This window comes from Burkholderia sp. USMB20, from assembly GCF_000949135.2.
GTDB lineage: Bacteria > Pseudomonadota > Gammaproteobacteria > Burkholderiales > Burkholderiaceae > Burkholderia.
Genome location: NZ_JTAN02000010.1, coordinates 115,344 through 228,325, shown reverse-complemented (window position 1 = coordinate 228,325; position 112,982 = coordinate 115,344). Strand labels below are relative to the sequence as shown.

At 67.1% G+C, this 112,982-nt stretch carries 106 protein-coding genes, 2 tRNA genes and 1 pseudogene (1 of these 109 only partly in view); 54 read left to right on the top strand and 55 right to left on the bottom strand.

Going from position 1 to position 112,982, the window contains the following annotated elements:
• Positions 1-916 carry the 3' portion of a coniferyl aldehyde dehydrogenase gene (locus PL79_RS12215; protein ID WP_044847857.1) on the top strand. It extends 527 nt beyond the left edge of the window, so only the last 916 of its 1,443 coding nucleotides appear in the window; its start codon lies beyond the left edge, outside the window; the stop codon is at positions 914-916.
• 45 nt (positions 917-961) lie between these two features.
• Here the strand turns inward: PL79_RS12215 and PL79_RS12210 are convergent, their stop codons facing one another.
• Both PL79_RS12210 and PL79_RS12205 read right to left on the bottom strand, forming a co-directional pair.
• Positions 962-1,993 (bottom strand): serine/threonine protein kinase, encoded by a 1,032-nt coding sequence (locus PL79_RS12210; protein WP_044847856.1) that lies wholly within the window; start codon positions 1,991-1,993, stop codon positions 962-964.
• Positions 1,994-2,042: 49 nt separating this feature from the next.
• Positions 2,043-2,255: a hypothetical protein gene (locus tag PL79_RS12205; RefSeq protein ID WP_011886311.1), complete on the bottom strand. Its 213-nt coding sequence runs from the start codon at positions 2,253-2,255 to the stop codon at positions 2,043-2,045.
• A gap of 832 nt (positions 2,256-3,087) precedes the next feature.
• On the opposite strand from PL79_RS12205, the gene PL79_RS12195 reads away from it, so the two are divergent.
• Both PL79_RS12195 and PL79_RS12190 read left to right on the top strand, forming a co-directional pair.
• Positions 3,088-3,969 carry a DMT family transporter gene (locus tag PL79_RS12195; protein ID WP_044847860.1) on the top strand — a complete coding sequence of 294 codons (882 nt, stop codon included), beginning with the start codon at positions 3,088-3,090 and terminating at the stop codon, positions 3,967-3,969.
• A gap of 307 nt (positions 3,970-4,276) precedes the next feature.
• Positions 4,277-4,462: a hypothetical protein gene (locus PL79_RS12190; protein ID WP_014895742.1), complete on the top strand. Its 186-nt coding sequence runs from the start codon at positions 4,277-4,279 to the stop codon at positions 4,460-4,462.
• A gap of 119 nt (positions 4,463-4,581) precedes the next feature.
• On the opposite strand, the gene mgrA is transcribed toward PL79_RS12190, so the two are convergent.
• Positions 4,582-5,625 carry an L-glyceraldehyde 3-phosphate reductase gene (gene mgrA / locus PL79_RS12185; RefSeq protein WP_044847855.1) on the bottom strand — a complete coding sequence of 348 codons (1,044 nt, stop codon included), beginning with the start codon at positions 5,623-5,625 and terminating at the stop codon, positions 4,582-4,584.
• Between the two features lie 184 nt (positions 5,626-5,809).
• Between mgrA and PL79_RS12180 the strand changes: the two genes are divergently transcribed.
• Positions 5,810-6,016 carry a DUF3185 family protein gene (locus PL79_RS12180; RefSeq protein WP_044847854.1) on the top strand — a complete coding sequence of 69 codons (207 nt, stop codon included), beginning with the start codon at positions 5,810-5,812 and terminating at the stop codon, positions 6,014-6,016.
• Positions 6,017-6,174: 158 nt separating this feature from the next.
• On the opposite strand, the gene PL79_RS12175 is transcribed toward PL79_RS12180, so the two are convergent.
• Positions 6,175-6,948: a phytanoyl-CoA dioxygenase family protein gene (locus tag PL79_RS12175; RefSeq protein ID WP_044847853.1), complete on the bottom strand. Its 774-nt coding sequence runs from the start codon at positions 6,946-6,948 to the stop codon at positions 6,175-6,177.
• A gap of 353 nt (positions 6,949-7,301) precedes the next feature.
• Here PL79_RS12175 and PL79_RS12170 point away from each other — a divergent pair, with 353 nt between their 5' ends.
• Positions 7,302-7,643 (top strand): hypothetical protein, encoded by a 342-nt coding sequence (locus PL79_RS12170; RefSeq protein WP_044847852.1) that lies wholly within the window; start codon positions 7,302-7,304, stop codon positions 7,641-7,643.
• A gap of 119 nt (positions 7,644-7,762) precedes the next feature.
• Here the strand turns inward: PL79_RS12170 and metK are convergent, their stop codons facing one another.
• Complete coding sequence (metK, locus tag PL79_RS12165; RefSeq protein ID WP_044847851.1) at positions 7,763-8,950, bottom strand: methionine adenosyltransferase; 1,188 nt, start codon at positions 8,948-8,950, stop codon at positions 7,763-7,765.
• A gap of 264 nt (positions 8,951-9,214) precedes the next feature.
• Between metK and lpxL the strand changes: the two genes are divergently transcribed.
• The gene (lpxL, locus tag PL79_RS12160) at positions 9,215-10,099 is read left to right on the top strand and encodes a lauroyl acyltransferase LpxL (protein ID WP_044847850.1); all 885 of its coding nucleotides are present in this window, start codon (positions 9,215-9,217) and stop codon (positions 10,097-10,099) included.
• Positions 10,100-10,119: 20 nt separating this feature from the next.
• Here lpxL and PL79_RS12155 read toward each other — a convergent pair whose 3' ends face one another.
• Entirely contained in the window at positions 10,120-10,422 is a 303-nt protein-coding gene (locus PL79_RS12155) for a HigA family addiction module antitoxin (protein WP_044847849.1), read from the bottom strand.
• 14 nt (positions 10,423-10,436) lie between these two features.
• Positions 10,437-10,715 (bottom strand): type II toxin-antitoxin system RelE/ParE family toxin, encoded by a 279-nt coding sequence (locus PL79_RS12150; protein WP_044847848.1) that lies wholly within the window; start codon positions 10,713-10,715, stop codon positions 10,437-10,439.
• A 419-nt stretch (positions 10,716-11,134) separates the two neighbouring features.
• On the opposite strand from PL79_RS12150, the gene dapF reads away from it, so the two are divergent.
• The 8 genes from dapF (at position 11,135) to hslU (ending at position 19,298) form a co-directional block, all read left to right on the top strand.
• Positions 11,135-12,004 (top strand): diaminopimelate epimerase, encoded by an 870-nt coding sequence (gene dapF / locus PL79_RS12145; protein WP_044847847.1) that lies wholly within the window; start codon positions 11,135-11,137, stop codon positions 12,002-12,004.
• 39 nt (positions 12,005-12,043) lie between these two features.
• The gene (locus tag PL79_RS12140; RefSeq protein WP_044847846.1) at positions 12,044-12,769 is read left to right on the top strand and encodes a DUF484 family protein; all 726 of its coding nucleotides are present in this window, start codon (positions 12,044-12,046) and stop codon (positions 12,767-12,769) included.
• A gap of 13 nt (positions 12,770-12,782) precedes the next feature.
• Positions 12,783-13,703, top strand: coding sequence for a tyrosine recombinase XerC (xerC, locus tag PL79_RS12135; RefSeq protein WP_044847845.1), 921 nt, complete (start codon positions 12,783-12,785; stop codon positions 13,701-13,703).
• 76 nt (positions 13,704-13,779) lie between these two features.
• A complete protein-coding gene (locus PL79_RS12130) occupies positions 13,780-14,994 on the top strand; it encodes a class I SAM-dependent rRNA methyltransferase (protein WP_044847844.1) in 1,215 nt (404 codons plus the stop codon).
• A 198-nt stretch (positions 14,995-15,192) separates the two neighbouring features.
• On the top strand, positions 15,193-16,260 hold the full coding sequence (locus PL79_RS12125; protein WP_044847843.1) for a CobW family GTP-binding protein: 1,068 nt from the start codon (positions 15,193-15,195) through the stop codon (positions 16,258-16,260).
• Positions 16,261-16,752: 492 nt separating this feature from the next.
• On the top strand, positions 16,753-17,169 hold the full coding sequence (gene dksA, locus PL79_RS12115) for an RNA polymerase-binding protein DksA (RefSeq protein WP_006477498.1): 417 nt from the start codon (positions 16,753-16,755) through the stop codon (positions 17,167-17,169).
• A 238-nt stretch (positions 17,170-17,407) separates the two neighbouring features.
• Complete coding sequence (hslV, locus tag PL79_RS12110) at positions 17,408-17,944, top strand: ATP-dependent protease subunit HslV (RefSeq protein ID WP_006760749.1); 537 nt, start codon at positions 17,408-17,410, stop codon at positions 17,942-17,944.
• Positions 17,945-17,954: 10 nt separating this feature from the next.
• Complete coding sequence (gene hslU, locus PL79_RS12105; RefSeq protein ID WP_044847842.1) at positions 17,955-19,298, top strand: ATP-dependent protease ATPase subunit HslU; 1,344 nt, start codon at positions 17,955-17,957, stop codon at positions 19,296-19,298.
• Positions 19,299-19,384: 86 nt separating this feature from the next.
• Here hslU and PL79_RS12100 read toward each other — a convergent pair whose 3' ends face one another.
• The 3 genes and pseudogenes from PL79_RS12100 to PL79_RS12090 form a co-directional block, all read right to left on the bottom strand.
• On the bottom strand, positions 19,385-19,927 hold the full coding sequence (locus PL79_RS12100) for a response regulator transcription factor (RefSeq protein WP_044847841.1): 543 nt from the start codon (positions 19,925-19,927) through the stop codon (positions 19,385-19,387).
• A gap of 198 nt (positions 19,928-20,125) precedes the next feature.
• Positions 20,126-21,340 (bottom strand): annotated as a pseudogene (locus PL79_RS12095) (ATP-binding protein); the annotation flags it as partial.
• A 113-nt stretch (positions 21,341-21,453) separates the two neighbouring features.
• Positions 21,454-21,678: a cysteine-rich CWC family protein gene (locus PL79_RS12090; RefSeq protein WP_044847839.1), complete on the bottom strand. Its 225-nt coding sequence runs from the start codon at positions 21,676-21,678 to the stop codon at positions 21,454-21,456.
• A gap of 339 nt (positions 21,679-22,017) precedes the next feature.
• Here PL79_RS12090 and argB point away from each other — a divergent pair, with 339 nt between their 5' ends.
• The 13 genes from argB to PL79_RS12015 all read left to right on the top strand — a co-directional run bounded on the left by argB (position 22,018) and on the right by PL79_RS12015 (position 39,071).
• Positions 22,018-22,917, top strand: coding sequence for an acetylglutamate kinase (gene argB, locus PL79_RS12080; protein WP_006490510.1), 900 nt, complete (start codon positions 22,018-22,020; stop codon positions 22,915-22,917).
• A complete protein-coding gene (locus PL79_RS12075) occupies positions 22,914-23,705 on the top strand; it encodes an HAD-IA family hydrolase (RefSeq protein ID WP_044847838.1) in 792 nt (263 codons plus the stop codon). Before argB ends, PL79_RS12075 begins: the two co-directional genes overlap by 4 nt.
• Positions 23,672-24,334: a nucleoid occlusion factor SlmA gene (slmA, locus tag PL79_RS12070; RefSeq protein ID WP_044847837.1), complete on the top strand. Its 663-nt coding sequence runs from the start codon at positions 23,672-23,674 to the stop codon at positions 24,332-24,334. The genes PL79_RS12075 and slmA overlap by 34 nt, the downstream gene beginning before the upstream one ends.
• Before the next feature lie 604 nt (positions 24,335-24,938).
• Positions 24,939-25,481, top strand: a complete 543-nt coding sequence (locus tag PL79_RS12065) for a fimbrial protein (protein ID WP_044847836.1) — start codon at positions 24,939-24,941, stop codon at positions 25,479-25,481.
• A gap of 90 nt (positions 25,482-25,571) precedes the next feature.
• Positions 25,572-26,336, top strand: a complete 765-nt coding sequence (locus tag PL79_RS12060; RefSeq protein ID WP_044847835.1) for a fimbrial biogenesis chaperone — start codon at positions 25,572-25,574, stop codon at positions 26,334-26,336.
• A 115-nt stretch (positions 26,337-26,451) separates the two neighbouring features.
• A complete protein-coding gene (locus PL79_RS12055; protein ID WP_044847834.1) occupies positions 26,452-29,181 on the top strand; it encodes a fimbria/pilus outer membrane usher protein in 2,730 nt (909 codons plus the stop codon).
• On the top strand, positions 29,178-30,230 hold the full coding sequence (locus PL79_RS12050; protein ID WP_082088708.1) for a fimbrial protein: 1,053 nt from the start codon (positions 29,178-29,180) through the stop codon (positions 30,228-30,230). Before PL79_RS12055 ends, PL79_RS12050 begins: the two co-directional genes overlap by 4 nt.
• Before the next feature lie 250 nt (positions 30,231-30,480).
• Positions 30,481-31,023, top strand: a complete 543-nt coding sequence (locus PL79_RS12045; RefSeq protein ID WP_044847833.1) for a fimbrial protein — start codon at positions 30,481-30,483, stop codon at positions 31,021-31,023.
• Positions 31,024-31,533: 510 nt separating this feature from the next.
• Positions 31,534-34,401, top strand: coding sequence for an autotransporter family protein (locus PL79_RS12040; RefSeq protein ID WP_082088710.1), 2,868 nt, complete (start codon positions 31,534-31,536; stop codon positions 34,399-34,401).
• Positions 34,402-34,746: 345 nt separating this feature from the next.
• Positions 34,747-35,892 (top strand): homoserine O-succinyltransferase MetX, encoded by a 1,146-nt coding sequence (metX, locus tag PL79_RS12030; protein WP_044847831.1) that lies wholly within the window; start codon positions 34,747-34,749, stop codon positions 35,890-35,892.
• Positions 35,889-36,497, top strand: a complete 609-nt coding sequence (gene metW / locus PL79_RS12025; protein ID WP_044847830.1) for a methionine biosynthesis protein MetW — start codon at positions 35,889-35,891, stop codon at positions 36,495-36,497. The genes metX and metW overlap by 4 nt, the downstream gene beginning before the upstream one ends.
• 119 nt (positions 36,498-36,616) lie before the next feature.
• Positions 36,617-38,038, top strand: coding sequence for an AmpG family muropeptide MFS transporter (locus PL79_RS12020; protein ID WP_044847829.1), 1,422 nt, complete (start codon positions 36,617-36,619; stop codon positions 38,036-38,038).
• Positions 38,028-39,071, top strand: coding sequence for a M48 family metallopeptidase (locus PL79_RS12015; protein WP_044847828.1), 1,044 nt, complete (start codon positions 38,028-38,030; stop codon positions 39,069-39,071). Before PL79_RS12020 ends, PL79_RS12015 begins: the two co-directional genes overlap by 11 nt.
• Before the next feature lie 66 nt (positions 39,072-39,137).
• On the opposite strand, the gene PL79_RS12010 is transcribed toward PL79_RS12015, so the two are convergent.
• Complete coding sequence (locus PL79_RS12010; protein ID WP_044847827.1) at positions 39,138-40,082, bottom strand: AraC family transcriptional regulator; 945 nt, start codon at positions 40,080-40,082, stop codon at positions 39,138-39,140.
• Positions 40,083-40,310: 228 nt separating this feature from the next.
• Here PL79_RS12010 and PL79_RS12005 point away from each other — a divergent pair, with 228 nt between their 5' ends.
• Positions 40,311-41,363 (top strand): NAD(P)-dependent alcohol dehydrogenase, encoded by a 1,053-nt coding sequence (locus PL79_RS12005; protein WP_044847826.1) that lies wholly within the window; start codon positions 40,311-40,313, stop codon positions 41,361-41,363.
• A gap of 104 nt (positions 41,364-41,467) precedes the next feature.
• Here PL79_RS12005 and PL79_RS12000 read toward each other — a convergent pair whose 3' ends face one another.
• From PL79_RS12000 to gatC, 5 genes are all read right to left on the bottom strand, one after another.
• Positions 41,468-42,241: an exodeoxyribonuclease III gene (locus tag PL79_RS12000; protein ID WP_044847825.1), complete on the bottom strand. Its 774-nt coding sequence runs from the start codon at positions 42,239-42,241 to the stop codon at positions 41,468-41,470.
• A 49-nt stretch (positions 42,242-42,290) separates the two neighbouring features.
• Complete coding sequence (locus PL79_RS11995; protein ID WP_044847824.1) at positions 42,291-43,130, bottom strand: polyphosphate kinase 2 family protein; 840 nt, start codon at positions 43,128-43,130, stop codon at positions 42,291-42,293.
• A 126-nt stretch (positions 43,131-43,256) separates the two neighbouring features.
• Positions 43,257-44,732, bottom strand: a complete 1,476-nt coding sequence (gene gatB / locus PL79_RS11990; protein WP_044847823.1) for an Asp-tRNA(Asn)/Glu-tRNA(Gln) amidotransferase subunit GatB — start codon at positions 44,730-44,732, stop codon at positions 43,257-43,259.
• Between the two features lie 3 nt (positions 44,733-44,735).
• Positions 44,736-46,226 carry an Asp-tRNA(Asn)/Glu-tRNA(Gln) amidotransferase subunit GatA gene (gatA, locus tag PL79_RS11985; RefSeq protein WP_044847822.1) on the bottom strand — a complete coding sequence of 497 codons (1,491 nt, stop codon included), beginning with the start codon at positions 46,224-46,226 and terminating at the stop codon, positions 44,736-44,738.
• A 69-nt stretch (positions 46,227-46,295) separates the two neighbouring features.
• Positions 46,296-46,595 (bottom strand): Asp-tRNA(Asn)/Glu-tRNA(Gln) amidotransferase subunit GatC, encoded by a 300-nt coding sequence (gene gatC / locus PL79_RS11980; RefSeq protein ID WP_006407213.1) that lies wholly within the window; start codon positions 46,593-46,595, stop codon positions 46,296-46,298.
• A gap of 368 nt (positions 46,596-46,963) precedes the next feature.
• On the opposite strand from gatC, the gene PL79_RS11975 reads away from it, so the two are divergent.
• The 5 genes from PL79_RS11975 to rodA all read left to right on the top strand — a co-directional run bounded on the left by PL79_RS11975 (position 46,964) and on the right by rodA (position 53,302).
• Entirely contained in the window at positions 46,964-48,007 is a 1,044-nt protein-coding gene (locus PL79_RS11975; protein WP_004189550.1) for a rod shape-determining protein, read from the top strand.
• 139 nt (positions 48,008-48,146) lie between these two features.
• Positions 48,147-49,238 (top strand): rod shape-determining protein MreC, encoded by a 1,092-nt coding sequence (mreC, locus tag PL79_RS11970; protein ID WP_135801038.1) that lies wholly within the window; start codon positions 48,147-48,149, stop codon positions 49,236-49,238.
• On the top strand, positions 49,235-49,747 hold the full coding sequence (gene mreD / locus PL79_RS11965) for a rod shape-determining protein MreD (RefSeq protein WP_009687274.1): 513 nt from the start codon (positions 49,235-49,237) through the stop codon (positions 49,745-49,747). The genes mreC and mreD overlap by 4 nt, the downstream gene beginning before the upstream one ends.
• A 109-nt stretch (positions 49,748-49,856) precedes the next feature.
• Positions 49,857-52,142, top strand: coding sequence for a penicillin-binding protein 2 (mrdA, locus tag PL79_RS11960; protein ID WP_135801037.1), 2,286 nt, complete (start codon positions 49,857-49,859; stop codon positions 52,140-52,142).
• 11 nt (positions 52,143-52,153) lie between these two features.
• Positions 52,154-53,302, top strand: coding sequence for a rod shape-determining protein RodA (gene rodA / locus PL79_RS11955; RefSeq protein WP_044847360.1), 1,149 nt, complete (start codon positions 52,154-52,156; stop codon positions 53,300-53,302).
• 101 nt (positions 53,303-53,403) lie between these two features.
• On the opposite strand, the gene PL79_RS11950 is transcribed toward rodA, so the two are convergent.
• The 14 genes from PL79_RS11950 to def form a co-directional block, all read right to left on the bottom strand.
• Positions 53,404-54,183: a tetratricopeptide repeat protein gene (locus tag PL79_RS11950; RefSeq protein ID WP_044847359.1), complete on the bottom strand. Its 780-nt coding sequence runs from the start codon at positions 54,181-54,183 to the stop codon at positions 53,404-53,406.
• A complete protein-coding gene (locus tag PL79_RS11945; protein ID WP_044847358.1) occupies positions 54,180-54,965 on the bottom strand; it encodes an HpcH/HpaI aldolase family protein in 786 nt (261 codons plus the stop codon). Before PL79_RS11945 ends, PL79_RS11950 begins: the two co-directional genes overlap by 4 nt.
• 306 nt (positions 54,966-55,271) lie before the next feature.
• Positions 55,272-55,724: a 6-carboxytetrahydropterin synthase QueD gene (gene queD / locus PL79_RS11940; protein WP_044847357.1), complete on the bottom strand. Its 453-nt coding sequence runs from the start codon at positions 55,722-55,724 to the stop codon at positions 55,272-55,274.
• Positions 55,725-55,742: 18 nt separating this feature from the next.
• Positions 55,743-56,375 (bottom strand): 7-carboxy-7-deazaguanine synthase, encoded by a 633-nt coding sequence (gene queE / locus PL79_RS11935; RefSeq protein WP_044847356.1) that lies wholly within the window; start codon positions 56,373-56,375, stop codon positions 55,743-55,745.
• A gap of 75 nt (positions 56,376-56,450) precedes the next feature.
• Positions 56,451-57,185: a 7-cyano-7-deazaguanine synthase QueC gene (gene queC / locus PL79_RS11930; RefSeq protein WP_044847355.1), complete on the bottom strand. Its 735-nt coding sequence runs from the start codon at positions 57,183-57,185 to the stop codon at positions 56,451-56,453.
• 350 nt (positions 57,186-57,535) lie between these two features.
• Positions 57,536-57,611, bottom strand: a tRNA-Phe gene (locus tag PL79_RS11925).
• A 60-nt stretch (positions 57,612-57,671) separates the two neighbouring features.
• Positions 57,672-58,373, bottom strand: coding sequence for a response regulator transcription factor EsaR (gene esaR, locus PL79_RS11920; protein ID WP_044847354.1), 702 nt, complete (start codon positions 58,371-58,373; stop codon positions 57,672-57,674).
• Positions 58,374-60,788, bottom strand: a complete 2,415-nt coding sequence (esaS, locus tag PL79_RS11915) for a sensor histidine kinase EsaS (protein WP_044847353.1) — start codon at positions 60,786-60,788, stop codon at positions 58,374-58,376. It lies immediately after the preceding gene.
• On the bottom strand, positions 60,778-61,368 hold the full coding sequence (locus PL79_RS11910) for a DUF4390 domain-containing protein (protein WP_044847362.1): 591 nt from the start codon (positions 61,366-61,368) through the stop codon (positions 60,778-60,780). Before PL79_RS11910 ends, esaS begins: the two co-directional genes overlap by 11 nt.
• Positions 61,365-62,753 (bottom strand): 16S rRNA (cytosine(967)-C(5))-methyltransferase RsmB, encoded by a 1,389-nt coding sequence (rsmB, locus tag PL79_RS11905; protein WP_044847352.1) that lies wholly within the window; start codon positions 62,751-62,753, stop codon positions 61,365-61,367. The genes PL79_RS11910 and rsmB overlap by 4 nt, the downstream gene beginning before the upstream one ends.
• Before the next feature lie 232 nt (positions 62,754-62,985).
• A complete protein-coding gene (htpX, locus tag PL79_RS11900; RefSeq protein WP_006485774.1) occupies positions 62,986-63,843 on the bottom strand; it encodes a zinc metalloprotease HtpX in 858 nt (285 codons plus the stop codon).
• A gap of 99 nt (positions 63,844-63,942) precedes the next feature.
• Positions 63,943-64,584 carry a LysE family translocator gene (locus PL79_RS11895; protein WP_044847351.1) on the bottom strand — a complete coding sequence of 214 codons (642 nt, stop codon included), beginning with the start codon at positions 64,582-64,584 and terminating at the stop codon, positions 63,943-63,945.
• A gap of 110 nt (positions 64,585-64,694) precedes the next feature.
• Positions 64,695-65,687, bottom strand: coding sequence for a methionyl-tRNA formyltransferase (gene fmt / locus PL79_RS11890; RefSeq protein ID WP_044847350.1), 993 nt, complete (start codon positions 65,685-65,687; stop codon positions 64,695-64,697).
• A 34-nt stretch (positions 65,688-65,721) separates the two neighbouring features.
• Positions 65,722-66,225 (bottom strand): peptide deformylase, encoded by a 504-nt coding sequence (def, locus tag PL79_RS11885; RefSeq protein ID WP_044847349.1) that lies wholly within the window; start codon positions 66,223-66,225, stop codon positions 65,722-65,724.
• A 185-nt stretch (positions 66,226-66,410) separates the two neighbouring features.
• On the opposite strand from def, the gene dprA reads away from it, so the two are divergent.
• From dprA to PL79_RS11870, 3 genes are all read left to right on the top strand, one after another.
• Entirely contained in the window at positions 66,411-67,733 is a 1,323-nt protein-coding gene (gene dprA, locus PL79_RS11880) for a DNA-processing protein DprA (RefSeq protein WP_044847348.1), read from the top strand.
• A 36-nt stretch (positions 67,734-67,769) separates the two neighbouring features.
• Complete coding sequence (locus PL79_RS11875; RefSeq protein WP_044847347.1) at positions 67,770-68,150, top strand: thioredoxin family protein; 381 nt, start codon at positions 67,770-67,772, stop codon at positions 68,148-68,150.
• 193 nt (positions 68,151-68,343) lie between these two features.
• On the top strand, positions 68,344-70,941 hold the full coding sequence (locus PL79_RS11870; protein WP_044847346.1) for a DNA topoisomerase III: 2,598 nt from the start codon (positions 68,344-68,346) through the stop codon (positions 70,939-70,941).
• 135 nt (positions 70,942-71,076) lie between these two features.
• Here PL79_RS11870 and PL79_RS11865 read toward each other — a convergent pair whose 3' ends face one another.
• Entirely contained in the window at positions 71,077-72,126 is a 1,050-nt protein-coding gene (locus PL79_RS11865) for a LysR family transcriptional regulator (protein WP_044847345.1), read from the bottom strand.
• A gap of 425 nt (positions 72,127-72,551) precedes the next feature.
• Between PL79_RS11865 and PL79_RS11860 the strand changes: the two genes are divergently transcribed.
• On the top strand, positions 72,552-73,565 hold the full coding sequence (locus tag PL79_RS11860; protein WP_044847344.1) for a D-2-hydroxyacid dehydrogenase family protein: 1,014 nt from the start codon (positions 72,552-72,554) through the stop codon (positions 73,563-73,565).
• 88 nt (positions 73,566-73,653) lie between these two features.
• On the opposite strand, the gene PL79_RS11855 is transcribed toward PL79_RS11860, so the two are convergent.
• Complete coding sequence (locus tag PL79_RS11855; RefSeq protein ID WP_044847343.1) at positions 73,654-74,520, bottom strand: patatin-like phospholipase family protein; 867 nt, start codon at positions 74,518-74,520, stop codon at positions 73,654-73,656.
• 8 nt (positions 74,521-74,528) lie between these two features.
• Positions 74,529-74,933, bottom strand: a complete 405-nt coding sequence (locus PL79_RS11850) for a PaaI family thioesterase (RefSeq protein WP_044847342.1) — start codon at positions 74,931-74,933, stop codon at positions 74,529-74,531.
• 191 nt (positions 74,934-75,124) lie between these two features.
• On the opposite strand from PL79_RS11850, the gene PL79_RS11845 reads away from it, so the two are divergent.
• Both PL79_RS11845 and PL79_RS11840 read left to right on the top strand, forming a co-directional pair.
• Positions 75,125-75,200: transfer RNA gene (locus PL79_RS11845), tRNA-Lys, on the top strand.
• A 189-nt stretch (positions 75,201-75,389) separates the two neighbouring features.
• Positions 75,390-76,439 carry a DUF3592 domain-containing protein gene (locus PL79_RS11840; protein ID WP_044847341.1) on the top strand — a complete coding sequence of 350 codons (1,050 nt, stop codon included), beginning with the start codon at positions 75,390-75,392 and terminating at the stop codon, positions 76,437-76,439.
• Positions 76,440-76,481: 42 nt separating this feature from the next.
• Here the strand turns inward: PL79_RS11840 and PL79_RS11835 are convergent, their stop codons facing one another.
• Complete coding sequence (locus PL79_RS11835) at positions 76,482-77,096, bottom strand: CGNR zinc finger domain-containing protein (RefSeq protein WP_044847340.1); 615 nt, start codon at positions 77,094-77,096, stop codon at positions 76,482-76,484.
• Between the two features lie 81 nt (positions 77,097-77,177).
• Between PL79_RS11835 and PL79_RS11830 the strand changes: the two genes are divergently transcribed.
• Positions 77,178-77,993 (top strand): alpha/beta fold hydrolase, encoded by an 816-nt coding sequence (locus tag PL79_RS11830; protein ID WP_044847339.1) that lies wholly within the window; start codon positions 77,178-77,180, stop codon positions 77,991-77,993.
• Positions 77,994-78,022: 29 nt separating this feature from the next.
• Here PL79_RS11830 and PL79_RS11825 read toward each other — a convergent pair whose 3' ends face one another.
• From PL79_RS11825 to PL79_RS11815, 3 genes are read right to left on the bottom strand one after another with little or no spacing between them, the layout of a single operon-like run.
• Entirely contained in the window at positions 78,023-78,781 is a 759-nt protein-coding gene (locus tag PL79_RS11825) for an amino acid ABC transporter ATP-binding protein (RefSeq protein ID WP_044847338.1), read from the bottom strand.
• Positions 78,778-79,458, bottom strand: coding sequence for an amino acid ABC transporter permease (locus tag PL79_RS11820; RefSeq protein ID WP_044847337.1), 681 nt, complete (start codon positions 79,456-79,458; stop codon positions 78,778-78,780). Before PL79_RS11820 ends, PL79_RS11825 begins: the two co-directional genes overlap by 4 nt.
• A gap of 14 nt (positions 79,459-79,472) precedes the next feature.
• A complete protein-coding gene (locus PL79_RS11815; protein WP_044847336.1) occupies positions 79,473-80,255 on the bottom strand; it encodes an amino acid ABC transporter substrate-binding protein in 783 nt (260 codons plus the stop codon).
• Positions 80,256-80,581: 326 nt separating this feature from the next.
• Here PL79_RS11815 and PL79_RS11810 point away from each other — a divergent pair, with 326 nt between their 5' ends.
• The gene (locus PL79_RS11810) at positions 80,582-80,857 is read left to right on the top strand and encodes a hypothetical protein (protein ID WP_044847335.1); all 276 of its coding nucleotides are present in this window, start codon (positions 80,582-80,584) and stop codon (positions 80,855-80,857) included.
• Between the two features lie 90 nt (positions 80,858-80,947).
• Here the strand turns inward: PL79_RS11810 and phnY are convergent, their stop codons facing one another.
• Entirely contained in the window at positions 80,948-82,402 is a 1,455-nt protein-coding gene (gene phnY / locus PL79_RS11805) for a phosphonoacetaldehyde dehydrogenase (RefSeq protein ID WP_044847334.1), read from the bottom strand.
• 27 nt (positions 82,403-82,429) lie between these two features.
• Positions 82,430-83,668: a phosphonoacetate hydrolase gene (gene phnA / locus PL79_RS11800; RefSeq protein ID WP_044847333.1), complete on the bottom strand. Its 1,239-nt coding sequence runs from the start codon at positions 83,666-83,668 to the stop codon at positions 82,430-82,432.
• A gap of 218 nt (positions 83,669-83,886) precedes the next feature.
• On the opposite strand from phnA, the gene PL79_RS11795 reads away from it, so the two are divergent.
• The 5 genes from PL79_RS11795 (at position 83,887) to PL79_RS11775 (ending at position 90,570) form a co-directional block, all read left to right on the top strand.
• Entirely contained in the window at positions 83,887-84,942 is a 1,056-nt protein-coding gene (locus PL79_RS11795) for a putative 2-aminoethylphosphonate ABC transporter substrate-binding protein (protein WP_044847332.1), read from the top strand.
• A 111-nt stretch (positions 84,943-85,053) separates the two neighbouring features.
• A complete protein-coding gene (locus tag PL79_RS11790; RefSeq protein ID WP_044847331.1) occupies positions 85,054-86,145 on the top strand; it encodes a putative 2-aminoethylphosphonate ABC transporter ATP-binding protein in 1,092 nt (363 codons plus the stop codon).
• Positions 86,142-87,869, top strand: coding sequence for a putative 2-aminoethylphosphonate ABC transporter permease subunit (locus tag PL79_RS11785; protein ID WP_044847330.1), 1,728 nt, complete (start codon positions 86,142-86,144; stop codon positions 87,867-87,869). The genes PL79_RS11790 and PL79_RS11785 overlap by 4 nt, the downstream gene beginning before the upstream one ends.
• 48 nt (positions 87,870-87,917) lie before the next feature.
• Complete coding sequence (locus PL79_RS11780; protein WP_044847329.1) at positions 87,918-89,048, top strand: 2-aminoethylphosphonate--pyruvate transaminase; 1,131 nt, start codon at positions 87,918-87,920, stop codon at positions 89,046-89,048.
• 133 nt (positions 89,049-89,181) lie between these two features.
• Positions 89,182-90,570 carry an FAD-dependent oxidoreductase gene (locus PL79_RS11775; RefSeq protein WP_044847328.1) on the top strand — a complete coding sequence of 463 codons (1,389 nt, stop codon included), beginning with the start codon at positions 89,182-89,184 and terminating at the stop codon, positions 90,568-90,570.
• Between the two features lie 291 nt (positions 90,571-90,861).
• On the opposite strand, the gene PL79_RS11770 is transcribed toward PL79_RS11775, so the two are convergent.
• On the bottom strand, positions 90,862-91,587 hold the full coding sequence (locus PL79_RS11770; RefSeq protein WP_044847361.1) for a phosphonate utilization associated transcriptional regulator: 726 nt from the start codon (positions 91,585-91,587) through the stop codon (positions 90,862-90,864).
• Between the two features lie 195 nt (positions 91,588-91,782).
• Positions 91,783-93,954 (bottom strand): phosphocholine-specific phospholipase C, encoded by a 2,172-nt coding sequence (locus PL79_RS11765; RefSeq protein WP_044847327.1) that lies wholly within the window; start codon positions 93,952-93,954, stop codon positions 91,783-91,785.
• A 229-nt stretch (positions 93,955-94,183) separates the two neighbouring features.
• Between PL79_RS11765 and PL79_RS11760 the strand changes: the two genes are divergently transcribed.
• On the top strand, positions 94,184-95,092 hold the full coding sequence (locus PL79_RS11760; RefSeq protein WP_044847326.1) for a LysR family transcriptional regulator: 909 nt from the start codon (positions 94,184-94,186) through the stop codon (positions 95,090-95,092).
• Positions 95,093-95,103: 11 nt separating this feature from the next.
• Here PL79_RS11760 and PL79_RS11755 read toward each other — a convergent pair whose 3' ends face one another.
• The gene (locus tag PL79_RS11755) at positions 95,104-96,744 is read right to left on the bottom strand and encodes an L-lactate permease (RefSeq protein WP_044847325.1); all 1,641 of its coding nucleotides are present in this window, start codon (positions 96,742-96,744) and stop codon (positions 95,104-95,106) included.
• A 462-nt stretch (positions 96,745-97,206) separates the two neighbouring features.
• On the opposite strand from PL79_RS11755, the gene PL79_RS11745 reads away from it, so the two are divergent.
• Positions 97,207-97,518 (top strand): DUF4148 domain-containing protein, encoded by a 312-nt coding sequence (locus PL79_RS11745; protein ID WP_044847324.1) that lies wholly within the window; start codon positions 97,207-97,209, stop codon positions 97,516-97,518.
• A gap of 76 nt (positions 97,519-97,594) precedes the next feature.
• Here PL79_RS11745 and gshA read toward each other — a convergent pair whose 3' ends face one another.
• From gshA to ada, 4 genes are all read right to left on the bottom strand, one after another.
• A complete protein-coding gene (gshA, locus tag PL79_RS11740) occupies positions 97,595-99,208 on the bottom strand; it encodes a glutamate--cysteine ligase (RefSeq protein ID WP_044847323.1) in 1,614 nt (537 codons plus the stop codon).
• Positions 99,209-99,304: 96 nt separating this feature from the next.
• Positions 99,305-99,430, bottom strand: coding sequence for a hypothetical protein (locus tag PL79_RS36880; RefSeq protein WP_260426209.1), 126 nt, complete (start codon positions 99,428-99,430; stop codon positions 99,305-99,307).
• A gap of 255 nt (positions 99,431-99,685) precedes the next feature.
• A complete protein-coding gene (locus tag PL79_RS11735; protein ID WP_044847322.1) occupies positions 99,686-100,660 on the bottom strand; it encodes a DNA-3-methyladenine glycosylase family protein in 975 nt (324 codons plus the stop codon).
• Entirely contained in the window at positions 100,657-101,748 is a 1,092-nt protein-coding gene (ada, locus tag PL79_RS11730) for a bifunctional DNA-binding transcriptional regulator/O6-methylguanine-DNA methyltransferase Ada (protein WP_044847321.1), read from the bottom strand. The genes PL79_RS11735 and ada overlap by 4 nt, the downstream gene beginning before the upstream one ends.
• 428 nt (positions 101,749-102,176) lie before the next feature.
• On the opposite strand from ada, the gene PL79_RS11720 reads away from it, so the two are divergent.
• A complete protein-coding gene (locus tag PL79_RS11720; protein ID WP_044847320.1) occupies positions 102,177-102,590 on the top strand; it encodes a VOC family protein in 414 nt (137 codons plus the stop codon).
• A gap of 15 nt (positions 102,591-102,605) precedes the next feature.
• On the opposite strand, the gene PL79_RS11715 is transcribed toward PL79_RS11720, so the two are convergent.
• The 3 genes from PL79_RS11715 to speG all read right to left on the bottom strand — a co-directional run bounded on the left by PL79_RS11715 (position 102,606) and on the right by speG (position 104,720).
• Positions 102,606-103,160, bottom strand: a complete 555-nt coding sequence (locus PL79_RS11715; RefSeq protein WP_044847319.1) for a YaeQ family protein — start codon at positions 103,158-103,160, stop codon at positions 102,606-102,608.
• Between the two features lie 177 nt (positions 103,161-103,337).
• Positions 103,338-103,685, bottom strand: coding sequence for a surface attachment protein Sap1 (gene sap1, locus PL79_RS11710; RefSeq protein ID WP_044848669.1), 348 nt, complete (start codon positions 103,683-103,685; stop codon positions 103,338-103,340).
• Between the two features lie 492 nt (positions 103,686-104,177).
• Positions 104,178-104,720 carry a spermidine N1-acetyltransferase gene (gene speG, locus PL79_RS11705; RefSeq protein WP_044848671.1) on the bottom strand — a complete coding sequence of 181 codons (543 nt, stop codon included), beginning with the start codon at positions 104,718-104,720 and terminating at the stop codon, positions 104,178-104,180.
• A 152-nt stretch (positions 104,721-104,872) separates the two neighbouring features.
• Between speG and PL79_RS36115 the strand changes: the two genes are divergently transcribed.
• From PL79_RS36115 to PL79_RS36875, 4 genes are all read left to right on the top strand, one after another.
• Positions 104,873-105,043, top strand: coding sequence for a hypothetical protein (locus PL79_RS36115; protein ID WP_044848668.1), 171 nt, complete (start codon positions 104,873-104,875; stop codon positions 105,041-105,043).
• A gap of 123 nt (positions 105,044-105,166) precedes the next feature.
• Positions 105,167-105,415, top strand: coding sequence for a DUF2795 domain-containing protein (locus PL79_RS11700; RefSeq protein ID WP_006756942.1), 249 nt, complete (start codon positions 105,167-105,169; stop codon positions 105,413-105,415).
• Between the two features lie 110 nt (positions 105,416-105,525).
• A complete protein-coding gene (locus PL79_RS11695) occupies positions 105,526-106,884 on the top strand; it encodes a sensor domain-containing diguanylate cyclase (RefSeq protein ID WP_044848667.1) in 1,359 nt (452 codons plus the stop codon).
• 149 nt (positions 106,885-107,033) lie between these two features.
• On the top strand, positions 107,034-107,168 hold the full coding sequence (locus PL79_RS36875; RefSeq protein WP_257773917.1) for a hypothetical protein: 135 nt from the start codon (positions 107,034-107,036) through the stop codon (positions 107,166-107,168).
• Positions 107,169-107,252: 84 nt separating this feature from the next.
• Here the strand turns inward: PL79_RS36875 and PL79_RS11690 are convergent, their stop codons facing one another.
• Positions 107,253-107,660: a DUF6678 family protein gene (locus PL79_RS11690; protein WP_044848666.1), complete on the bottom strand. Its 408-nt coding sequence runs from the start codon at positions 107,658-107,660 to the stop codon at positions 107,253-107,255.
• Between the two features lie 90 nt (positions 107,661-107,750).
• A complete protein-coding gene (gene mnmE / locus PL79_RS11685) occupies positions 107,751-109,142 on the bottom strand; it encodes a tRNA uridine-5-carboxymethylaminomethyl(34) synthesis GTPase MnmE (RefSeq protein WP_044848665.1) in 1,392 nt (463 codons plus the stop codon).
• A 338-nt stretch (positions 109,143-109,480) separates the two neighbouring features.
• Between mnmE and PL79_RS11680 the strand changes: the two genes are divergently transcribed.
• Positions 109,481-109,918: a helix-turn-helix domain-containing protein gene (locus PL79_RS11680; protein WP_044848664.1), complete on the top strand. Its 438-nt coding sequence runs from the start codon at positions 109,481-109,483 to the stop codon at positions 109,916-109,918.
• Between the two features lie 120 nt (positions 109,919-110,038).
• Here the strand turns inward: PL79_RS11680 and yidC are convergent, their stop codons facing one another.
• The 4 genes from yidC to rpmH form a co-directional block, all read right to left on the bottom strand.
• Entirely contained in the window at positions 110,039-111,694 is a 1,656-nt protein-coding gene (gene yidC, locus PL79_RS11675) for a membrane protein insertase YidC (protein ID WP_044848663.1), read from the bottom strand.
• A gap of 8 nt (positions 111,695-111,702) precedes the next feature.
• Positions 111,703-111,969 (bottom strand): membrane protein insertion efficiency factor YidD, encoded by a 267-nt coding sequence (gene yidD / locus PL79_RS11670; RefSeq protein ID WP_006489939.1) that lies wholly within the window; start codon positions 111,967-111,969, stop codon positions 111,703-111,705.
• Between the two features lie 75 nt (positions 111,970-112,044).
• Complete coding sequence (gene rnpA, locus PL79_RS11665; protein WP_039364627.1) at positions 112,045-112,506, bottom strand: ribonuclease P protein component; 462 nt, start codon at positions 112,504-112,506, stop codon at positions 112,045-112,047.
• A gap of 15 nt (positions 112,507-112,521) precedes the next feature.
• Complete coding sequence (gene rpmH / locus PL79_RS11660) at positions 112,522-112,656, bottom strand: 50S ribosomal protein L34 (protein WP_004198824.1); 135 nt, start codon at positions 112,654-112,656, stop codon at positions 112,522-112,524.
• Positions 112,657-112,982: the final 326 nt, after the last annotated feature.

Genomic DNA, 112,982 nt, shown 5'->3' with positions numbered 1-112,982 from the left:
CGACCACGTCGCGGTCGTGAACGGCGATGCGGAGATCGGCGCCGCATTCAGCGCGCTGCCGTTCGATCACCTGCTGTTCACCGGGTCGACGCACGTCGGCCGCCATGTGATGCGCGCCGCGGCCGACAACCTCACACCCGTCACGCTCGAACTCGGCGGCAAGTCGCCGGCGATCGTCGGTCCGAATGCGCGCTTCGATGCGGCCGTCGACGCGATCATCGGCGGCAAGACGCTGAACGCGGGCCAGACCTGCATCGCGCCCGACTACGTGCTGCTGCCGCGCGGGATGGAAGCCGCGTTCATCGAGCGGGCACGGGCGCGCTTCGCGAAGCTGTATCCGGACCTGTCGACCAACGGCGACTACACGACGATCGTGTCGCCGCGCCATTACGCCCGGCTGCAGCAACTGGCGACCGACGCGCAGGCGGCAGGCGCGCAATTGCATCCGCTGTCGGACGCGCAGTCCGATCCCGCGTCACGCCGCTTCGTGCCGTGCGCGGTCACGCACGTGCCGGCCGCGTCGCAACTGATGCAGGAGGAAATCTTCGGGCCGTTGCTGCCGCTCGTGCCGTACGAGCGGCTCGACGAGGCGATCGCGTACGTGAACGCGCGGCCGCGGCCGCTCGCGCTGTACCTGTTCGACGAGGATGGCGGCACGGTCGAGCGCGTGATGCGCGAAACGATCTCGGGCGGCGTGACGGTGAACGACGCACTGCTGCACATTGCGTGCGGCAGCCTGCCGTTCGGCGGCGTCGGCGCGAGCGGGATGGGCGCGTATCACGGCTACGACGGCTTCGTGACGTTCTCGAAGATGAAGCCCGTGCTCACGCAGGCGCGACTGAATACCCGTGGGCTGATCGCACCGCCTTACGGCAAGCGCTTCGCCGCGGTCATCAGGATGATGCTGAAGTTCTGAGCGATGCGGGCCGCGCGGCGACGCTGCCGCGCGCGCCGTCGCACGTCACACGGGCCAGAGCGGCCCTTCCTGCATCGCGCCGATCTGCTCGCGCAGCTCGAGCACGCGTGCCTCCCAGTAGCGATGCGTGTTGAACCACGGGAACGCGGCCGGAAACGCCGGATCGTCCCAGCGGCGCGCCAGCCAGGCCGCGTAGTGGATCAAGCGCAGCGTGCGCAGCGCTTCGACCAGATGCAGCTCGCGCGGCTCGAATTCGCAGAAGTCCTCATAACCGGCGAGCAGGTCCGCGAGCGCGCGCGACGCGCCTTCGCGATCGCCCGGCAGCAGCAGCCACAGATCCTGGATGGCGGGCGCCATCCGGCTATCGTCGAAGTCGACGAAATGCGGGCCTGCGTCGGTCCACAACACGTTGCTCGGATGGCAGTCGCCGTGCGTGCGCAACAGGCGAATCTCGCCCGCACGCTCGAACGCGGCCTCGACGCCTTCGAGCGCGAGGTTCACCGCCGTCTCGTAGGCGGGCCGGACATCGTCGGGAAGAAAATCGTGCGCGAGCAGGTAGTCGCGCGGCTCGTAGCCGAACGTGCGGATGTCGAGCACCGGACGCGCGACATACGGCTCGGTCGCGCCGACCGCGTGAATCCGGCCGATGAAGCGGCCGAGCCATTCGAGCGTGTCGCTGCGGTCGAGATCGGGCGCGCGGCCGCCGCGCCGCTCGAAGATCGAGAAGCGGAAGCCGTCGAACGCGTGCAGCGTGCGGCCGTCGAACACGCGCGCGGGCACCGCCGGAATCTCGCGCGCGGCGAGTTCGGCGACGAACGCGTGTTCTTCCAGGATCGCGTCGTCCGACCAGCGCGCGGGCCGGTAGAACTTCGCGACGACCGGCGGGCCGTCTTCGATGCCGACCTGGTAGACGCGGTTCTCGTAGCTGTTGAGCGCGAGCAGGCGCCCGTCGGTGCGCAGCCCGGACGGCATCAGCACGCTGTCGAGCGCGTCGAGCACGCACTCGGGCGTGAGGCCGGCGAACGGCGGGCCGGCAGGAGCTGCGGGGGCGGAAGTGTCGTCTTTCATGCCCCGCATTGTGCCGTCAGCCGCGCCGAAACACGAGCGCCCGGTGCGGCACGCGCGCTCAGTGGATCGCGGCGCCGGCCGGCAGCACGGATTCGCCGGTGTCGATCAGGTCCTCGAGAAAGAACGGCTCGGTGTTGAGTTCCTTCGACTCGCCCGGCACGCCCGCGTACCAGGTCACCATGGCCATGTCGCCCAGAACGCGCTGAACGATGCCGCGCGCGCCCTTCGGCACTGCGATATGGGTAGTGCAGACAATCGACCCGACATGCATGATGGTTCCCCACTCTTGAAACTTGAAACCCGGCTCGCTGGCGAGCCGGCAAATGCACGATCCGCGCCGCCCTCGTCGGGGTGTTGCGCGTGATCCCATTGTTCACGGTTTATCGAAGCGCGAAAAGAAGAAGAAGCAGGCGTAGTGCCGCGAATTCGTCGAATGTCTCCAATCAACCACTGCGCCGCGCGTGCGCTTGCACGGGCGGATACCCCCATCATACCCTGTCGAATGTGACCGTCCGCCGAATCCGGCCATACGCGCGGCGCACACGCGAATCGCACGACACGCGTATCGTCTGCCCTTTGCCCGGTCGCGAGGAAACTTCGCGTGAGCGCAGCGAACGGAACCACGCCCGCGGCCTCGCGCCTCAATGCCGCGTCTCCTTTCCTCGAACAAGACTCACGCGGCTACCGACGCGCGGCGTGCGGCGTGATGTCGTAGTGTCATCGTGTCGTGGCGCCATAGCGCATGGCGATGCCGGTGCGCCGCCGGTTGCGCTGCACGACCGCCTTGCGTTACCTTTGACGTTCATTCGCGTTCAAGCGCATTTCGACACGATGCATCCGCTCACGTCCGCTCTCGCAAAATCCCGGCCGCAGTTCGACTCGCGGCCGCAGGCGTGCGCGCATCCGTCGGTCCTCCCTCCTCCTGTCGCACCGCCGCTCGTCGGCGCCGCGCCGCCCCCGCCGGCGGCACACGTCGGCTGACCAGCCGGCTTTCGGTTTCCGTTTTCCATTTGCCCGTTTGGGCCGTTCGTGCGTGATCGCGCACGACGCGTTCCCGCACGCGCGACATGGAACGTTTCGATCCGTTCGACAGGTGGATTCACATGGTTTCGTTCAAACGCGCGCTCGCCGCGCATGGCGTGACGTCGCTCTTCGTCCTGCTGTGGAGCAGCGGCGCGATCTTCGCGGAACTCGGTCTGCATCACGCATCCGCGTTCGTCTTTCTCACCGCGCGATTCGCGCTCGCGTCACTCGTGCTGCTCGCGCTGGCCGTCATGCGCGGACGCTGGCTGCCGCCACGCGGCGAGCGCCGCATGGCCGCGCTGACCGGCCTGCTGATGATGGGCGGCTATTCGATCTTCTACCTGCTCGCGCTCGACCGCGGGATCGCGCCGGGCGTGCTCGCGACGATCCTCGGCGTGCAGCCGATCCTCACGCTCGCGATCGTCGAGCGGCGCTGGCAACCGATGCGTATCGCCGGGCTCGGGCTGTCGCTGGCCGGTCTCGCGCTCGTCGTGTGCCGCGGCGTGGGCGGTGCCGGCCTGCCGGTCATCGGCGTCGCCTGCGCGCTCACGGCGCTCGTCGCGCTGACCGCCGGCTCGCTGCTGCAAAAGCGCGTGCGCGCGGCGCCTGCCGACGTGCTGCCGCTGCAGAACGCGATCGGCCTCGTGCTGTGCATGGCGATCCTGCCGTTCCGGCCGATCTCGCTCGAGATCGGCTGGGCGTTCGTCGTGCCGCTGCTGTGGCTCGGGATCGTGATCTCGGTGATCGCGCAGTTGCTGTTCTACCGGTTGATGCAGCGCGGCGATCTCGTCAACGTGACGAGCCTGTTCTATCTCGTGCCCGTCGTCACCACGCTGATGGACGCGCTCTGGCTCGGCAACCGGCCCGAACCGCTCGCGCTCGCCGGCATGGGGGCGATCGTCGGGGGCCTCGCGCTCGTGTTCCGCACGCCCGCCGTTCGCGCGCAACCCGATCGCGCGTAAGCGGCCAAGCTGCCGCGCCCGCGGGTGCGGCAGCCCGTAGCGAACACGTACGACGTTTCCGCGCCAATCGAAAGGAACGGGAAAGACTGGCGCAAGGCATTCGTCCAATTCGCGGGAAAAATGCGGAATCCCCCGGGTTTTCCGCATACTTTTAATGGTTCGGATAGCGAAAAACGCGGCGAGCTTGCCTATACTCGAACTGTCCGACCCGCTCGCAATCGCGAATCGGTCGGCCCAACAAGAGAAATGCCCGGCATGGGGCTGGAAGACGCGCATGCGCCTGTTCCGGCCGACTACGGAGACACGCATGACGACCTATTTCACGATCGGCGACTTCATCCTGTTGATTCCGATGGCGCTGGCCGGAGCGCTATTTCTCGGCGCGGTGCCGTGCGCAACCGAATTCCGCCACAACCTGCTGCGCGTGCTCGGCGTCATCCTCGGCGTCGGCGTTGCGGTATTGCTCGTCGAGGGCCTGCCTGCACTCCTCTAGCGACGCGTCGGCGCGCGGCGGTCACGTCGCTGCATTGCAGCGACGCGACGGCGTGTGTGCGTGCGCGTCGATACGGCATGCAATGCGTCGCATCCCGTATCGACGGTCGTTGCTGCCGGTCAGATCGCCTGATCGGTGGACGGCTTTTCCCACAGATTGATGCCGCCCTCGATCGCGTGGCGATCGATCTCCGCGAGTTCGTCGGCCGAGAATTCGAGATTCTTCAGCGCGCCGACGTTTTCACGCACCTGCTCCGCACGGCTTGCGCCGATCAGTGCGGACGTCACGCGGCCATTGCGCAGCACCCACGCGAGCGCCATTTGCGCGAGGCTCTGCCCGCGCCGCTCGGCGATGCCGTTGAGCTTGCGCACGTGCTCGAGGTTCTCCGCGCTCAGGTGATCCTGCTTCAGCGAGCCGCCGCCCGGTTTGTTCACGCGTGCGTCGTCCGGCACGCCGTTCAGGTATTTCGACGTCAGCAGCCCCTGCGCGAGCGGCGTGAACGCGATGCTGCCCGTGCCGATCTCGTCGAGCGTGCGGAGCAGGTCCGGCTCGATCCAGCGGTTCAGCATGTTGTACGACGGCTGGTGGATCAGCAGCGGCACCTTGTATTGCGCGAGCAGTTCGGCCATCTCGCGCGTCTTCGCGGCCGAGTACGACGAGATGCCGATATACAGCGCCTTGCCCTGCTGCACGGCCGATGCGAGCGCGCCGGCGGTTTCCTCGAGCGGCGTGTGCGCGTCGAAGCGGTGCGAATAGAAGATGTCGACGTAGTCGAGGCCCATGCGCTGCAGGCTCTGGTCAAGGCTCGCGAGCACGTACTTGCGCGACCCGCCGCCGCTGCCGTACGGCCCCGGCCACATGTCCCAGCCGGCCTTCGTCGAGATCAGCAGCTCGTCGCGGTACGGCCGGAAATCTTCCTTCAGCAGCCGGCCGAAGTTGGTTTCGGCGCTGCCGTACGGCGGCCCGTAGTTGTTCGCGAGGTCGAAGTGATTGATGCCGAGGTCGAACGCGGTGCGCAGGATCTCGCGCTGCGTCGCGATCGGCGTCGAGTCGCCGAAGTTGTGCCACAGGCCGAGCGACAGGGCGGGCAGTTTGAGCCCGGATTTGCCGCAGGTGCGGTATTGCATGTCGGCATAACGTTCGGAAGCTGCTTCGTAGGCCATGAGTCGGTTCCGTCAGGACGTCGGGGAAGGGACGCGCGCCGCGCGCGAACATCACGCGCCGGCGGCGAAGGAAACATACGACGGCTATGGTAGCGAACGTGGCCGATGCGCGCACGGCAATGGACGCGGCTGCGCGCGTCGCCTACACTGCGGCGTCTCGAATCACCGTTACAGCGAGGTTGGTATGTCCCGGGTCATCTCGGTTGCGCTGCTCGTCGGCGGCGTCGTGCTGCTGTATTTCGGCGGCCAGTCGTTCCATTCGATCAACGACAACGTGTCGCGCTTCTTCACCGGCTCGCCCGCCACGAAAACGATCCTGCTGATCGCCGGCGGCGCCGTCGCGATGCTGATCGGCCTGATCGGCCTCGCGATGCCGGCCAACAAGCGCTGATCACGCAGCCGCGCGACGCACGACGACGTGCCCGCCTCGCGCGATGCGGGCCGCACAAAACGCAACGGGCGGCCAGGCCGCCCGTTTCTTCATCCGCTCATGCGGCCGCCGCGCCGCATCGAACCATCGACGCGGCTGCAGCGCCGCCCGAACCGCTGCTAGAACTGCACTTCCGGCTTCGCCGCCGAACGCGTGCCCGGCACCGGCCGGTTGCTCACGCCGTGATACGTGTAGACGAGCGAGAACTTCACCTGGTCGGAGCGGTTCTGCCCCGCCGAATGCAGCGTGTTGCAGTGGAAAAACACGACGTCGCCCGTCTGGAGCGGCGGGCAGGTTGCCGCGTCGATCATCTTGCGGTTTTCCGGCAGGTCGCTGCGGAAGAACTTCGCGTCGTCGAACGCTTCCGGCCCGAATTCGGCCGTGTGCGAGCCCGGCACCAGCCAGAGCGCCCCGTTTTCATTCGTTTCCGGGCCGAGCGCGAGCCACACCGACACCATGTCCGCACGTTCGAACGACCAGTAGCGGAAGTCGCGATGCCAGCCCGTCAGGCTGCCGTACGCCGGATGCTTCGTCATCATGCAGTTGTGATGCGCGCGCGACAGCACCGGCTGCTCGCCGAAGTACTCGCGCATCCACGCGCCGATTTCCGGCGCGATCGCGCGCTCGGCGAACGCCGGATCGCGCGTGTAGGCGTCCAGCAGCCGCCGCACCGTATGCCCGCCCGGCGCATGCTTCGACTCGGGCGCGCCCGGGTAGCGCAAATCCGCCTCGAACTCGATCGGCTCCGCCGCTTCCTGCAACTGGCGCGCCGCGATCTGCTTGAGCGTCGCGCACTGCGCTTCGCCGACGAGGCCGCGCGCGACGACGAAGCCGCGTTCGCGCAATTCCGCGACTTGCGCGCGGATCGATTCCGACTGCAATGAAGACGACATGGGATGCCAGACGTTTATTGTGTGAATGTGACGATTGTAAATCGGCGCCGGATGCCGCGAACAGCGCCATTGTCGTACGCAGGGGCATGCCAATCGCCGATTTGATCTGGCTCAAGGGAACTGTGCGGCGCCGCGCGAGCCTCAGCGACAGGCGGTATGCGACGACACGCTTGCGGCACAAGGGTTTATCGCGACTTTTGCACGTCATGAAACCCCGGTAGCCTGTCGCGGCCTGTCAATTCTGGCGGGCGCGGCGCGCAACGACTTTCGGTAAGATCCGTTGCGCCATCCGAGGCCGTTCATACCAGTGCGCTCTTCAAGGGCGCCATCCATACAAGCGAAGCATCGTTCACATGCCATTCCGTCTGACTTCCCGTCTCAGCCGCGCTGCGAAGCGCGTCGTGCCGTCCGCTCCCGCCCGCCCGCTGCGCCATCACCGCGCGCGCACGCAGGCGCTCGCCGAGCACACGCACGCGCACAGCCGGCTGGACGGCATCCGCGCGTGGTTCCACGCGTTCTTCTCGATGATGAGCGCACAGGCGTTCGCCCGCCGCGCCGGCCTGCGCTCGCTGCTGCAGAAGCCGTCGTCGCTGCGCGCGCTCGCGCTGCGCCGCACGCTGGGCCCGCAGCGCCGCGTCAATCGCCCGCGCCGCCTCGCGGCGAGCAACGGCTGGTTCGGGTTCGGCGCACGCTGAAGCCGAGCCGGCGGCACGCTGCCCGCCACGATCGTCGCGCGCGCCGTCATTCCGCCGGCGTGCGACGCGCATAAAAAAACCCCGGCATGCCGGGGTTTTTCGTTTCAGGCGGACGACGCTTATGCGACGCGTGCCGTCGGCTCCACGCCAGCCGCTTCGGCCAGCGCGAGTGCCTTGTCGGTTGCTTCCCACGAGAATTCCGGCTCGTCGCGGCCGAAGTGGCCGTAAGCGGCCGTCTTCTCGTAGATCGGGCGCAGCAGGTCGAGCATCTTGATGATGCCCTTCGGACGCAGGTCGAAATGCTCGCGCACGAGCTTCGTGATCACCGCATCCGACACGCGGCCCGTGCCGAACGTGTTGACCATCACCGAGGTCGGCTCGGCAACGCCGATCGCGTACGACACCTGGATCAGCGCGCGCGACGCGAGGCCTGCCGCGACGATGTTCTTCGCGACGTAACGGCCGGCATACGCTGCCGAACGGTCGACCTTCGACGGATCCTTGCCCGAGAACGCGCCGCCGCCGTGCGGTGCGGCACCGCCGTAGGTATCGACGATGATCTTGCGACCCGTCAGGCCGCAGTCGCCCTGCGGGCCACCGATCACGAACCGGCCGGTCGGGTTCACCAGGAACTTGATGTCGCCCTTGATCAGGTCGGCCGGCAGCGTCGGCTTGATGATTTCCTCGATCACGGCTTCGCGCAGCGCCGGCAGCTCGATGTCCGGTGCGTGCTGCGTCGACAGCACGACGGTGTCGATCGAATCGGGCTTGCCGTCGACGTAGCGGACCGTGACCTGCGACTTCGCGTCCGGGCGCAGCCACTGCAGGCGGCCGTCGCGGCGCAGGCTGGCCTGGCGCTCGACGAGACGGTGCGACAGGTAGATCGGCAGCGGCATCAGTTCCGGCGTTTCGTCGCATGCGTAACCGAACATCAGGCCCTGGTCGCCCGCGCCTTGATCGAGGTTGTCGTCATGCGCGCGGTCGACGCCTTGCGCGATGTCCGGCGACTGCTTGTCGTACGCGACGAGCACCGCGCAGCCCTTGTAGTCGATGCCGTAGTCGGTGTTGTCGTAGCCGATGCGCTTGATGGTGTCGCGCGCGATCTGGATGTAGTCGATGTTGGCCGTCGTGGTGATTTCACCGGCCAGCACGACGAGACCCGTGTTGCACAGCGTTTCGGCCGCAACGCGGGAGTATTTGTCCTGCTCGAGGATGGCGTCGAGAATCGCGTCCGAGATTTGGTCCGCGACCTTGTCCGGATGGCCTTCGGAGACGGATTCGGACGTGAAGAGATAATCGTTTGCCACTTTTTCAGGCTCCTGTGTGGTTACGGTGGGTTTCACGTAGCCAGCTTCGTTGGCCTGAAGCGGCGACGCTTTAGCGGATTACCAGGACCGGGCAGCGCGCTTCGCGCCAGCCGGCTTCGCCCCGCAAGTTGTCAGTTAACTCGGCGAAGCCCGTATTATAGCGGCTTTCGTGAATTGTCACAGAGCGCCACACGTGCTGCATCGTCCGCTGTCCTACCCCCCTGTTCGCAACGCGCCGGCCAGCCGGCCCCACGGAGATTCCGCATGCTAGGCCGCCTCGGCACGCACCTCGCCATCGGCTTGCTGAAGCTGCTCGCCCTGCTGCCGTACGGTCTGACCGCACGGTTCGGCGACGGCCTCGGCTGGCTGCTGTACCAGATTCCCAGCCGGCGAAAGCGCATCGTACATACCAATCTGAAACTCTGCTTCCCCGACTGGAGCGACGAACGGCGCGAGGAAGTGGCGGGCCGGCATTTCCGCCACGCGATCCGCAGCTACGTCGAGCGCAGCGTCCAGTGGTTCGGCTCCGAGCGCAAGCTCGCGAAACTGATCCAGGTCGACAGCGCGGTCGATCTCACGGACCCCGATCTGCCCCCGACGCTGTTCCTGGGCCTGCATTTCGTCGGCATCGAAGCCGGCTCGATCTGGCTGAACCGTTCGCTGCAGCGCCGTTGCGGATCGCTGTACCAGCCGTTCTCGAATGCGATACTCGAGGAAGAAGCGAAGAAGGCGCGCGGGCGTTTCGACGCCGAGATGGTCGGCCGCGCGGACAGCGCGCGCGTCGTGCTGCGCTGGCTGCGCGACCGCAAGCCGGTGATGCTCGGCGCCGACATGGACTACGGGCTGCGCAATTCGACGTTCGTACCCTTCTTCGGCGTACCCGCGTGCACGCTGACGGCCGTCGGCCGGCTCGCGAAGACGGGCCGCGCGCAGGTCGTGCCGTTCATCGGCGAAGTGCTGCCGAACTACCAGGGTTACCGGCTGAAGGTGTTCAAGCCGTGGGATCACTACCCGACCGGCGACGACGATCTCGACGCGCGGCGGATGAACGAATTCCTCGAAGAGCAGATTCCGCTGATGCCCGAGCAGTATTACTGGGTGCACAAGCGCTTCAAGACGCGCCCGCCCGGCGAGCCGAGCCTCTATTGAGTCGAACCGCGGGCGCGTCGTCAGATACGCGCCTGCACCCTCGCCACTTTCGGCGCGCCTTTCGCGCGCGCCTGCCAGAGATCGTAGGCCGACTGCTGCGCCAGCCACAGATCCGCCTTCCCGCCGTTTTCCTCGCCTAGCCACGCTTCGAGACGCAGCGCCATTTCAGGCGAGATGCCGGCATGGCCGTGCAGGATGCGCGACAGCGCCGCGCGCGTGACGCCGAGCTGCGCGGCGGCTTCGGTGACGGTCAGGCCGAGCGCCGGCAAGACGTCGTCGCGCAGCGCCTCGCCCGGATGGGGCGGATTGAAGATGCGAGTCATGGCGTTGAATGACCTCAGTGATAGTCTTGATAGTTGACCAGGACGACATCCGGGCCCTCGAATCTGAACGTCAGGCGCCAGTTGACGCTCACGCTCACCGAGCAGTAACCCTCCAGCCCGCCGGCGAGGCCATGCAGGCGCCAGCCGGGTACGTTCATGTCAAACGGCTGGCTCGCCATGTCGAGACGGGCAAGCTGGCGCCGCAACCTCGGGGCATGATCCGGCCGGATGCCAGCCTTGCTCCCGTTCGTGAAAAACGCTTCCAGCCCCTTGTGCTGCCATGACTTGATCATGGGCCTCCCACACTCGAGTGCGATTCGACGGCATGGCCCACATGGCGTATAGCCAGACTATACGAATCGCCTGATTGATTTGTCAATTTGACCGGTACGAAAACAGGCACGCGGCAAAATCCCGTGCACTGGCAACGCCGGGCAGCATGCCGCCGGATTCACCTGTCCCGACAACGCTCGCCACACCGCGCCACCTCAATCTGCCGACTCGGTGCCCACGCGACCAGTCAGCCGATCGGCCTGCATCGCCGCGCTCCGCCGCCCGAACGACGCCCGGCGCCCCGCCCGCGCAGGACGCCCCTGTCGGCTGCATGTATCATTTGCGGTTGAGATCAGCACGACGAACGACGCCGCCCGGCATGACGGCGCGCCGCGTCCGTCGTGCCGGCCGCCCTGTTCGCCATGGAATTCCGGACCCAGTGAAACTCTCGTTCACCAAGATGCACGGCGCGGGCAACGACTTCGTCGTGCTCGACAGCTATTCGCGCGCGCTGCCGCCGCTCACCGAGGCGCAGGTGCGCGCGCTCGCCAACCGACATTTCGGCATCGGCGCCGACCAGTTGCTGCTCGTCGAGAAACCGACCGTCGACGGCGCGGATTTCAAGTACCGGATCTTCAATTGCGACGGCGGCGAAGTCGAACACTGCGGCAACGGCGCGCGCTGCTTCGTGAAGTTCGTCAGCGACCGCGGCCTGACCGACAAGCGCAGCGTGCGCGTGCAGGTGATGAAGGGCCTGATCACGTTGACGATGCAGGACAACGGCGAAGTCGTCGTCGACATGGGCGCGCCCGTGTTTGCGCCGGCGGAGGTGCCGTTCGACGCCGCGGGGCTCGACGGCCGGACGGAAGGCAACGACACGCTGTGGCCGCTCGACGTCGGCGGCCACACGCGCTGGATCTCGACGGTGTCGATGGGCAACCCGCACGCGGTGCAGGTCGTCGACGACGCCGAAGCGTATCCGGTGCTCGACGAAGGCCCGCTGATCGAGCGCCACGCCCGCTTCCCGCAGCGCGTGAACGCCGGCTTCATGCAGATCGTGTCGCGCAGCGAGGTGAAGCTGCGCGTGTACGAACGCGGCGCGGGCGAGACGCTCGCGTGCGGCACCGGCGCGTGCGCGGCGGTGGCGGCCGGCATCCGGCGCGGCCTGCTCGATTCGCCGGTGACCGTGCACACGCATGGCGGCACGCTGACGATCGGCTGGGGCGGCGCGCGCGACGAAGCCGCCGCGCTGATGATGTCCGGGCCCGCCACCACCGTGTTCGAAGGCGAGATCGACCTGAACGTCTGACCCTTCAACGTCCCGATAACCGAAGAACGCTCCAGCCACATGAACGATCGCGAAGTCGCCGACTACCTGCTCGCCAATCCCGAATTCTTCGCGCAACATGCGGAATTGCTCGCGACGATCCGTCTCGCGAACCCGCACGGCAAGGCCGCGATCTCGCTGCAGGAGCGGCAGATGGAGATGCTGCGCGACAAGAACAAGCATCTCGAGCGCCGGCTCGCCGAGCTCGTGCGCTACGGCCACGAGAACGACAGCCTGTCCGCGAAGTTCAGCCGCTGGACCGCGCGCGTGATCGCGGAACGCGACCCGTACGCGCTGCCGCGCACGATCGCCGACGGCATCGCCGACGTGTTCGACGTGCCGCAGACCGCGCTGCGCGTTTGGGACGTCGCCGAGACCTATGCGCAGGCCGATTTCGCGCGCCAGGTCGGCGAGGAAGTGCGCCTCTTCACGAACGGGCTGTCGACGCCGTACTGCGGCGCGAACACCGGATTCGAAGCGGCCCAGTGGCTCGCGCCCGCGCTCGCGGCGCCGGCCGCGAATGCGGCGGAAGGCGCCGAAGCCGCGCCGGCCGGCGACGGCGCGGCCACGTCGGTCGCGCTGCTCGCGCTGCGTGCGCCGCTCGGCGGCACCGATGCGCCCGCGTTCGGCCTGCTCGTGCTCGGCTCGCCCGATCCGCGCCGCTTCCACGACGGGATGGCGACCGACTTCCTCGCGCAGATCGCGACGCTCGCGAGCGCCGCGCTCACGCGCCTGCTGCCGCATTGAGATCGCTCCCGCGATGACCGACGATCCGATCGCCGCCTACCTGTCGAACCTGAAACACGTCAGGCAGCTGTCGGAACACACGCTGCGTGCGTACACGCACGAACTCGACGAATTGAAGAAACTCGCCGCCGGCCGCCCGCTCGACGCGCTGACGGCCGCCGACATGCGCGGCGCGGTCGTGCGCGCGCACGCGGGCGGCTTGTCCGCTCGCTCGATCTCGCACCGGCTTTCCGCATGGCGTGCGTTCTATCGCTGGCTCGCGCAGCGCATCGAGATGCCCGCGAATCCCGTTGCCGGGGTGCGCGCGCCCAAACGCGAGAAATCGCTGCCCAAGGCGCTGTCGGTCGACGATGCGGTCGCACTCATGGATACGCCGCTCGCCGGCACGACCGAAGGCATCCGCGATCACGCGATCCTCGAGCTGTTCTATTCGTCCGGGCTGCGCCTCGCGGAGCTGGTCGGGCTCGACGTCATGTACACGCAGGCCGACGGCTACCGCTCGGCCGGCTGGCTCGATCTCGCCGAAGCCGAAGTCACCGTGCGCGGCAAGGGCAACAAGGAGCGCAAGGTGCCGGTCGGCCGCAAGGCGATCGAGGCGCTGAACGCGTGGCTCGCCGTGCGCGGCGAATTCGTGAAGCACGATCCGCATCCGCTGTTCGTGTCCGTGCGCGGCAACCGGATGGCGCCGGGCGTCGTGCGCGACCGCGTGAAGCGCGCGGCGCTGGCCGCGGGCATCCCCGCCAACGTTCACCCGCACGTGCTGCGCCATTCGTTCGCGACGCACGTGCTGCAGTCGAGCGGCGACCTGCGCGCGGTGCAGGAGTTGCTGGGCCACGCGAGCGTCGCCGCCACGCAGGTCTACACGTCGCTCGACTTCCAGCATCTCGCGAAAATTTACGACAGCGCGCATCCGCGCGCGAAGAAGCGCGACTGACGCGCGTCCCGCCCTACCCGCCGCGCGCGGCGGCCGGCAACGGCCGGCGCCGTCCGCGGCCCCAATCGATCCGATCATGCAAACCGTCACACTCAGACCGTCCAAGGAAAAATCGCTGCTGCGCCGGCATCCGTGGATCTACGCCAATGCGATCGACCGCGTCGACGGCACGCCCGCCCCCGGCGCGACCGTGGTCGTGCGCGCGCACGACGGCCGCTTCCTCGCGCGCGGCGCGTACAGCCCGCAGTCGCAGATCCGCGTGCGCGTGTGGAGCTTCGACGAGAATGAGCCGATCGATCACGCCTTCTTCAAGCGCCGCGTGCAGCGCGCGGTCGCGCACCGCACGACGATGGTGTCGGGCACGGGCGCGGTGCGGCTCGTGTTCGGCGAAGCCGACGGGCTGCCGGGGCTGATCGTCGACTACTACGTCGCGGACACGGCCGAGCCGGGCGCCGCCCCGCGCGGCCAGCTCGTGTGCCAGTTCATGGCCGCGGGCGTCGAGGCATGGAAGGATGCGATCGTCGCGGCGCTCAGCGGCGCGACCGGCTGCCCGAACGTGTACGAACGCTCGGACGTGTCGATCCGCGACAAGGAAGGGCTCGCGCAGACGACCGGCGTGCTCGCCGGCGACGCGCCGCCCGCGACGCTGATCGCGAACGAAAACGGCGTGCGTTATCACGTCGACGTGCCGAACGGCCACAAGACCGGCTTCTACGTCGACCAGCGCGACAACCGCGCGCTCGTCGCGCAATACGCGGACGGCCGCGACGTACTGAACTGCTTCTGCTACACGGGCGGCTTCTCGCTCGCGGCGCTCAAGGGCGGCGCGAAACGCGTCGTGTCGATCGATTCGTCGGGCGACGCGCTCGCGCTCGCGCAGCAGAACGTCGTCGCGAACGGTTTCGATCCCGACCGCGCGACCTGGCTCGACGCGGACGCGTTCAAGACGCTGCGCCGCCTCGTCGACGAAGGCGAGCGCTTCGACCTGATCGTGCTCGATCCGCCGAAGTTCGCGCCGACGCGCGACAGCGTCGATCGCGCGTCGCGCGCCTACAAGGACATCAACCTGAGCGGCTTCAAGCTGCTGCGTCCGGGCGGCCTGCTGTTCACGTACTCGTGCTCGGGCGCGATCGACATGGACCTGTTCCAGAAGATCGTCGCGGGCGCGGCCGCCGACGCGAAGGTCGACGCGCGCATCCTGAAGCGGCTCGGCGCGGGCGTCGATCACCCGCTCCTCGCCGCGTTCCCGGAAGGCGAATATCTGAAGGGGCTGCTGTTGCAAATCGTCTGATCGCCCCGATCTAGACGCACACCCGTTCGCCGGCCGTTCGTGCGCTGGCGGAACCGCGCTCTCGCCTGTCGTCCGGACGACGGGCGAGGGCTTGACAGGTATGTTTCAATGGATGGTTGTGCGCCCCGGCTCGCGAGTCGACGGCGCGACGCACACATCCTGGTTTTGACCCCGATTCACGAACCACAGGCGACCGACATGGCCACTCCCGTCACCATCCTTACCGGCTTCCTCGGCAGCGGCAAGACGACGCTGCTCAAGCGCATCCTGAACGAACAGCACGGCATGAAGATCGCCGTGATCGAGAACGAGTTCGGCGAAGAGAACATCGACAACGAGATCCTCGTCCAGGACACGAACGAGCAGATCATCCAGATGAGCAACGGCTGCATCTGCTGCACGATCCGCGGCGACCTCGCCCGCGCGCTCGGCGATCTGGCCGCGAAGAAGCGCGAAGGCAAGCTCGACTTCGACCGCATCGTGATCGAGACGACCGGCCTCGCGAACCCGGGCCCCGTCGCACAGACCTTCTTCATCGACAGCGAGATCGCCGACGATTTCCTGCTCGACGCGGTCATCACGCTGGTCGACGCGAAGCATGCGAACGCGCAGCTCGACGAACACGAAGTGGTGCAGCGCCAGGTCGGCTTCGCCGATCGCCTGTTCATCACGAAGTCGGACCTCGTCGACGACCAGGCCGTCGCGGCGCTCAAGCACCGCCTGATGCACATGAACCCGAAGGCGACGATCAAGGTCGTGAATTTTGGCGAAGCCGACATCAAGGAAATCTTCGACCTGCGCGGCTTCAACCTGAACGCGAAGCTCGAGATCGACCCGGACTTCCTCGCCGAGGACGACCACGCGCACCATCATCACGATCACGACCATGATCACGCGGATTGCGACCACGATCACGGTCAATGCGCGCACGATCACGCCCACGGCCATCACCATCACGCGCACCACGACGACAAGATCAAGTCGTTCGTGTACCGCAACGATCGCCCGTTCGACCCGAACAAGCTGGAGGATTTCCTCGGCGGCATCCTGCAGATCTATGGGGAACGGATGTTGCGCTACAAGGGCGTGCTGTACATGAAGGGCGTCGACCGCAAGGTCGTGTTCCAGGGCGTGCACCAGATGATGGGCAGCGACCTCGCCGCGAAGTGGCTGCCGGTCGAGAAGAAGACCAACAAGATGGTGTTCATCGGCGTCGACCTGCCGCAGGACCTGATCACCGACGGCCTCGACGCCTGCCTCGCCTGAGCGGTCGGGCCGGCGTCGCAGGCCTTCCGTGCGGCCGCCTTCGCGGGCGGCCGCGGCGCTTGCGGGGTGCCGTTTCCGGGCAGGGTTTCGCCGTCATCGCTTTTTCGCGATTTGCGCGTTATATTTTCTAGATATTGGCGCAGCCGACGGGGATCGACCCGATACGGCGCCCGCTTGCGATTCAGTTACAATACGTGCCCGCTGGAGTACGGCAATAACAGGCCCGGTTCTTGCAGAACCAATACCCGGGCATCGCAACCGCGCCGGATCGCCCATCCGCCACCCGGCCGCGGCCGATGCGATCTGCCGCGCAGTACCGGTTCGCCGCGCGCGCAAATCCGCGCCAGGCCTGTCCTGGTATTTGAGAACCGGTTTTCCAGAGGCTTTCGGCCCCGCGGCGGCAAATCGCAAATGATTGCAAGCGGCAGTTGCGGGTAATCCCAAAGTGCAGGCACTATCTCCTGATTTGCCGCACATTGAAGAAGCAAGCAGATGACGAAGAAACTCTTGACCGAAGCCGAAATCCTGAAGATGAGCGACAAGGATTACATGAATGAGGATCAGCTCGCCTTCTTCAAAAATCGGCTCGAACAGTTGCAGGCGGACATCCTCAAGAACGCAGGCCAGACGACCGAGAACCTGCGCGAGACGGTGATCGTCCCCGATCCCGCCGACCGCGCGACGATCGAGGAAGAGCACGCGCTCGAGCTGCGCACGCGCGATCGCGAGCGCAAGCTCCTCAAGAAGGTTCAGCAGTCGCTCGCCCGCATCGATTCCGGCGACTACGGCTGGTGCGAGGAAACCGGCGAACCGATCGGCATCCCGCGCCTGCTCGCGCGTCCGACGGCCACGCTGTCGCTCGAGGCGCAAGAGCGCCGCGAGCTGCGCCAGAAGCTGTTCGGCGACTGATCGAGCGGCGTTCCGCTCCGACACGCTGCTTCCCGAAAGCGCGCGGCCTGCCGCGCGCTTTTTGTTTTTCCGGCACCGGTTCCCGGGCCGCCGGCCGATTTGCGTCCCCCTCTTGATATCCCGGCGCCCGCCCTAAAATGAAACGGACGCGCGCCGGGCCGCTCCCCGGCGCACTGCGGATTCACGCGGCGGCGCGTCGCGCCGCCCGACTCTTCCCCGTTTTTCTCAAGGAACGCAGATGGAGCAATTTCACGGCACGACCATCGTTTCGGTCCGGCGCGGCGACAAGGTCGCGCTCGGCGGCGACGGCCAGGTAACCCTCGGCAACATCGTCATGAAGGGTGGCGCGCGGAAAGTGCGGCGGATCTACAACAACCAGGTACTGGTCGGATTCGCGGGCGGCACCGCCGATGCGTTCTCGCTGCTCGATCGCTTCGAGGCGAAGCTCGAGAAGCACCAGGGCAACCTGACCCGCGCGGCCGTCGAGCTCGCGAAGGACTGGCGCACCGACCGGATGCTGCGCCGCCTCGAGGCGATGCTGATCACGGCCGACGCGACCACCACGCTCGTGATCACCGGCAACGGCGACGTGCTCGACCCGGAAGGCGGCATCTGCGCGATCGGTTCGGGCGGCGCCTATGCGCAGGCCGCGGCCCGCGCGCTCGCGGAGAACACCGAGCTGTCGCCGCGCGAGATCGTCGAGAAGTCGCTCGAGATCGCCGGCGACATGTGCATCTACACGAACCACAACCGCATCATCGAAACGATCGAGTAAGGACCGCCCCATGAGCACCATGACCCCTGCCGAGATCGTCTCGGAACTCGACAAGCACATCATCGGCCAGGCCAAGGCGAAGAAGGCCGTCGCGGTCGCGCTGCGCAACCGCTGGCGCCGCCAGCAGGTCGCCGACCCGCTGCGCCAGGAAATCACGCCGAAGAACATCCTGATGATCGGGCCGACGGGCGTCGGCAAGACCGAAATCGCACGACGCCTCGCGAAGCTCGCCGACGCGCCGTTCATCAAGATCGAAGCGACCAAGTTCACCGAAGTCGGCTACGTCGGCCGCGACGTCGACAGCATCGTGCGCGACCTGATCGAGATCTCGGTCAAGCAGACGCGCGAATCCGAGATGCGCAAGGTGCGCAGCAAGGCCACCGACCAGGCGGAAGACCGCATCCTCGACATCCTGCTGCCGCAACCGCGCGCGGTGGGCTTCGGCGGCAATGCCGACCACGCGAACGACGACAACAACGCGACGCGCCAGACCTTCCGCAAGCGCCTGCGCGAAGGCCAGCTCGACGACAAGGAAGTCGAGCTCGACCTCGAGCAGCCGTCGGCCGGCATGGACATCATGGCGCCGCCGGGGATGGAAGAGATGACCGAGCAGATCCGCTCGATGTTCTCGAACCTCGGCAGCGGCAAGAAGCAGCGCCGCAAGGTGAAGATCAAGGAAGCGCTGAAGCTGCTGACCGACGAGGAAGCGGCGAAGATGCTCAACGACGAGGAAGTGAAGACGAAGGCCGTGCAGAACGTCGAGCAGAACGGCATCGTGTTCCTCGACGAGATCGACAAGATCACGTCGCGCAACAACGAAGGCAGCGGCGGCGAAGTGTCGCGTCAGGGCGTGCAGCGCGACCTGCTGCCGCTCGTCGAGGGCACGACGGTCAACACGAAGTACGGGATGGTGAAGACCGATCACATCCTGTTCATCGCGAGCGGCGCATTCCACCTCGCGAAGCCGAGCGACCTGATTCCCGAACTGCAGGGCCGCTTCCCGATCCGCGTCGAGCTCGACTCGCTGTCGGTGAAGGATTTCGAGGCAATCCTCGTCGCGACCGATGCCAGCCTCGTCAAACAGTACCAGGCGCTGCTCGCCACTGAAGACGTGCAGCTCGAGTTCGCCGAAGACGGCATCCGCCGCCTGGCCGAGATCGCGTACGCGGTCAACGAGAAGACCGAGAACATCGGTGCGCGCCGGCTCTACACGGTGATCGAGAAGCTGCTCGAGGAAGTGTCGTTCTCGGCCGGCAACCACGCCGGCGAGCGCGTGACGATCGACGCGCAGTATGTCGACCGTGCGCTCGGCGAAGTGTCGCAGGACGAAGACCTGTCGCGCTACGTGCTGTAACGCGCGCGGCGGCGAATGCGAAACGGGCGGCTCCTTCGGGGCCGCCCGTTTTCGTTGGGGGCGGCCGGCCGCTGCCGCCGCGCCGCTTACTGCCGCACCGGCTTCTTCGCGAGCTTGCGCTGCAGCGTGCGACGGTGCATGTTCAGCGCGCGCGCGGTTGCCGAAATGTTGTTGTTGTTCTCCGCGAGCACGCGCTGGATGTGCTCCCATTCGAGCCGGTCGACCGACAGCACGACCGGATTCTCGAGCGCCTCGTCGGCCTGCACCTCGCTCGCGTTGGTCTGCAGCGCGGCCAGGATCGACTCGATGTTCGCCGGCTTCGCGAGATAGTTGTCGGCGCCTTCCTTCACGGCCTGCACGGCGGTCGCGATGCTCGCGTAGCCGGTCAGCACGAGGATCCGCGCGTCGGGCTGCAGGTCGCACAGCGGCGCGATCAGGCTCAGCCCCGAATCGTCGCCGAGATGCAGGTCGACGGTGATGAACTGGAACTTGCCGCCGGCCGCGAGCCGCAGCGCCGCCTCCTTGTCGTGCGCCTGCTGGACCGCGTAGCCGCGGCGCTCGAGGCCGCGCGCGAGCGTGCCCGCGAACACCTCGTTGTCGTCGATCACCAGGAAATTGTTCTCGCTCATGTGGTTTCTCCGTCTACGTGTTGGTTGAGGCGGCGGGCGCCGTGACGCGCGCCACCGGCAGGCGCAGCACGCGCGGGTGCCGCGGCCGGTGACGCCAGCCGGGCGGCTGTCCGGCGCGGCTGCGCTCGTTCGCTCGCGCGCTGGCCCGACGCAGCAGCGCGTGACGTTCGCACCGCCACCGCGCGCCCGTTGCCCCCGCCCGCGCGGCGTGACATCGGACAGCTCGACCTCGCCGCCGAGGCGCGCAGCCGCGCTGAACGCAAGATACAGGCCGACCCCGTGCCCGCCCTGCGTGCTGTCGACCGGCATCGCGCCGAGCGATTCGCGCAATGCGGCCGGAATGCCGGGGCCGTCGTCGCATACTTCGAATTCGATCTGGTCGCCCGCCCGGTCGTTGTGCGCGAGCTTCGCGGCCAGCGTCACGCGGTGCGGGCTCGCCCGCGCGGCATTGTCGAGCAGAATCGTCAGGATCTGGCCGGCCGCCACCGTGTCGTCGAGCGCGACGCCTGACGGGCGCGCACCCAGCAGCTCGAACTGCACGTGCGGATGCCGCAGGCGCCAGTGCTCGACAAACGTGTCGAGCCAGTCATCCACCGGCTGGCGGCTCGCCGGCGCGCTCGCGCGACTGCGCAGCCGCGCGAGCGCCGACGTGCAGAGCGTCATCTGTTCTTCCAGCACCTTCAGGTCGCCCTCGTAGCGCGCGAGCCCCGGATCGGCGCGTGCCGCGTCGCGCAGTTCCTCCGCGAGCATCGCGATGGTCGACAGCGGCGTGCCCATCTCGTGCGCGACGGTGGCCGCCTGCACGCCGAGCGCGACCGCCCGCTCGTCGCGCAGCAGGTGCGCCTGCGCCTCGCCGAGCGCCGCATCGCGCTGGCGCAGCGCGTTCGACATGCGCGCGACGAACCATGCGATCAGCCCGACGCTGACCATGAAGTTCGCCCACATCCCGGTGCGGTAGTAGTCGAACAGGTTCGCCGGGTTATCCATGTTGAGCGGCACCGAATCGAAGCCGAGCGCCGCATAGCACGCGACCGCGAACGCCGCGAGCCAGATCATCAGGTGCCACGGCAGCACGGCCGCCGCGATCGCGAGCGACGGCAGGTACAGCGACACGAACGGGTTGGTCGTGCCGCCCGACAGGAACAGCAGCGCCGACAATGCGCCGAGGTCGACCCACAGCTGGCCGAGCAGCTCGAAATTGGTCTCGGGCCGCGCGCGCAGCACGCGCACCCAGGTCAGCGCGTTGAAAACGATTTCGAGCGCGATGACCATCAGCATCGCCGGCAGCGGCAGATGCACGCCGAAATAGGTCTGCACGACGCCGATCGTCACGAGCTGGCCGATGATCGCGAGATTGCGCAGCCAGAACAGGTGACTGAGGTTGACGCGCCCGGTGGTGGTGATTCGTTGCATCCGAGCAGTTTACCCGTTTAGCGCCCGGCGCCTCTACCGGGGGCCGGATCGGTGAGGACGAACGGAGCACCGGGCGAGCCGGCGTCGCATCGGGTTGCACGGGCCGGCAACCGTCAGCCGGCCGCACCGGCCATGCGTTGCGCGATCTCGTCGGCGAGGCACTCCGGACAGCGGCAACGCGTACCGGCTGCCGGCGGCGCGCCGCCGGGCACGGCCGGCATCGACGCACACCAGCACTCGAACGGCTGCGTGCCGGCGCCGCAGTCGAAGCCGCGCCCGCAGTGCGGGCAACGCGCTCGGCGCGGGGTCGAACGGGCGGCGGCGGCGGAATCGGTCATGGCTCAAGCGTGAAAGCGGGCATGCACGTCGCCCTACGCGACAAGCATAGCGCGGCGCACGGATTTTGCACGTCTGCCGTCCGGCCGATGCGTGCCGCCGACACCGCCGCACGCGCCGGGCGTCGCCCGGCTCGCGCCGCTGGCGCGGAGCCGCCGGGGGCCGGCTCAGAGCCCGGCGCAGGGTTCGGCCGCAGGGTCCGGCGCCATGGCCGGCGGGCCGCCGCGCGTGGCGCCGGGCCGCGCGATCGGCCGTCCGGCCAGCCCAAAAACCCGATGCTGCGCTGCGCCACTCCTGTACAATTCGCCCTGTTTCAACCGTTCCCAGCCAGAGCCGCCGCCATGTCCGAGCCCATCGACCTCTCGCAGATCGCCCCCACGCTGAAGGCAGAAATCCTCGCCGAGGCGCTGCCGTACATCCGCCGCTACCACGGCAAGACCGTGGTGATCAAATACGGCGGCAACGCGATGACGGAAGAGCGGCTCAAGCAGGGTTTCGCGCGCGACGTGATCCTGCTGAAACTGGTCGGCATCAATCCGGTGATCGTCCACGGCGGCGGTCCGCAGATCGATCATGCGCTGAAGAAGATCGGCAAGGCCGGCACCTTCATCCAGGGCATGCGCGTCACCGACGAAGAAACGATGGAAGTCGTCGAATGGGTGCTGGGCGGCGAAGTCCAGCAGGACATCGTGATGCTGATCAACCACTTCGGCGGCCATGCGGTGGGCCTGACGGGCAAGGACGGCGGCCTGATCCATGCTCGCAAGCTGCTGATGCCGGACCGCGACAATCCGGGCCAGTACATCGACATCGGCCAGGTCGGCGAAGTCGAGGCGATCAACCCGGCGGTCGTGAAGGCGCTGCAGGACGACGCGTTCATCCCGGTGATCTCGCCGATCGGCTTCGGCGAGGACGGCCTCTCGTACAACATCAACGCCGATCTGGTCGCGGGCAAGCTCGCCACGGTGCTGAACGCCGAGAAGCTGCTGATGATGACCAACATCCCTGGCGTGATGGACAAGGACGGCAACCTGCTGACCGACCTGTCGGCGCGCGAGATCGACGCGCTGTTCGAGGACGGCACGATCTCGGGCGGCATGCTGCCGAAGATCTCGTCGGCGCTCGACGCGGCGAAGAGCGGCGTGAAGTCGGTGCACATCGTCGACGGCCGCATCGAGCACTCGGTGCTGCTGGAAATCCTGACCGAGCAGCCGTTCGGCACGATGATCCGCTCGCATTGAGCGCGCGCCGCAAAACCACCGGTCCCGACCTGCCGGCGTCGCTGCGACGCCGGCGCATCTCCCGCAGCCGGCCGCGCGCCGGCTCGCCTGTCTGGCTGTTCGATCTCGACAACACGCTTCATCACGCATCGCACGCGATCTTCCCGGAGATCAACCGCGCGATGACGCAATACATCATCGACACGCTCCACGTCGGGCGCGTCGAAGCCGATCGCCTGCGCACCGGCTACACGCAGCGCTACGGCGCCGCGCTCCTCGGCCTTGCGCGCCATCATCCGATCGATCCGAACGACTTCCTGCGGGTCGTGCACACGTTTTCCGACCTGCCCGCGATGCTGCGCGCCGAGCGCGGCCTCGCGCGCATCATCGCCGCGCTGCCGGGCCGCAAGTTCGTGCTGACCAACGCGCCCGAGAACTACGCGCGCGCGGTGCTGCGCGAGCTGCGCATCGAACGGCTGTTCGAGCGCGTGATCGCGATCGAGCACATGCGAGACCGGCGTGCGTGGCGCGCAAAGCCCGATCACACGATGCTGCGCCGCACGCTGCGCGCCGCGCACGCGCGGCTCGCCGACGCGATCCTCGTCGAGGATACCCGCAGCCACCTGAAGCGCTACAAGCGCCTCGGCATCGGCACCGTGTGGATCACGGGCCACCTGCCGGGTCATCTGCCGAACATCGGCCGGCCGCATTATGTCGATCAGCGCATTCGTTCGTTAAAATCGCTGCGACTGGGCACACGATCGGGGCGACAAAAATGCAGCCGACTTACCCGCAGGACCAAGCCGTAACGGAAGACCAGGCCACGCCGTCCCGCCCGCGCCCGAAGCCGGGCGAGCGGCGCGTGATGATCCTGCAGACGCTCGCCGCGATGCTGGAGGCGCCGAAGCCCGAAAAAATCACGACGGCCTCGCTCGCGGCCCGGCTCGACGTGTCGGAAGCCGCGCTGTACCGGCACTTCTCCAGCAAGGCGAAGATGTACGAAGGGCTGATCGAGTTCATCGAGCAGGCGCTGTTCGGCCTCGTCAACCAGATCGTCGCGAAGGAGCCGAACGGCGTGCTGCAGGCACGCACGATCGCGCTGACGATGCTCAATTTCGCCGCGAAGAACCCCGGCATGACGCGCGTGCTGACCGGCGAGGCGCTGGTCGGCGAGGACGAGCGGCTCACCGAGCGCGTGAACCAGCTCGTCGACCGAATCGAGGCGACCGTCAAGCAGTGCCTGCGGGTCGCGCGCACCGAATCCCAGGCGCCCGACGGCGCGGCGCCGTTCGTGCTGCCGGCCGATTACGATCCCGCCGCGCGCGCAAGCCTGCTCGTCAGCTATGTGATCGGCCGGTGGCATCGCTTTGCAAAAGGCGGGTTCCAGAAGCCGCCCGGGGAACAGGCCGATGCGCATTTGCGGTTGATTCTGCAGTGATGCCCGGCGCGCACGCGCAAATCGACGCACGATCCGGCACATCCGCGTAACGGCCGCCCACCACTGAATCAAGCGCCATTTCCGGTTTGAGCGGCCCGATGCAGGCCACGCCCATCCATGCGCACTTTGCCCGGGCGTCGTCAGCCTTTGTGACGATCGACACGACTGACGAACGAACCGATGCAGCCACGCACTTGAATGGGCGCCATTAATTATCAGGATTCCTCTTCATTAACCTGCATCTGTGGCGCCCGCTCAAGGCCACATCCCGCCAGCATCCGCCGCCAACTCGCCCGGGCGTTCGCAACGTCCCCCCCTCAACCCCACTGAATGCCCCCTGCCCCGCTCCGACTGCACCCGCGCCCAGCGACGATGTGCACCGAGCCCGTATGTCTGACGATTTTTAAAAGAAATTAGTACTTGACCTAATAAATCCACAAGCAGATTAGTAATCGTCCAATTCTTTCAACTCCCTTAAAAATCAACAATATCCCCCGTTTCCTGTCGCCGCTTCAGTTCCGTTTCAACGACGTCGACAGACAGCGTTCAGGAAACGTCGGTGCGTCGTCCTTCGACGCAGGACTCCTTACTAACGGGTACTTTCATGTCCAAAAAAGCACTTCCCATTCTGATCGCGGCAGCGGGTCTCCTGGCCGTTGCTTCGTCGGCCCAGGCAGCCGACGGCACGATCACGATCACCGGCGAGATCACTGCCCAGACCTGCAACATCTCCGGCGACGGCGGCGGCAAGGACTTCACCGTCACGCTGCCCAACGTGTCGACGTCGGCGCTGAGCGCGCCTGGCTCGACGGCCGGCCGCAAGCCGTTCCGCATCGCACTGTCGAACTGCTCGCCGAACTCGGGCAATGCATCGGTGTACTTCGAGCCGGGCACGACCGTCAACGCGCAGACGGGCCAGTTGTTCAACGCGACCGGTGATGCGAAGAACGTCGAGGTCGGCCTGCTGAACAAGGACGGCTCGAGCATCAAGCTCGGAGCGGCCCTGGCGCAGCAAAACTCGCAGGTCGTTCCGATTTCCGGCGGCGCGGCAACCCTCGACTACTACGCGCAGTACGTCGCAACCGGCGGTTCCGCCACGGCCGGCTCGGTCGGCACGTCGGTCATGTACTCGGTCTCGTATCAGTAATCCGGTCTCGCGACGGCGGCCCGTGCGCAGCGCACGGGCCGCACCCAACCGGCGGTATGCGATCTGTCTATCTACAAGGAGAATTCGGTGATGGTGATGCCAATCAACTGGCGCTCGAGCGTGGGTGCCGCGGCGCTGGTCGCATCGATGTCCGGCATGGGCGCGGCAGACGCGAGCGTGGTCATCAGCGGGACACGCGTGATCTATCCGGAGAAGGAGCGCGAAGTCACGGTCAAGTTGACCAACAATGGCGACAGGCCGTCACTCGTGCAGGCCTGGGTGGACGACGGCAACGCGAACGCGCTACCTGACGATTCGAAAGTGCCGTTCACGCTGACCCCGCCGTTGTTCCGCCTCGATCCGAACAAAGGCCAGAGCCTGCGGCTGATCTACACGAAGGAACCGCTCGCGCAGGACAAGGAAACGCTGTACTGGCTCAACGTCCTCGACGTTCCGCCACAGGCCACCGACGATCCGGACGCCCCCAACTTGCTGCAGCTCGCGTTCCGTTCGCGCATCAAGCTGTTCTTCCGTCCTGCCGCACTGCAAGGCGTGGCCGACGAGTCCGCGGAGAAGGTGACCTGGAACTTCGCGCCGCAGGCCGACGGTGGCTATGCATTGCAGGCGAAGAACCCGACGCCCTACCACGTGACGTTCACCAGGCTGACCGTCAAGTCCGGCGGCGCAACGTGGAGCAACGACAAGGGCGGCATGGTCAAGCCCGGCGCCACCGAGCAGTTCGACGTCGGCAACGTGCCGTCGCTGCCTGGCGGACCGATCGAGGTCGACTACACGTTCCTCAACGACTACGGCGGCGGCGTCGAAGGCAACTACGCGCCAAGGAAAGCGCACTGACGCCACTCGCCCGTCCCTGACTCCACCCGTCGCTGGCGCGCCGACGCAGCAATCGCATCGGCGCAGGCAATCCGTCGTTCGCATCATGCAGATGCGGCATTAATACATCTCATTCATGCGAACAAATTATCAGCACCGAACACTCGAAGCGCCACCGCGTTTCCCGCTCAAGCCGGGCTATCTGCTCGTCACCGCGGCGCTCGGCAGCTGGGCTGCCGATACGCTCGCCGCACCGGCGGACGGTCTCGAAGTCGCGCAGGTTCAGTTCAACGACACGCTGATGATGAAGCCGCGCGGGCAGCGGCTCGACCTCGATCGTTTCTCGAAAGGCAATCCGGTTCCGGCGGGCGACTATCTGGTCGATCTCTACGTCAACGGCACGTGGAACGGCCGTTCGACGGTACGCTTCAGCGCGGCCCAAGGCACGGACAACGCGACGCCATGCTTCGATCGCGCGCTCGTGACCCGGCTGGGCCTCGACGATCAGGCGCTGACCGACACCGGGCGCGCCGAACTGGCCCGCGTGCTGGCAGGAGCATGCACGGACGTCGACAAGCTGGTCGCCGACGCGACGGTCGAATTCGACATGTCGGAACTGCGCCTGAACGTGAGCGTTCCGCAGGCGGCGCTGTTGCGCAATCCGCGCGGCTACGTGAGCCCGGAACTGTGGGACAACGGCGTACCGAGCGCGACGCTCAAGTACAACGCGAACGCGTACCGCAACGCGTCGTCGGGTTACGCAAGCACGCAGGCGTACGTGGGGCTGAATGCGGGCGTGAACGTCGGGAACTGGCATTTCCGGCACAACGGCTCCTATACGTCGCAATCGCAGGGCGAGAACCGCTATCAAGCGCTGAACACGTACGTTCAGCGCGACCTGCCGGCCTGGCGCAGCCAGTTGAAGATCGGCGAGACGTACACCGACGGCACGCTGTTCAACAGCGTGGGCATGCGCGGCGTCACGCTCGAGACCGACGATCGCATGCTGCCCGATTCGATGCGCGGCTATGCGCCGGTGATTCGCGGCGTCGCGACCAGCAACGCGCACGTCACCGTCGTGCAGAACGGCGCCGTGCTGTACGAAACGAACGTCGCGCCGGGGCCGTTCGAAATCAACGACCTGTACGCGACGGGCTACGGCGGCAACCTGCTCGTCACCGTCACCGAGGCCGACGGCAAGAAGCGCAGCTTCACGGTGCCGTATTCGGCCGTCGTGCAATCGCTGCGCCCTGGCGTCTCCCGCTTCGGCATCGCACTCGGCCAATTGCGCGAGCCGCAACTCGATCGTCATCCGAATTTTGCTCAGGCCACCTATCAGCGCGGCATCAGCAACCTGATGACGGGTTACGTCGGCGCGATCGTCGCTGAAAACTATCTGGCCGGGCTGGTCGGCGCGGCGTTCAACACGCCGGTCGGCGCGCTCGCCGTCGACGTCACGCACGCCAGTGCGCGCATCGCGGGCGTGTCGGCGGCGAGTGGGCAAAGCGTGCGCGTGAGCTACAGCAAGTCCGTCGAGGCGACCGGCACGAACATCGCAGTCGCCGCGTATCGCTACTCGTCCCGCGGCTACTGGGAGCTGCGCGACGCGATGTACGCTCGCGAACAGGCGGCAGCAGGCGCAGATCCGAACAACGCCTACCGGCAACGCAACCAGGTTCAATTGACGCTGAACCAGACGCTCGGCGAAGGGCGCGGCAGCCTGTTCGCCGTGGGCTCGACTTCCAGTTACTGGAATCGCAAGGGCACGACGACGCAGTTCCAGCTCGGCTACAACAACAGCCTGCGGATCGGCGGCGTCAACCTGAGTTACAACCTGTCCGTTTCGCGGCAGCGCGACGGCTACACGGGCCGCCTGAACAACCAGGTGTACGCCAACGTGACGGTTCCGCTCGGCCGGCGGTCGTACGCGCCGACACTGTCCTCGAGCATCGCGCACGACAGCAATGGCGGTGCGACCGGGCAAATGTCGCTGACCGGTTCCGTCGGGCAGTCCAATGCGTTCTCGTATGGGGTCAACGTCAACACCGGTGGGCGCACGACTTCGGGCGGCGGCAACGCGCAGTATCGCAGCCCGTTTGCGACGCTCTCGGGCAGCGCGAGCGGTGGCAACGGCTACTCGAGCGTGTCCGTCGGCGTGTCGGGTGCTGTCGTCGGCCATGCGGGCGGCCTCACGCTCGCCAACGACCTCGGAGAAACGGCTGCGATCGTCGAGGCGAAGGATGCCGTCGGCGCGCGCGTCACGAACGGCACGGACATCCGGATCAACCGGCGCGGCTATGCGGTGCTCCCGTACCTGACGCCGTACCAGATGAACACCATCGAGCTCGATCCCAAAGGCATTCCTCTCGATGTCGAAATGATCTCGACCAGCGAACGGATCGCGCCGCGCGCGAATTCGGTCGTGAAGGTTCGCTTCGCGACGGTCAGCGGGCGAGCGGCGTTGTTGACAGTGCGCCAGCCGAACGGGGCGCCGCTGCCATTCGGGACCAGCGTTACTGACAGCGAAGGCAAGCATGTCGGGACCGTGGGGCAAGGCGGACACCTGTTCGTCCGAGGCGCGGAAGAAACCGGCACGCTCACGGCGAAATGGGGCAATCGATCCACGGACAACTGCGCATTCACCTATCAGTTACCGATCAAGGACGTGAAGGGTGTCGCTTATGCGCGTACCGATGCGGTCTGTGACTACAGCGTGCCGAAGGCCCACACGCCCGTCGATACGATCGAGCCGAGTGCGTTGCCGCATACCGGTGCAGAGACTCGCCTAATCGAACGCAAGGGCATCGCGAGCAGCGTCCGCGGCAACGCAAGCGCCGATGCGCTGAATGGAGAGAAATTTAAATGAAATTTCATGTTAACAGTCGAGCGATCGGCGCCCTTAAATTCATTATCTTTTTATTTTTTTCATGGATAGACGCCAATCAGCTTGCACACGGTCAAATGTGCAATTTTCCGGGTAACAATAATACGGCCAGCTTTCCGTTCTTCACCTTCAATAACCCGTCCCTTCCATTCGACGCACCGGACGGAGCAGTGCTTGCAACAGCGATAATCGAACAGCCATTCGAATGCCCAGCCGCGCCGGATGGTATTGGAGGTTACAGCCTGGAATACCTCACCCTGCTACATCCGACACAGTTCCCCGATGTCGGCAGATACGGCGGCACAAGCAATGCGCACTGGTACGTTGGTTATAGAGTAACCAATATGGCCACTGGAAAGGTATTCAATATATCTGGCTACACTCCCCAGGAGTGGGCTCCGCCAATTACCTCCACCAAGCCAGTTACGGGTTCGTTCAGAGCGAAGATAGAACTGATAAAAATAAGCGACAACCTATACAACGTAAAAGAATGGCCATATGGACTAGCACATGTTGGCCGTTTCAGCATCAGAAAACGAGCGCAACCCAGCGCATATATCGACCGAAATTTAACGCTTGGACCAAAACGCGAAAATCTCAAACCCATGCCCGAGAGTTGCACCATCGTGAATTCGTCGGTGGACGTGCGATTGCCGCCGGTCAGTTCGGGCAAGCTGGGTCATGTGGGCGCTTCCGCAGGCGAGACGGGTTTCAACATCGGACTGAATTGCAGGTCCGGCTCGAATGTATACGTGACCTTGACGGATCTGACCGACCCAGGCAACACAGGTGACCAGTTGACGCTGACCCAGGATTCGACGGCGAAAGGCGTGAAGTTGCGCATATCGCGAAATGGGCAGCCGGTTCGCTATGGTCCCGATTCGCGTCTTCCCGGCAATCCGAACCAGTGGTATGTCGGCCCGTCGGTTTCGACGTCGAATATTCCTCTGACCGCGCAATACATCGCCGACGGTCCGGTATCCGGTGGAACCGTGAAGGGAGTCGCCACTTTCACCATGAGCTATCAGTGATCGCGCGGGTCCCTTGTTATCCCGAATTCCAGGGTAGCGATGCGTGTTCGAGACGAAGTCGCGCAACGCAAGATTTCCCCGGCAAGCCGCCGACAGGCGGCTGAAACAGGCTTCTGGTTAGCAATCCGAAGGGGCTGAATCAGGAGGCCATCGAAGGAAGAAGTCGCGAGTCACGGAAGGTACCGCGAAGTCGGCGGCAGGGACTCGACGACGGAATCCGCTTTTCTACTCACGTACTAAAGGAATTGACATGAAACTCGCATTCTCCAGCATCGCCGTTCTCACCGTCGCTGCCGCGGCAGCAATGCCTGCCGTATCGCACGCCGCGGACGGCACGATCACGATCAACGGCAAGATCGGCACGCAGACCTGCACGATCGACGGCAACGGCACCGGCGGCAAGGACTTCACCGTGGCACTGCCGAAGGTGTCGACGTCGGCGCTCGTCAACGGCGGTTCGACGGCCGGCCGCACGCCGTTCAAGATCAGCCTGAAGAACTGCTCGCCCGCAAGCGGCAATGTCTACACGCACTTCGAGGCGGGCACCACGGTCAACTCGACGACGGGTCAGCTGTTCAACGTAACGGGTACCGCGAAGAACGTCGAAGTCGGCCTGCTCAACGGCGATTCGTCCAATATCGCCCTGGGCAAGGCCGATGCAAACTCGAAGGCTGTCGCGCTGGCGAACGGCTCCGCGGAACTCCCGTACTACGCGCAGTACGTCGCAACGGGTGGGTCTGCGGGCCAGGGGACGGTGAATACGTCGGTGATGTACTCGATCATGTACCAGTAAGAAACGGCGATCCGGCGCGCGTCCCGCGTGCGCCGGTTCGTTCCCGGGGCGCGACAGGATGCGCGCCCCCGCCTTCCGATGGCTGTCGTATACACACAGTCGCTCGGCGGCCGTCCATTCGCGCCCGGACAACTTCGGCACTCGCGCGGCCAGCACCGCACACCATTCGTTTCGCATCGCCCCCCGAATCGGCTGGAAACATGCACGCCCGATCGCGTGCATCCGTCCAGTACGCCATCCGCTCTCGTCGAATACCCCGCAGGCAATCACGACCGATCGAATAGCGCGCGTCGAAAGATCCGCACATTTCGCGCGTGCTCCGTGCCGCCGCCCGCCAGGCAGGCAACCGCAAAAATTCGAACTCGTCCAATTTCAAAATAGCCTTAACAAGATCATCTTCATCTACTTGAGATAAATTAAGGTGATCAGGTGAACCGCAGTCATTTCACTTTTTTTCACGCGCGCATCGGCCGGCGTGTCTTGCATTCCGCGCTGCTTGCCGGCGCGGCAATGCCGTGGGCGTCGACGGCGCAGGTCGTCGGCGGCGGCCCGCAACGCGCGGACGGCATCGCGCTCGAAGTCGCACCGGGTGACTATTCGACGACCGAATCCGCCAAGGCAGTGCTTTCCGCCGTCAACGGCGGGACGCTGACGACCCTCGGCAAGACCCGCCTGTTCACGACCGGCTACGGCTCGGCCGGCGCTGCCGCAGAGGGCACCGGGTCGCGCGTCGTGCTGCGCGATACGGAAATCCGTACGCGCGGCGGATCGAGCTCGGGCATCGAGCTTCGTTACGGCGGCAGCGCATCCGCCGAGCGCATCTCCATCGATACCGACGGCGACTACGCGCACGGCACATTCATCGACGGCACCAACGGCCGGCTGTCGCTCTCCGACAGCGTGATCGTGACGCGCGGCAAGGACGCATCGGGCATCGCGACGATCCTGGTTCCGGGTGGCACGATCGACGTGGCCGACACGCTGATCCGCACCCTGTTCGGGACCGGCCTGTCCCTCAGCTACGGCGGCGTCCGGGCCACGCTGAAGCGCACCGATATCCGCACCGATGGCGACTATGGGTCGGTGCTGTACATGCCGGGCGCATCCACCGTCGCCTTCAGCGACTCGCATCTCGAAACGAGCGGATACGCGGCGCTCGGCGTGGATACCCGCGAGGGTAGCGTCGAGCTCGAACGCACGGGCGTCGTCACGCACGGCATCAGTTCGCACGGCCTTTACGCGTCGAAGGAGTACACCGACACACCCTTCATCGACGCCACCGATACGCACGTGACGACCACCGGCAAGGGCTCGATCGGCGTGGTCGCCCGGCTCGGCGGCAAGGTCGCGATGACACGCGGCGACATCGTGACGAGCGGTGAACGCTCGCTCGGCGCGCTGTCCGCTGGTGCGGGCTCCGTCGCCTCGCTCGCCGATACGAGCGTCGAGACGCACGGCACCGCAGCCTCCGCGTTGTATGCGAGTGTCGGCGGCGCCGTCGATCTGCTGCGCAGCGACGCCCGCACGACCGGCGCCGGCGCCTATGGGGCGGCCGTCTACGGCGGCACGCTGACGATCGACGACGGCACGCTCGTCAGCGAGCGCCATGGTGCAATCGACGCATCCAATGCGACGATCACGCTGCAAAACGGCACACGCGCGATCGGCGGCAACGGCAAGCTGCTGTCCGTCCATGCCGAGTCGGGTGCGCCCGTGCGCCTGACGCTCGACACGAATGCCGTCGCGGACGGCGACATCGTCAACCATCCGGCCGACGACGGCAGCCCGACGCCCTCCGTGACCGACGTCACGCTGTCGAACGCGTCCGCATGGACCGGCGCGACCCACGCCGTCCGCACACTGGCGCTCGACGCGGACAGCCTCTGGACCATCACCGACGACTCGTCGGTCGGCACCGTCGCGCTGAACGATTCGACGATCGCATTCGACGCGCCGCTGGCCGGTGTGCCGCCGACGCCGCGCACGCTCGTGGTGACGGGCGACTATGCGGCGCGCAACGGCAAGCTGGTCCTCCATACGACGCTGCAGGACGATGCGTCGCCCACCGACCGCCTCGTGATCGACGGCGGCCACGCATCGGGCGACACCGGTATCGTCGTGAAGCGCGCGGGCGGCGACGGCGCGGCGACGACCATCGGCGTCCCGCTCGTCGAAACGCGCAATGGCGGCACGACAGATGCGACTGCGTTCACGCTCGATGCAGCGTCGGACGGCTACCGGACCGGCTTCGGCACGTTGTCGGCAGGCGGCTACGATTACATGCTCAAACGTGGCGGCGATGGCGGACAGGCGGAAGACTGGTATCTCGTCTCCGCGGCAAAGCCACAGCCGCCGGAACCGCCCGATCCGCCGGCTCCACCGATCGAGCCGGAAGTCATCCCCCCGCCTCCGCGCGCCGCCGCCCCGGAACCCGACGCGTATCTGGCAAACGCGGATGCCGCAGCGACGATGGCGATTCATTCGCTGCATCAGCGCAACGATCGCTCGCTACGCACCGAAGCCACAGGCCCGCTCGACGGCGCCATCTGGCTGCGTGCCGAAGGCCAGACGACATCGATGTCCGGCGGCAACCGCAGCGTGTCGGGCAACGGTCGCCTGATTCACGCGGGCGCAGACCTCCTCCGCTTCGACGACGGCCGTGGCGGCAGCGTGCGCATCGGCGCAATGGGCATGTACGGCAGCCAGACCAACTGGTCGACACGCCCGCTGTGGAATGCGATCGAGGGGCGTGTCACGAACGCCACCGCGCGCGGCAGCGTGGCCGGCTACAACGTCGGTGTGTACGGCACGTGGTACGGCAGCCGCGACATCCTGACCGGCCCTTACGTCGATGCCTGGTTCATGTACGGCGCCTACGCGAACAGCGTCGGCGGCAGCCTTGCGGCCGATTCGTACCGGTCGCGCACCGTGACCGGCTCGATCGAGACCGGCTATTCACTCGGGTTCTACGAGCGCGGCGACACGCGGTTCTTCGTCGAGCCCGAAGCGCAACTCGTCGTGACCGACTATCGCGCGGACGCGCACGGCACCGCCGGTGGCCGCCTCGACGGCCAGGGCGCAACCGACGTGCTCACCCGCCTCGGCGTACGCGTGCACGGCGTGACCGCGATGTCGCTCGGCCGCGAGCTGCGCCCGTTCATCGAGGCGAATTGGTGGCACGGCCCCGGCTCGCGCACGCTGACGCTCGACCGCAATGCGTTCTCGTTCAGCGTGCCGCGCGACCGCGCGGCGTTCCGGGTCGGCGCGACGGGCCAGGTGTCGAAGCGCTTCGCGATATCGGCGAGCCTCGGCGTGGAGGCAAACCTGTCCGACTATGCGGTGGTCAAGGGCGAGCTGGCCGCGAAGTATCGCTGGTGACGGGGCGCGCCTGGCGCCGCCTGTTCCCCACGCAGGCGGTTCCGGGCGGCCCGGTGGGTCCACAGGGCCGGGCCGCCGGCCGCCCAGCACACCTCCCGAATCCGCGCCCCGCAATTTCCGCTATACTTTGCCGACTTGCCGCCCCCTTGGCGGCAGGCCGGAAGCGCGCCGATTTGCTGACTCGATTGCGGGCGCGCGAACCGGCCGGGGCCTTGACGCGTCGATGCGTCGTTCCCCGGCGGTTCACTACAAATGCGGCTAAAGAGGTCGTCAGCCGCGCACCTTCGACTCCGCGCCTCGCCGACACCATTTAGCCGCCCAGTCATATGGCATAAGGCGGAACGAATGGAATCGATCGGCATCGTCGCTCCACAGACCATGCACTTCGCCGAACCGCTGCGCTTGCAAAGCGGCAGCGTGATCGGCAACTATCAGCTCGTCGTCGAGACGTACGGCGAGCTCAACGCCGCGCGCTCGAACGCGGTGCTCGTCTGCCACGCGCTCAACGCGTCGCACCACGTCGCCGGCGTCTACGCGGACGATCCGCGCAGCACCGGCTGGTGGGACAACATGGTCGGCCCCGGCAAGCCGCTCGACACCAACCGCTTCTTCGTGATCGGCGTGAACAATCTCGGGTCGTGTTTCGGCTCGACCGGCCCGATGAGCATCGATCCGTCGACCGGCAAACCGTACGGCGCGCGCTTCCCCGTCGTCACCGTCGAGGACTGGGTGCACGCGCAGGCGCGCGTCGCCGACGCGTTCGGCATCGAGCGCTTCGCCGCCGTGATGGGCGGCAGCCTCGGCGGGATGCAGGCGCTCGCGTGGAGCCTGATGTATCCGGAGCGCGTCGCGCACTGCATCGACATCGCGTCGACGCCGAAGCTGTCCGCGCAGAACATCGCGTTCAACGAGGTCGCGCGCTCGGCGATCCTGTCCGATCCCGACTTCCACGGCGGCGACTACTACGCGCACGGCGTGAAGCCGAAGCGCGGCCTGCGCGTCGCGCGGATGATCGGCCACATCACGTACCTGTCCGACGACGACATGGCCGAGAAATTCGGCCGTGCGCTGCGCCGCGCGGACGGCGCGCTCGACGCGTACAACTTCAGCTTCGACGTGGAGTTCGAGGTCGAGTCGTACCTGCGCTACCAGGGCGACAAGTTCGCCGACTACTTCGACGCGAACACCTACCTGCTGATCACGCGCGCGCTCGACTACTTCGATCCGGCGAAGGCGTTCGACGGCAACCTGACGGCCGCGCTCGCGCACACGCAGGCGAAATACCTGATCGCGAGCTTCTCGACCGACTGGCGCTTCGCGCCGGCGCGTTCGCGCGAAATCGTGAAGGCGCTGCTCGACAACAAGCGCACGGTCAGCTACGCGGAAATCGACGCGCCGCACGGCCACGACGCGTTCCTGCTCGACGACGCGCGCTATCACAACCTGCTCCGCGCGTATTACGAACGAATCGCCATCGAGGTGGGGGCATGAACCAGCAAGCACTGAATTCCCTGTCCGCCCGCGCGGACTTCCGCGCGATCGCCCGCTGGGTCGAACCGCGCGCGACCGTGCTCGACCTCGGCTGCGGCGACGGCTCGCTGCTGTCGCTGCTGTCGGAAGAACTCGACGTGTCCGGCTACGGGATCGAACTGAACGACGCGGGCGTGCTCGCGAGCGCGAAGAACGGGATCAACGTGATCCAGCAGAACCTCGAGGACGGCCTGCGCCTGTTCGAGGATCACAGCTTCGATTTCGCGATCCTGTCGCAAACCCTTCAGACGATCCACCAGACGGCCGCGATCCTGCGCGAAACCGCGCGCGTCGGACGCGAATGCATCGTGTCGTTCCCGAACTTCGGCTACTGGGCGCACCGGTTGTCGGTGCTGCGCGGCCGGATGCCGGTGTCGAAGTCGCTGCCTTACCAGTGGCACAACACGCCGAACGTCCGGGTGCTGACGATCAAGGATTTCGAGGCGCTCGCGCCCGAAGTCGGCGTCACGATCCTCGACCGCATCGTGCTGCACGAAGGCCAGCCGATTCGATGGGGAGCGAACTGGCGTGGTAGTCTTGCTGTCTATCGCGTCAAGCGCAGCTGAGCCGGGGGGCCGTTGACGGACGCCGACGGCCCGCACGCACGTACGGCCGCGCTCCTGTGCTACCCGCGCTGCCGCCTGCGCTGCCGCCGCCATCAGTCAACGCTACCCAGTTTCCGTCCATGTCCAAAACGCCACACGAGGCGCCCGCACTCACCGCTCACGAGGATCACCCCGGCTGGCGCGCCTATCTGAACACGCACATGCTGATCTGCGTGTTCCTGGGCTTCACGTCGGGGCTGCCCCTGTTCACGCTCGTCTACCTCGTGCAGGCATGGCTGCGCTCCGAGGGCGTGAACCTGAAGGAAATCGGCCTGTTCGCGCTGATCCAGTTCCCGTATACGTGGAAGTTCCTGTGGGCGCCGCTGATGGACCGCTACATCCCGCGCCTGCCCGGCTGGCGGCCGGGCCGCCGGCGCGGCTGGATGGTGCTCACGCAGGTGCTGGTCGCCGGCGCGATCGCCGCGCTCGGCTTCGTGTCGCCGCGCGACTCGATCTGGACGGTCGCCGCGCTCACGACGCTCGTCGCATTCTTCGGCGCAAGCTCCGACATCGTGATCGACGCCTATCGCCGCGAACTGCTGCGCGACACCGAGCAAGGCCTCGGCAACGCGGTGCACGTGAACGCATACAAGCTCGCCGCGCTGATCCCCGGCTCGCTGGCGCTGATCCTGTCCGACCACATGCCGTGGGACGCCGTGTTCGCGCTCACCGGCGCGTTCATGCTGCCGGGCATCCTGATGACGCTGCTCGTGCGCGAACCGGAAGTCGTCGGCGCGCCGCCGCGCAACCTGCGCGACGCGATCGTGCTGCCGTTCCGCGAATTCATCCAGCGCGACGGCTGGAGCGGCGCGCTGCTCGTCATCGCGTTCATCTTCCTGTTCAAGATCGGCGACACGATGGCCACCACGCTGTCGACGTCGTTCTTCCTCGACATCGGCTTCACGCGCACCGAGATCGGCATCGTCGCGAAGACCACCGCGCTCGTCGCGAGCGTCGCCGGCGGCATCATCGGCGGCGTCTGGCTCGTGAAGATCGGGATCGGCCGCGGGCTATGGATCTTCGGCGCGCTGCAGATGGTGTCGACGCTCGGCTTCGCATGGCTCGCGCAACTCGGCCCCGGCTCGCCAGTGCTCGCGATGCTGTACGACTTCACGGTATCGACGAGCCACGCGATCGCGGCGGCGCTGTCCGTGTTCGGCATCACCGTCACGCCGCAATTCAGCCCGATGACGGTCGCGCTCGCGATCGTCTACGGCGTCGAAACCTTCACGACCGGCCTGACGATGGCCGCGTTCGTCGCGTATATCGCGAGCACGACCGATCCGCGCTACACGGCCACGCAGTTCGCGCTGTTCACGAGCCTCGCGTCCGTGCCGCGCACCCTCGCATCGGCCGCGAGCGGCTTCATCGTCGCGAAGATCGGCTGGTTCGACTACTTCATCGTGTGCACCGCGCTCGCGATCCCCGGCATGCTGCTGCTGTTCAAGATCGCGCCGTGGAACGGCACCGCGCGCAACGGCGAGGCCAGCCGTGCGCAATGACCGCCTGCATCGCGTGGCGCGCGTCGTCGCCGCGCTGGGCGTCGGCTTCGCGACGCTCGGTGCGGCGGGAAGCGCTCATGCGTCCGACACCGTTGCGGCCATGGCCGGCTCCGCGCCCGCTGCCCCGGCATCGCCGTCCACGCCGGCTGCAGCCGCTCCCCCGCCTGCAGCCGAAGCCGCGCAGCCGACCGGCGCCGCCGTGCCCGCGAAAGCCTATACGCCGACGCCGCAGCAGGTTCGCTACGGCAATGCGATCGCGTTCCGCACGCTGATCCCGTCGCCGCTGCTCGAACAACTCACCGCGAACGAATACGCGCAGATCGTCCAGGCCGCCGCCGACAGCGACCGCCTGCTGCCCGCGAACCAGCCGCGCGTGAAGCGGCTGCGCGCGATCGTCATGAAGCTCGCGCCGTATTCGGTGAAGTGGAACGATCGTGTGAAGAGCTGGGCGTGGGACGTCAACGTGATCCGCTCGCGCGACATCCGCATCACCTGCCTGCCGGGCGGCAAGGTGCTCGTGTACGGCGGGCTGCTCGATCGCGTCCGCCTGAACGACGATGAGTTCGGCGTACTGATCGCACACGGCATCGCGCACGCGCTGCGCGAACACGCGCGCAGCAATTTCAGCGCGACGTCGCAAACGTCGCTGCGCGCGGCCACGCTGCCGCCGCTGTTCGGCGTCGGCGATCCGCTGCCGCAGGCGCTGAACCTCGGCGAACGCCTGCAGACGCTGCGCTACGACCCGACCGACGAAACCGAAGCCGACGTGATCGGCGGCGACATCGCCGCCCGCGCGGGTTTCGATCCGCGCGCGGCGATCACGCTGTGGGACAAGCTCGCGGCGGCGACGCGCGCGAACAAGACGTCGGGCTTCATCTACATGCATCCGTACAGCGCCGCGCGGCGGCAGGATCTGCTGAACCGCCTGCCGGACCTGATGCCGCTGTATGCGAAGGCGACGGCCAAACGCGTCGACACGCTGCCCGACTACGCGGGCATCAGCGCGCAGCGGCGCAAGGTCGTGCGGCGCTGAGCGCCGCACCCGGCGGCTCCCCGCCGGGAATCGCCGGCACGCATCACCGGCGCACGAGGCCAGGCGCTACGCGCCGACTTCCGACTCGACCGGCCGGCTGCCGATTTCGCGCATCCAGCGTACTTCGTCTCCCGGGCTGCGGCCGAACAGCCGCTTGAACTCGCGGCTGAACTGCGACGCGCTCGCATAACCGACCCGTGCCGACGCCGCACCCGCGCCGAGACCGTCCTGCACCATCATCAACCGGGCCTGGTGCAGGCGCGCGGCCTTCACATACTGCATCGGCGACGTCGCCGTCACGTGCTTGAACTGCGCGTGGAACACCGCAACGCTCATCCCGGCCTCGCGCGCGAGCGTCTCGACGTCGAGATCTGCCTTCAGGTCCGCATGGATGCGCCGCAGCGCCTTCGCGATGCGGCCGAAATGATGCTGCTGGACGAGCGCCGCCCGAATCGCGTCGCCCTGCGCCCCCGTCAGCACGCGGTATGCGATCTCGCGCATGATCGCCGGCCCGAGCACGCACGTGTCGTGCGGCGACGCGAGCGCTTCGAGCAGCCGCACCACCGCGTCGGCGAGCGGCGCATCGAGCGGCGTCGAATAGACGCCGTGCGGCTCGCTGACTGAAGCACCCAGCGTCTCGTCGAGCAGGATCGCGAGTTCGGCGATCACCGCGAGATCGACGCGGATCGAGATCGCGAGAAACGGCTCGTCCATGCTCGCGAAGGTCTCGCATTCGAACGGCAGCGGCACCGACAGCACGAGATACTGCTGCGCGTCGTAGACGAACGAGCGGTCGCCGAGATAGCCGAGCTTGCGGCCCTGGCACACGACGATGATGCTCGGTTCGTACAGCACCGGCATGCGCGGCACGGGGCGGTTCACGCGGAAGAAGCGCACGCCGTCGAGCGCCGCCGGCGTATCGCCCTCGTTCGGCGCGAGACGCGCATGCAGCTCAATCATGCGGCGCCGCACACGGTCGCCCGTGTCGTCGAAAAGGGGTTGGAAGCTCACGGGCGTCGTCCTGTCCGGCAAGAGAATCAGGCTCGCAATGTAGCACCTTGAAAGCGTTTTGACGGCCGTTCGCGTGCAATTCGAGAGGAATAGGCAAATCTTCGAGACCTTCGTGTATTTCGCCGACGCGGCTCGCTCCTTACGATGGGCACCTGTCTCGCCGCGTCGCCACATGATGCGGTGGCAGTCTGATTCGCCGGACTTTTTGCCGGACAAGGAGCCCCCTGCATGAGCACAACCTACGCTTACGCGGCGACCGACGCGCGCTCGCCGCTCGCCCCGTTCGAATTCCAGCGCCGCGCGCTGCGCGACCTCGACGTCCAGATCGCGGTGCTCTACTGCGGCGTCTGCCACTCGGACCTGCACCAGGCCCGCAACGAATGGCGCAACACGATCTACCCGGTCGTGCCGGGCCATGAAATCGTCGGCCGCGTGACCGCGACCGGCCCGCAGGTTTCGCGCTTCAAGGTCGGCGAGCTGGCCGGCGTCGGCTGTCTCGTCGATTCGTGCCGCACCTGCCCGAGCTGCGCGGAAGGCCTCGAGCAGTATTGCGAGAACGGCTTCGTCGGCACCTACAACGGCCAGGACCGCGTGACCGGCGACATCACGTACGGCGGCTATTCGACACAGCTCGTCGTCGACGAGGCGTTCGTGCTGCGGGTGCCCGAGACGCTCGACCCGGCCGGTGCCGCGCCGCTCTTGTGCGCGGGGATCACGACTTATTCGCCGCTGCGCCAGTGGAACGTCGGGCCCGGCAAGAAGGTCGGGATCGTCGGCCTGGGCGGCCTCGGTCACATGGGCGTGAAGCTCGCGCGCGCGATGGGCGCGCACGTCGTGCTGTTCACGACGTCGCCGTCGAAGATCGAGGACGGCAAGCGTCTCGGCGCGCATGAGGTGGTGATCTCGAAGGACGAAGCGCAGATGAACGCGCACCTGAACAGCTTCGATTTCATCCTGAACACGGTCGCCGCGCAGCACGACCTGAACCCGTTCCTGCACCTGCTGAAGCGCGACGGCACGATGACGCTCGTCGGCGCGCCGGAGCACGATCACCCGTCGCCGCAGGTATTCAACCTGATCTTCAAGCGCCGCCGCCTCGCGGGCTCGCTGATCGGCGGGATCGCGGAAACGCAGGAAATGCTCGACTTCTGCGCGGAGCACGGCATTACGTCGGATATCGAAACGATTCCGATGCAGCAGATCAATGCCGCTTACGAGCGGATGCTGAAGAGCGACGTGAAGTACCGGTTCGTGATCGACATGGCGTCGATCAAGCAGTAAGCGACGCACCAAACGAAACGGGGCCGCATGTTCGACATGCGGCCCCGTTTTGCGTCCGGTGACCGGACGACTTGGCAGCGACGCGAAGCGCGCCGCGCCGACGCTCACTTCTTGTAGTCGTAATCCACCGTCAGCGGCGCGTGATCGCTGAACTTGATGTCCTTGAAGATCGACGTGCGCTTCGCGGTGCCGGCCACGCCCGGCGTCGCGATCTGGTAATCGATCCGCCACCCGACGTTCTTCGCGTACGCCTGGCCGCGATTGCTCCACCACGTGTACTGCTCGGGGCGCGGATCGAGCGTGCGGAACACGTCGACGTAGCCGACATCGTCGAACAGCTGCGTGAGCCACGCGCGCTCTTCCGGCAGGCAGCCCGAATTCTTCTGGTTGCTCTTCCAGTTCTTGATGTCGATTTCCTTGTGCACGATGTTCACGTCGCCGCACAGGATCACCTCGCGCTTCTTCTTCAGCTCGGCGAGGTGCGGCATGAACTCGTCCATGAAGCGGTACTTCGCCTGCTGGCGCTCTTCGCCGCTCGAGCCGGACGGCACGTACACCGACACGACCGACAGCTTGCCGTAGCGCGCCTCGACGTAGCGCCCCTCGGAGTCGAATTCGCTGCTGCCGAAGCCGATGATCACGTCATCGGGCTCGTGGCGGCTGTACACGCCCGCGCCGCTGTAGCCCTTCTTCTCGGCGTGATGGAAGTAGCTCCTGAAGCCGTGCGGCTCGACGAATTCGGCCGGCAGGTCGTCGGCCGATACCTTGATTTCCTGCACGCACACGCAGTCGGCATTCTGTTCGCCGAGCCATTCGAAGAAGCCCTTCTTCGCGGCGGAGCGGATGCCGTTCAGGTTGGCGGTAATCACTCGCATCATGTCGGGTTCCGTTGTTCAGTTCAGTTCGATGTGGTTGCGGGATCGCAGCCTAGCGGATCTTCACGCCTTCGAGTTCCGGCTTCGGCGGCGGGAATTCGAGCTTCATGTCGGTCATCGTGCGCAGCAGCAGCTCGGCGATCATCACGTTGCGGTGCGTCTTCGAGTTCGCCGGGATCACGTACCACGGCGCATGCTCGGCCGACGTCGCGGCGAGCGCATCGCGGTACGCCGACTGGTACGCCTCCCAGTGCTTGCGCGCGTCGAGATCGGCGATGTCGAACTTCCAGTGCTTGGTCGGATCGTCGATGCGCGCCTGCAGCCGCTCGCGCTGCTCGTCCTTCGAGATGTGCAGGAAGCACTTGACGATCGTCGTGCCGTTCTCGAACAGCATCGTCTCGAAATCGCGGATCTGCCGGTAGCGGCGCTCGCATTCCTTGTCATCGATCGCGCCGATCACGCGCGGCACGAGCACGTCTTCGTAGTGGCTGCGGTTGAAGATCGCGAGCTCGCCCGCGGCCGGTACCTGCAGATGCACGCGCCAGAGGAAGTCGTGCGCGGCCTCGATCGGCGTCGGCGCCTTGAACGACACGACGCGCAGGCCGAGCGGATCGACCTCGCGGAACACGGCGCGCACGGTGCCGTCCTTGCCGCTGGTATCCATCCCCTGCAGCACGAGCAGCACGCGCTTCTTCTGCTGCGTGTGCAGGCGCTCCTGCTGGACGTCGAGCTCGGTCGATACGGCGGACAGCCGTTCGCGGTCGGCGTCCTTCGACCCCGACGAAAACGGCTTCGCGGCCGGATCGAACGCATCGAGCTTGAATGCGGCAGCTTCCTTCTCGCGCGTGCTGTACGGCACGCGGAAATCGTCGAGCGACGGTTGTTTCGCCATTCGTTCCTCCGTTGGACGGTGCGATGCACACGCGCACACGATAACGCATGCACCAAAACGACGGGCCGCCCCGAACAGGTTCGGCGGCGGCCCGTGGTCAGGCGCGGTTCAGGCGCGCGGCCATGCTCAGCCGAGTTTCTTCTTCAGCAGCTCGTTGACCTGCTGCGGATTGGCCTTGCCCTTGGTCGCCTTCATCGCCTGGCCGATCAGCGCGTTGAACGCCTTTTCCTTGCCCGCGCGGAACTCCTCGACCGACTTCGCGTTCGCCGCCAGCACCTCGTCGATGATCGCTTCCAGCGCGCCGGTGTCGGAAATCTGCTTCAGGCCCTTCGCGTCGATGATGCGGTCGGCCGCGCCTTCGTCGGTCGCCTTCTCGTCCCAGATCGTCGCGAAGATTTCCTTCGCGATCTTGTTCGAGATCGTGCCGTCGGCGATGCGCTGCAGCACCAGCGCGAGCTGCGCGGCCGACACGGGAATCGCGTCGATCTCGATGCCGTCGCGGTTCAGCTGCGACGACACGTCGCCCATCAGCCAGTTCGCGGCGATCTTCGCGTTCGCGGCGCCGGCCTTCGCGACCACCGCCTCGAAGTAGGCAGCCATCGCCTTGCTCGACGTCAGCACGCCCGCGTCGTACGCGGACACGCCGTACTGCTCGACGAAGCGCTGCTGCATCGCGGCCGGCAGCTCGGGCATGCCGGCCTGCACGCGCTCGACCCAGTCACGGCCGATCACGAGCGGCATCAGGTCGGGGTCGGGGAAGTAGCGGTAGTCGTGCGCGTCTTCCTTGCTGCGCATCGAACGCGTCTCGCGCTTGTCCGGATCGTAGAGGCGCGTTTCCTGCACGACTTCGCCGCCGTCCTCGATCAGCTCGATCTGGCGGCGCACTTCGTAGTTGATCGCCTCTTCAAGGAACCGGAACGAGTTCAGGTTCTTGATCTCGGCACGCGTGCCGAACTTTTCCTGGCCGACCGGGCGCACCGACACGTTCGCGTCGCAGCGGAACGAGCCTTCCTGCATGTTGCCGTCGCAGATGCCGAGCCACACGACGAGCGCGTGCAGCGCCTTCGCATACGCGACGGCCTCGGCCGCGCTGCGCATTTCCGGCTCGGTGACGATCTCGAGCAGCGGCGTGCCCGCGCGGTTCAGGTCGATCCCGGTCATCCCGGCGAAGTCTTCATGCAGCGACTTGCCCGCATCTTCCTCGAGGTGCGCGCGGGTCAGGTTGACGGTCTTTTCGTACGCTTCCTTGCCGGCCTTTTCGTTGGCGGGCACCTGGATCGTGATCTGGCCGCCCTGCACGACCGGAATCTCGTACTGGCTGATCTGATAGCCCTTCGGCAGATCGGGGTAGAAGTAATTCTTGCGCGCGAAGATGCTGCGCGGCGCGATGGTCGAGCCGATCGCGAGGCCGAAGCGGATCGCGCGCTCGACCGCGCCGCGGTTCAGCACCGGCAGCACGCCCGGCAGCGCCAGGTCGACCGGGCAAGCCTGCGTGTTCGGCTCCGCGCCGAACTGCGTCGACGCGCCCGAGAAAATCTTCGAGACGGTCGACAGTTGCGCGTGCGTCTCGAGACCGATGACGACTTCCCATTGCGTAGTCATTGCTTACACCCCTGCCGGAACTTGCTTGTGCCAGTCGGTCGCGCGCTGGAACGCGTCGGCGACCTGCAGCATCCGGGCTTCGTTGAAATAGTTGCCGATGATCTGCAGACCGACCGGGCGCTTCGCGTTCGCGCCGGCGCCGAAGCCGCACGGCACGCTCATGCCGGGAAGACCCGCGAGGCTCACCGACAGCGTGTAGATATCCGCGAGATACATCTGCACCGGATCGTCGCCCTTCGCGCCGAGATCCCATGCGACCGTCGGCGACGCCGGGCCCATGATCACGTCGCAGGACTTGAACGCTTCCTGGAAATCGTTCGCGATGATGCGGCGGATCTTCTGCGCCTGCAGGTAGTACGCGTCGTAGTAGCCGTGCGACAGCACGTAGGTGCCGACCAGGATCCGGCGCTTCACCTCGGGGCCGAAGCCTTCGGCGCGCGACTTCTTGTACATGTCGAGCAGGTCGCCGTACTGCGCGGCGCGGTGGCCGAAGCGCACGCCGTCGAAACGCGACAGGTTCGACGAGGCTTCCGCCGGTGCGATCACGTAGTACACGGGAATCGACAGTTCCGTCTTCGGCAGCGACACCGGCACGAGCGTCGCACCGAGCGCCTCATATTGCTTGAGCGCCGCGTCGATCGACGCACGCACGTCGTCGGCCAGACCATCACCGAAATACTCGTTCGGCAGGCCGATGCGCAGCCCCGCGAGCGGCTTGGCCGCGTCGTTGCCGGCCGTCCACGGCTGGCCGAGATGACGCGTGAAATCCTCGTCGTCGCGCTCGAGGCTCGTCGAGTCGCGCTCGTCGAAGCCGGCCATCGCGTTCAGCAGCAGCGCGCAGTCGGACGCGCTCTGCGCCATCGGGCCGCCCTGGTCGAGCGACGACGCGAACGCGATCATCCCGTAGCGCGACACGCGGCCGTAGGTCGGCTTGATGCCCGTCACGCCCGCGAACGACGCGGGCTGACGGATCGAGCCGCCGGTGTCGGTGCCGGTCGCGGCCGGCGCGAGGCGCGCGGCGACGGCCGCCGAGCTGCCGCCCGAGCTGCCGCCCGGCACGGCGTTCGTGTCCCACGGGTTCTTCACCGCGCCGAACGCCGAGTTCTCGTTGGACGAGCCCATCGCGAACTCGTCCATGTTGGTCTTGCCGAGCGTGACCATGCCGGCCGCCTGCAGGCGGGCGACGACGGTCGCGTCGAACGGGCTTTCGTAGTTCGCGAGCATCTTCGAGCCGGCGGTCGAGCGCCAGCCGCGCGTGACGAACACGTCCTTGTGCGCGATCGGCAGGCCGGTCAGCGCGCCGCCCGCGCCGCGCGCGAGCTCGGCGTCGGCGGCCTTCGCCTGCGCAAGGGTGAGGTCGGCATCGACATGGACGAACGCGTTCAGGTCGCGTGCCGCGTCGATCCGTTTCAGGTAGAGCTGCGCGAGCTCGACGGCCGAGCATTCCTTGGCGGCGAGCGCGGCGCGCAGTTCGGTCAGGCTTTTTGCGTGCATTGAGTGGTTTTCCTGGGAATTCTGGGTGGCGCGCGGCGCAGGCCGGCCGGCGCGCTTCTCATCGAATGCTTACTCGATCACCTTCGGCACGAGATAGAGGCCGTCCTGGACGGCCGGCGCCGGACGCTGGTTGTCGTCGCGATTGACGACTTCCGTCACGGCGTCGTCGCGCAGGCGCTGCGCGACTTCCTGGATCTGTTCGATCGGGTGGGCGAGCGGCGCGATGCCGGCGGTGTCGACCGCCTGCATCTGCTCGACGAGGCCGAAGAATTCATTGAGCTGGCCGAGCGTATGCTCGGCGTCGGCGTCGGCCATTTCGAGTCGCGCGAGGTGCGCGATGCGTTTCACATCGGTCAGGGTCAGGGCCATGCGATCACCGGAAAAACAAGGCTGCGCAGCGCATTAAAAACCGCGCTGCGGCGGGGGGTTGGAGGGTACGATCCCACCCTCAAAAATCAGGGCCGAAGCGGCAAAAATACCGTCCGTTTCGATTCAAATACCGCGAAATTATAAGGTATCATTACGCGTTCGACCCAAACCCGGCAGCCTTTTCCCGCACCGTTTCGCCCCGCTTCGGCAAGCCGTGCGTGCTTCGTGCGATTCCCGGTAGACATCACTCGCAGCTTCGTGCGCCGCGGCGGCCGCTTCCGCCACGCTTCCCGAGGCTGTTATTTTTTCCGCTGCCCGCCCTCAGCGTTCGCTATGCAGGGCCGGCCCAGAGCGAAACAGGATTCTGAATGTTCGGTTTTTTGCGCAGCTACTTCTCCAACGATCTGGCGATCGACCTCGGCACCGCAAACACCCTGATCTACATGCGCGGCAAGGGCATCGTGCTCGATGAGCCGTCGGTCGTGTCGATCCGCCAGGAAGGCGGCCCCAACGGCAAGAAGACGATCCAGGCAGTCGGCAAGGAAGCCAAGCAGATGCTCGGCAAGGTGCCGGGCAACATCGAGGCGATCCGCCCGATGAAGGACGGCGTGATCGCCGACTTCACCGTCACCGAGCAGATGATCAAGCAGTTCATCAAGACGGCGCACGAGTCGCGCATGTTCTCGCCGTCGCCGCGCATCATCATCTGCGTGCCGTGCGGCTCGACCCAGGTCGAGCGCCGCGCGATCAAGGAAGCCGCGCACGGCGCCGGCGCATCGCAGGTCTACCTGATCGAGGAGCCGATGGCGGCCGCGATCGGCGCGGGCCTGCCGGTGTCGGAAGCCACCGGCTCGATGGTCGTCGACATCGGCGGCGGCACCACGGAAGTCGGCGTGATCTCGCTCGGCGGCATCGTCTACAAAGGCTCGGTGCGCGTCGGCGGCGACAAGTTCGACGAAGCGATCGTCAACTACATCCGCCGCAACTACGGGATGCTGATCGGCGAGCAAACGGCCGAAGCGATCAAGAAGGAAATCGGCTCCGCGTTCCCGGGCTCCGAAGTCAAGGAAATGGAAGTGAAGGGCCGCAACCTGTCGGAAGGCATTCCGCGCAGCTTCACGATCTCCAGCAACGAAATCCTCGAAGCGCTGACCGATCCGCTGAACCAGATCGTGTCGTCGGTGAAGATCGCCCTCGAGCAGACGCCGCCGGAACTCGGCGCCGACATCGCCGAGCGCGGGATGATGCTGACGGGCGGCGGCGCACTGCTGCGCGACCTCGACCGCCTGCTCGCGGAAGAAACCGGCCTGCCGGTGCTCGTCGCCGAAGATCCGCTCACCTGCGTCGTACGCGGTTCGGGCATGGCGCTCGAGCGCATGGACAAGCTGGGCAGCATCTTCTCGTACGAGTGATCGACGAGTGATCGCCTAAGCAGTCCCGTTTGATATGGCGCACCCGCGGCGTGGCCGGATCGCTCGTTCAGAACGAACCGCCACGCCGTTCGCGCGTCTGAGCATTATTTAACCGATCGCCACGCGCCCGGCGCCGACCATGGAATACAGTCCGCCGCCCCTCTTCAAGCAAGGTCCGCCCGCGCTCGCGCGGCTCATCTTCTTCGTCGCCCTCGCCATCGCGCTTCTCGTATCGGACGCGCGCTTCAGCACGCTCGAAATCGTCCGCGGCGTGCTCGGCACCGTGCTGTACCCGCTGCAGCGCGCGGCGCTCGTGCCGCGCGACCTGTTCATGGGCGCGGCCGACATCGCCGTCACCGGTGCGTCGCTGCGCCACGAGAACGACGCGCTGCGCAAGCGCAACCTGCAGCTGTCCACGCAGGCCAACCAGGCCGCGGTGCTCGCGCAGGAGAACACGCATCTGCGCGCGGTGCTCGAACTGCGCCAGCACATCGCGACGCATTCGACGCCGGTCGAGATCCAGTACGACACCAGCGACCCGTTCACGCAGAAGATCGTGATCGGCCAGGGTTCGCAGCAGGGCATCCAGAACGGCGCGCCGGTCGTCAGCGAGGACGGCGTGATCGGCCAGGTCACGCGCGTGTTCCCGCTGCAGGCCGAAGTCACGCTGATCACCGACCGCGATCTCGCGATTCCCGTGCAGGTGCTGCGCACCGGCCTGCGCAGCGTGATCTACGGCACGCCGAAGGGCGATTCGCTCGACCTGCGCTTCGTGCCGACGAGCTCGGACCTCGTCGCGGGCGACGAACTCGTCACGAGTGGCCTCGATGGCGTCTATCCGCCGGGCCTGCCGGTCGCGAAGGTCGCGAAGGTCGACAAGCTCGCCGATACCGCGTTCGCGCGCGTGACCTGCGCGCCGGTCGCCGCCGTGCGCGGCGCGCGGCAGATGCTCGTGCTGCATTACCAGAACGATGTCCCGCCGCGCCCGGCCGAGCCCGAGCCGGCCGACAAGAACGCGAAGGGCAAGAAGGGCGCCAAGGCCGCCGCGAAGGGCGACAAGTCCGACAAGGCCGAGAAGGCCGACGCGAACGCGAAGCCGGCCGCCGCGGCCGCACCCGGCGCGAAACCGGCGGCGGCTGCACCTGCCGCCCCCGCCGCCCCCGCCGCTCCGGCCAAGCCCGCCGCCGCGCCCGCGAAGCCCGCGGCCGGGCAACCAGGAGCCCAGCGATGAACCGCCCGCAATACATCCTGCAGCCGGTCAACCCGTACTTCATCGTCTTCAGCCTCGCCGCCGCGTTCCTGCTGAACCTGATGCCGTGGGGCCGCCTGCCCGGCGTGCCCGACTTCGTCGCGCTCGTGCTGCTGTTCTGGAACATCCACCAGCCGCGCAAGGTCGGAATGGGCGTCGCGTTCGCGCTCGGCATCCTGATGGACGTGCATGACGCGGGGCTGCTCGGCGAGCATGCGCTCGCCTATACGCTGCTGTCGTACGGCGCGATCACGATCCACCGCCGCGTGCTGTGGATGCCGATCGGCGTGCAGGTGCTGTACGTCACGCCGCTGCTCGTCGTCGCGCAGCTGGTGCCGTTCGTGATCCGCCTCGTGATGGGCGCCGCGTTTCCCGGCTGGCGCTATCTGGTGGACGGCTTCGTCGAGGCCGCGCTGTGGCCGATCGCGAGCCACCTGCTGCTGATGCCGCAACGCCGCCCGGTCGACCCGGACGATACGCGCCCCATCTGAGTCGGACCGACCTTGAATACCCGCCGCTCCCACGCCCGCGCGCCGCGCTCCGGGGCGGCTCCTCGCCCGCGCGCGCTCGCCGCGCACGGGCCAGATCGATCGTAACCGCATGACCGAATTCAACGACACCCAACAGCAGCTCTCGAAGTTCCGCCTGCGCGTCGCGGCGGCGGGCGTGTTCGTGTTCGTCTGCTTCGGGCTGCTCGCGAGCCGCTTCTTCTACCTGCAGCTGATGCAGCACGGCAAATACGCGCTGCAGGCCGAGGAAAACCGCATCTCGGTCGCGCCGATCGTGCCGAACCGCGGGATCATCACCGACCGCAACGGCGTGGTCCTCGCGAAGAACTATTCGGCCTACACGCTCGAGATCACGCCGTCGAAGCTCGACGACACGCTCGACAACACGATCGACAAACTGTCCGAGATCATCCCGATCGACGCGCGCGACCGCCGCCGCTTCAAGAAGCTGCAGGAAGACTCGAAGAACTTCGAGAGCCTGCCGATCCGCACGCGCCTCACCGACGCGGAAGTCGCGCGCTTCACCGCGCAGCGCTTCCGCTTTCCCGGCGTCGACGTGCGCGCGCGGCTGTTCCGCCAGTACCCGCTCGGCATGACGGCCGCGCACGTGATCGGCTACATCGGCCGGATCTCGAAGCGCGACCAGGATCGCATCGACGCGATGAGCGACGACAACGACAGCGACCAGGAACACTACGATCCGCGCCGCGACGCGAACAACTACAAGGGCACCGACTACATCGGCAAGATCGGCGTCGAGCAGAGCTACGAAACCGAGCTGCACGGCCTCACGGGCTTCGAGGAAGTCGAGGTGACGGCCGGCGGCCGGCCCGTGCGCACGCTGTCGCGCACGCAGGCGACGCCCGGCAACAACCTCGTGCTGTCGCTCGACATCGCGCTGCAGCAGGTCGCCGAGCAGGCGTTCGCCGGCAAGCGCGGCGCGCTCGTCGCGATCGAACCGAAGACGGGCGACGTGCTCGCGTTCGTGTCGTCGCCGAGCTTCGACCCGAACTCGTTCGTCGACGGCATCGACCAGCAGACCTGGGACGAACTGAACAACTCGCCCGACAAGCCGCTCCTGAACCGCCCGCTGCACGGCACCTACCCGCCCGGCTCGACGTACAAGCCGTTCATGGCGCTGGCCGGCCTGACGCTCGGCAAGCGCACGCCGGGCTGGGGCTTCCAGGATCCCGGCTACTTCACGTTCGGCGGGCACACGTTCCGCAACGACGTGCGCTCGGGCCAGGGCTGGGTCGACATGAACAAGGCGATCATGGTGTCGAACGACACCTACTTCTACATGCTCGCGCGCGATCTCGGTGTGAACGCGATCGCGAACTTCATGAAGCCGTTCGGCTTCGGCCAGATCACCGGCATCGACATCCAGGGCGAGGCGCGCGGGATCCTGCCGTCGACCGACTGGAAGAAGAAGGCGTTCAAGAAGGCCGCGCAGCAGAAGTGGTTCGACGGCGAGACGATCAGCCTCGGGATCGGCCAGGGCTACAACTCGTACACGATCCTGCAGCTCGCGCATGCCACCGCGACGCTCGCGAACAACGGCGTCGTGATGAAGCCCCACCTCGTGAAGGAAGTCGAGGATCCGATCACGCGCGGGCGCCACCTGACCGTGCCGAAGGAAAGCGAAACGATCCCGCTCAAGCAGGCCGACATCGACGTCGTGAAGCGCGGGATGGAGAACGTGATCGAGAATCCGTCCGGCACCGCGTACAAGGTGTTCCGCGGCGCGTCGTACCTCGCGGCCGGCAAGACCGGTACCGCGCAGGTGTTCTCGCTGCAGGGCTCGAACTACAAGGGCCACCTGCTCGCCGAGCACCTGCGCGACCACGCGCTGTTCATCGCGTACGCGCCGGTCGACCATCCGCAGATCGCGCTCGCGCTGGTCGTCGAGAACGGCGGCTGGGGCGCGCAGGCCGCGGGCCCGATCGCGCGCCGCGTGCTCGACTTCTACCTCGTCGAGCGCCAGAAACCGGAGAACGAGGCGGCTGCCGTCGCCGCCGCCGCGTCGGCGACCGAGCCGATCAGCGCACCGGTGATCGGCGATGCCTCGAAGGCCGTGTCCGTTGCGGCCGGCTTCAAGGCGCTGCCGCAGCCTGTCGTGCCGGCCGCGGCCAGCGCGGCGGATGCGGCATCGGCCGCGTCGGCGCCCGATGCGTCGGGTGCGGCCGCGGCAAGCGCGGCGCAGCCCGCCGACGCGAGTGCCGCGGCGCCGAGGGCCGCGAGCCTGCCGCCGATCCGGCGCCCGCACCGGCCGCGCCGGCCCGCCAGCGACGCGCAACCGCTCGCCGCCGCGCCGCGCGACGACAACTTCCGTGTCACGGCCGCCGCGAAAGCGGTGAACGCCGGCACCGCTCATTAACGGAGAAAGGCATGCAATTCGACAAGCGCGCCTGGCTCGACAAGATCAAGCAGATGTTCGCGGGCTTCGACCGCCCGCTCGCCCTCATCGTGTTCCTGCTGCTGTGCGTCGGCATCGTCACGCTGTACAGCGCGTCGATCGACATGCCGGGCCGCGTCGAGGATCAGCTGCGCAACATCCTGCTGACGTTCGTGCTGATGTGGGTGATCGCCAACATCCCGCCGACGACACTGATGCGCTTCGCGGTCCCGCTCTATACGTTCGGGGTCACGCTGCTGGTCGCCGTCGCGCTGTTCGGGATGACCAAGAAGGGCGCGAAGCGCTGGCTGAACGTCGGCGTCGTGATCCAGCCGTCGGAAATCCTCAAGATCGCGACACCGCTGATGCTCGCGTGGTACTACCAGCGCCGCGAAGGCGGGCTGCGCTGGTACGACTTCATCGCCGCGTTCGCGATCCTGCTGGTGCCGGTCGGCCTGATCGCGAAGCAGCCCGACCTCGGCACGGGCCTGCTCGTGTTCGCGGCCGGCTTCTTCGTGATCTACCTCGCGGGCCTGTCGTTCAAGCTGATCGTGCCGGTGCTCGTCGCGGGCGTGATCGCGGTCGGCTCGATCGCCGTGTTCGAAGAGCGCATCTGCCAGCCCGAAGTGCAGTGGCCGCTGATGCACGACTACCAGAAGCACCGCGTGTGCACGCTGCTCGACCCGACCTCCGACCCGCTCGGCAAGGGCTTCCACACGATCCAGGCCGTGATCGCGATCGGCTCGGGCGGCGCGCTCGGCAAGGGCTACCTGAAGGGCACCCAGGCCCACCTCGAATTCATTCCGGAGAAGCACACCGACTTCATCTTCGCGGTGTTCTCGGAAGAATGGGGGCTCGCCGGCGGCCTCGTGCTGCTGACGCTGTACATGGCGCTGATCGCACGCGGGCTCTATATCGCCGCGCAGGGCGCGACGCTGTTCGGCCGGCTGCTCGCGGGCTCGCTCACACTCGCGTTCTTCGTCTACGCGTTCGTCAACATCGGGATGGTGAGCGGCGTGCTGCCCGTCGTCGGCGTGCCGTTGCCGTTCATGAGTTACGGCGGCACCGCACTCGCGACGCTCGGTGTCGCGATCGGCATGATCATGAGCGTCGGGCGACAGCGGCGGCTGATGAAGAGCTGACGGCGCGGCACGACACTGCACGCAGTCGCAAGTAATGAAAAACGGCGCCTCGGCGCCGTTTTTTCGTTCTGCGCGTATCGCATGGCGCCCGCGCTGCCTGCTCACTGCGGTGGCGTCGCGCGCGGGCTCCCATGATCCGTACCCGCGCCCGAAGCAGGCTCCTGCGCTCTCAGCCGCGCGCTCAGTTCCTTGAATTTCAGCCCGGCCGTCTCGTCGCCCTGCGCGGCCGCGGCCGCGTAATACGCGCGCGCGATGTTCAGGTTCTGCGTGACGCCGTCGCCACCGCGCTCGTAGAACGACGCGGTCACGTACTGCGCGGTCGGCTCGCCCGCGTCGGCCGCCTGCTTGTACCACTCGAACGCCCGCCGGTTGTCGCGCGGCGTGCCGCGCCCGTCGAGGAACTGGTTCGCGAGCGACAGCTCGGCCTGCACGTGCCCCTGCTTCGCCGCGCGCAGGAACCAGCGGTGCGCTTCGGCCGGGTTGCGCGCAACGAACTCGCCGTCGTCGAACATGCGCCCGTACACGTACTGCGCATGCGACATGTTCGCGTCGGCCGCCCGCTTCAGCCAGCGCAGCCCTTCGTCGACGTTCGCGCTCACGCCGACACCCGTGAGCAGCATCATCGCGTAGTTGAACTGCGCGAGCCGGTCGCCGCGTTCGGCCGCGTCGTGGAACTGCACCAGCGCCGCGCGATAGTCGCCCGCGTTGTAGTCGGCCACTGCGGATTGCGTCTCGCGCGCCGGGTCCGGCTTCGCGTGCGGCACATTCTGCGCAACCGCCGCGACGCATACGGCCCACAGCCCGAGCAGCGCGCCGATCCGCCCGCGTACGCCGGCCGTAAGCCGCACACCTTCGTGCCCCGCGCCGTCGCCATCGTTCATGACCGCACCTCCTGCAATGCCTGCCGCGTCGCACGCAGCAGCCAGCTCACGTCGGCCGACAGCGTGATCATCCGGAAGCCGGCCTCACGATACTGGCGCGCGGTTGCGGTATCGCTCGCAAAGATGCCGACCGCGACGCCGGCCTGCTTGCCGGCCGCGAGCACGCGCGCGATCGCGGTTTCGACGTCCGGATGGCGGCTGTCGCCGAGGTGCCCGAGGCTCGCCGCCAGATCGGCCGGGCCGACGAACAGGCAGTCGACGCCCGGCGTCGCGGCGATCCGCTCGACTTCGTCGATGCCGCGCGCCGATTCGATCTGCACGATCACCGCGACCTGCGCGTTCGCCGTCTGCAGGTAATCGCGGCGCATGCCGAACGCCGCCGCACGCACCATGCCGGCCACGCCACGCAGCCCGTCGGGGGAATCCGGCGACGGGAAGCGCGTGAGCCGCACCGCGTGCGCGGCCTCGTCGGGCGTCTCGATGCACGGGAACATCAGCGTGCGCGCGCCGGCGTCGAGCGCGCGCTTCACGAGCCACGGCTCGCGCCCCGGTACACGCACGACGGGCTCGCTCGGCAGGTGCGCGGCGGCCAGCGCGCGCAGTTGCGACGCGACGTCGCGGCTGTCGTTCGGCGCATGCTCCATGTCGATGCAGAGCCAGTCGTAGCCGGCGTGGGCGAGCGCTTCCGCGGCCGAATCGCAGCCGAGCGACAGCCACAGGCCGTACAGCGGCTCGTCGCCGTCGTGCAGGCGTTGTTTGAGGGAATTGGTGAGCGTGCTCATCGATACGGGCTCCTGGACGGAACGGCAATCGAACGGGACAAGCAACGGGCGAAGCGGGCGCGATACGCCGGGCCGCGATGCCCGGCGGCGCCGGACCGGGCCCTGGAACGTCAGTCGGTCGTGAGCAGCCGATCTGACAGCGCGGGCCGCGCGATGTCGCACGGATGCGTTTTCCGGTGCCACGCAACGATCATAGCGCGGCGTCACGCGGAATGTGGGACCAGGCGGGGAACGGCGCCGGGCGAGGCCGCGCGGCGCGGCGGCAGGCAGCCCGCGCTGGCTGGCGGGGCTGCCGGGAAGGCAGGATCAGCGGCCGGGCTGGCGCTCGACGTCGGCCCAGCAGTTCGGCGTTTCGTACAGGCGCACGCGCTCCAGGCGCAGGTTCACGCCGTAGTGCGCGTCGTACACGTTCGCGAGGATGTCGAACGCGATCGCCGCGAGGTTCTCGACGGTCGGGATCCGGTCGAGCACGACGGTCTTGTGGTCGGCCATCTGCTCGAGGAACGAGCGCACGACTTCGTCGCGCGCGTAGACCAGGAACGCGTGATCCCACTTGTTGACGAGGTGCTCGACCGCGAGCGCCTTCACGTCGGCGAAGTCCATCACCATGCCGCGGTCGGGCGCCCCCTCGGTATCGACGAGATCGCCGCGCAGCGTGACTTCGAGCACGTAGCGATGGCCGTGCAGGTTGCGGCACTGGCTGCGGTGATCGGGAATGCGGTGGCCCGCGTCGAATTCGAGTTTTCGGGTAATCAGCACGATGTCAAAAGCCGTGGCTCAGGGAATGTTCAGATATTTGTGGGTCTGCATCGACAGCCGCCACTGCGGATGCCGCTTGCACCAGTCGATCGCGAGCTTCGTATTGAGGTCGCGCGACGGGCCGTCCATCGGCTGCACGAGAAAATACTCGAAATCGAGCTTCGCGTAATCGGCCAGCCGCTGGTTGTCCTGCGGGATCACGACCTTCAGTTCGTTGCCCTTCGTGACGACGAGCGGCGCGTCGGCCTTCGGGCTCACGCAGATCCAGTCGATCGTCTCGAGCACCGGCAGCGAGCCGTTGGTCTCGATCGCGATCTCGAAGCCCGCCGCGTGCAGCGCGTCGACGAGCGGCTGGTCGAGCTGCAGCATCGGCTCGCCGCCCGTGCAGACGACGAAGCGGTGCGCCTCACCGTCCGGCCACAGGCCCGCGATCGTCGCGACGAGCGCGTCGGCGTCCTTGAACTTGCCGCCGTTCTCGCCGTCGGTGCCGACGAAGTCGGTATCGCAGAAGCGGCACACGGCGTCCGCCCGATCCTCTTCGCGACCCGACCACAGATTGCAGCCGGCGAACCGGCAGAACACGGCCGGACGGCCCGCGTTCGCGCCCTCGCCCTGCAACGTGTAGAAAATTTCCTTGACCGCGTAAGTCATCGTGCTTCGTCCGGCTCGCGCCGCTCGTTGTCGATCAGAATCCGTTATCCATCCGGCGCTGCCGGCGCACCCGCGTCACAGCGGTGCTTCGGTCACGCGCTCGCCCTTCAGGTAGGCCTCGTAGCCGCGCTTGCGCAGCTTGCAGGCCGGGCATTCGCCGCAGCCGAAGCCCCAGTCGTGCAGTTCCGCGCGCTCGCCCACGTAGCACGTGTGCGTCTCGACGCGGATCAGCTCGACGAGCGCCTCGCCGCCGAGCTGTTCGGCGAGTTGCCAGGTCTGTGCCTTGTCCAGCCACATCAGCGGCGTCTCGAGCACCATGCGCGTGTCCATGCCGAGGTTCAGCGCGACCTGCAGCGCCTTCATCGTATCGTCGCGGCAGTCCGGGTAGCCCGAGAAATCGGTCTCGCACATCCCGCCGACCAGCACGCGCAAGCCGCGGCGATAGGCGATCGCGGCCGCGATCGTCATGAACAGCAGGTTGCGGCCCGGCACGAACGTGTTCGGCAAGCCGTTCGCCGCGGTCTCGATCTCGATCGTGCGGGTCATCGCGGTATCGCTGATCGCGCCGAGCACCGACAGGTCGACCATGTGATCGTCGCCGAGACGATCGGCCCACGCGGGAAACTGACGCTTCAGCGCGTCGCGCACGCCTTCGCGACATTCGAGTTCGACGCGGTGGCGCTGGCCGTAATCGAAGCCGAGCGTCTCGACCGTCTGGTAGCGTTCGAGGGCCCAGGCCACGCACGTGGCCGAGTCCTGCCCGCCGGAAAACAACACGAGCGCGCCGTCTTTAGCGTCTGTCCGAATCACCGTGATACTCCGTGAATGTGTAGGCTCGCGTCGCGCTGCGCCCCGGGGCCGGCTGCCGCCGGGCGGCCCGACGCGTGCCGGCCTGCGCCGGCTCGACCAGTATAGGCAGCGCGGTCGGCCGCGAACGCGGCGGAGCGCTTATACCGCCCATCGCGCGGCATCGTTGCCGCACATCACGGCAGCGCCTGCGGGCAGCCTTGCCGTGCGCATGAAGCGATGCGCTAAGTCATTGAGCGGGCACGGATTTTATCACGCCCCGACGAATGCTGCCGGGCGCGCCGCCAATGCCGCGCAAACCCACCACAAACGAAAAACCCCAAGAACCTTCCGATTCTTGGGGTTGGAACTGCTGGTGGCCTGGGACGGAATCGAACCATCGACACGCGGATTTTCAATCCGCTGCTCTACCAACTGAGCTACCGGGCCAACGAAGAAACAAAGTATATCGAGCTTTATTGTGTCGCACAAGGGGTTTCGTGAAATTTCTTATACGGCCCCTTCCGACGGCTTCTTGCCGAGCTCGACGCCGAGCTGCTTGAGCTTGCGATACAGGTGCGTGCGCTCGAGGCCCGTCTTCTCCGCGACGCGCGTCATGCTGCCGTTCTCGCGCGCGAGGTGATATTCGAAGTACGCGCGTTCGAACGCGTCGCGCGCTTCGCGCAACGGGATGTCGAACGGAATCGCGGCCGTCTGGCCCGCGAGGCCGAGCGCCGCGGCCATGTCGTCGCCGAGCGTCGGCAGCGCGGCCGCGGACGCGACCGCCGCCGGGCCCGATGCCTGGCCGCCGCCCGCCTTCGCCGCCGCATTGGCAGACACCGGTGCCGCGCCGCGCGCGAGACCGTGCTCGACCGACTTCAGCAGCTTCTGCAGCGCGATCGGCTTCTCGAGGAAATCGAGTGCGCCGATCTTCGTCGCCTCGACGGCGGTATCGATCGTCGCGTGCCCGGACATCATGATCACGGGCATCGTCAACAGGCCCTGCGCCGCCCATTCCTTGAGCAGCGTGACGCCGTCGGTATCGGGCATCCAGATATCGAGCAGCACGAGATCGGGCGCCTGATTCAGACGGTATTCCCGCGCGGCCTGCGCGTTTTCCGCCGCCTCGACGACATGTCCTTCATCGCTGAGGATCTCCGAGAGCAATTCCCGGATGCCCATTTCATCATCTACCACCAGGATGGTTGCCATTTACGCTGCCTTTGTCTGCACACTTGCTTTTGTCTTGGCGGGAGCCGCCCCGCCCTGCGCGCCGGATTCGACGCCTGGCGTATCGCTCGCCATCTGCAGGAACAGGATCGACACCTGCGCACCCTCGACGGTCTCGCCGTGCATGCGATTGCGCAGATCGATCCGCGCGCCGTGCTCATCGACGATTTTCTTGACCGTGGCCAATCCGAGCCCCGTGCCCTTCGCCTTCGTCGTCACGTAAGGCTCGAACGCACGGGTCAGGATGCGTGCCGGAAAACCGGGCCCGTTGTCGGACACGGTAAGACGTACCGCGACGCGCGTTTTGCCCTCGGCGTCGGGGTCGCCATATTCTACTGTCTTGGTTTCGATCAACACACGCGGATGCGCGACTTCCGCGACCGAATCCTGCGCGTTCTGCAGCAGGTTGTGAATCACCTGGCGCAGTTGCGTCGCGTCGCCGCGGATCACCGGCAGCGACGGCGCGAGTTCGGCGACGATCGCGCTCTTGCCTTCGCCGACACCATACAGCCCGAGCACCTCGCTCGCCAGTTCGTTCAGCTGCAGGTTGGCGAGCACCGCCGGCGGCGTGCGCGCATATTCGCGGAAGTCGTCGACCATGCGCTTCATCGCGGCCACTTGGTTGACGATCATCGTCGCGCCGCGCTTGAGCACGTCGGCATCGGGCGGCGCGAGCTTGTCGGACAGCTTCATCTGCAGGCGCTCGGCCGACAGCTGGATCGGCGTCAGCGGGTTCTTGATCTCGTGCGCGAGCCGCCGCGCGACCTCGCCCCACGCGACCGAACGCTGCGCGGAAATCACGTCGGAGATGTCGTCGAACACGACGACGTAGCCGGACGTTTGCGGATCGTCGGCCTCGCCCTCGACGGTCGATACGAGGCGCGTGCCGCGTACGAGCAAGGTCAGCGGATCGGCTTCGCCCGGCACTTCGATCGCGAACTGCTGCTGCCAGTGGCCGCGGTCGCCGCCGCCGTCGTCGGACGCCGCTTCGCGATCGGCGAACGCCTTGCGCACCATCGCGCCGAATTCCGCGACGACGCCGATCCGGTCGAGCGCCGTGCCGATCATCGCGCCGAACGGCTGGCGGAAAATGCGCTCGGCGCCGCGGTTGGCCGTCGTCAGCCGGAACTGGCGATCGAGCACGAACACGCCGGCGGTCAGGTTCGCGAGGATGCTCTCGAGATAGGTCTTCGAATGCTCGAGCGCGACCCGGTTCTTCTCGACCGCGAGCCGCGCCTCGGACAGCTGGCGCGTCATCGCATTGAACGACTGCGTGAGGAAGCCGAGCTCGTCGCGCGACTTGATCTCGCGCTTCGGCGTGTAGTCGCCTTCCGTGATCTCCTTCGTGCCCTGCGCGAGCAGGAACAGCGGCCGCGCGAGCTGCTGGCCGAGCGCGAGCGCGAGCATCATCGCGATGAAGGTCGCGAGGAACAGCGCGAGCGTCAGCGTGCCGATGTACATCTTGCGCAAGCCCGTGCGGCCGAGCGATTTTTCCTGGTACTCGCGATACGCGCGCTGCACCGCGTCCGCATTGTGCGCGAGCGTGGGCGGCACCGGCTGCGTGAGCTGCAGGAACCGCTCCGCCGGCTGCAGCAGCGACGTCGTCGCGTCGGGAATCGGCCGCACGACACGCAGCCGCAGCGCGCCCTTCGCGCCGTGCGCGCGCGGGTCGCCGTCGACCTCGCCCTCGATCGCCGCATACGCGCCGTGTTCGCGCGCCTGGCTCAGCATCAGCGGCGTCGGCAGGTCGTCCGGAATCAGCGCGGCGAAATTGCCCGATGCCTGCGCGACGATGTGCAGGTCGGGCGCCGCGCCGGAGCCGCCGCGGCTCGGCTCGACGATCGTCGCATCCTGCACGCCGAACTGGTCGCGCAGGCGCAAGAGCGTGAGCGTCGTGCCGTTCGTGTTCGCATCGACGCTCGCGAGCTGGTCGGACATCAGCCGCGCCTTCGTCTGCAGGTCGGACAGCGACGCGTCGAGCATCCCGCGGCCGAGGTTCAGGCCGGCCGTCAGCGCGGTCTCGACGTTCACGTCGAACCACGACTCGATACTGCGCGACACGAACTGGTACGACACGATGTAGATGATCCCGCCCGGCACCACGCCGACGAGCGCGAAGAACACCGCGAGCTTCGCGAGCAGCCGCGTGCCGAACTTGCCCTTCCTCAGGCGCACGACGATCATCCCGATCAGCCCGAGCACCACGAGCAGGAACACGAGCGCGACGACAATGTTCGTCGCGTACAGCCACGAGTAGTAGCGGTCGAAGAATTCGGTGTTCGCGCTCGCGGCCGCGAGCAGCACGAGCAGCAGCAATGCGGTGATCGCGACGGTCGAGACGATCACGCGAACGAGGAGGCTCTTCCCGCTGGCCGCGCGGCGCACTTTATTTAGCACGTTCGGTCACCGTGAAGGTAAAGCGCTTCCAGTCCGACCCGAGCGTCCAGTCGCGGTTGTTCACCGCGTCGACCTGGAACGGCTTCGGCATCAGCGCCGTATCGAGCTGCATCCGCACCGAGGCCGTGTAGGTTTCGCCGGCACGCACCTGGTTGCGGTCGATCACGTGCCACGACGTGATGTGCCGGACGACCGCGAGCGCGTCCTTCAGCGACGGGAAGCCGAGTTGCAGGCCGCCCGTCGACACGCGGTACTCGCGCGTGAGCGGCTGGAACGACAGCCGGATCGTCTGCGACACCGACACCGGCTGCTCGTCGAACCAGTACCAGCGCGCGCGGCCCAGTTCGAAGTCGGTCGTGAAGTAAAGCGGGATGCCCTTGTTGACGGCATCCTCGAGGTTCGGATTCAGCTCGAAATCGAAGCGGGCATCGAGGCTCCAGCCGCTTCCGTCAGCCTGCAGCGATGCGCGCTGCACGGCGATCGACTCGGCGCGCGCCGGCCGAACGACCGTCAGGCACAGCGTCAACGCGACCAGCAGGACGGCCGCAAGCCGAAGTGGAAATAGGTGTTTGATCGTCACCGTTTCTGAAACCGCGCGTAGAAAAATCCGTCGTGATCGGTGTTCTGGTCGCGTGCGCCGGCCGCCCCGCCGTGCACGCCGCCCGGCAGCAGTTGGCCGGGCGCGTCCAATCGTACCGCATCTTCACAGGCCGCTTCAAACCAGCGCGCCTGCAATTCACCTTCCTCGGGGAAGATCGAACAGGTCACGTAGAGCAGTTCGCCGCCCGGTTTCACCAGCGGCCACAACGCGCTCAGGATGCGGCGCTGTTCCGCGACGAGCGCGGCGATGTCGGCTTCGCGGCGCAGCCAGCGGATGTCGGGATGACGGCGCACGATGCCGGACGCCGAGCACGGCACGTCGGCCAGGATGCGATCGAACGGACGGCCGTCGTACCACGCGTCCGGTGCGCCCGCGTCGCCGACGCGCACGTCCGCCGCGAGCGACAGGCGCGCGAGGTTCTCGCCGATACGCGCCGCGCGCGTCGCGTCGCTTTCGAGCGCAACGACTTCCGCGTCGGCCAGTTCGAGGATATGCCCGGTCTTGCCGCCCGGTGCCGCGCACGCGTCGAGCACGCGCATGCCGTCGCGCGCACCGAGCCATTCGGCCGCGAGCTGCGCGCCGGCGTCCTGCACCGACACGACGCCATCGGCGAAGCCCGGAATGCGATCGACCGGCAGCGCCGACGCGAGCCGCACCGCGTGACGGCCGATCGCGGTCGCGTCGATCCCGCTCGCACGCAGCGTGTCGAGATACGCGTCGACGCTCGCGCGGCGCGCGTTCACGCGCAGCGTCAGCGGCCCCTGGCGCTCGCCGGCCGCGAGGATCGCCTGCCATGCATCGGGCCATGCGCGCTTCACTGCATCGACCCACCAGGCGCGGTAATTCCAGCGCGCGACCGGATCGTCCTGCAGCGCCGCGACGAGCGCATCGCGCTCGCGCAGGAAACGCCGCAGCACCGCGTTGACCAGCCCCTTCGCGAACGCGTATTCGCGTCGCGCGCCGATTACAGTCACGGCCTGGTCGACGATCGTGAACGCCGGATATGCAGCCGTTTCCTCCGGATCGAGCAGCAGCGCGAATGCGCCGGCGAGCACCGCATGTACATGCGCGGGCGGCGCTTTGCTGACGAGCCGGCCGATCAGCCAATCGGCGCTCCCGAGACGACGCATCGTCCGATACGCAACGTCCTGCGTCGCGCCGCGCGCGAGCGCCTGCGTGCCGGCCGGCATCTGCGCGAACACCGCGGCCAGTGCCGCCGGCAGCGCGGTGCCGCGCCGCACCGCATCGACTGCCTGCGCGGCCGCGTCGAGCGCGAAGCCCAGCGAATCGGGCGCGAGATGCAGCGCGGACGGGCGCGCCGGGCGGCCGGAGGAAGACGGGGCGGAGGAACGGGTTCGTGTCATCGGAACGGAATCGGCAATCAAGCGCGGCAAGCAGGCACGGCAAACACAGGCGGCAAACGGCGGGATCGCAACGGCCCCGAGGCCGCGCGATTCCAAACCGCGCATTGTAGCGTGCGACCGCGCGAACCCTTTGGCCCCTTTACGGCGCGCAGAAATGAAAAACCCCGCAGCGCGAAGCGTGCGGGGTGGCATCGCGCCCCCGCGCGGCAATGGCCGCGCGATGCGCCGGGGATCAATCGAAGCGGCCGGTACGGGCCATCTCCATCAGGCGCGCGATGCGTTCCTCGGTCGCCGGGTGCGTGGAGAACAGGTTCTGCAGGCCGCCGCCGTGCAGCGGGTTCATGATCATCATCTGCGCGGTGGCCGGATGCGCTTCGGCCGCCTGGAACGGGATGCCGGCCGCATAGCGATGGATCTTGTCGAGCGCGGTGGCGAGCGACTGCGGATCGCCGGAGATCTGCGCGCCGCCGCGGTCGGCCTCGAACTCGCGCGCCCGCGAGATCGCCATCTGGATCAGCGCACCGGCGATCGGCGCGAGCAGCGCGACCGCAATGCCCGCGATCGGATTGGCCGGACGGCCGTTTTCGTCGCGGCCGCCGAAGAACATCGCGAAGTTGGCCAGCGCCGAAATCGCGCCCGCCATCGTCGCGGTGATCGTCGAGATCAGGATGTCGCGGTGCTTCACGTGCGCGAGCTCGTGCGCCATCACGCCGCGCATCTCGCGCTCGGACAGCACGCGCAGGATGCCCGTCGTCGCGGCGACCGCCGCGTGCTCGGGGTTGCGGCCCGTGGCGAACGCGTTCGGCGCGTCCTCGTTGATCAGATAGACGCGCGGCATCGGCAGGTTCGCGCGCGTGGCGAGCTCGCGCACCATCCGGTAGAACTGCGGCGCCGTGTTCTCGTCGACTTCCTGCGCGTTGTACATGCGCAGCACCATCTTGTCGGAGAACCAGTATGAGAAGAAATTCATGCCGAGCGCGAACAGCAGCGCGATCGTCATGCCGCGCGAGCCACCGATCATGCCGCCGATCACGATGAACAGGGCCGTGATCGCGGCCATCAGCATCGCCGTTTTGACCCAATTGAACATACCCACTCCTTATCCGTCAGGGGACCCGCCGACATCACAGTGCGCGGCGGAAAATTGTAAGCGATTTGTTAGATAAGGTCTTGCCGGAAAAATTCAATTTCAGCGTTGCGTCGCCGCGAGCCGCAGCCCGAGGCCGACGAAGGCGCTGCCCACCGTGCGATCCAGCCATTTCCTGACGCCCGGCTTGCCCGAAAAGCGCTGTGTGACGCTACCCGCGACCCACGCGACGATGCAGCTCCAGACGGTGCTCATCACGAGGAACACCGAACCGAGGGCCAGGAACGCCAGCGCCTTGTGCGGGCTGTCGGCCGACACGAACTGCGGGAAGAACGACACGAAGAACAGCACGACCTTCGGATTCAGCACGTTGGTCCAGAAACCCTGCATGAACAACTGGCGCAGCGGCTTCGCGGCCGTGGCCTGCGCCGCCTCGGCGCCTGCCGGCGCGGCGGCCTGCTTCGTGACGATCATGCGCACGCCGAGGTAGATCAGGTAAGCGGCACCGACCAGCTTGATCGCCGTGAACGCGGCCGCCGACGCCGCGAGCAGCGCGGTCAGGCCGAATGCGCACGCAAGCGTGTGCACGCAGCAGCCGGCCGAGATGCCGAGCGCCGACATCAGCCCCGCGCCACGGCCCTGCGCGACGCTGCGGCCAACGATATACGCCGTATCGGGGCCGGGCGTGACGTTCAGCAGGAAGACCGCGAGCACGAAGAAGCCGAAATGGGTGATGCCAAGCATGAGAACCTCGAAACCGGAATGCGCAGGGAAATTCTACGCGCGCCTGCCGCGCTGCGCGACTCGGCCATCCGGCCGATTGCGCGCGGGCGCGATGCCGTGTCGAATGACGCTCAGGCCGCGTCAGGCAACGCGAAGCGCTGGCCCGCGGCGAGCGGCGAGCCGGCCAGGAATTCGCGCGCGGGCAGCCGCTTGCCGCCCGGTTTCTGCAGTTGCGTGACGCGCAGCGCGCCGCTGCCGCAGGCGACGACCACGCCCTCCGGCGCAGCCTCGACGATCGTGCCGGGCGCCACGTCGACCGTCGTGCCGCGCGCCGCCACCGGTTCGGCCGCCCACAGCTTGATGGCCGCGCCGTCGAGCGTGGCGACGCCGCCCGGGAACGGGTCGAACGCGCGCACCTGGCGCGCGAGCACGTCGGCCGGCTTGCGCCAGTCGAGCGCCGCTTCGTGCTTGCCGATCTTTTCCGCATAGGTCACGCCGTCGGCCGGCTGCGGCGTGGCGGGCAGCGTGCCGTCGCGCTCGAGCCGCACCAGCGCATCGACGATCAGCCGCGCGCCGTCGGCGGCGAGCCGGTCGTGGAGCGTGGCGGTCGTGTCGTCGGACGCGATCGCGACGCGCGCTTCCTCGATCATCGCGCCGGTGTCGAGGCCGACGTCCATCTGCATCAGCGTGACGCCCGTCTCGGCGTCACCGGCCTCGATCGCGCGGTGGATCGGCGCGGCGCCGCGCCAGCGCGGCAGCAGCGACGCGTGGATGTTGATGCAGCCGGCACGCGGAATGTCGAGCACTTCCTGCGGCAGCAGCAGGCCGTATGCGGCGACCACCATCACGTCGTGCGGGGTCGCGCGCAGCAGTTCGATCGCGTCGGCCGCCTCCGCCGGGTACTTGCCCGCGCGGCGCAGCGACGGCGGCTGCGCGACCGGCATCCCGTGCTCGACGGCATAGCGCTTCACGGCGCTCGCCTGCAGTTTCATCCCGCGCCCGGCCGGGCGATCGGGCTGGGTGAGCACGAGCGGCACCGGAAAACCGGCCTCGTGGATCGCGGCGAGTGCGGCCGCGGCGAATTCCGGCGTGCCGGCAAAAATCACGCGCAACGTATGGGTCATGACAGCGTTCGGGATCGGGCTGGGCACACGCGCGTCACATCGCGCGTTCGAGTTTCTTCATCTTCGTCTTGATGCGGGTCTGCTTCAGCGGCGACAGATATTCGACGAACACGCGCCCCATCAGGTGATCCATCTCGTGCTGCACGCACACGGCCAGGAGGCCCTCGCAGTCGAGCTCGAAGGTCTCGCCGTGCTCGTTGAGCGCACGTACACGGACGTGGTCGGGACGCTCGACTTCGTCGTAGATCCCGGGCACCGACAGGCAGCCCTCCTCGTAGACCTGTTTCACGTCGCTCGACCAGACGATCTCGGGGTTGATGAACGCGCGCAGCTCGTTCTTCTCCTCGGAGACGTCGATCACGATCACGCGCTCGTGCACGTCGACCTGCGTCGCCGCGAGGCCGATGCCCGGCGCGGCGTACATGGTTTCGGCCATGTCGGCGACGAGCTTGCGGATCCGGTCGTCGACCTTGTCGACGGGCTTCGCGACCTTGTGCAGCCGCTTGTCGGGGTAATGAAGAATGTTCAGCAAAGCCATGGTATTCGGTATTCGGTGGAGCGGCGTGCCGCATCGGCCATCCGGCCGGCTGGCGCCGCCGCCGGGATGCAATGAAGATGAGGCAGACGCGCGGCATATCAACGCCGCGGGTCATGCCTCCTGCAATTGGCCGGGCGCTCGTGCGCGCGGCCCTGTCGAGTATTTCGGATGATGAAAATTTTATCATGGCGCCACGCGCTCCGCTGGCCGCCGCGTTCGAGGGGAACCTCATGTCGCCGCAAGCGCTGACGACTTCCGCGTTGCGCGCGTGGCTGCAGCTCGCGCATGCGCCGGGCATCTCCCCCGCCGTGCTGCACGCGCTGCTCGACGCATTCGGCTCGCCGGCAGCGCTGCTCGCCGCGTCCGACCAGGCCATCGGCGCGGCGAGCAGCGCTGCCGCCGCGCGGGCGGTGCGCGCCAGCGAGCGGGACGACCTCGACGCATGCACCGACGCCGCGCTGGCATGGCTCGACACACCGGGCAACGCGATCGTAACGCTCAACGATCCCGTCTATCCGCCACGGCTGCGCGACCTGCACGACCCGCCGCCGCTGCTATATGTAAAGGGCAGGCTCGACCTGCTGCACGCACGCGGGCTCGCCGTGGTCGGCAGCCGCCATGCGACGCCGCAAGGGCTCGCCGACGCCACCCGCTTCGCCCATGCGCTGTCCGACGCGGGGCTCGCGATCGTCTCCGGCCTCGCGCTCGGCATCGACGGCGCCGCGCATCGCGGCGGGCTCGACGGCCGCGCCGGCACGGTCGCGGTGATCGCGACGGGCGCCGATCTCGTCTATCCGGCGCGGCACCGCACGCTTGCGCACGACATTGCCGCGCGCGGCGCGATCCTGTCCGAATGGCCGCTCGGCACGCCTGCGCGGGCGTCGCATTTCCCTCAGCGCAACCGGCTGATCGCCGCGCTCGCGCTCGGCGTGCTCGTCGTCGAAGCCGCGCCGCGCTCCGGCTCGCTGATCACCGCACGCCTCGCGAACGAGCTGGGCCGCGACGTGTTCGCGATGCCGGGCTCGATCCACGCGCCGCTCGCGCAGGGCTGCCACGCGCTGATCCGCGACGGCGCGAAGCTCACCGCGACACCGCTCGACGTGCTCGAGGAGTACGGGCTGGACGAACCGGCAACGCACACCGCCCACGCCGCGGCGAATTCGCGTACGCGCCCCGATAACGGCGAAACAGCCGGCACGCTGGGGCGACGCGCGGGTGAGCATGTCGGGAAACCGGATTGCGCCGTTCCATCCATCGCATCGGCCGGAACCGAAGGCGTGCCGCCCGACGACCCGGCCGAGCGATCCGTGCTCGCCGCACTGGGATACGGCCCCGTTACTTACGAGTGGCTCGCCGAGCACAGCGGCCTGTCGGATGACGCGCTGCATCGCGCGTTGCTCGCGCTCGAACTGGCCGGCCGCGTCGCGAGCGTGCCCGGCGGACGCTTCGCGCGGCTTGACGTGGCGCCCACTCCGCCCGCGTCCGGCGTGCTACAGTCCCCCGCATAGGGCGGCCCGTGCCGCCGCCGCTACCCAAGGAATTCCATGCCCGCGCTGAATCTCGACACCGATGCCGATCGGATCGCCGAGCGCCTCGCCGATCCCGACACGCTGCTGGTCGCCTGCCTGTGCGCCGAGTGGTGCGGCACCTGCCGTGACTACCGGACGGCCTTCGACCAGCTCGCCGATACCCATCCCGACGCCTGCTTCGCGTGGATCGACATCGAAACCCATGCCGACCGGCTCGACGATCTCGACGTCGAGAATTTCCCGACGATCCTGATCGAGGACGCGAACACCGCGCGCTTCTTCGGCACGGTGCTGCCGCACGCGACGATCGTCGAACGAATGCTGTCCGACCTGAGCGCCGTGCCCGGCGCGCCGCACGCACCGAAATTGCGCAATATCCTGAACGTCGAGGCGTGAACCGCGCACCGGCCGGGCGGCTTTTCGCGCCGTTGCGCGTGCCGCCGCGCCGGGTGCGCTTGCCGCCGTTGCGCCCCCCCTCTATGATGAGCCGCTTTTTGCACGCCGAGCCGCCGTCGCTGCGGCGTGTGCTATAAAGCCGTCGTAAAAGGGACCCACGCCGGCGAACCCGGTCTACCAACACACATCTGTCATGTCCAAAGCTCTGATCATTGCGGAAAAGCCTTCTGTCGCGAACGACATCGCGCGCGCTTTGGGCGGCTTTACCAAGCATGACGAATACTTCGAGAGCGACGAATTCGTCCTGTCGTCCGCGGTCGGCCACCTGCTGGAAATCGCCGCCCCGGAAGAGTACGAGGTCAAGCGGGGGAAATGGAGCTTCGCTCATCTGCCCGTCATCCCCCCGCATTTCGACCTGAACCCGATCGCAAAAAGCGAGTCGCGCCTGAAAGTCCTGACCAAGCTGATGAAGCGCAAGGACGTCGACCGCCTGATCAACGCATGTGACGCGGGGCGCGAGGGCGAGCTGATTTTCCGCCTGATCGTGCAGCACGCGAAGGCGAAGCAGCCGGTCCAGCGCCTGTGGCTGCAGTCGATGACGCCGCAGGCGATCCGCGACGGTTTCGCGCACCTGCGCACCGACTCGGACATGCAGCCGCTCGCCGACGCCGCACGCTGCCGCTCGGAAGCCGACTGGCTCGTCGGGATCAACGGCACGCGCGCGATGACCGCGTTCAACAGCAAGGGCGGCGGCTTCTTCCTGACGACCGTCGGCCGCGTTCAGACGCCAACCTTGTCGATCGTCGTCGAACGTGAAGAGAAAATCCGCCGCTTCATCCCGCGCGACTACTGGGAAGTGAAGGCCGAGTTCGCATGCGCGGGCGGCTTCTACGAAGGCAAGTGGTTCGACCCGAAATTCAAGCGCGACGAATTCGATCCGGAAAAGCGCGACTCGCGCCTCTGGAGCCTGCCGGCCGCCGAAACGATCGTCGCCGCGTGCCGCGACCAGGTCGGCACCGTGTCCGAGGAATCGAAGCCGTCGACCCAGCTGTCGCCGCTGCTGTTCGACCTGACGAGCCTGCAGCGCGAAGCGAACAGCCGCTTCGGCTTCTCCGCGAAGAACACGCTCGGTCTCGCGCAGGCGCTGTATGAAAAGCACAAGGTACTGACGTACCCGCGTACCGACGCGCGCGCGCTGCCGGAAGACTACATTTCGACGGTGCAGTCCACGCTCGAGATGCTCAAGGAGAGCCACAACTACCTGCCGCACGCGAAGCAGGTGCTCGACAAGGGCTGGGTGAAGCCGAACAAGCGGATCTTCGACAACTCGAAGATCAGCGACCACTTCGCCATCATCCCGACGCTGCAGGCGCCGAAGTCGCTGTCCGAGCCGGAGCAGAAGCTGTACGACATGGTCGTGAAGCGCTTCCTCGCGGTGTTCTTCCCGGCGGCCGAGTTCCGCGTCACGACGCGGATCACCGAAGTCGCCGGCCATCACTTCAAGACCGAAGGCAAGGTGCTCGTCGAGCCGGGCTGGCTGCAGGTGTACGGCCGCGACGCCGAAGGCGCGGACGCGAACCTCGTGCCGGTGCAGAAGGACGAGAAGGTGAAGACGGACGAGATCGCCGCGGTCGCGCTCGTGACGAAACCGCCTGCACGCTACTCGGAAGCGACGCTGCTGTCCGCGATGGAAGGCGCGGGCAAGCTCGTCGAGGACGACGAGCTGCGCGAGGCGATGGCCGCGAAGGGCCTCGGCACGCCGGCGACGCGCGCGGCGATCATCGAAGGCCTGCTCGGCGAGAAGTATCTCGTGCGCGAAGGCCGCGAGCTGATCCCGACCGCGAAGGCATTCCAGCTGATGACGCTGCTGCGCGGGCTCGGCGTGAAGGAACTGACCGCGCCCGAGCTCACCGGCGAATGGGAATACAAGCTGTCGCAGATGGAGCGCGGCAACCTCGGGCGCGACGCGTTCATGCAGGAAATCGCCCGCATGACGCAGCAGATCGTCAAGCGCGCGAAGGAATACGATTCCGACACGATCCCCGGCGATTACGCGACGCTCGAGACGCCGTGCCCGAACTGCGGCGGCCAGGTGAAGGAAAACTACCGCCGCTTCGCATGCACGAAGTGCGAGTTCTCGATCTCGAAGATTCCGGGCAGCCGGCAGTTCGAGATCGCGGAAGTCGAGGAGCTGCTGCGGGAAAAAACCATCGGCCCGCTGTCCGGCTTCCGCAGCAAGATGGGCCGTCCGTTCTCGGCGATCCTGAAGCTCTCGTTCGACGACGAAACGAAGAACTACAAGCTCGAGTTCGACTTCGGTCAGGACCAGGGCGGCGAGGAAGGCGAAGCGCCCGACTTCTCCGCGCAGGAACCGGTCGGCGCATGCCCGAAATGCAAGGGCCGCGTGTTCGAGCACGGGATGAGCTATGTGTGCGAGCACTCGGTCGCGAATCCGAAGACCTGCGACTTCCGTTCGGGCAAGGTGATCCTGCAGCAGGAAATCACGCGCGAGCAGATGGCGAAACTGCTGGCCGACGGCCGCACGGATCTGCTGCCGAACTTCAAGTCGTCGCGCACGGGCCGCAACTTCAAGGCATTCCTCGTGAAGCAGCCGGACGGCAAGATCGGTTTCGAGTTCGAGAAGAAGGAGCCGAAGGCCGCTGCCGCGAAGAAAACGGCAAAATCGGCGACGAAGGATGCCGAAACCGTGACGGAAGGCGCCGACGAGAAACCGGCACCGGCGCGCAAGACCGCCGCCCGCAAGACGACGGCGCGCAAGACGGGCTCCTGACGCTCCGGGCGCCGGGGTTTCCCCGGCCCGCAGTACGCCGGTGAAGCGGCGATAAAAAAACGCGGATCGATCGCTCGATCCGCGTTTTTTCTTGGTGCCTGCTGCCGGCCGTGCCGGTGCGCGGCCGCCGCGCCGTTACAGCGGCGACGGCACCGCGACGCGCGCGCGCGGCGAACGCGCGAGCCGCGGCTGCAGGTTCGGGTCGGTCGACTCGGGCGGCTCGGCACGCATCTCGACGCCGATCGGCGCAGGCGCCGCGCTCTGTGCGGCCCACTGTTCGCCCATCATCGCGTCGGTCGAGTGGCTGAAATATTCGACGAGGTGGTCGATGAACGTGCGCACCTTCGCGGGCAGGTGGCGCCGGCTCGGATACGCGATGTTGATCTCGACCTGCGGCAGCCGGAAATCCGGCAGCAGCCGGACCAGCGCGCCGCGCGCGATGTCGCTGCCGATCAGGTAGCTGGGCAGGATCGCGACGCCCATCCCGAGCAGCGCGAACTGGCGCAGCATCGCGGTATTGTTCGCGACGATCACGTTGGTCGGGCGCACGCGCACTTCGCCGTCCGGCCCGGTGAACACGCGCTCGTCGCCCCAGTATTCGGTCGGCAGGCTCAGCGCCGGGTGTTCGGCGAGATGCTCCGGATGGGTCGGCACGCCGTGCTTTTCCAGGTAGCTCGGCGTCGCGCACACGGTCATGCAGCCCGTGGTCAGCCGACGCGTGACGATGCTCGCGCTGCGCATCTGGCGCGTGACGACGATGCCGACGTCGAAACCTTCCTCGACGAGATCGACCTGGCGGTCGACCAGCGTCAGATCCGGCACCACTTTCGGGAAATTCTCGGTGTACGACTGCAGGACGGGGGCGAGGTTGTGCAGGCCGAACACGACCGGAGCGACGATGCGCAACGTGCCGACCGGCTCGTGATTGCGCGCGACGACCATCTGCTCGACATCCTCGAGCTCATCGAGAATCTGGCGCGCCCGCTCCAGATAGACCTGGCCCGACTCCGTCAGCGAAAGGCTGCGCGTGGTGCGGTTCAGCAGGCGCGTGCCTAGCCGGCCTTCCAGATCGGCGACGTGACGCGTCGCGACCGCGTTGGAAATATCCATTGCACTCGCGGCCCGCGCGAAACTGCCGAGATCCGCAACCTTGACGAACACGCGCATCGACTGCAAATGATCCATAACGACTCCTGCCGCTGTTACAACTTCAAAAAGTTGAAGCAAATGCGTAATTCTCCTACGACAGCGGAAATGATGCAGAGTTGCTCAACAAGGGCCGCCTTGACGATAAAAATAGTCAAAAATCCTCACTCATCGCGAATGGATGATCCAATTATTCTGATTGAAGCAACAATTGGGTGAACCTCGTCGAGGAAACGTCCGAATCAGGAAGGACGTATTTGACGCGACACGGCAGCGCACCCCGCCGCACCCGACGGGAGCGGCGCCGGCTCAGGCCGGCGCCGATTGCGGCGGAGCGTAACAACCTGTTAAAAAGACACCACGACGTGCGCCGACGTAGCATCATGTCGGCCCCGGCCGGGCGGGACGGGTGCGCGACCTGCGCCGCCGCCGCTGCCGCTTTCAACGCGCGACTCCCGCTGATCATGAAAATTGCCATCCTCGACGACTACCAGGACGCCGTCCGCAAGCTGAACTGCTTCGAGATGCTCGCCGAGCACGACGTGAAGGTCTTCAACAACACGGTACGCGGCCTGGGGCAACTCGCGAGCCGCCTGGCGGAAGTCGAGGCGCTCGTGCTGATTCGCGAGCGCACACCGATTTCGTCGCAACTGCTCGCCAAGCTGCCGAACCTGCGCATGATCAGCCAGACCGGCCGCATCTCGAGCCACATCGACCTCGAAGCGTGTACCGACCGCGGCATCGCGGTGCTCGAAGGCACGGGTTCGCCGGTCGCGCCCGCCGAGCTGACCTGGGCGCTCGTGATGGCCGCCCAGCGCCGCATTCCGCAATACGTCGCGAACCTGAAGCAGGGTGCGTGGCAGCAGTCGGGCCTGAAGACGTCGGCGCTGCCGCCGAACTTCGGCCTCGGCCAGGTGCTGCGCGGCCAGACGCTCGGCATCTGGGGCTACGGCAAGATCGGCCGGCTGGTGGCCGGCTACGGCAAGGCGTTCGGGATGAACGTGCTGATCTGGGGCCGCGAGCATTCGCTCGAGGCCGCGCGCGCCGACGGCTACACGGCCGCCGAGAGCCGCGAAGCGCTGTTCGAGCAGAGCGACGTGCTGTCGCTGCACCTGCGCATGCACGACGACACGCGCGGGATCGTCAAGCAGGAAGACCTGATGCGGATGAAGCCGACATCGCTGCTCGTCAACACGAGTCGTGCCGAGCTGCTCGAGGAAAACGCGCTCGTCAACGCGCTGTCGCACAACCGCCCGGGGATGGTCGCGATCGACGTGTTCGAGAGCGAGCCGATCCTGCAAGGCTACAGCCTGCTGCGGATGGAAAACGTGATCTGCACGCCGCACATCGGCTACGTCGAGCGCGAAAGCTACGAGCTCTATTTCAGCGCGGCGTTCAAGAACATCCTCGCGTTCGACCAGGGCGATATGTCGAGCGTCGTCAATCCGGAAGCGCTGACGCCGCGCCGCGTGCGCTGACCGACTCCGACCGACTCCGACCGGTGCTGACCGGCACGGGCCGCGCTTGCCGCGCGGCGCTGCTGCCGGGCTTCCCGCCTTCCCCGCTTCAGGCGGCCACGCGGCCGCCCGTCATCGCGTCGACGCGCGTGAGGAAATGCTCGCCGTCGCGCCGTCCGAGGTCGTACGCATGCCGCATCTGCGACGGACTCGTGTAATCCCAGCTCGAAATCGGCACCTTGCTCGACGGCTGTACATACAGCCGCCGCTGGTCGCCGTGCGCGACCGTGAACATCTGCGGGCGCGGATACAGCCGCGTGACGAGCACCAGCACGTCGCCCGGCGACGCGTCGAGCGCGTCGACCGGCACGTTGTCGACCATCCCGCCGTCGAGCACCGGCCGGCCGCCGCGGCGCAGCACCGGCGTGAACGGCGGCGTGCACGACGACTGCAGGATCAGGTCGGCGAGTTCGTCGACACTCGCGCACGCCTGCGCGCGCACGAACTCGGGCCGGAAACCGAGCGTGCGCCCGAGCGTCGGGTGCAGCGTCTTGCGCAGGTACTTTTCGATGTTGTATGCGACGAGGCCCGCGGCGACCGCGCTGCGCGCGCCGAGCCAGCGCGGCACGTGCGACACGCCGATGCGGATCTCCGGCGCGTCGGCGAGCCGCGCGAACGGCTCGCCGTAGATGTCGAGCAGCGCCTGACGGTAGATCCGGTAATGCGGAAACACCGGCTCGCGGCCGAACAGGTTGCCCCAGTACGCGTTCTTGCGGTTGTGGCGCAGCGCTTCCTCGTAATAGCGCATCACCCACGCGGCGTCGCGTGTATACAGCATGCAGGCGGTCGCCGCGCCGGCCGAGATCCCCGCGATCACGCGCGGGCGCAGGCCGAGCGCCGGCTGCGCGACGTCCCAGAAGCCGGCCTGCCACCAGCAGCGATTGCCGCCGCCCGCGAAGACGATCTGGTCGAACATCGCGCCGCTCAGCTGACGAGCGCGTAGGTCGACGTCGCGTGAACGGCCATCTTGCCGTCCTCGTCGAACAGCTCGACTTCGCCGAATACCAGGTTGCGGCCCATCCGCAGCACGCGCGCGGTGACGAGCACGTCGCCCTTGCGCACCGGACGCATGAAGTTCGTGTTCAGCGAGACGGTGGTCATCGGCCGGAACTCGCCGAGCGCGGCCGAGATCGCGACCACCATCGCGGTGTCGGCGGCGGCCGTGAACACCTGGCCGCAGATGACGCCGCCCGAATGACGGAATTCGCCGGAAAACGGCAGGCGCATCGTGACGCTGTCGTCGCCGATCGATACGGGAACCAGACCGAGCGAGCGGACCCACGGGGCCAGCAGGCGATCCAGCAATTCGCGGACTGCGTTTTCGTCCATCTTCGAATGTCCAGAAAACGTTGCGCGACCGCCGCGCAACGGGTGTGGACGTCATCATACCGGGAGCGCGCCAACTGCGATGGCTCATTACCGCGGCGACGGCCGCCGTCGCCGCCACGAAATATTTTGAGGAAATTCGCAGAAAGGGCTTGCCAAGTCCAAAATACACGGGCATAATCTTTCTTCTGTTGGGGGCGTTAGCTCAGTTGGTAGAGCAGCGGACTCTTAATCCGTAGGTCGAGTGTTCGAGTCACTCACGCCCCACCAGGAATTTCAAAGGCCGGTCAGCGCAAGCTGACCGGCCTTTTTCCATTTCCGGCGCCGCCCGGCCTCTCCCCCTCCTCGCGACAGGCAATCACATTGATGCCTCGCCCAGATACTTTCCGCTAGAATCGTCCGACAAAATATCACACGACCGGACGGCGATCGCCGCATCGCCGCCGGCACTGAGAGAGCATGGGACGTCAGACATGGAATCATGTGAACGAGACGCGACCATTCAGAGGGCATGGTCACGCCGACAACGGCACGCACATCGTGTCGCCTCCTTCCCCCGATCGCATCCGGGCCCGTCGCGTGACGCGCACTACGGATCCGGCCATGCCGCGTAAGGACGCGCTCGTCGCACTCGCGCTCGGCGTTGCGCTGCTCGTGGTCGCAGCCATGCTCGCCGTCACCGCGAGCCATGCGGCCGGCGACCTGATCCGCACGCCGGGCACGGTCGTGCGCATCGTGCAGGACAGCGACGCGATGCGTGCATACCGCCCGATCGTCGCCTATTTGGCGAACGACGGCCGCCGCCGCGAAGTCGCCGGCAATACCGCATCGGTGGTCCCGGCCTACGACATCGGCGAAAGCGTGGACGTCCTGGTCGATCCGGCCCATCCGAACCGTCCCGCGCTCATCGACGATTTCACGCAACGCTGGTTGCCCGTCGCGGTGCCGGCGCTGCTTGCAGTCGCATCGCTGGCGATCGGCAGCCTGCTATACGTGAACGCGCGCCGCGGCCGGCAGGCCGACGCGCTGCCCGCGCCGGCCGCCCGCAAAGGGGTCCGGCGCCGCTGGAACATCGCGATCGCGCTGATTCCGATCGCGATCGGCACCGGCTTCCTGGCCGGCGCCGGCGCCGCCGGGCTGCGCCAGTGGCAGATCGCCCGCCATTACGCGCACTCGACCGGCCATGTGGTCGAGATCGCCGAAACCGCCCAGTCGTCCCGCACGCGCACGTCGCTCTATTCGGCGACCATCGCGTTCACGACCGACAGCGGCCGCCCCGTCACGTTCGCGCAAGGCTCGACCTCGTCGCGCCCCGGGCTGTACGAAGGCGAGGTGGTCGACGTGCTGTACGACCCCGTCACGCCCGAGCGCGCGGTCATCGACCGGTTCTGGGACCGGTGGGGGCTCACGGCCATCCTGTTCGCGATCGGCGCGCCGTTCCTCGTCGCCGGACTGTTCGTCGTCGGGGCGCTGTGGCCCGAGCCTCGACCGCACGAACTCGCCGAATGACGAACGCGGAAGAACCGGGCCGTCAACGTCGCGGCCCCGGCTTCACCGCTCCCTGAACGCCTCCACCTTCGCGCGGTTGCCGCACGTGCGCATGTCGCACCAGCGGCGTCCGACGCCGCGGCCGCGATCGACGAAGAACCACGTACAGCGGCCGCACTGCCGCACGCGCGCGAAATCGTCGCCGCGCAGCAGATGCTCGAATCCGAGCGCGGCCGCGTCGATCCATCGCGACTCGGCGCGCGCATCGGGCCGCCACGCGAAGCGGCCGTCGACCGCGTCGAATCTGCTGCGCCCGATCGCATCGCGAATCGCCTCGGCGAGCCGGTCCGCCGCTCGCGCGCCGGCACTGCCGCCTTCGCCGGCCGTCAGGTGCGCGAGCGCCGCATACGCATCCTCGCGAAAACCGTGCAGCGCGGCGAGTTCGTCCGCGCCGTCCTGCCGCGGATGACGCAGAAACCGCGTCAGGTCGGCCTCCGCCAGCAACCCCGACTTCCCGGCCCAGGCACGCACGGCCGGCCAGTCGACGAGTTTGTCCTCATCGCGCGTCTTGCCCGTGTCGGCCACCGTGTTCAGGAAATCGAGCGCCGGATGGCCGCCGACGAAATCGGCCGCACACCATGTATGCGCCGCTCGCGCAGGCTCGTGTCGAGTAACCATTTATTTTCACCTATCGGTTTCACATCCGAGTGAACAGGCGTAACCTGTTAACAACCAAAACAGGTTAGCACGGAGGCGCCGATGCTCGAGCTCGCCAATCGCTACAATTTTGAAGGTCACCGGATCGCATGGGGCGCGCTCGGTGAAGGGCCGCCGCTGGTGCTCGTGCACGGGACGCCGTTCTCGTCGCAGGTGTGGCGCCGCATCGCGCCGTGGCTCGCACGGCGTCATCGCGTGTTCTTCTACGACCTGCTCGGCTACGGCCAGTCGGACATGCCCGACACGGACGTCTCGCTCGGCCGGCAGAACGTGCTGTTCGGCGCGCTGCTCGACGAATGGAGACTTTCACGCCCGCGCGTACTCGCGCACGACTACGGCGGCGCAACCGTGCTGCGCGCGCATTTCCTCGACGGCATCGCGTATTCGGACCTGACACTCGTGAACCCCGTCGCGATCGCGCCGCAAGGCTCGCCGTTCGTGCGCCACGTCGCGCAGCACGAAGCCGCGTTCACCGGGCTGCCGGCGTATGCGCATCACGCACTCGTGTCGGCCTACATCGGCAATGCAGTCGCACGGCCGTTGAGCGACGACGTGCTGTCGATCTACCGCTCGCCGTGGCTCACGCCGGCCGGCCAGCCGGCGTTCTATCGGCAGATCGCGCAGATGCGCCAGCGCTATATCGAGGAAGCCGAGGCGCGTTATGCGCCGCCGGACTTTCCGGTGCGCATCGTGTGGGGCGAGGACGACGCGTGGATTCCGCGCGAACAGGGGCAGGCGCTCGCCGATCGCATCGCGGGCGGAAAGCTGATCCGCGTGCCGCGCGCGGGGCACCTGGTCCAGGAGGATGCGCCCGAGGCGATCGTCGCCGCGGTGCTCGACACACACGGACAGGAATGATCGCCCACGCAGCCGCGTGGCGTGGCAGATCAGAAGGCCGGCACGCCCTGCGCGAGCGTCGCGACGAACTTCGCGGTGCGCGGATCGCGCGGCCGCCCGAACAGCTCGCGCGATGCGCCGGCCTCGACCACGCGGCCATCCGCGAGAAACACCGCATCGTGCGCGACCGACGCAGCCAGGCGCAGGTCGTGCGTGGCCATCAGCATCGTCGTGCCTTCCCGCGCGAGCTGGCGCAACACTTCGACGACTTCGACGGACAATTCGGGATCGAGCGCGGACGTCGGCTCGTCGCACATCAGCACCTGCGGCGACGGCGCGAGCGCGCGTGCGATGGCCACGCGCTGCTGCTGGCCGCCCGACAACGTCGCGGGCCATGCGTCGGCCTTGTCGGCGATACCGACCTTGTCCAGCAACGCGAGCGCGCGTTCACGCGCCTGCTCGCGCGGCCAGCGCTGCACGGTCACGAGCCCTTCCATCACGTTCTGCACGACGCTCAGGTGCGGAAACAACTGGAAGTTCTGGAACACCATGCCGGTCTGACGGCGCACCGCGAACACGTGATCGCGCGACGGGCGGCGCCCCGCCGCGAAGTCGATGCGGGCGTCGCCGACCGTGAGCGCGCCCGCCTCCGGCACTTCGAGCAGGTTCACGCAGCGCAGCAGCGTGCTCTTGCCGCTGCCGGACGGCCCGATCAACGCGGTCACGCTGCCGGGCTGCAATGCGAGGTCGATGCCGGTCAGCACGCGCTGCGCGCCGAACGACTTGTCGATGCGTTCGAGACGGATCATCGCAACTCCGCGTGGAACAGCGCATGGCGCCCGAACCGGAGCTCGAGCCGACGTTGCAGCGACGAGAGCACCGAGCTGAACAGCAGATAGATCAGCGCGGCTTCGGTATAGAGGATCAGCGGCTCGTAGGTGACGGCCGCGATGCGCTGCGCGGCCTGGAATATCTCGGGAACGGTCAGTACAGCCGCGAGCGACGTGTCCTTTACCAGCGAGATGAACGAATTCGACAGCGCGGGCAGCGCGACGCGCGCGGCCTGCGGCAGGATCGCGCGGCGCAGCGCCTGCGCGCGCGTCATCGCCATCGAGTACGCGGCTTCCCACTGCCCTTTCGGGATCGATTCGATCACGCCGCGGATCACCTCGGCGTTGTACGCGCCGACGTTCAGCGAGAAGCCGATCACGGCGGCGGTCAGCGGATCGAGCACGATGCCGACGTTCGGCAGTCCGTAGAAGATCACGAACAGCTGCACGAGCAGCGGCGAGCCGCGAAACAGCCAGATGTAGAAACGTATGGCGGCCTGCGCCCAGCGCGGCCCGAACAGGCGCGCGAGCGCCGCGCCGAACGCGAGCAGCAGGCCGATCGCGAACGACGCGAGCGTGAGCGGAACCGTGAACACGAGCCCTGCCACCAGCAGGGGCCGCAGCGATTCCGCCATCAAGTGCAGCCAGGGCGGCATCGGTCAGCCCCGCGTCACGGCTGCGACACGTCGCGGCCGAAGTACTTCTGCGAGATCTTCGCGTAGGTGCCGTCGGCCTTGAGGTCCGCGAGCGCCCTGTCGATCGCCGCCACCAGCGCGGGACTGCCCTTGCGCAGCAGCACGCCCGATGCATCGCCGGCGCCGCTCGTGTCGGTCGCCGCGATCTTCAGTTTCGCGTCGGGCTTGTGCTTGCGGAAATCGAGGTACGACAGCGAATCGTTGATCGTCGCGTCGACGCGCCCCGCGCTCAGCAGGTCGATCGATTCGTTGAAGCCCTGCACGGGCACCACGTCCGCGCCGTGCGCGGCCGCGAGCTTGCCGAAATTGCTGGTCAGCGTGTTCGCGGATTTCTTGCCCTTCAGGTCGTCGAACGAGCGGATCGACGTGTTGTCCGCACGCACGATCAGCACCGCGCGGGACGTGATGTACGGCGTCGAGAAATCGTATTTCGCCTTGCGCGCATCGGTGATCGACACTTCGTTGACGACCGCGTCGTAGCGGTTCACGTCGAGGCCCGCGATCAGCCCGTCCCACTTGCCTTCGACGAACTCCGCCTTCACGCCGAGCCGTTGCGCGATCGCGCTCGCGATGTCGACGTCGAAGCCGGTCAGCTTGCCCGACGCATCGTGATACGTGAACGGTGCGTACGTGCCTTCGGTGCCGACCCGGAACACGCCGGCCGACTTGATCTGCGCGAGATCGTCGGCCGCCAGCGCGCTCGTGACGGCAGTGGCCTGCAGCAATGCGACGACCAGGATGGAGCGAAGGAATTTCATGGTGCGGACCCCGAACGATGGAAGGGAGTGGACCCGCCGGCCCGAACGGCCGCGCGAGAGGTCCGCGAATTCTACCGACGCGCCGATATCCGGCAAAAACGCAAATCCGCTAACGATATGAGCGCGTCGAATAACGCGCCGGCGAGTCGCGCCCATTCCGCAGACGAAATCCCACGCGATGCAGCGCGGCGATCGTCTGACGAATCGTTACCTGCGGTTACAGAAGCGACACTGCGGTATCACCCATCGGGCATGCGCTACGTACCATGAAGGCAGGTAAAACGATTGCTCGCGGGCCTGGTCCCCGCGGACGGAGTGAACGGCAAATGAGACGCATCCTGTTGTCCAGTGCCGTCGGCATCGCGGCCGCCTGCCTGTCGGCAAGTGCGTTCGCGCGTGCCGACGTCGGCGTGTATTTCGGCGTGCCGGGGCCCGTGATCGAGGCGCCGCCGCCTGTCTACTACGCGCCGCCGCCGCCCGTCGTGTACGAGCCGGCGCCCGCCTATTACGGCCCGTACTACGGCGAATACCGCTACCGCTACTACCGGCACGACAACGGCTGGCATCGCGGCTGGCGTCATCACCATCACGACGACGATTGACCGTCGCGAGGCGGCTGTCGCGGCCGCCTCCCGCCATCGGGAAATTGCGCGCGCCGGCCTTCGAGCCGGCGCGTGTGTATCACACACCGCTTACCACGGCAGCGAGTAGGTCTTCGTGTTCGTGAAGCTCTTCATCGCCTCCTGCACGCCTTCCTTGTAGCCGAGGCCCGAATCCTTCACGCCGCCGAACGGCGTCAGTTCGAGCCGGTAGCCCGGCACCTCGCGCACGTTCACGCTGCCGACTTCCAGCTCCGTGATGAAGCGCGTGATGCTGTCGAAGCGGTTCGTGCAGACCGACGACGACAACGCATAGTCGGTGCTGTTCGACATCCGGATCGCCTCGTCGATGTCGCGAAAACGCATGATCGGCGACACGGGCCCGAACGTCTCGTACTTCACGAGCGGCATGTCGGGCGTCACGCGATCGACGACGGTCGGCGAATACAGCGCCCCGTCGCGCACGTTGCCGACCAGCAGCCGCGCACCGCGCGCAATCGCGTCGTTCACCTGCTGCTCGCAGAACTTCGCGGCCGCTTCGTCGATCACGGTGCCCATGTCGACCGACGGATCGGCCGGGTTCCCGTAGGCCCACGCGCGGGTTTTCTCGACGACCAGCTCGGTGAAGCGATCGGCCACCGCCTCGTGCACGAGCATCCGCTTGATCGCGGTGCAGCGCTGCCCCGAGTTCTTGTACGAACCCGACACCGCCAGCGTGCTCGCTTCGTCGAGATCGGCGTCCTCCATCACGATGATCGGATCGTTGCCGCCGAGTTCCAGCACCGCGCGCCGGTAGCCCATCCGCGACGCGATCGACTTGCCGATCGACACGCCGCCGGTGAACGTGATCAGGTCGATCGCCGGGTTCGTGATCAGCTCGTCGGCGATCTCCTTCGGGTCGCCGGTGATCACCTGCAGCATCTGCGGCGGCAGGCCGGCTTCATACAGGATGTCCGCGAACAGGTAGCACGACAGCGGCACCTTCTCCGACGGCTTCACGACGATCCGGTTGTTGGTCGCGACCGACGGCACGACCTTGTGCGCGACCTGATTCATCGGATGGTTGAACGGCGTGATCGCGGAAATCACGCCGAGCAGCGGTTCGCGCTGCGTGTACACGCGGCGCTTCTTGCCGTGCGGCGTCAGATCGCACGAGAAGATCTGCCCGTCGTCCTTCAGCACTTCGCCCGCGCCGAATGTGAGCACGTCGGCCACGCGCCCGGCTTCGTACGTCGAATCCTTGATGCACAAGCCGGCCTCGGCCGTGATCAGCGCCGCGATCGCGGCGGTGCGCGCACGCACGATGTCGGCCGCGCGGCGCAGGATCGCCGCGCGTTCGTGGCGCGTGAGCGACGGCCGGTACGCACGCGCGACCGCGAATGCGCGCCGCACGTCGTCGAGCGTCGCCTTCGGCACGGTGCCGACGAGCGAGCCGTCGTACGGGTTGCGTACCTCGATCACCGCATCGCGCTGAATCCTTTCACCATCGATTCGTAGTGCTTCACGATGAACCGTGCGAACCTCCGTCGATGCTGCAATGGCGTTCATGAGTGTCTCCTGGCGGATGCGTCCGCGTCACTGCAGATGGTTGAGCGCGATGTCGATGATGTCGAAGTTGCGCAGCCGCGCCCGGCCCGCGACGTCGGTCGCGACCGGCTTGCTGAAGATCAGCGGCACGATCTGCTCGGAGATCCCGCCGTGCGAGCGCAGCGGCACGTCGAGGCCCGACAGGTCGTGCTTGATGCGGCGCGTGCCGAGCACGACGTCCTGCTTCGAGATCACGATCAGGTCGCCCATCCGCTCGGGCGGCAGCTCGAAGCGCGCGCAGCCTTCGGCGCCCGTCAGCACGACCTCGATGCCGTCCACCGCGGCGAGCCGCGCGCGCAGCGCGTCGGGATCGGCGTCGTCCGGCACGTAGACGGTCGCGAACGAGCCGAGCGCGCCGTGGTGCACGACGTACGGATCGGTGATCGGCAGGATCACGCGCGCCGCGTCGTGGCCGAGCCAGTCGTCGAACAGCTCCTGCAGATAGATCACGTTCGGCTCGCCGGTCTCGCCGTCGTGCTTCGCGTTCATCCCGTGGTCGGCCGTGATCGCGACGATCGCGCCGAGTTGGTCGAGCCGCTTCAGGTACGCGTCCATCATCTGGTAGAACGCGTTCGCGCCGTCGGTGCCGGGCGCGCACTTGTGCTGCACGTAGTCGGTCGTCGACAGGTACATCAGGTCGATCGGGCGCGTCTCGAGCAGGCGCACGCCGGCCGCGAACACGAACTCCGACAGGTCCGCGCTGTACACGCTCGGCACCGGCTTGCCGACCAGCTCGAGCACGTTGTCGATGCCGTTTTCCTCGAGGCTCGCCTCGTCGGCCTTCTCCGACGAGAAGCAGATGCCCTTGAGCCCCTTGCCGAGCAGGCGGCGCAGCTTGTCCTTCGCGGTGACGACCGCGACGCGCGCGCCCCGTTCCGCGAAAGTCGCGAGCACGGTGGGCGCGACCAGGTACTTCGGATCGTTCATCAGCACCTCGGCGCCGGTGTCGCGATCGTAGAAGTAGTTGCCGCTTATCCCGTGGATCGCCGGCGGCACGCCGGTAACAATCGACAGGTTGTTCGGGTTCGTGAAGCTCGGCACCACGCACTCGCCCTTGAGCGCCGTGCCCGGCTTCAGCAGCGTGCGCAGGAACGGCGCGACGCCGGCCTCGGCCGCCATCTCGAGATACTCATAGGCGCAGCCGTCGACGCAGACCACCACCACGGGGCGGCGCATCCAGTTGTAGCGGCGGCCGTTCACTTCCACGGATACAGGCGTTTCAGTCATGACGTTCAGTCCTTTCGGTTCGAAGGGGGTTGAGCTGTCGGCGCCCGCGCCGCGCCGAGGAGGTGTTTTCCATGCTTGACATTAAAATTGATGATTTGTAGATTGTCAACAACATGCAGAGAACAGAAAGCAAAAGACGGAAACACGAGGCAGTACGAAGAGGGCTGGTCTCCACTCATCCGCCGCAGCCCGCGGCGCCACGGTCAAGGGGTCTGAAGATGAACGAAGTGCCGGTACAGAAGCGTTTCAATGGATGGGCGACGGGCGCGGCGCGCGTCGCGCTGGCCGCCGCGGTCGCGCTCGCCGCGGCGCAGGCGGCGCATGCGAAGACGTCGCTGCTCGTCTACACCGCGCTGGAGGACGAGGCGATGAAGCCCTACAAGGACGCCTTCGAGAAAGCGAACCCCGACATCGAGATCCGCTGGGTGCGCGACTCGACCGGCTCGGTCACCGCGAAGCTGCTCGCGGAGAAGAACAACCCGCGCGCGGACGTCATCCTCGGCCTCGCCGCCTCGAGCCTCACGCTGCTCGACCTGCAGGGGATGCTGATGCCGTATGCGCCGAAGGGCTTCGACCAGCTCACGCGCAAGTACAGCGACGCGAACACGCCGCCGCACTGGGTCGGCATGGACGTGTGGGGCGCGACGATCTGCTACAACCGCGTCGCCGCGCAGGCGAAGAACATCCCGAAGCCGACGTCGTGGGAAGACCTGACGAAGCCGGTCTACAAAGGCGCGATCGTGATGCCGAGCCCGGTGTCGTCGGGCACCGGCTATCTCGACGTCACCGCGTGGCTGCAGACCTTCGGCGACGACAAGGGATGGAAGTTCATGGACGCGCTCGACAAGAACGTCGCGCAGTACGTGCATTCGGGCTCGAAGCCGTGCACGCTCGCCGGCACCGGCGAATTCCCGATCGGCATCTCGTTCGAGTTCCGCGGCCATGAACTGCAGGCGCAGGGCGCGCCGATCGATCTCGTGTTCCCGAAGGAAGGGCTCGGCTGGGACATGGAAGGCACCGCGATCATGAAGACGACCAGGCAGCCCGACGCCGCGAAGAAGCTCGCGGACTTCATGGCGAGCAAGGACGCGAACCAGATCACCGCGCGCTGGTGGGCGATCGTCGCGTACCCGGGCGTCGCGCGCAAGCTCGCCGGCATCCCCGACAACTATGCGGACCTGCTCGTGAAGAACGACTTCGTGTGGTCGGCGAAGAACCGTCAGTCGATCCTCGATACCTGGCAGAAGCGCTACGGGGCGAAAGCACAGCAATGACGCGGCGCTAACGCCGCACCAGGCAGCGGGGCCGCGACACGCGCCGCCCCGCCTCCCTTCCGATCGTCGTATCCGGCCCGCATCCGGGCCGCCCGCAGCGTGGAGGCGTGCATGGCACCCTATCTGAGCGTAGAACGCATCGAAAAGCGGTACAACGACACACAGGTCCTCACCGACATCAACCTGAGCGTGATGAAGGGCGAGATGATCTGCTTCCTGGGGCCGTCCGGCTGCGGGAAAACCACGCTGCTGCGGATCATCGCGGGGCTCGAGGCGCAAAGCGCCGGCCACATCATGCAGGACGGCCGCGACATTTCGCGGCTGCCGCCGCAACTGCGCGACTACGGGATCGTGTTCCAGTCGTACGCGCTGTTTCCGAACCTCACCGTCTTCGACAACGTCGCGTACGGGCTCGTGAACCGCAGGATGAAGCGCGACGCGATCCACGAGCGCGTGCATACGCTGCTCGCGCTGGTCGGCCTGCCCGACAGTCATCGCAAGCATCCCGGTCAATTGTCCGGCGGCCAGCAGCAGCGCATCGCACTCGCGCGCGCACTCGCGACGTCGCCCGGCCTGCTGCTGCTCGACGAGCCGCTGTCGGCGCTCGATGCGCGCGTGCGCGTGCGGCTGCGCCAGGAAATCCGCGCGCTGCAGCAGCGGCTCGGCGTGACGACGATCATGGTCACGCACGACCAGGAAGAGGCGCTGTCGATGGCGGACCGCATCGTCGTGATGAATCACGGCGTGATCGAGCAGATCGGCACGCCGCTCGAAATCTACCGGCAGCCCGCGTCGCCGTTCGTCGCGGACTTCATCGGCCGCGTCAACACGATTCCCGCCGAAGTCGCGCAGGACGGCACGCTGCGCGCGGGCGGCGTCGGCTTCGACTGCCGGCATGGCGCGACCCGGCCGGCCCAGGGCGCGGCCGTGTCGGTCTACGTGCGGCCCGAGGATCTGCGCATCCGCATTCCGGGTGAAGCGGCCGACAACGTGCTGGCCGGCCGCGTCGAGAAGCTCGAGTTCCTCGGCGCGTTCTGCCGCGTGAGCTTCCGGATCGACGGGCTCGACGGCCAGGAAATCGTCGCCGACCTGTCGTATCGCGACGTCGACCGCACCGGCGTGCAGGCCGGCGCGCGCATCGACCTCGCGCTCGATCGCGAGCATGTCCGCGTGTTCCCGAGCGCGAAGGAGCGACTGCAATGAGCGCCGTCCTCACCGAACGCCGCCGCGGCGCGGCCGCCTCCGCCGACGTGCGGCAGCTCACGCACTGGCACGACCGCATCGCACAGCTCGCGCTCGTTGCGATGGCCGCGCTGATGTCGCTGTTCCTGCTGCTGCCGCTCGCGCTCGTCGTGCAGAAATGCTTCGTCGATACGGACGGCCGTTTCGTCGGCGCACACAACTTCGTCGAGTATCTCGAGGACAGCGGCGTGCTGCGCTCGATGCTCCATTCGCTGACGGTCGGCGCGCTCGTCACGATGATCGTCGTGCCGATGGCGTTCACGTTCGCGTATGCGCTGACGCGCTCGTGCATGCCGCTGAAGAACGCCGCACGCACGATCGCGCTCTTGCCGCTGCTCGCGCCGACGCTGCTGTCCGCCGTGTCGTTCATCTACTGGTTCGGCAACGCGGGGCTGCTCAAGCCGCTGCTGCACGGCCACTCGATCTACGGACTGCCGGGCATCGTGCTGAGCATGGTGTACGCATCGTTTCCGCACGTGCTGATGATCCTCGTCACCGCGCTGTCGCTCGCGGACGGCCGGCTCTACGAAGCCGCCGACGCGATGGGCACGAGCCGCATCCGCAAGTTCTTCACGATCACGCTGCCGGGCGCGAAGTACGGGCTGATCAGCGCGACGATGGTGGCCTTCACGATGTGCATCAACGACTTCGGCGTGCCGGTGGTGATCGGCGGTTCGTACAACGTGCTGTCGACCGACATCTACAAGCTGATCATCGGGCTGCAGGACTTCAACCGCAGCGCGGTCGTGAGCCTGATGCTGCTGTGCCCGGCGCTCGTCGCGTTCGGTGTCGACTTCTTCATCCGCCGCCGCCAGCAGTCGCAGCTCGGCGCGCGCTCGACGCCGTACCAGCCGAAGCCGTCGCGCGGCTTCGACGCCGCGATGCTCGCATACTGCGCGCTGGTGTGCGCGTTCTTCATCGCGGTGGTCGGCATCTCGGTGTTCGCGTCGTTCGTGAAGTTCTGGCCGTACCAGATGAGCGTCGGGCTGCAGCACTACGAGATGGGGCTGATCGGCGCCGGCATCTTCGACGCGTACAAGAACAGCCTGCGGATGGCCGCGACCGTCGCGCTCGGCGGCACGATCGTCGTGTTCGGCGGCGCCTACCTGATCGAGAAGACCCGCGGTGCACGCTGGCTGCGCGGCTTCATCAGCCTGTGCGCGATCCTGCCGATGGGCGTGCCGGGCCTCGTGCTCGGCATCAGCTACATCTTCCTGTTCAACGCGCCCGGCAATCCGCTGAACGGGCTGTACGGGTCGCTGTGGCTGCTCGCGATCGTCACGGTCGTCCACTACTACGCGTCGAGCCACCTGACCGCCGTCACCGCGCTGCGGCAGATCGACAGCGAGTTCGAGGCCGTGTCCGCGTCGCTGAAGGTGCCGTTCTACAAGACCTTCCTGCGCGTGACCGTGCCCGTGTGCCTGCCGGCGATCCTGCTGATCGCGCGCTACCTGTTCGTCAACGGGATGACGACGGTCTCCGCCGTCGCGTTCCTGTACTCACCGGACACGCAGCCCGCCTCCGTCGCGATCCTGAACCTCGACGACGCGGGCCAGATGGGCCCGGCCGCCGCGATGGCGACGCTCGTGCTCGCGACCTCGTCGTTCGCGTGCGTGCTGTTTGCCTGCATCTCGCACCGCCTGTTGCGCCGCACGCAGGCCTGGCGCACCCCGCACCGCCGCTGATCCGTTCGCCGCATTCACGTGACGTCCCGACTTCACCAAGGAGACACCATGACGCTCGCCACCCAGCCCATCCTGCTCACCCCCGGCCCCCTGACGACCTCGGAGCGCACGCGCGACGCGATGCTGCGCGACTGGGGTTCGTGGGACAGCGACTTCAACGCGATCACCGCGCGGCTGCGCGAACGGCTGCTGCAGATCGTGCACGGCGAAGGCACGCACGAATGCGTGCCGCTGCAGGGTAGCGGCACGTTCTCGGTCGAGGCGGCGATCGGCACGCTCGTGCCGCGCGACGGCCACGTGCTGGTGCCGAACAACGGCGCGTACTGCCAGCGCCTCGCGAAGATCTGCCGCGTGCTCGGCCGCAAGCTCACGACGATCGACTACAGCGAGGACCGCCGCGTCGATCCGGCCGACGTCGAGCGCGCGCTCGCCGGCGATCCGACCATCACGCACGTCGCGCTCGTGCACTGCGAAACCGGCGCCGGCGTGCTGAACCCGCTGCACGAGGTCGCGCAGGTCGTCGCGAAACACGGCCGCGGGCTGATCGTCGACGCGATGAGCTCGTTCGGCGCGATCGACATCGATGCGCGCACGACGCCGTTCGACGCGGTGATCGCCGCGTCCGGCAAGTGTCTCGAAGGCGTGCCTGGGCTCGGCTTCGTGATCGCGAAGCGCACCGCGCTCGAACGCTGCGAAGGCAACAGCCACTCGCTCGCGATGGACCTGTACGACCAGTGGGTCTACATGCAGCGCACGACGCAGTGGCGCTTCACGCCGCCCACGCACGTGGTTGCGGCGCTCGATGCGGCCGTCGCGCAATACGTCGACGAAGGCGGCCTCGCCGCGCGCGGCGGCCGCTACCAGCGCAACTACCGTGCGCTGATCGACGGGATGCGCGCGCTCGGCTTCCGGCCGTTCCTCGATCCGGCGATCCAGGCGCCGATCATCGTCACGTTCCATGCGCCGGACGATCCGAACTATGACTTCAAGCGGTTTTATCAGGAGGTCAAAAAGCGCGGCTACATTCTGTATCCGGGCAAGCTGACCGAAGTCGATACGTTCCGCGTCGGCTGCATCGGCCACTTCGGCGAGGCCGGCATTCCGGGCGCGGTCGCCGCGATCGCCGACACGCTGAAGGCGATGGGCGTGCGCCGCGTGTCGGCCGAAGCGGCGGCCTGACGCGCTGCATCCGCCACACCGCGGCGCGCGGCCGGTCGCCGTGCGTTGCGGTGCGGCGGGTTCGCTTTCGTTTTGCGTTTTACCGCCGTGTGCGGCACGGCAATTCTCTCGACCCTTACCGGCACTACATTCGATGCGACCCTTCTGGATCGAACAAGCACTGTTCAACGACGGCGATCTCGCCCCCGCGCTGCAGGGCGCGACGCAGGCCGACGTCTGCATCGTCGGCGGCGGCTTCACGGGACTCTGGACCGCGATCCAGGCGAAGCAGCAGAACCCGGCGCTCGACATCGCGATACTCGAGGCCGACCTGTGCGGCGCCGGCGCGAGCGGGCGCAACGGCGGGTGCCTGCTCACGTGGTCAGCCAAATTCCTGACGCTGCGGCGCCTGTTCGGCGAAGCGGAGGCGATCCGGCTCGTGAAGGCGTCGGAGGCGGCCGTCCAGCACATCGCCGACTTCTGTCGCACGCATCGCATCGATGCCGAACTGCGGCTCGACGGCACGCTGTACACCGCGACGTCGCGCGCGCAGGTCGGCACGCTCGCGCCGGTGCTCGACGCGCTCGCCGCGTGCGGCATCCACAGCTACGAGCCGCTGCCGGCCGCTGAAGTCGCGCGCCGCTCGGGCTCCGCCCGCAATCTCGACGGCGTGTATTCGCCGATCGCCGCGACCGTGCATCCGGGCAAGCTCGTGCGCGGGCTGCGCCGCGTCGCGCTCGAGATGGGGATCCGGATCTACGAGCGCACGCCGCTCGTCGACTTCACGCCGGGGCAGCCGGCCGTCGTTCGGACGCCGTCCGGCAGCGTGCGCGCCGGCAAGCTGGTGTTCGCGATCAACGCGTGGATGGCGAGCCGCTTCCCGCAGTTCGAGCGCACGATCGCGGTCGTGTCGAGCGACATGGTCATCACCGAGAAATGCCCGGGACTGCTGGAACGGACCGGGCTCGTCGACGGCGTGTCGGTGCTCGATTCGCGGATCTTCGTGTACTACTACCGCACGACCGCCGACGGCCGGCTGATGCTCGGCAAGGGCGGCAACACGTTCTCGTGGCGCAGCCGCATCGCGCCGGTGTTCGACCGGCGCTCGCCGTACGAGGCGCAGCTCACGCAGAGCCTGCGCGAATTCTTTCCTTCGCTCGCGGGCGTGCCGGTCACCGCGAGCTGGAACGGCCCGTCGGACCGTTCGGTGACGGGCTTCCCGTTCTTCGGCCGCCTCGACGGCGCGCCGAACGTGTTCTACGGCTTCGGCTATTCAGGCAACGGCGTCGGGCCGACCTACATGGGCGGACAGATCCTGTCGTCGCTGGTGCTCGGGCTCGACAACGCGTGGACGCGCAGCCCGATCGTGCGCGGCCCGCTCGGCCATTTCCCGCCGGAGCCGATCCGCTATGTGGGCGCGCACGTCGTGCGCAATGCGATTCGTCGCAAGGAGCGTGCGGAAGACGAAAGCCGGCGGCCGGCGATGGTCGACACGTGGCTCGCGAAGTTCGCGAGCGCGGCGGGGAAGGCGGACAAGGCGTGATGGCGGGCGCCATGCAATAAAGGGGCCTACACACAGGTGCGCTGCGAGACTGGCACCGGCTGGGTCCTGGACGATTTCTTTGATAAACGGAGCGGCAAATGATCAACGCGCCGACGATCACCCCAATCGGCTCGGATCTCGTCATCTTCGGCAGGAACTGAACCCGCCAGGCACAACGCGCATCGCGCACCGCACGTCACCATGCGAACGATGTAAACACAAAAGGCGCTGACCGACCGGTTCAGCGCCCTGTCGCTATCGACGCGTGGTGAAACCCGCGCCGCAACCCGCTCACGCGCCGGCTTTCTCGCGCGCCGCCTTCCCCGCCGCAGGCAATCCCTGCTCGTGCGTGCGGCGCATCCGCGCGAGGCCGTGCGCGACGTGCTCGCGCACCAGTGCGACCGCCTTCTCCTCGTCGCCGCTCGCGAGCGCCTGCACGATCTTGTCGTGCTCGGCCGCCGACACCGCGATCGCATCCTCCTCGGCCTCGATCGCGGCCTGGCGCAGCAGCCCGAGCTGGCGCACGAGCCGGCGATAGGTGTCGGTGAGATGCGTATTGCCGACGCCGACCACCATCGCGTCGTGGAATTGCACGTTCAGCTCGGTATAGCGCGTGACGTCGTGCGTCTTCGCGGCATCCTTCATCGACTGGATGATGCCCTTCAGCACCTTCAGCGTGTCGGGCGAAATGCGTTTCGCGAGCGCGCGCGCGACCGACTCGTCGAGCATCGCGCGCACTTCGTAGATCTCTTCGGCCTCGCGCAGCGGCACGACACGCACCGTCACGCCGCGGTTCTTCTCGTTGCGCAGCAGCCCGGCCTGCTCGAGCGCGCGGAATGCTTCGCGCACGGGGCCGCGCGACACGTTCAGCTTGGTCGCGATATCGACTTCGTTGAGCTTCTCGCCCGGCGCATATTCGCCGGACACGATCGCGCGCTCGAGCATGTCCTGGACAATCATCGCGAGCGACTGGCTTTGCAGGAGTTCGATGGCGTTGAGCGCGTTCGGGGCAGTCATGGTCGGGCAGGCAGCGACGCTGCGGAAGAAAAACGAGGGCGCCATGTCGGCGAATGATCGTTATATACCCTCGGCCCGATACATTGTCAACAGTTTTCAGTTTCCAAAAACCGGTTCCGCGTGCCGGAATGCAACCGGCACGCGGCATCGTGCGGCCGGCGTGAGCACGCCGGACCGCTCGATGCGGACCTGTCGTCAGGCCGTCTGCTTCACCGGCCCCGGGTCGCTCTGGCTCGGCCGCCCCGTCTCGACGTGGCCCGCGAAGCGGCGCACGACCTTGTCGTCGCCACCGCGCAGCGTGGTCGCGGTGATCGTCAGATCGTACCAGCCGTGGCTCGACGACAGCTCGAAGTGATCCTCGATGCGCTCGCCCGGCTCCAGCGTGTAGCTGCGTGCATGCGCATGGCTGTACGCGTTGTCGACGACCACGCGGCACGCCGCGCCGCCGCTGTTGCGCAGCTGCAGGTATACGTGGCGGTTGCGCACGTCGTAGCCGACCTTCGCTTCCGGGTTCGCGTGGCGGCCGTCCGCGGCCAGCCGCGTGTTGCCCTGGAATTCGCACAGATAGCCGTTCGGGCCATACGCGGCGAGATGGTAGTCGCCGCGCGCGGCCGACGTGCTCCAGGTATCGGCGAAGCGGTCGTGCGACGACACCGCGTAGCGGCGCGGCGGCGTCGCCGGATTGCGGCGGTCGTACACGTAGAATGCGGCGCCCGCGTCACCCGAGTTCGCGAAATCGAGCGACACGCTGTCGTCGCGGCCGTTCACGCGGGCATGCACGAACAGCTCGTACGGCAGCGCCCGCGCCGGACGCGTGCCGGGCTCCTGCGCCGGCATCGACTGCTGCGCGGGCACCTGGTACGCCTGGCCGGCCGTCTGGATGTGCTGCGGCACCGCGAAGCTCACCGTGCGCGTATCGGGTCGCGCGGAGAAATCGAATGCCGACGTGAGATCGCCGCAGATGGACCGGCGCCACGCGCTGATGTTCGGCTCCTGCACGCCGAAGCGCGCTTCGAGGAAACGCAGCACCGACGTGTGGTCGAACGTCTCCGAGCAGACCCAGCCGCCCTTCGTCCACGGCGAGATGATGATCAGCGGCACGCGCGGCCCGAGGCCGATCGGCTGGATGCCGCCCGGGTCCGCACCCGGCACGAGCGGGCTCATCTCGCCCGGGTACTTGTTCAGGTCGAGCAGTTCGTCGCCGAGGTTCGACAGCAGGTTCGACGACACGATGCCCTGGCCGCCCACGCCGCTCGTGACCGGCGGCACCGGCGGCACGACGTGGTCGAACAGCCCGTCGTTTTCGTCGTAATTGAGGATGAACACCGTCTTCGCCCACACCTCCGGGTTCGACGTCAGCGCCTCGAGCACCATGTTGATGTAGAACGCGCCGTCGGTCGGCGACGCCTGCGGGTGTTCGCTGTACTTGTACGGCGACACGATCCACGACACCTGCGGAAGCCGGTTCGCCTGCACGTCGGCCTTCAGCTCGGCGAGCGTATGGTCCGACGCGCCCTTGTCGACCAGCGGGCCGCTCGCGCCTTCCTTCACCTGGAAGCGCTTGAAGAACATCAGCGAGTTGTCGGTGTAGTTGTCGGTCGGGTCGCCCGGGATGCCCGTGCCGCCCTGGTACAGCTTCCAGCTGATCTTCGCGTTCTCGAGGCGTTCCGCGTAGGTCGTCCACGTGTAGCCGTTCGTGTTGTTGCGCTCGCCGATGCCGGGGCCGTTCGGCTGCGTGCCGTACACGTTGCGCGAATCGATCGTGCCGGTCCACAGGTAGATGCGGTTCGGCGCCGTGTCGGCGTGCGCGGAGCAGAAGTACGAATCGCAGATCGTGAACGCGTCGGCGAGCGCGTAGTGGTACGTGAGGTCCTGGCGCTTCAGGTAGCCCATCGTCAGCACGTCCTGCTTCTGGTTCACCCACTGGTCCCACTGGCCGTTGTTCCAGGACAGGTGGCCGCTGCTCCAGCCGTGGTTGGTGCCCGGCTGGAATTCGGTCGTCTGCTTCGGGTCGAGGTAGAACGGCAGCACGTACGGCGCGGACGGGTCGAGCCCGCGCGAGTGGTAGTTCTTCGTGAACACCGACGCCGGCGGCTGCTGCCACACCGGCGCGCCGTTCGGCAGCAGGTGCGGGCGCGGGTCGTTGAAGCCGCGCACGCCGCGCAGCCCGCCGAAGTAATGGTCGAACGAGCGGTTTTCCTGCATGAAGATCACGACGTGTTCGACGTCGCGGATCGTGCCGGTGCGATAGGCGGCCGGCATCGCGAGCGCCTTGCGGATCGCCGGCGGGAAGCCGGCGTAGGCGGCCATCGCGCCGGCCGACTGGGCGGCGAGGCGCAGGAAATCGCGTCGATTGGTGGCGGACATGAAGAGGATCCTGTGGGTCGGTAAGGGTGGCGCCGGTCGAGCGGGGCCGGCGGTCGGTGCGTTGCCGCTATTACTCCGCACCGGCATGTCCCGGCCGTGACCGGTTCCAGCAGGTTTCTTGCGGTCACCCCCAGCTTTTTTTCGAAGCGGCGCACGACGCACCTTTCATGTGGCCGACACACGCATGCGCTACGCTGACGCGCGATGAAGAGGGGGGAGAAGCCGAGTCGTGTTCGATCAGCTGAAGGCGTTCCATGCGACCGTCCGGCAGGGCAGCATCACGCGCGCCGCGCGCCACCTGGGCGTGAGCCAGCCGACGATCGCCGCGCAGATCCGGCAGGTCGAGCAGCTGTACGGCGTCGAGCTGTTCTATCGCAGCGGCCGCAAGCTCGAGGTCACGGAGACCGGCATCGAGCTGCTGCCGCTCGTCGAGAAGATGATCGCGCTCGAGGCGCAGGCCGACATCATGCTGCGCAACGTCGGCGGCCTGTTCGAAGGCCATCTGCGGATCGGCGCGACCGGGCCGTACTACATCATGGACGCGGTCGGCCGCTTCTCGCACGCGCATCCGTCGATCGCGCTCACGTGCCGGATCGGCAATTCCGAGGAAATCCTGCAGGCGCTGCACGAGTTCCGCATCGACCTCGCGGTGTCGTCGCAGCGCAATGACGCGGACGGCCTCGAACGCAAGGTGATCTCGACCGATCCGCTCGTGCTCGTCGTGCATCGCGACCATCCGCTCGCACGCTTCGACGCGATCGACGCCGCGCAGCTCGCCGACGTGCGGCTCCTGATTCGCGAGGAAGGGTCGGTCACGCGTCGCTGCACGGAGACGATCCTGGCGGCGGCCGGGGTCGCGGCCACGTCGGTCGCCGAGATCGGCAGCCGCGAAGCGATCCGCGAGGCGATCCTGCATGGCGTGGGCGGAAGCCTGTTTCCGCGCGGCGAGGCCGAGCGTCACCCGGACCTGCGCGTCGTCGCGCTGCGCGGCGTCGACACGACGATCGACGAATACGTGTACTACCTGAAGGCGCGCCGCCAAAGCCCGGCGATCGATGCGTTCCTCAGGTGCATCGTACCGGCGCAGTCCGCGACCCGCGACGCAACGCACGCGACGCGGCCGGTGCACGCGCGCTGAGCCGCCGCGCGTCACTTCGCCAGCGCGGGGATCATCCACGTCAGCACGTGCTGCTGCAGGAACACGAGCACGCCGAGCAGCAGCGTGAGGATCACGCTGTGCCAGAAGGTGCGCGCGAACACGATGCCTTCCTGCCCCTTCAGGTCGGTCGTCGAGACGCCCGTCGCGATGTTCTGCGGCGAGATCATCTTGCCCATCACGCCACCCGACGAGTTGGTCGCGGCCATCAGTACCGGATCGAGGCCGAGCTGCCGCGCGGCGACCACCTGCAGGTTGCCGAACAGCGCATTGCCGGACGTGTCGCTGCCGGACAGGAACACCGCGATCCAGCCGAGCGACGCCGACACGAGCGGGAACAGCGCGCCGGTCGACGCGACACCGGTGCCGAGCGTGTAGCTGATTCCCGAGTAGTTCAACAGGTACGCGAGCCCGACGATCATCATCACCGTGATGATCGCGATCCACGTCTGCCGCCACGTCTTCACCACGCATTCGAGGAACGCGCCGGCGCCGGTGCGCGTCAGCACGGCCGTGATGATCGCCGACAGGAGGATCGCGGTGCCGGTGCCGAGCGGCTGGAAGTCCCAGATCGCCGCATACGGCTTGTGGTACAGCGACACGAAGACCGCGTTGTGCAGACCCGGCCACTTGATCTTCACGTCGCCGATCGCCGCGATGTTCGCGTGCACCCAGACGATCACGACCACCGACACGACGATCCACGGCAGCCAGCCGCCGAACCCCGCGCGCGCGGCGCCGGCCGTCGCGGGCACGCTGCGCGCGAGCGCGTATTGCGGATCGGGCTGCGGCTTCCACACCTGCAGGAAGCCGATCGTGACGATCAGCGACGTGAGCGACGACAGCACGTCGGTGAGCTGGTAGCCGAGGAAGTTCGACGTGACGAACTGCGCGATCGCGAAGCTCGCGCCCGACACGAGCAGCGCGGGCCACAGTTTCGAGATCGAGCGCAGGCCGCCGTACGCGCCGACCACGTAGAACGGCAGCAGCAGCGCGAAGAACGGCAGTTGCCGGCCGACCATCGCGCCGAGCGTCGCGGGCGGCAGCGACGTGACCGCGCCGAGCACGGTGATCGGCACGCCGAGCGCGCCGAACGCGACTGGCGCCGTGTTGAACAGCAGCGTGTAGGTGAGCGCTTCGAGCGCGGGGAAGCCGAGCGCGATCAGGAGTGCGCTGGTGATCGCGACCGGCGTGCCGAACCCGGAGATCCCTTCGAGCAGGCAGCCGAAAGAGAACGCGACGACGAGCAGCACGAGGCGGCGGTCGTCGGGCAGGTGGTCGAGCATCCACTGCCGGAACTGGTCGAAGCGGCCCGACTTCACCGCGATGTTGTACAGCAGCAAGGCGTTGAACACGATCCACATCACCGGCACGACCGCGAGCGCCATGCCGGCGCCGACCGCGTTGAACGCGAGGCCGGCCGGCATGCCCCACGCGCCGATCGCGACCGCGAGGCCGGTGACGAGGCCGGCGAGCGACGCCTGCCATGCCGGCCGGCGCAGCACGCCGAGCGCGATCAGCGCGACCGCGATCGGAATCACCGCGACGAGGAACGACAGGAACAGCGAGTTGGCGACGGGCGTCAACGGCTGCGCGAACAGGATGCCGGGCGGCAGGGTTACGGTGGGATTCATCGTGTCTCGTGTCTCCGTGTCGACAGGAGTTAGCGCTTTAGCGCTTACTCCTGTCCCATGCTTCGCGGTCGACAAGCGTTAGCGCTTTAGCGCTTGCCCCTGTCCCGTATCAAACGTGCGTTCCACGACGGCGAAGATCGCCCGACGCTTGCGCATGCAACCATGCCGCAGCGCCGACCGATCGGTCGCTTAAAAAAGGTTAGGAGGCGCATCGCGCTTGCACAAGGAGGGCAAGCCCGATGCGCGCGGCGTCGACACACGGAATCCGCCGCACGCTGAACGGCGGCTGGCGCCGCACTGACTCGCACGCCAGCAAGCCGCCGACGCAATGTTGCTCAGGCGACAAAGGTGACTGACGGTGCGCGGGGTGTTTCGTTTGGCGTCCGAAGCCTAGACTGGCTGCATCGATTCCGCCCGCGCCGACGAAGGGCGCGGCGCCGGATACCTCACGGAGCAAACACGATGAAGACCATGAAACTTGCGGCGTGCGCATTCCTGCTGATCGGCTCGACTGTCGCCGCCCAGGCCCAGGCCGCGTCGACGCTGACGCGCGCGCAAGTTCGCCAGGAACTCGCGGAACTGCAGGCCGCCGGCTACCGGCCGAGTCTTGCCAGCAGCCCGGACTTTCCGCAAAACATGCAGGCGGTCATGCAGCGCGCCGCGCATGCGCGCGGCGACGCGGCCGGCTACGGCAGCAACGGCCATGCGAATGTGGAATCAGGAAAACCGGCACTGCCGCACGTGGTCGATCGCGACACGTACGCGCATCACTGAAGCGGACGAAACCGGGCCGGGCGCGTGACTGCGCAACCGGCCTGCCCGCCGCGCGACGCGCAGCGGGCCGCGGCCGTCAAACGCTGAAGCGGTTCAGCGTATACGCACGATAGGCCGCGACGAACGCGTCGAACGATCCGGCCTCCTTCGCTTCGAGCTCGGCCTGCTCGGCCAGCGACTTCGCGGCGAGCGCCTGCTCGGCGCGCATCGTCTCCGCCGACGGCGGGTTCGCGCGGAAATGCGCGGCATGCGCCTCGCTGTGCGCGCACGCGAACGCGAGGAACGACTGCCCGTTCTCGCGCATCGTGCGCAGCACGCGCGCCGACGGCGTGCGCTCCGGATCGGCGAGCTTCTCGCGCTGCGCGGCAATCGCTCGCACATGCTCGTCGCCACCGCGGATCTCGTCGAGACGGCGCCCGATGGTTTCGATATCGGTCATCAGGTCGTCCGCCCAGGCCTGCAGCGTGACCGGCTGGCCGTCGCGCGTCAGCGTCAGCCCGGGCTTGCGCCCGTCCATCGTCACGCTGCCGAAGTTCGCGTTCGCTTCCTTGTACGCGTCGCAGTCGAGCGCGGGGCTCTCGTCGAGCGCGCAGGCGAGCAGGAATGCGTCGATGAAGCGCGCGGTCTCCAGCGCGATGCCGGTCGGCTCGAACGGATCGATGTCGAGGCAGCGCACTTCGATGTACTGCACGCCGCGCGACGCGAGCGCATGCAGCGGCCGCTCGCCCGAATACGTGACGCGCTTCGGCCGGATCGTCGAGTAGAACTCGTTCTCGATCTGCAGCACGTTCGTGTTGATCTGGATCCACTCGCCGTCGCGATGCGTGCCGATCGCCTCGTACGGCGGATACGGCTCGCTCACGGCCTTCGACAGCGCGTCGAGATAGCCGGGCAGCGTGTTGTAGTCGACTTGCAGCGCGGCCTGCGCGGTCGTGTTCGAGTAACCGAGGTCGCTCATCCGCAAGCTCGTCGCATATGGCCGGTACAGCGTATCGGCGTCGAACGTGTCGAGCTTGTGCGGCTTGCCGCGCAGGAACTTCGTGTCGAGCGCGGGCGACGCGCCGAACAGGTACATCAACAGCCAGCTGCGGCGGCGGAAGTTGCGGATCTGCGCGAGATAGCGCTCCGACTGGTAGTCGACCAGCGTGGCAGTCGAGCCCTCTTCCGCATGCAGGCGCCGCCACACTTCCTCGTGCAGCGAGTAGTTGTAGTGGATGCCGGCGATGCACTGCATCGTGCGGCCGTAGCGATACGCGAGGCCGCGCCGGTACACCGTCTTCAGGCGGCCGATGTTCGACGTGCCGTAGTCGGCGATCGGGATTTGATCGTCGGCCGGCAGCAGGCCCGGCATCGAGTCGTTCCACAGCATCTCGTCGCCGAGCGACGCATACACGTAGCGGTGCAGATCGTCGAGGCGTTCGAGCGTGATCGACGCGTCGGCTTCCGCCGGCGTGATCAGTTCGATCAGTGCTTCGGAATAGTCGGTCGTCAATGACGGGTGCGTGAGTGCCGAACCGAGCGCGCGCGGATGCGGCGTGAACGCGATCATCCCGTCGCGCGTCACGCGCAGGCTTTCCTTTTCGATGCCGCGCAGGCCGTCGGGCAGATGCTGCCGCGTCGGGCCCGAGCTCAGCGCTTCGAGACGATTCAGCAGCAGTTCGGACTGGCGGTGAGTCATGGTGTTCGACATGGAGACGCAAGTGCGTGACGGCCGCGCGCAGGATGCCGCGCGGCCGGCTGGATTATTGGTCGCTTCGTTGGTAGCGGGCACTTTAACATCTCGCCGTCACGCGCGCTTGAGGTGACTCCGGGTGGTGCGCGCCCGCCGCGGCGGGCCGCCGGGCGGGCCGATGACGACGATCGCCGCGCGCGCGGCGGACCGTCCGTCGGCACCGCCGGACGCGACGATCACGCGAAATTCGTCGGAAGTAACATGAGCCGTGCACGCCACGGCGCCGCCAGGTGCAACCCGCGCAGCCGAACCCGCGATGCGTCGCCGTCACGCTCGAGCCGCCCGCACGCCGGGGGATGACGGCCGCCGGAACGGGTGATCGCCGTCAAGCGTCGCAACCGTGAGCACCGCCGACCGATCGCTGCCGGCCCGTCGCCGTTTGCGGGTCGCAGCGCGGCCCTGCCCCGCGCACCCGCCGGCCGGCCGCGGCGGCCGTCATCCGCCGCGCGCGCCGCCGGCCCGGTCGGCCACGTCGTTCCACAGATGCAGCGCCGCATACGCGCGCCACGGCCGCCAGCCTTCGGTGCGGCGCTTCTGGCTCGCGAGCCGGTCGAGCGACGGATCGCGCGCGGTGATCGACTGCATCAGCACGAGATCGGACGCCGGCCATGCGTCCGGGTCGCGCCACGCACGCATCGCGATGTATTCGACGGTCCACGGGCCGATGCCGGGCAGGTCGAGCCAGGCGCTCCGCAGCGTCGCGAGATCGGCCTGGGCGGGATCGAGCGGCACGTGGCCGGCCGCCACCGCGCGCGCCACGCCCGTCAGCGCCGCGGCCCGCTTGCCGGGCATTCCGATCTTCTCCAGATCGCAGGCGGCGAGCGCGTCCGGCGTCGGGAAACGCCAGGCGGGCACGCCGTCCGGCGCCGCCATGCCGTCGTCGTGCGCGACGCGCTCGCCGGCTCGCTGGACGAGCCGGCCGACGATCGTCGTCGCCGCCTTCACGCTCACCTGCTGACCGACGATCGCGCGCACCGCGAGCTCGAATCCCGACCAGGCGCCCGGCACGCGCAGCCCCGGGGCTGCATCGACGAGCGGCGCGAACCACGGATCGCGCGCAAGCCCGCTCCCGATCGCGGCCGGGTCGGCGCCGAGGTCGAACATCGACGCGACGCGGCGCGCGAATGCATCGTCGACATGCCGCGCGGCCGCCCCGTCGACCGTCGCGATCAGGCAATGCCGGCGCGGATGCTTCGTGACGGTCAGCCGGCCCGCTTCGCCGTGCAGGTCGACGATGCGGCGATACACGCCGTCGACGACCTGTTCGACGCCCGGAATCGCCCGTCCGCTGAAGAAGCGCAGCACGCGCGCCCAGTCGTACGGCGCCTTGAAGCGCAGTTCCATCTGCGCGGACGGCGGCACCTGGCCGCCATCCGCGCTCGACGTAATCGTGTTTTTTTCGATGCTCAAACTGCGTTGCCCTCCGCAACGGCTTCGGTTTCATCGTCGTGCGCATGGCGCGCCTCGGACGCGAGCAGCGTCGCCTTGCGGCGCACGCCCCAGCGATACCCGGCGAGCGCGCCGCCCTTCTGCACGACACGGTGGCACGGGATCGCGAGCGCGACCGGGTTCGACGCGCAGGCCGATGCGACGGCCCGCACCGCACGCGGCGCGCCCAGTGCCTCGGCGATCTCCGAGTAGCTGCGCGTTTCGCCGTACGGGATGTGCGTCAGCGCTTCCCAGACGCGCTGCTGGAACGCGGTCGGCGCGATGTCGAGCGGCAGGTCGAACGCGTGCCGCGTGCCGTCGAGGTAGGCGCGGATCTGCGCGACGAACGGCGCGAGCCGCGACGGCGATTCGACCAGTTCCGCACGCGCGAACGCATCCGTCAGTTCGCCGACGAGCGACGCCGGCTCGTCGCCGAACGCGATCCGGCAGATGCCCTGTTCGGTCGCGGCGACGAGCACCGTGCCGAGCGGCGTCGACGCGGTCGCGTAGTCGATCCGCAGGCCGGCGCCCTGGCGACGGAACGCGGACGGCGCCATGCCCAGTTCGCGCGGCACCGATGCGTAAAGTCGCGACGGCGAGTTGAAACCCGCGTCGACGGCCGCCTGCGTGACCGGCTGCCCGCTTTGCAGCGCCTCGCGCAAGGCGGCGCCGCGCTGCGCGGCCTGGTACTGCCGCGGCGACACGCCGACCACGCGCTTGAACAGCCGCTGCAGGTGGAACGGGCTTACGTGCACGGCGTCGCTCAGTTGCTGCAGCGTGAGCCGCTCCGCATGCGCGTCGAGCACCGCGCAGGCACGATTGACGATCTCGAGCTCGCGCGGCAGCCCTTCCGGCTGGCAGCGCTTGCACGGACGAAAACCGGCCGCGCGCGCGTCGGCTGGACTGGCAAAGAAGGACACATGCTCGCGCCGCGGCAGCCGCGACGCGCAGCTCGGGCGGCAGAACACACCGGTCGTGCGCACGGCGTAGAAGAACGCGCCGTCCGCATGCGGGTCGCGGGCGGTCACGGCGCCCCAGCGGGCATCGTCGGTCGGATAGGCGGTTTTCATCTGAACCTCGCACTCTCTAGTGTAGATGGTGCCTACTCTAGACATCGGCATGGGCCGTCGCGCCCTGAATCTTGCTCTGTGATTCGCACCGGCGAAACCGGGGGCACATCGCAATCGATCAATCGGACGAAACACCGCGCAAAGCGCTGCTCCGGCACCGCTTTCGTCATCGTCGCGTCACCATTTTGCTGCAGTGCGGCTGCGACCAATCGCCGTCCTGACCATTTTTTACACTCGGAATATTGCAACGCACCATCGCCGTGTGTATAGTTGGAACTGTCTCCTCCATGTCTCCTCCTGATATGGATTAAGCCCGTTCCGCTCTGCGTGAACGGGCTTTTTTTCGTCCGTCGATCGTGCAGCATTGCGGCATCCGTCGCCGGCGCGGTCTACACTCGGTGCACGCCATCCGAAGGAGTGCCCCGCTCATGAAACCGACCATCCGCGCGATCGATCACGTCGTGCTGCGCGTGACCGACATGGCTGCGATGACGCGCTTTTACTGCGATGCCGTCGGCTGCCACGTGGAGAAGGAACAGCCCGACCTGGGCCTCGTGCAGTTGCGCGCCGGCGACGCGCTGATCGACCTGCTGTCGGTCGGCGGCCCGATCGATCGTCCCGACAGCGGACCGCCCGGCACCGGCCGCAACCTCGACCATCTGTGCCTGCGCGTCGAGCCGTTCGACCCCGACGCGCTGATCGAGCATTTCGCCGCGCATGGCGCGCGCCCCGGCGCCCCCGCCGATCGCTACGGCGCCGGCGGCTACGGGCCGTCGATCTATCTGTTCGATCCCGAAGGGAACATGCTGGAATTCAAGGGGCCGCCCGCCGCGTTCGGCTGAGCGGCGCGCCGGCGGTCACGCGTCGGCGAATGGCTTCAGCACTGTCCATTCGACCGCGACCGGATCGTGGTCGGCGCTCGAGATCCAGGCGGCGCCGTCCTGCACCGTGCACTGCAGGCGCATCGTGCGCTCGGCGAGACGCCCGAGCGCGGCCGCGACGCCGTCGGCCAGCGACAGCACCTGCACGTTGCGCAGCCGCTCCACCTTGCTGCGCACGCCCTGCCACCAGATATCCGAAGTCTTGCCGCCGTACGCGATCACCGTGACCTGCCCGGCGCGGCCGGCCGCCTTCGAGATGCGCCGTTCGTCGGGCTGGCCGGCCTCGATCCATACGTCGATCGCACCCGTCAGGTCCTTCTGCCACAGATCGGGCTCGTCGACGTCCGACAGCCCCTTGCAGAATTCGAGGCGCTCGTGCGCGAACAGCGCGAACGCGACGATGCGCACCATCATCCGGTCGTCAGTTTCGGACGGGTGACGGGCGACCGTCAACGCGTGATCGCCATAGTAGTGCCGATCCATGTCGGCGATTTGCAGCTCGGCTTTGTAGATCGTGGATTTCAGCGCCATGCGGATACGGCCCGGGCGGGCATTCGGTTCGGTCGGGCCGTGATGATACCGAATGCGCGCCGCCCGGCGCGTGACGGGCGCGCCACAGCACGACGGCCCGGCATCGGCCGGGCCGTGTTCAGGTCGCGCCGCCGGCGGTTCCGGCAGGCGCGCGGGGGCGAGAGGTGCGCGTGCGGGTTACTGCTTGACGAAGCGCGAATCGGTCCAGAGGCCCTGCTGGTCGCTGTTGTCGGCGCTGACGAACTGGACGTCGCCCTGATCGACCGACACCACGCGGAAGCGCTGGCCTTCCGGCACCGACAGGCAACGGTAGTCGTCGAAGTACTGCTGCTTCGCCTGCGACTTGCCGTCACGTTCGTGACTCAGTACGGAGTCCAGATTGTCTTTCGACAGACAGCCCCACGCATTCTTCGTCAGCTGGATTTCCTGCTTCGGCTGGACAGCCGCATCGCCGCCCGCCTGGGCGATCGACACCACGGAAAATGCGCCGACGAGGGCAAAAAGGACACCGGTACGCTTCATCATGTTCTGTCTCCAGGCTTGCGGGCACCAGGCTCGGTTAGCTATGTGTTTAAAGGTGATCGTGAACCCGCGTTTTTCACTTTAGAAGACCGGCAAGCGATATCAAGCACATTTGTTGTGCGATCGCAATAGCGGCGAATTGTCGCACCCTGCACGCACCCGGTTTTTCACTTGCGGCGGCGTCTGCCGTCCGGCGGATTCGCCCGCGCCGCCGGAAGCAAAGCCTCATCCGGCAAGCCTTTCGGAGAAACTACAGTCCATCGGCTGAACGGTTTGGATAATTCATTTCAATAGCGGGACCATTTTGATGCGTTGCACATAAAGTCATCCGAAACGATCTGAATTTACCGCAGTGCGGGACCGGATTTACCTGATACAAGAAAAATGCCAGGTATAAGCGCACTCGTATTTACCCGTATTTTCCCCGGCAGGCTTGGCGCCCGCTGCAGCGGAGCCGCAGCGGGGCGTTCGCCAGTGTTTTTACCCCCACCTTATTTAGATCGCTTGCGGGCGCTCGAAATAATCGCGCTGGAAAATGCACATGCGATAAGCGTTGTGATATGCGCCGTTTCCGAAAAATTCTTCCTTCAATTCCGCCTCGTGCTGGAATCCGCATTTCTCGTACACGTGGATGGCCGCCGCATTCGACGTGTCGACGATCAGGTACAGCTTGCGCATGTTCAGCACCTTGAACGCATATTCGATCGCGAGGCGCGTCGCCTGCCCCGCATAGCCGCGCCCCTGGCATTGGGGCGCAATGATGATCTGGAATTCGCCGCGACGGTGAATGTAGTCGAGCTCGATCAGCTCGACGAGGCCGACCAGTTCGTCCTGCGCATCGACCGCGACGAAGCGGCGCTCGCGCTGGTCGTGCACGTGACGGTCATACAGTTGCGACAGCTCGGAGAAGGTTTCGTACGGCTCCTCGAACCAGTAGCGCATGATCTTCGCGTCGTTGTTCAGCTCGTGAACGAAGCGCAGGTCCTGGCGCTCCAGCGGCCGCAGTGCAAGCGTGTGCTTGTCGTTCTGGAGTTGCATGTTCGTGTCCTTTTTGATGCCCGCGCGCGCATGAAACACCCGTGCGGCGGCGCCGCGAACGGGGCGCGTTCCGCGCTGTAAGAAGTTGACCGCGGGCGAAGGTCAGAGCCTAGAATGGACACAAGGGTTCCTGCCACCGCAAGGAGGCTATCGTGATCGAGCAAGTCATACTCGGCATCTTCCTCGTGCTGCCACTCATGATCGTGGCTGCGCTGTTCTCCGACGAACTGTGGCAGGAACATCGGCGCCAGCATCCGCGCGACGAAAATGCACCGCATATCGATTGGAAGCATCCGTGGCGCCGGGTGCGGCGCGGACACTGAGCCGATCGCCATCCCCGCAGCGCACCCGCGCGGGCGGGGCGCTGCACACGGTGCAAACGGTGCAACCGCTTTCCGCCACGAACCGCCTCGAACCGAATCCCGCCCAACCAGCGAGCCGCCGCCGTGAACGACAAACCCGCTCTCCCTCCGCACGATATCCCCGGCGAAGCGATCGACCTGCAGATTGCCGACGTGCTGGCGGCCGTCCGTTACCCGGCCAACAAGGATGCGATCGTCGACGCCGCACGCGACGCCGGCGCCAGTAACGAAGTGCTGTCGATGCTCGACGGCCTGCCCGAACAGGACTACGCGGACGTCGATGCCGTCACGCGCTGGGTCGCCGGCAACTTCGGCCCCGGCCTCGGTATTTGAGCGCACGCCAATAACGCGATAGGATCGGGCCGCACCGGTTGCGCTGCGGCCGGATGCTTGCTGCCCGGCGCCAAGACCGGGCGTGACCGCACGAGTGCCCGGGGGAATCCATGGAAGGCATCCTGATCCAGCATACGACGCGTCGTCAGCTTTGGTTCGGCGCGCTCACGGCACTCGTCATCGTGCTCGCGCTGGCGATCGCCGTGCCGCACGCAAACGTCACGCTGCCGGCCGTCGAGCCGTTCATGCCGATGTGCGCGCTGACCGTGTTCACCACCGCGAGCATCGCCGCCTTCTTCCTCGGCGCGCAGTTCACCGTCACGCGCCAGCCCGTGCTCGGTGCGCTCGGCGGCGCCTATGCGTTCACCGCACTCGCCGTCGCGCTGCAGCTGCTCACCTTCCCCGGCGTGTTCGCGCCGCAAGGGTTGCTCGGCGCGCGTCCGCAAAGCGCCGCGTGGATGTGGGTCTTCTGGCATGCCGGCTTTCCGTGCTTCGTGATGGCCGCGCTGCTCGCGCGCGAGCGGCTCACGCATGCGCCGGTCGGCGCGGCGCAGACGCGCATATGGACCTTCGCGCTGGTCGGCGGCCCGGCCGTCGCGGCCGCGCTGCTGTGCGTGCTCGCGCTGAACGTGGCGCTGCCGCCCGCGTTCCATCCGCCGGGCGACACAGCCGCGCTGCCCGTCAACGGGATCGCGCTGGTCGTGTGGTTGCTCAATGCGCTCGCGCTCGTCGCCGTGCTGGCTTCCGGCCGACTGCGCACGACGCTCGACCTGTGGCTCGCGATCGCGGTGCTCGCCTGCCTCACCGACACGACGCTGAACCTGCTGACCACGAGCCGCTTCACGGTCGGCTGGTATCTCGCACGCGTGTTCAGCATGTTCACGCCGGGCGTGCTGGTGTGCGTGCTCGCCTGGGAAGTGACGAAGCTGTATCAGCAGCTGTTCGAGGCGCATGCGACGCTGGTTCGTTCGTCCGCGCGCGACGGGCTGACCGGCGCGTTCAATCGCAGCCACTTCAACGATCACTTCCACACGCTGTTCCTGCAGGCGCGGCGGCAAGGCGAGCCGTTGTCGCTGCTGATGGTCGACGTCGATCACTTCAAGGCGTACAACGACGCGTTCGGTCACGTGAAGGGCGATGCGTGCCTGATCGCGGTCGCGAATGCGCTGGCCGGCGCGGTGCGGCGGCCGGCCGATATCGTCGCGCGCTACGGCGGCGAGGAGTTTGCCATCGTGCTGCCGAACACCGGCGCGCGCGGGGCACGGGTCGTTGCCGAGGAAGCGCGCGAAGCGGTGCTGCGGATCGATCTCGCGATGCCCGGGTCGCCGGCCGGGCGCGTGAGCGTCAGCGTCGGTTGCGCGACCGTGTCGGCCGACGACCTGTCGACGCCCGATGCGTTGATCGAAGCCGCCGATGCCGCGCTGTATCGTGCGAAGGATGCGGGGAGAAACCGCGTCGTGGCGGCGTGAAAACGTCTGCGGATTGGGGATTTGTTACGGTCATTGTGACCGGAATAATCCGCCGTTACGGATTGCCGCGCCGGGAAACGATCGCTTACAGCCGGTGTTGAAGGCGCTCGCTATGCTGGATTCATGTCGAATCCGAGCAGGTGAGCGTGATGAAAAAAACCCTTTTGCTGATTGCCGGTGTCGCCGTGCTGTTGAGCGGCTGCATCGTGGTGCCGGATGGCGGCGGGTATGGGTATTACGGTGATGGCGGGTATTACCACCATCATCATCGGCATTGGGATTGATGCATTCCACCCCGGCTGTCGCGACGACGCCGTCCGGATCAGTCGATTGATCCGGACCGCTGAGGACGGCAGCTGCGTCCTTCCTCAACGAGCCGTCGGAAAGTCTTCGTACGACTTCGGCCCATATCCCCAGATTCTCACCACCTCGCATCTGGCCTCGAACTCGAAGCCGATCTCTGCAAGCTTTCCCAACACTCGCGCGGATTGGTCCGCCGCTTGATGCCTGGCGGACGCCTGGGCATTCAACCCGATGTCGAACCATTCGACGCCCACGAACGGGAATGGCAGATGGTAGAACCACTCGACGTCCCAATCCGTCACATGACCATTGACCCACTTTGACCGGTACGAAGGCCGCCACCCGCTCAGATCGCGCACGAAGGTAATCAGCTCGTTCCACTTGGTGTCGTTGGCCAGCGAGCCGGCAAATTTCCGACGCGCGAGGGCTGCAACTTTTTCCTTGTCCACGCCGCGCGGCACGGCGTCCGCCATTGGAAAGGCACTCATCTCGGAACGTGGGTCGATGTGGAAAAGGGAAAACAGCGGGAATTCGAAGCGCCGGTATTTCGTTGAAATGCCCGCTTACTTCCCAATACAAAACCTGCTGAAAATCACGCCCAGCAGATCATCCGAAGTGAATTCCCCGGTAATCGCATTGAGTTGCTCCTGCGCGAGCCGCAGTTCCTCCGCAAACAGATCGAGCGATTGCGCGCGCTGCTCGGCGTGATCCGCCGCCTGCGCCAGATGCTCCTGCGCAGCCCGCAGCGCAATCAAGTGCCGCTCGCGCGCCAGATAAACGCCTTCCGCCCCCGCCTGCCACCCCGCGATCCGCAGCAGTTCCGCGCGCAACATGTCGATGCCGTCGCCGCGCTTGGCCGACAGATGCACCTCGGTCAGGTCGCCTTCCGCCGGATGCTCGACGCACGCCGGCACGCCGGTGAGGTCCGTCTTGTTCAACACCCGCACCACCGGCACACCATCCGGGAACCGGGCCGCGATCGTCTCGTCGTCCGCCGTCATCCCCGTGCGCGAATCGAGCAGATGCAGCACGACGTCGGCGCGCTCGATCTCGCTCCACGTGCGCGCAATCCCGATCCGCTCGACTTCGTCCTCTGTCTCGCGCAGCCCGGCCGTATCGATGATGTGCAGCGGAATCCCTTCGACCTGGATCGTCTGCGCGACCTTGTCGCGCGTCGTGCCCGCGATCGGCGTGACGATCGCCAGCTCCGCGCCGGCGAGCGCGTTCAGCAGCGACGACTTGCCGACGTTCGGCTGCCCCGCGAGCACGACCGACAACCCTTCGCGCAGCAGCGCGCCCTGCCGCGCGTCACCGAGCACGTGCGCCAGTTGCTCGCGGATCCTCGCGAGCTTGCCGCGCGCATCGGCCGCTTCCAGGAAGTCGATTTCCTCTTCCGGGAAATCGAGCGTCGCCTCGACCAGCATCCGCAGCGTGATCACATCCTCGACGAGCGCGTGGATCTGCCGCGAGAACGCGCCGTCGAGCGAGCGCCCGGCCGAGCGCGCCGCCGCTTCGGTACTCGCCTCGATCAGGTCGGCGACGGCCTCGGCCTGCGCAAGATCAAGCTTGTCGTTCAGAAACGCGCGCCGCGTGAATTCGCCCGGTTCCGCGAGCCGAAGCCCGAAGCCGCGCCCCGCATCGAGGCAACGCTGCAGCAGCAGCTGCATCACGATCGGCCCGCCGTGCCCCTGCAACTCGAGCACGTGCTCGCCGGTGTACGAATGCGGCGCGGGGAAATACAGCGCGATTCCGCGGTCGAGCGGCGCGCCGTGCTCGTCGAGGAACGGCACGTAGCTCGCATGGCGCGGCGCGAGCCGCTGCCCGCACAACGCGTCGATCAGCGGCAGCGCGGCCGCCTCGCCGCCGCGCCCGAACGACACGCGGACGACGCCGATGCCCCCCCGGCCGGCAGCAGTGGCAATGGCGACGATCGGATCGGAATCGGTAGCGAGCATGGGAATCGGATGAATCGGGTGAACAGAGCGTCAATGGTGCGCCCGCACAACAGTTCGGGCATCGGGACGCCGGCATTGTAGCCTGCCGGCCCGCACGCCACCGGACGCCTGATCGGCGTCGAACTTACCCGAATTTATCCCGACGGGGATAAGTCGAGTATCAATGCCGGACAATCACGTCCTGTCCATTTCGGACGAGTATGCCTTTCCGAACGGTCCGACACTGCGGCCCCCAATTCCGCCGCACGGTCCACGGCAGGTTGGGATTCGTCCGAACAGGCTATGTTTAGCTTATATGGTTGTCTGAGACGTGTCGGTGGAATTGCACAATCACCCCCATGCCGACACCCGAAGAAAAAGCAGCGTTCTCGGAACGCCTGAAATTCGCCTTGCGGCGCAGCCCGGACAAGGTCACCGGCGCGACGGAACTCGCGAACCGGTTCAATCTGCGTCACCGCGGTGCGCAGCCGGTTTCGCCGCAAACCGCGCACAAATGGCTGACGGGCCGCACGATTCCGACGCCGGACAAACTCGAAACGCTCGCCGACTGGTTGCGCGTCGAACTGCATTGGCTGCATTACGGGCCGTCGCCGAGCGTGACCGAACACACGACGCCGCAACCGCTGCCGCGCGACGAGCGTTATCCGCCGACGCCCGAGACGATCGAACTCGCGTCGAAGATCGAGGCGCTGCCGCCGCATCAGCGTTACCTCGTTCAGGAACTGATCGAGCAGTTCTACGGCGGCGACACGAAAGTCGAAGCGAAGAAGGCCTGAACGGCAGCGGTCCACGTCCCCGCGCCGCCCCCGCCAGAAACAAAAAAGCCGCATGGATGAAACCATGCGGCTTTTTTGCGTGCATCGCGGGCGGCTGGCCGCCCGCGTGTGCAACGGGCGTCAGGCCTTCTTGCCGCCGCCGAGCTTGCGCGTGATGTAGTACTGCTGCGCGATCGACAGCACGTTGTTCACGACGTAGTACAGCACCAGGCCGGCCGGGAAGAAGAAGAACATCACCGAGAACGCGATCGGCATAAACTTCATCATCTTCGCCTGGACCGGGTCCGGCGGCGTCGGGTTCAGGCTCGTCTGCACGAACATCGAGACGGCCATCAGCACCGGCAGGATGAAGAACGGGTCGCGCTGCGACAGGTCGTGAATCCACAGAATCCACGGCGCGCCGCGCATTTCGACCGACGCGAGCAGCACCCAGTACAGCGAGATGAACACCGGGATCTGGATCACGACCGGCAGGCAGCCGCCGAACGGATTGACCTTCTCGGTCTTGTACAGCTCCATCAGCGCGGCGTTCATCTTCTGCGGATCGCTCTTGAAGCGTTCGCGCAGCGCCTGCATGCGCGGCGTGATTTCCTTCATGCGCGCCATCGACTTGTAGCTGGCAGCCGACAGCGGGAAGAACACGGCCTTGATCAGCACCGTCAGCAGCACGATCGCCCAGCCCCAGTTGCCGACGACGCCGTGGATCTTCTCGAGCAGCCAGAACAGCGGCTTCGCGATGATCGTCACCCAGCCGTAGTCCTTCACGAGTTCCAGGCCCGGCGCGACGCCTTCGAGCATGCGCTCTTCTTCCGGACCGGCGAACAGGCGTGCCTGCACGTCGGCCGACTGGCCCGGCGCAATGGCTGCGACCGGTTGCTTCACGCCGACGCGATACAGCGTCGGATCGATCTTTTCAGCGTAGATGTCGCGCTTCACGCCCTGCTGCGGAATCCAGGCCGACGCGAAGTAGTGCTGCACCATCGCGACCCAGCCGTTGTCGGCGGAGTTCACGAAGTCGGCCTTGTTCTTGTCGAGGTCGCTGAAGTTGATCTTCTGGAAGTGCTTCGCGTCCGTGTAGACCGCCGGCCCGAGGAACGTATGCGAGAACATCGGCGTTTCGACGGCCGTGTTGTCGCGCACCAGTTCCATGTAGACCGTCGGCGTGACCGGGGCCGTGCCGACGTTGTCGATCTTGGTGTCGACGCCGATCACGTAGCTGCCGCGCGTGAACGTGTAGGTCTTCACGACCTTCACGCCGCCCTTCACCGGCGATTCGAACGACAGCTTCAGCGTGTTCTGGTCACCCGTCAGCGACGTCGGGCCCGCGTTGACCTGCGTATAGACGTCGTTGTGGTTCGGGAAGTCGCCGCCGAGCAGGCCCGAGCGCGCGAGATACGTGTGGCCGGCCGTATGGTCGAACAGCGTGATGTACAGGTCGGGCTGCTTGCCGTCGCCCTGCTTCTTCAGCGTCAGCTTCGCGAGCGTGCCGCCGCGCGTGTCGATTTCGCCGTCATACACGTCGGTCGAGAACTTCACGAGCTGCGCCTGCGCGGCCGGTGCCGTCGTCGACGGTGCGGTGCCTGCGGCTGCCGCAGGCGCGTCACCTGCGGTCGTCGTCGCGCCCGTGCCCGATGCACCGCCTGCAGCCGCGGGGGCCGTTTGCGTGGCGCTCGGGAAGAACATCGACGGGCGTCCATGGTCGCGCTGCCAGTTGTCGTACAGCATGACAGCTGACATGAAGAAGATCACCCATAGGACGGTGCGTTTGATATCCATGCGTTGTCTCAGAGTCGATGGGACCGCGCGTCGGCTTCGCCGCGAGCGCGAGTGTCGGAGTTGGGCGGCGGGACGAGGTCGATACCGCCCGCGGAAAACGGATGGCATCGGCACACGCGCCTGACGGCGAGATACGTGCCGCGCGCGGCGCCATGATACTGGATTGCCTCGCGCGCGTAATCAGAACAGGAAGGATAAAAACGGCAACGGTTGCCGAGCATCGGGCTCACGGCAACCTTGTAGAAGCGCAGCAAGGCGATCAATACCGTTTTCATACCTTGGGCGGCGCCGTTCGACGCCGCGTCAAAACCAACCGGGCAGGCGCGAACGCCGCACCGGACACGGATGCGTCACTCGGACGCGGGCTTCGACGCCCGGCGGGCGATTTCCCGGACTGCCCTGTCGAGCAGTTCGCGGATCTCGGCCGCGCACATCGCCGCGAGCGGGGCGGAAGCCGCGCTCGGCAGCGCTTTCTTGTCGAAGCGCGTGTGCTGCCGCAGCAGCAGGTCGTAACCGGCGAATTCGGCCCGGCGCAGGCGAAACTGATCGCGCGCCAGCCGCTTCACGAGGTTACGTGTTACTGCACGCGGCGCATACTTCTTGCCGACGACGAGCCCCAGACGCGCGGGCTGACCGGTCGGCTTGCCGTAGATCACGAAGTGCGCGGAGCGCCGCCAGGGGCGCAAACGAAAAACGGATGAAAATTCATCCGTTTTCAGAAGTCGCGCAGCTTTCGGGAAGGCGGCTTTCGTCTGCGACGGATTCGCACCCGGCTCGACGGCACCTTCCGCAGGACTGCGGACGGCGGACACAGCGCGCAACCTGCCTTAGATGGCGAGGCGCTTGCGGCCCTTCGCGCGGCGAGCGTTGATGACCTTGCGGCCACCTGCCGTCTTCATGCGGACACGGAAGCCATGGGTGCGCTTGCGGCGCGTCACGGACGGTTGGTAAGTACGTTTCATGATGTTCTCACTTGTTCGAGAATGTCGAAATTCAGGGGACCGCGTGCCCTTAACCGGAGGCATTCGGGCGAACGCAATCGCCGGGAATACAGGATTGGTTTTCGCGGAACCCGCTATTTAAACCGTTTTTCTCTTGACGGTCAATACTTTAGGAGTCGCTCGCCTGTGCCGGCCCGCGCCGATCCGGCCCCGCGACCCACAATCCCGGCCTGTGGATAACTCGCGCTGTGGCCGCGTTTGGCGGTAGAATCTCGCCTTATCTCCAAGAATCCCGCACGCCGCCTCGGCCCGCGCCTGCCCCTCCAACACTGTGACGCAGGCGTCCG

What these genes read in the sequence shown, in the direction of transcription:
- rsmB (WP_044847352.1), bottom strand. Translation starts at nt 62,753, where the DNA reads ATGACACGAACCCGTTCCTCCGCCCCGTCTTCCTCCGGCCGCCCGGCG.
- PL79_RS11820 (WP_044847337.1), bottom strand. Translation starts at nt 79,458, where the DNA reads ATGCCGCCCTGGCTGCACTTGATGGCGGAATCGCTGCGGCCCCTGCTG.
- PL79_RS12050 (WP_082088708.1), top strand. Translation starts at nt 29,178, where the DNA reads ATGAAATTTCATGTTAACAGTCGAGCGATCGGCGCCCTTAAATTCATT.
- PL79_RS11870 (WP_044847346.1), top strand. Translation starts at nt 68,344, where the DNA reads ATGTCCAAAGCTCTGATCATTGCGGAAAAGCCTTCTGTCGCGAACGAC.
- PL79_RS12125 (WP_044847843.1), top strand. Translation starts at nt 15,193, where the DNA reads ATGGCCACTCCCGTCACCATCCTTACCGGCTTCCTCGGCAGCGGCAAG.
- mrdA (WP_135801037.1), top strand. Translation starts at nt 49,857, where the DNA reads ATGACCGAATTCAACGACACCCAACAGCAGCTCTCGAAGTTCCGCCTG.
- PL79_RS12045 (WP_044847833.1), top strand. Translation starts at nt 30,481, where the DNA reads ATGAAACTCGCATTCTCCAGCATCGCCGTTCTCACCGTCGCTGCCGCG.
- def (WP_044847349.1), bottom strand. Translation starts at nt 66,225, where the DNA reads ATGGCTTTGCTGAACATTCTTCATTACCCCGACAAGCGGCTGCACAAG.
- PL79_RS11780 (WP_044847329.1), top strand. Translation starts at nt 87,918, where the DNA reads ATGACGCTCGCCACCCAGCCCATCCTGCTCACCCCCGGCCCCCTGACG.
- phnA (WP_044847333.1), bottom strand. Translation starts at nt 83,668, where the DNA reads ATGACTGAAACGCCTGTATCCGTGGAAGTGAACGGCCGCCGCTACAAC.
- PL79_RS11835 (WP_044847340.1), bottom strand. Translation starts at nt 77,096, where the DNA reads ATGGTTACTCGACACGAGCCTGCGCGAGCGGCGCATACATGGTGTGCG.
- PL79_RS11825 (WP_044847338.1), bottom strand. Translation starts at nt 78,781, where the DNA reads ATGATCCGTCTCGAACGCATCGACAAGTCGTTCGGCGCGCAGCGCGTG.
- fmt (WP_044847350.1), bottom strand. Translation starts at nt 65,687, where the DNA reads ATGACCCATACGTTGCGCGTGATTTTTGCCGGCACGCCGGAATTCGCC.
- PL79_RS12040 (WP_082088710.1), top strand. Translation starts at nt 31,534, where the DNA reads ATGCCGTGGGCGTCGACGGCGCAGGTCGTCGGCGGCGGCCCGCAACGC.
- metW (WP_044847830.1), top strand. Translation starts at nt 35,889, where the DNA reads ATGAACCAGCAAGCACTGAATTCCCTGTCCGCCCGCGCGGACTTCCGC.
- PL79_RS11860 (WP_044847344.1), top strand. Translation starts at nt 72,552, where the DNA reads ATGAAAATTGCCATCCTCGACGACTACCAGGACGCCGTCCGCAAGCTG.
- PL79_RS12100 (WP_044847841.1), bottom strand. Translation starts at nt 19,927, where the DNA reads ATGAGCGAGAACAATTTCCTGGTGATCGACGACAACGAGGTGTTCGCG.
- hslV (WP_006760749.1), top strand. Translation starts at nt 17,408, where the DNA reads ATGGAGCAATTTCACGGCACGACCATCGTTTCGGTCCGGCGCGGCGAC.
- sap1 (WP_044848669.1), bottom strand. Translation starts at nt 103,685, where the DNA reads ATGATGAAGCGTACCGGTGTCCTTTTTGCCCTCGTCGGCGCATTTTCC.
- esaR (WP_044847354.1), bottom strand. Translation starts at nt 58,373, where the DNA reads ATGGCAACCATCCTGGTGGTAGATGATGAAATGGGCATCCGGGAATTG.
- PL79_RS11850 (WP_044847342.1), bottom strand. Translation starts at nt 74,933, where the DNA reads ATGGACGAAAACGCAGTCCGCGAATTGCTGGATCGCCTGCTGGCCCCG.
- PL79_RS11755 (WP_044847325.1), bottom strand. Translation starts at nt 96,744, where the DNA reads ATGAATCCCACCGTAACCCTGCCGCCCGGCATCCTGTTCGCGCAGCCG.
- PL79_RS11795 (WP_044847332.1), top strand. Translation starts at nt 83,887, where the DNA reads ATGAACGAAGTGCCGGTACAGAAGCGTTTCAATGGATGGGCGACGGGC.
- PL79_RS11770 (WP_044847361.1), bottom strand. Translation starts at nt 91,587, where the DNA reads ATGACTGCCCCGAACGCGCTCAACGCCATCGAACTCCTGCAAAGCCAG.
- rodA (WP_044847360.1), top strand. Translation starts at nt 52,154, where the DNA reads ATGCAATTCGACAAGCGCGCCTGGCTCGACAAGATCAAGCAGATGTTC.
- gatA (WP_044847822.1), bottom strand. Translation starts at nt 46,226, where the DNA reads ATGCACGCAAAAAGCCTGACCGAACTGCGCGCCGCGCTCGCCGCCAAG.
- PL79_RS12190 (WP_014895742.1), top strand. Translation starts at nt 4,277, where the DNA reads ATGACGACCTATTTCACGATCGGCGACTTCATCCTGTTGATTCCGATG.
- gatB (WP_044847823.1), bottom strand. Translation starts at nt 44,732, where the DNA reads ATGACTACGCAATGGGAAGTCGTCATCGGTCTCGAGACGCACGCGCAA.
- PL79_RS11945 (WP_044847358.1), bottom strand. Translation starts at nt 54,965, where the DNA reads ATGAGCACGCTCACCAATTCCCTCAAACAACGCCTGCACGACGGCGAC.
- PL79_RS11720 (WP_044847320.1), top strand. Translation starts at nt 102,177, where the DNA reads ATGAAACCGACCATCCGCGCGATCGATCACGTCGTGCTGCGCGTGACC.
- PL79_RS11855 (WP_044847343.1), bottom strand. Translation starts at nt 74,520, where the DNA reads ATGTTCGACCAGATCGTCTTCGCGGGCGGCGGCAATCGCTGCTGGTGG.
- PL79_RS12055 (WP_044847834.1), top strand. Translation starts at nt 26,452, where the DNA reads ATGCGAACAAATTATCAGCACCGAACACTCGAAGCGCCACCGCGTTTC.
- rpmH (WP_004198824.1), bottom strand. Translation starts at nt 112,656, where the DNA reads ATGAAACGTACTTACCAACCGTCCGTGACGCGCCGCAAGCGCACCCAT.
- PL79_RS12180 (WP_044847854.1), top strand. Translation starts at nt 5,810, where the DNA reads ATGTCCCGGGTCATCTCGGTTGCGCTGCTCGTCGGCGGCGTCGTGCTG.
- phnY (WP_044847334.1), bottom strand. Translation starts at nt 82,402, where the DNA reads ATGAACGCCATTGCAGCATCGACGGAGGTTCGCACGGTTCATCGTGAA.
- PL79_RS11875 (WP_044847347.1), top strand. Translation starts at nt 67,770, where the DNA reads ATGCCCGCGCTGAATCTCGACACCGATGCCGATCGGATCGCCGAGCGC.
- PL79_RS11775 (WP_044847328.1), top strand. Translation starts at nt 89,182, where the DNA reads ATGCGACCCTTCTGGATCGAACAAGCACTGTTCAACGACGGCGATCTC.
- PL79_RS11695 (WP_044848667.1), top strand. Translation starts at nt 105,526, where the DNA reads ATGGAAGGCATCCTGATCCAGCATACGACGCGTCGTCAGCTTTGGTTC.
- PL79_RS12205 (WP_011886311.1), bottom strand. Translation starts at nt 2,255, where the DNA reads ATGCATGTCGGGTCGATTGTCTGCACTACCCATATCGCAGTGCCGAAG.
- slmA (WP_044847837.1), top strand. Translation starts at nt 23,672, where the DNA reads ATGCAGCCGACTTACCCGCAGGACCAAGCCGTAACGGAAGACCAGGCC.
- PL79_RS11975 (WP_004189550.1), top strand. Translation starts at nt 46,964, where the DNA reads ATGTTCGGTTTTTTGCGCAGCTACTTCTCCAACGATCTGGCGATCGAC.
- mreC (WP_135801038.1), top strand. Translation starts at nt 48,147, where the DNA reads ATGGAATACAGTCCGCCGCCCCTCTTCAAGCAAGGTCCGCCCGCGCTC.
- PL79_RS11950 (WP_044847359.1), bottom strand. Translation starts at nt 54,183, where the DNA reads ATGAACGATGGCGACGGCGCGGGGCACGAAGGTGTGCGGCTTACGGCC.
- dksA (WP_006477498.1), top strand. Translation starts at nt 16,753, where the DNA reads ATGACGAAGAAACTCTTGACCGAAGCCGAAATCCTGAAGATGAGCGAC.
- PL79_RS11995 (WP_044847824.1), bottom strand. Translation starts at nt 43,130, where the DNA reads ATGGCGAAACAACCGTCGCTCGACGATTTCCGCGTGCCGTACAGCACG.
- PL79_RS11715 (WP_044847319.1), bottom strand. Translation starts at nt 103,160, where the DNA reads ATGGCGCTGAAATCCACGATCTACAAAGCCGAGCTGCAAATCGCCGAC.
- PL79_RS12140 (WP_044847846.1), top strand. Translation starts at nt 12,044, where the DNA reads ATGAACGATCGCGAAGTCGCCGACTACCTGCTCGCCAATCCCGAATTC.
- ada (WP_044847321.1), bottom strand. Translation starts at nt 101,748, where the DNA reads ATGAAAACCGCCTATCCGACCGACGATGCCCGCTGGGGCGCCGTGACC.
- mnmE (WP_044848665.1), bottom strand. Translation starts at nt 109,142, where the DNA reads ATGCTCGCTACCGATTCCGATCCGATCGTCGCCATTGCCACTGCTGCC.
- PL79_RS11810 (WP_044847335.1), top strand. Translation starts at nt 80,582, where the DNA reads ATGAGACGCATCCTGTTGTCCAGTGCCGTCGGCATCGCGGCCGCCTGC.
- PL79_RS12020 (WP_044847829.1), top strand. Translation starts at nt 36,617, where the DNA reads ATGTCCAAAACGCCACACGAGGCGCCCGCACTCACCGCTCACGAGGAT.
- PL79_RS12090 (WP_044847839.1), bottom strand. Translation starts at nt 21,678, where the DNA reads ATGACCGATTCCGCCGCCGCCGCCCGTTCGACCCCGCGCCGAGCGCGT.
- argB (WP_006490510.1), top strand. Translation starts at nt 22,018, where the DNA reads ATGTCCGAGCCCATCGACCTCTCGCAGATCGCCCCCACGCTGAAGGCA.
- PL79_RS12060 (WP_044847835.1), top strand. Translation starts at nt 25,572, where the DNA reads ATGGTGATGCCAATCAACTGGCGCTCGAGCGTGGGTGCCGCGGCGCTG.
- PL79_RS11785 (WP_044847330.1), top strand. Translation starts at nt 86,142, where the DNA reads ATGAGCGCCGTCCTCACCGAACGCCGCCGCGGCGCGGCCGCCTCCGCC.
- htpX (WP_006485774.1), bottom strand. Translation starts at nt 63,843, where the DNA reads ATGTTCAATTGGGTCAAAACGGCGATGCTGATGGCCGCGATCACGGCC.
- yidD (WP_006489939.1), bottom strand. Translation starts at nt 111,969, where the DNA reads ATGAAAACGGTATTGATCGCCTTGCTGCGCTTCTACAAGGTTGCCGTG.
- gshA (WP_044847323.1), bottom strand. Translation starts at nt 99,208, where the DNA reads ATGTCGAACACCATGACTCACCGCCAGTCCGAACTGCTGCTGAATCGT.
- PL79_RS12000 (WP_044847825.1), bottom strand. Translation starts at nt 42,241, where the DNA reads ATGATGCGAGTGATTACCGCCAACCTGAACGGCATCCGCTCCGCCGCG.
- PL79_RS11895 (WP_044847351.1), bottom strand. Translation starts at nt 64,584, where the DNA reads ATGCTTGGCATCACCCATTTCGGCTTCTTCGTGCTCGCGGTCTTCCTG.
- mreD (WP_009687274.1), top strand. Translation starts at nt 49,235, where the DNA reads ATGAACCGCCCGCAATACATCCTGCAGCCGGTCAACCCGTACTTCATC.
- PL79_RS12005 (WP_044847826.1), top strand. Translation starts at nt 40,311, where the DNA reads ATGAGCACAACCTACGCTTACGCGGCGACCGACGCGCGCTCGCCGCTC.
- yidC (WP_044848663.1), bottom strand. Translation starts at nt 111,694, where the DNA reads ATGGATATCAAACGCACCGTCCTATGGGTGATCTTCTTCATGTCAGCT.
- PL79_RS11745 (WP_044847324.1), top strand. Translation starts at nt 97,207, where the DNA reads ATGAAGACCATGAAACTTGCGGCGTGCGCATTCCTGCTGATCGGCTCG.
- metX (WP_044847831.1), top strand. Translation starts at nt 34,747, where the DNA reads ATGGAATCGATCGGCATCGTCGCTCCACAGACCATGCACTTCGCCGAA.
- PL79_RS11815 (WP_044847336.1), bottom strand. Translation starts at nt 80,255, where the DNA reads ATGAAATTCCTTCGCTCCATCCTGGTCGTCGCATTGCTGCAGGCCACT.
- lpxL (WP_044847850.1), top strand. Translation starts at nt 9,215, where the DNA reads ATGCTAGGCCGCCTCGGCACGCACCTCGCCATCGGCTTGCTGAAGCTG.
- xerC (WP_044847845.1), top strand. Translation starts at nt 12,783, where the DNA reads ATGACCGACGATCCGATCGCCGCCTACCTGTCGAACCTGAAACACGTC.
- PL79_RS11840 (WP_044847341.1), top strand. Translation starts at nt 75,390, where the DNA reads ATGGGACGTCAGACATGGAATCATGTGAACGAGACGCGACCATTCAGA.
- queE (WP_044847356.1), bottom strand. Translation starts at nt 56,375, where the DNA reads ATGACTTACGCGGTCAAGGAAATTTTCTACACGTTGCAGGGCGAGGGC.
- PL79_RS12195 (WP_044847860.1), top strand. Translation starts at nt 3,088, where the DNA reads ATGGTTTCGTTCAAACGCGCGCTCGCCGCGCATGGCGTGACGTCGCTC.
- PL79_RS12150 (WP_044847848.1), bottom strand. Translation starts at nt 10,715, where the DNA reads ATGATCAAGTCATGGCAGCACAAGGGGCTGGAAGCGTTTTTCACGAAC.
- PL79_RS12130 (WP_044847844.1), top strand. Translation starts at nt 13,780, where the DNA reads ATGCAAACCGTCACACTCAGACCGTCCAAGGAAAAATCGCTGCTGCGC.
- PL79_RS11830 (WP_044847339.1), top strand. Translation starts at nt 77,178, where the DNA reads ATGCTCGAGCTCGCCAATCGCTACAATTTTGAAGGTCACCGGATCGCA.
- gatC (WP_006407213.1), bottom strand. Translation starts at nt 46,595, where the DNA reads ATGGCCCTGACCCTGACCGATGTGAAACGCATCGCGCACCTCGCGCGA.
- PL79_RS11865 (WP_044847345.1), bottom strand. Translation starts at nt 72,126, where the DNA reads ATGGATCATTTGCAGTCGATGCGCGTGTTCGTCAAGGTTGCGGATCTC.
- PL79_RS11765 (WP_044847327.1), bottom strand. Translation starts at nt 93,954, where the DNA reads ATGTCCGCCACCAATCGACGCGATTTCCTGCGCCTCGCCGCCCAGTCG.
- hslU (WP_044847842.1), top strand. Translation starts at nt 17,955, where the DNA reads ATGAGCACCATGACCCCTGCCGAGATCGTCTCGGAACTCGACAAGCAC.
- PL79_RS11790 (WP_044847331.1), top strand. Translation starts at nt 85,054, where the DNA reads ATGGCACCCTATCTGAGCGTAGAACGCATCGAAAAGCGGTACAACGAC.
- PL79_RS11680 (WP_044848664.1), top strand. Translation starts at nt 109,481, where the DNA reads ATGCCGACACCCGAAGAAAAAGCAGCGTTCTCGGAACGCCTGAAATTC.
- PL79_RS11690 (WP_044848666.1), bottom strand. Translation starts at nt 107,660, where the DNA reads ATGGCGGACGCCGTGCCGCGCGGCGTGGACAAGGAAAAAGTTGCAGCC.
- mgrA (WP_044847855.1), bottom strand. Translation starts at nt 5,625, where the DNA reads ATGGCCTACGAAGCAGCTTCCGAACGTTATGCCGACATGCAATACCGC.
- PL79_RS12210 (WP_044847856.1), bottom strand. Translation starts at nt 1,993, where the DNA reads ATGCGGGGCATGAAAGACGACACTTCCGCCCCCGCAGCTCCTGCCGGC.
- dprA (WP_044847348.1), top strand. Translation starts at nt 66,411, where the DNA reads ATGGCGCCACGCGCTCCGCTGGCCGCCGCGTTCGAGGGGAACCTCATG.
- PL79_RS12155 (WP_044847849.1), bottom strand. Translation starts at nt 10,422, where the DNA reads ATGACTCGCATCTTCAATCCGCCCCATCCGGGCGAGGCGCTGCGCGAC.
- PL79_RS36875 (WP_257773917.1), top strand. Translation starts at nt 107,034, where the DNA reads ATGAAAAAAACCCTTTTGCTGATTGCCGGTGTCGCCGTGCTGTTGAGC.
- speG (WP_044848671.1), bottom strand. Translation starts at nt 104,720, where the DNA reads ATGCAACTCCAGAACGACAAGCACACGCTTGCACTGCGGCCGCTGGAG.
- PL79_RS12065 (WP_044847836.1), top strand. Translation starts at nt 24,939, where the DNA reads ATGTCCAAAAAAGCACTTCCCATTCTGATCGCGGCAGCGGGTCTCCTG.
- PL79_RS12170 (WP_044847852.1), top strand. Translation starts at nt 7,302, where the DNA reads ATGCCATTCCGTCTGACTTCCCGTCTCAGCCGCGCTGCGAAGCGCGTC.
- PL79_RS12175 (WP_044847853.1), bottom strand. Translation starts at nt 6,948, where the DNA reads ATGTCGTCTTCATTGCAGTCGGAATCGATCCGCGCGCAAGTCGCGGAA.